The organism is Amaricoccus sp., assembly GCF_017993425.1.
In the GTDB taxonomy this organism is placed as follows: domain Bacteria; phylum Pseudomonadota; class Alphaproteobacteria; order Rhodobacterales; family Rhodobacteraceae; genus Amaricoccus.
The window spans coordinates 57094-167423 of sequence record NZ_JAGOMQ010000003.1; the positions used below are offsets into that span (position 1 = coordinate 57094).

General features: G+C 71.9%; 116 protein-coding genes and 2 tRNA genes (2 of these 118 only partly in view). 33 read left to right on the forward strand and 85 right to left on the reverse strand.

Annotated features, from left to right (window positions below):
• Positions 1-498 carry the 3' end of a hypothetical protein gene (locus tag KBB57_RS02135; protein ID WP_290746080.1) on the forward strand. Its footprint begins 543 nt before the window's first position, so the window shows 498 of its 1041 coding nt (coding positions 544-1041); the start codon falls outside the window, past its left edge; the stop codon is at positions 496-498.
• Positions 499-618: 120 nt separating this feature from the next.
• Here the strand turns inward: KBB57_RS02135 and KBB57_RS02140 are convergent, their stop codons facing one another.
• The 13 genes from KBB57_RS02140 to gap all read right to left on the reverse strand — a co-directional run bounded on the left by KBB57_RS02140 (position 619) and on the right by gap (position 14076).
• Positions 619-1776: a HEAT repeat domain-containing protein gene (locus tag KBB57_RS02140; RefSeq protein WP_290746083.1), complete on the reverse strand. Its 1158-nt coding sequence runs from the start codon at positions 1774-1776 to the stop codon at positions 619-621.
• Between the two features lie 210 nt (positions 1777-1986).
• Complete coding sequence (locus KBB57_RS02145; protein WP_290746086.1) at positions 1987-2403, reverse strand: DUF6484 domain-containing protein; 417 nt, start codon at positions 2401-2403, stop codon at positions 1987-1989.
• 11 nt (positions 2404-2414) lie between these two features.
• Positions 2415-4739, reverse strand: coding sequence for a type VI secretion system Vgr family protein (locus KBB57_RS02150; RefSeq protein ID WP_290746089.1), 2325 nt, complete (start codon positions 4737-4739; stop codon positions 2415-2417).
• Between the two features lie 496 nt (positions 4740-5235).
• On the reverse strand, positions 5236-6621 hold the full coding sequence (locus KBB57_RS02155; RefSeq protein WP_290746092.1) for a M20/M25/M40 family metallo-hydrolase: 1386 nt from the start codon (positions 6619-6621) through the stop codon (positions 5236-5238).
• Between the two features lie 25 nt (positions 6622-6646).
• Positions 6647-7801: an iron-containing alcohol dehydrogenase gene (locus tag KBB57_RS02160; RefSeq protein WP_290746095.1), complete on the reverse strand. Its 1155-nt coding sequence runs from the start codon at positions 7799-7801 to the stop codon at positions 6647-6649.
• Between the two features lie 52 nt (positions 7802-7853).
• A complete protein-coding gene (locus tag KBB57_RS02165; protein ID WP_290746098.1) occupies positions 7854-8372 on the reverse strand; it encodes a helix-turn-helix transcriptional regulator in 519 nt (172 codons plus the stop codon).
• A 12-nt stretch (positions 8373-8384) separates the two neighbouring features.
• Positions 8385-8930 (reverse strand): cytochrome b/b6 domain-containing protein, encoded by a 546-nt coding sequence (locus tag KBB57_RS02170; protein WP_290746101.1) that lies wholly within the window; start codon positions 8928-8930, stop codon positions 8385-8387.
• Entirely contained in the window at positions 8930-9184 is a 255-nt protein-coding gene (locus KBB57_RS02175) for a PepSY domain-containing protein (protein ID WP_290746104.1), read from the reverse strand. Before KBB57_RS02175 ends, KBB57_RS02170 begins: the two co-directional genes overlap by 1 nt.
• A 124-nt stretch (positions 9185-9308) precedes the next feature.
• Positions 9309-10697, reverse strand: coding sequence for an aldehyde dehydrogenase family protein (locus KBB57_RS02180; protein ID WP_290746106.1), 1389 nt, complete (start codon positions 10695-10697; stop codon positions 9309-9311).
• A gap of 12 nt (positions 10698-10709) precedes the next feature.
• The gene (locus KBB57_RS02185; protein WP_290746109.1) at positions 10710-11120 is read right to left on the reverse strand and encodes a type II toxin-antitoxin system VapC family toxin; all 411 of its coding nucleotides are present in this window, start codon (positions 11118-11120) and stop codon (positions 10710-10712) included.
• Between the two features lie 2 nt (positions 11121-11122).
• Complete coding sequence (locus KBB57_RS02190) at positions 11123-11506, reverse strand: hypothetical protein (protein WP_290746112.1); 384 nt, start codon at positions 11504-11506, stop codon at positions 11123-11125.
• A gap of 70 nt (positions 11507-11576) precedes the next feature.
• Entirely contained in the window at positions 11577-12941 is a 1365-nt protein-coding gene (locus KBB57_RS02195; RefSeq protein WP_290746115.1) for a glutamine synthetase family protein, read from the reverse strand.
• 133 nt (positions 12942-13074) lie between these two features.
• Complete coding sequence (gene gap / locus KBB57_RS02200; RefSeq protein WP_290746117.1) at positions 13075-14076, reverse strand: type I glyceraldehyde-3-phosphate dehydrogenase; 1002 nt, start codon at positions 14074-14076, stop codon at positions 13075-13077.
• Positions 14077-14251: 175 nt separating this feature from the next.
• Between gap and KBB57_RS02205 the strand changes: the two genes are divergently transcribed.
• Positions 14252-14500, forward strand: a complete 249-nt coding sequence (locus KBB57_RS02205) for a BrnA antitoxin family protein (protein ID WP_290746119.1) — start codon at positions 14252-14254, stop codon at positions 14498-14500.
• Between the two features lie 102 nt (positions 14501-14602).
• Here the strand turns inward: KBB57_RS02205 and KBB57_RS02210 are convergent, their stop codons facing one another.
• Entirely contained in the window at positions 14603-16129 is a 1527-nt protein-coding gene (locus tag KBB57_RS02210; protein WP_290746121.1) for a TIR domain-containing protein, read from the reverse strand.
• 194 nt (positions 16130-16323) lie between these two features.
• On the reverse strand, positions 16324-17820 hold the full coding sequence (glpK, locus tag KBB57_RS02215; protein ID WP_290746123.1) for a glycerol kinase GlpK: 1497 nt from the start codon (positions 17818-17820) through the stop codon (positions 16324-16326).
• Between the two features lie 199 nt (positions 17821-18019).
• Between glpK and KBB57_RS02220 the strand changes: the two genes are divergently transcribed.
• The 5 genes from KBB57_RS02220 (at position 18020) to KBB57_RS02240 (ending at position 22103) form a co-directional block, all read left to right on the forward strand.
• Entirely contained in the window at positions 18020-18799 is a 780-nt protein-coding gene (locus tag KBB57_RS02220; RefSeq protein ID WP_290746126.1) for a DeoR/GlpR family DNA-binding transcription regulator, read from the forward strand.
• A 272-nt stretch (positions 18800-19071) separates the two neighbouring features.
• The gene (locus KBB57_RS02225) at positions 19072-19278 is read left to right on the forward strand and encodes a cold-shock protein (protein WP_290746129.1); all 207 of its coding nucleotides are present in this window, start codon (positions 19072-19074) and stop codon (positions 19276-19278) included.
• 220 nt (positions 19279-19498) lie between these two features.
• Entirely contained in the window at positions 19499-20449 is a 951-nt protein-coding gene (locus tag KBB57_RS02230; RefSeq protein ID WP_367272648.1) for a DMT family transporter, read from the forward strand.
• 103 nt (positions 20450-20552) lie between these two features.
• On the forward strand, positions 20553-21680 hold the full coding sequence (locus KBB57_RS02235) for a polysaccharide biosynthesis/export family protein (RefSeq protein ID WP_290746133.1): 1128 nt from the start codon (positions 20553-20555) through the stop codon (positions 21678-21680).
• A 159-nt stretch (positions 21681-21839) separates the two neighbouring features.
• Complete coding sequence (locus tag KBB57_RS02240; protein WP_290746136.1) at positions 21840-22103, forward strand: hypothetical protein; 264 nt, start codon at positions 21840-21842, stop codon at positions 22101-22103.
• A 4-nt stretch (positions 22104-22107) separates the two neighbouring features.
• Here KBB57_RS02240 and ribD read toward each other — a convergent pair whose 3' ends face one another.
• From ribD to hisA, 15 genes are all read right to left on the reverse strand, one after another.
• Positions 22108-23232: a bifunctional diaminohydroxyphosphoribosylaminopyrimidine deaminase/5-amino-6-(5-phosphoribosylamino)uracil reductase RibD gene (gene ribD / locus KBB57_RS02245; RefSeq protein ID WP_290746139.1), complete on the reverse strand. Its 1125-nt coding sequence runs from the start codon at positions 23230-23232 to the stop codon at positions 22108-22110.
• A gap of 7 nt (positions 23233-23239) precedes the next feature.
• A complete protein-coding gene (nrdR, locus tag KBB57_RS02250; RefSeq protein ID WP_290746142.1) occupies positions 23240-23704 on the reverse strand; it encodes a transcriptional regulator NrdR in 465 nt (154 codons plus the stop codon).
• Positions 23705-23790: 86 nt separating this feature from the next.
• Positions 23791-24291 (reverse strand): hypothetical protein, encoded by a 501-nt coding sequence (locus KBB57_RS02255; RefSeq protein ID WP_290746145.1) that lies wholly within the window; start codon positions 24289-24291, stop codon positions 23791-23793.
• A gap of 542 nt (positions 24292-24833) precedes the next feature.
• Positions 24834-25625, reverse strand: a complete 792-nt coding sequence (trpA, locus tag KBB57_RS02260) for a tryptophan synthase subunit alpha (protein ID WP_290746148.1) — start codon at positions 25623-25625, stop codon at positions 24834-24836.
• 295 nt (positions 25626-25920) lie between these two features.
• On the reverse strand, positions 25921-26952 hold the full coding sequence (locus KBB57_RS02265) for an HAD family hydrolase (protein ID WP_290746151.1): 1032 nt from the start codon (positions 26950-26952) through the stop codon (positions 25921-25923).
• 177 nt (positions 26953-27129) lie between these two features.
• Positions 27130-27756, reverse strand: coding sequence for an isochorismatase family protein (locus KBB57_RS02270; RefSeq protein WP_290746154.1), 627 nt, complete (start codon positions 27754-27756; stop codon positions 27130-27132).
• 88 nt (positions 27757-27844) lie between these two features.
• A complete protein-coding gene (ccmE, locus tag KBB57_RS02275) occupies positions 27845-28306 on the reverse strand; it encodes a cytochrome c maturation protein CcmE (RefSeq protein WP_290746156.1) in 462 nt (153 codons plus the stop codon).
• Positions 28307-28367: 61 nt separating this feature from the next.
• Positions 28368-29225, reverse strand: a complete 858-nt coding sequence (locus tag KBB57_RS02280) for a YihY/virulence factor BrkB family protein (RefSeq protein ID WP_290746159.1) — start codon at positions 29223-29225, stop codon at positions 28368-28370.
• Positions 29222-30253: an N-acetyl-gamma-glutamyl-phosphate reductase gene (gene argC / locus KBB57_RS02285; RefSeq protein WP_290746163.1), complete on the reverse strand. Its 1032-nt coding sequence runs from the start codon at positions 30251-30253 to the stop codon at positions 29222-29224. Before argC ends, KBB57_RS02280 begins: the two co-directional genes overlap by 4 nt.
• A gap of 308 nt (positions 30254-30561) precedes the next feature.
• The gene (gene murI, locus KBB57_RS02290) at positions 30562-31377 is read right to left on the reverse strand and encodes a glutamate racemase (protein ID WP_290746166.1); all 816 of its coding nucleotides are present in this window, start codon (positions 31375-31377) and stop codon (positions 30562-30564) included.
• 207 nt (positions 31378-31584) lie between these two features.
• Positions 31585-31908: a phosphoribosyl-ATP diphosphatase gene (locus KBB57_RS02295; protein ID WP_290746169.1), complete on the reverse strand. Its 324-nt coding sequence runs from the start codon at positions 31906-31908 to the stop codon at positions 31585-31587.
• Complete coding sequence (gene hisF, locus KBB57_RS02300; protein WP_290746172.1) at positions 31905-32666, reverse strand: imidazole glycerol phosphate synthase subunit HisF; 762 nt, start codon at positions 32664-32666, stop codon at positions 31905-31907. The genes KBB57_RS02295 and hisF overlap by 4 nt, the downstream gene beginning before the upstream one ends.
• Before the next feature lie 191 nt (positions 32667-32857).
• On the reverse strand, positions 32858-33355 hold the full coding sequence (locus KBB57_RS02305; protein ID WP_290746175.1) for a DUF2165 family protein: 498 nt from the start codon (positions 33353-33355) through the stop codon (positions 32858-32860).
• Entirely contained in the window at positions 33355-33975 is a 621-nt protein-coding gene (locus KBB57_RS02310) for a LysE family translocator (RefSeq protein ID WP_290746178.1), read from the reverse strand. The genes KBB57_RS02305 and KBB57_RS02310 overlap by 1 nt, the downstream gene beginning before the upstream one ends.
• 1 nt (position 33976) lies before the next feature.
• Positions 33977-34699, reverse strand: a complete 723-nt coding sequence (gene hisA, locus KBB57_RS02315; protein ID WP_290746181.1) for a 1-(5-phosphoribosyl)-5-[(5-phosphoribosylamino)methylideneamino]imidazole-4-carboxamide isomerase — start codon at positions 34697-34699, stop codon at positions 33977-33979.
• A 157-nt stretch (positions 34700-34856) separates the two neighbouring features.
• Between hisA and KBB57_RS02320 the strand changes: the two genes are divergently transcribed.
• Positions 34857-35057 carry a DUF3329 domain-containing protein gene (locus KBB57_RS02320; RefSeq protein ID WP_290746183.1) on the forward strand — a complete coding sequence of 67 codons (201 nt, stop codon included), beginning with the start codon at positions 34857-34859 and terminating at the stop codon, positions 35055-35057.
• On the opposite strand, the gene sfsA is transcribed toward KBB57_RS02320, so the two are convergent.
• Entirely contained in the window at positions 35035-35760 is a 726-nt protein-coding gene (gene sfsA / locus KBB57_RS02325) for a DNA/RNA nuclease SfsA (protein WP_290746186.1), read from the reverse strand. The genes KBB57_RS02320 and sfsA overlap by 23 nt on opposite strands.
• Positions 35761-35799: 39 nt before the next feature.
• Between sfsA and KBB57_RS02330 the strand changes: the two genes are divergently transcribed.
• From KBB57_RS02330 to KBB57_RS02340, 3 genes are all read left to right on the forward strand, one after another.
• Complete coding sequence (locus KBB57_RS02330; RefSeq protein ID WP_290746189.1) at positions 35800-36537, forward strand: competence/damage-inducible protein A; 738 nt, start codon at positions 35800-35802, stop codon at positions 36535-36537.
• An 80-nt stretch (positions 36538-36617) separates the two neighbouring features.
• A complete protein-coding gene (locus tag KBB57_RS02335) occupies positions 36618-36815 on the forward strand; it encodes a CsbD family protein (protein ID WP_290746192.1) in 198 nt (65 codons plus the stop codon).
• Positions 36816-37002: 187 nt separating this feature from the next.
• On the forward strand, positions 37003-37449 hold the full coding sequence (locus KBB57_RS02340; RefSeq protein WP_290746195.1) for a PRC-barrel domain-containing protein: 447 nt from the start codon (positions 37003-37005) through the stop codon (positions 37447-37449).
• A gap of 89 nt (positions 37450-37538) precedes the next feature.
• On the opposite strand, the gene KBB57_RS02345 is transcribed toward KBB57_RS02340, so the two are convergent.
• Both KBB57_RS02345 and KBB57_RS02350 read right to left on the reverse strand, forming a co-directional pair.
• A complete protein-coding gene (locus KBB57_RS02345) occupies positions 37539-38105 on the reverse strand; it encodes a sigma-70 family RNA polymerase sigma factor (RefSeq protein ID WP_290746198.1) in 567 nt (188 codons plus the stop codon).
• A complete protein-coding gene (locus KBB57_RS02350) occupies positions 38095-38313 on the reverse strand; it encodes a NepR family anti-sigma factor (protein ID WP_290746201.1) in 219 nt (72 codons plus the stop codon). Before KBB57_RS02350 ends, KBB57_RS02345 begins: the two co-directional genes overlap by 11 nt.
• Before the next feature lie 171 nt (positions 38314-38484).
• Between KBB57_RS02350 and KBB57_RS02355 the strand changes: the two genes are divergently transcribed.
• Together KBB57_RS02355 and KBB57_RS02360 are read left to right on the forward strand one after the other, a co-directional pair.
• Entirely contained in the window at positions 38485-39282 is a 798-nt protein-coding gene (locus tag KBB57_RS02355; protein WP_290746204.1) for a response regulator, read from the forward strand.
• Positions 39283-39372: 90 nt separating this feature from the next.
• The gene (locus KBB57_RS02360) at positions 39373-40350 is read left to right on the forward strand and encodes a sensor histidine kinase (RefSeq protein ID WP_290746207.1); all 978 of its coding nucleotides are present in this window, start codon (positions 39373-39375) and stop codon (positions 40348-40350) included.
• 60 nt (positions 40351-40410) lie between these two features.
• Here KBB57_RS02360 and KBB57_RS02365 read toward each other — a convergent pair whose 3' ends face one another.
• Positions 40411-41118 carry a hypothetical protein gene (locus KBB57_RS02365; protein WP_290746210.1) on the reverse strand — a complete coding sequence of 236 codons (708 nt, stop codon included), beginning with the start codon at positions 41116-41118 and terminating at the stop codon, positions 40411-40413.
• A 101-nt stretch (positions 41119-41219) separates the two neighbouring features.
• Between KBB57_RS02365 and KBB57_RS02370 the strand changes: the two genes are divergently transcribed.
• The 5 genes from KBB57_RS02370 to KBB57_RS02390 all read left to right on the forward strand — a co-directional run bounded on the left by KBB57_RS02370 (position 41220) and on the right by KBB57_RS02390 (position 45584).
• Positions 41220-41948 (forward strand): Crp/Fnr family transcriptional regulator, encoded by a 729-nt coding sequence (locus tag KBB57_RS02370; protein WP_290746213.1) that lies wholly within the window; start codon positions 41220-41222, stop codon positions 41946-41948.
• 236 nt (positions 41949-42184) lie between these two features.
• A complete protein-coding gene (locus tag KBB57_RS02375; RefSeq protein WP_290746216.1) occupies positions 42185-43117 on the forward strand; it encodes a DMT family transporter in 933 nt (310 codons plus the stop codon).
• Positions 43118-43153: 36 nt separating this feature from the next.
• Entirely contained in the window at positions 43154-43570 is a 417-nt protein-coding gene (locus KBB57_RS02380) for a cupin domain-containing protein (protein WP_290746219.1), read from the forward strand.
• Between the two features lie 179 nt (positions 43571-43749).
• Positions 43750-44532 (forward strand): ThuA domain-containing protein, encoded by a 783-nt coding sequence (locus KBB57_RS02385; protein WP_290746222.1) that lies wholly within the window; start codon positions 43750-43752, stop codon positions 44530-44532.
• Complete coding sequence (locus KBB57_RS02390) at positions 44529-45584, forward strand: Gfo/Idh/MocA family oxidoreductase (protein ID WP_290746225.1); 1056 nt, start codon at positions 44529-44531, stop codon at positions 45582-45584. The genes KBB57_RS02385 and KBB57_RS02390 overlap by 4 nt, the downstream gene beginning before the upstream one ends.
• Positions 45585-46147: 563 nt before the next feature.
• Here KBB57_RS02390 and mscL read toward each other — a convergent pair.
• The 4 genes from mscL to exbB form a co-directional block, all read right to left on the reverse strand.
• A complete protein-coding gene (gene mscL, locus KBB57_RS02395; RefSeq protein WP_290746227.1) occupies positions 46148-46564 on the reverse strand; it encodes a large-conductance mechanosensitive channel protein MscL in 417 nt (138 codons plus the stop codon).
• 692 nt (positions 46565-47256) lie between these two features.
• The gene (locus tag KBB57_RS02400; RefSeq protein ID WP_290746230.1) at positions 47257-48135 is read right to left on the reverse strand and encodes an energy transducer TonB; all 879 of its coding nucleotides are present in this window, start codon (positions 48133-48135) and stop codon (positions 47257-47259) included.
• An 8-nt stretch (positions 48136-48143) separates the two neighbouring features.
• On the reverse strand, positions 48144-48584 hold the full coding sequence (exbD, locus tag KBB57_RS02405; RefSeq protein WP_290746233.1) for a TonB system transport protein ExbD: 441 nt from the start codon (positions 48582-48584) through the stop codon (positions 48144-48146).
• Between the two features lie 4 nt (positions 48585-48588).
• On the reverse strand, positions 48589-49809 hold the full coding sequence (exbB, locus tag KBB57_RS02410; protein WP_290746236.1) for a tonB-system energizer ExbB: 1221 nt from the start codon (positions 49807-49809) through the stop codon (positions 48589-48591).
• Positions 49810-50110: 301 nt separating this feature from the next.
• Here exbB and KBB57_RS02415 point away from each other — a divergent pair, with 301 nt between their 5' ends.
• Positions 50111-51058: an AEC family transporter gene (locus KBB57_RS02415; RefSeq protein WP_290746239.1), complete on the forward strand. Its 948-nt coding sequence runs from the start codon at positions 50111-50113 to the stop codon at positions 51056-51058.
• Here KBB57_RS02415 and KBB57_RS02420 read toward each other — a convergent pair.
• Positions 51042-51977, reverse strand: coding sequence for a LysR family transcriptional regulator (locus tag KBB57_RS02420; RefSeq protein WP_290746242.1), 936 nt, complete (start codon positions 51975-51977; stop codon positions 51042-51044). The two genes, KBB57_RS02415 and KBB57_RS02420, sit on opposite strands and share 17 nt — an antisense overlap.
• 113 nt (positions 51978-52090) lie before the next feature.
• Between KBB57_RS02420 and KBB57_RS02425 the strand changes: the two genes are divergently transcribed.
• Together KBB57_RS02425 and KBB57_RS02430 are read left to right on the forward strand one after the other, a co-directional pair.
• Positions 52091-53317 carry a urate hydroxylase PuuD gene (locus tag KBB57_RS02425; RefSeq protein ID WP_290746245.1) on the forward strand — a complete coding sequence of 409 codons (1227 nt, stop codon included), beginning with the start codon at positions 52091-52093 and terminating at the stop codon, positions 53315-53317.
• Between the two features lie 132 nt (positions 53318-53449).
• Positions 53450-54331, forward strand: a complete 882-nt coding sequence (locus KBB57_RS02430) for a hypothetical protein (protein WP_290746248.1) — start codon at positions 53450-53452, stop codon at positions 54329-54331.
• A 430-nt stretch (positions 54332-54761) separates the two neighbouring features.
• On the opposite strand, the gene KBB57_RS02435 is transcribed toward KBB57_RS02430, so the two are convergent.
• The 6 genes from KBB57_RS02435 to KBB57_RS02460 all read right to left on the reverse strand — a co-directional run bounded on the left by KBB57_RS02435 (position 54762) and on the right by KBB57_RS02460 (position 60576).
• The gene (locus KBB57_RS02435; protein ID WP_290746251.1) at positions 54762-55160 is read right to left on the reverse strand and encodes a F0F1 ATP synthase subunit epsilon; all 399 of its coding nucleotides are present in this window, start codon (positions 55158-55160) and stop codon (positions 54762-54764) included.
• A 4-nt stretch (positions 55161-55164) separates the two neighbouring features.
• Positions 55165-56592, reverse strand: coding sequence for a F0F1 ATP synthase subunit beta (atpD, locus tag KBB57_RS02440; RefSeq protein ID WP_290746254.1), 1428 nt, complete (start codon positions 56590-56592; stop codon positions 55165-55167).
• Positions 56593-56611: 19 nt separating this feature from the next.
• Positions 56612-57487, reverse strand: coding sequence for a F0F1 ATP synthase subunit gamma (locus KBB57_RS02445; protein ID WP_290746257.1), 876 nt, complete (start codon positions 57485-57487; stop codon positions 56612-56614).
• Positions 57488-57513: 26 nt separating this feature from the next.
• Positions 57514-59052: a F0F1 ATP synthase subunit alpha gene (gene atpA / locus KBB57_RS02450; protein WP_290746260.1), complete on the reverse strand. Its 1539-nt coding sequence runs from the start codon at positions 59050-59052 to the stop codon at positions 57514-57516.
• Entirely contained in the window at positions 59052-59612 is a 561-nt protein-coding gene (locus tag KBB57_RS02455) for a F0F1 ATP synthase subunit delta (protein ID WP_290746262.1), read from the reverse strand. The genes atpA and KBB57_RS02455 overlap by 1 nt, the downstream gene beginning before the upstream one ends.
• Before the next feature lie 172 nt (positions 59613-59784).
• On the reverse strand, positions 59785-60576 hold the full coding sequence (locus KBB57_RS02460; RefSeq protein ID WP_290746265.1) for a class I SAM-dependent methyltransferase: 792 nt from the start codon (positions 60574-60576) through the stop codon (positions 59785-59787).
• Between the two features lie 71 nt (positions 60577-60647).
• Between KBB57_RS02460 and gloB the strand changes: the two genes are divergently transcribed.
• Both gloB and clpA read left to right on the forward strand, forming a co-directional pair.
• Positions 60648-61406 (forward strand): hydroxyacylglutathione hydrolase, encoded by a 759-nt coding sequence (gloB, locus tag KBB57_RS02465; protein WP_290746268.1) that lies wholly within the window; start codon positions 60648-60650, stop codon positions 61404-61406.
• Between the two features lie 544 nt (positions 61407-61950).
• Positions 61951-64281: an ATP-dependent Clp protease ATP-binding subunit ClpA gene (gene clpA / locus KBB57_RS02470; protein ID WP_290746271.1), complete on the forward strand. Its 2331-nt coding sequence runs from the start codon at positions 61951-61953 to the stop codon at positions 64279-64281.
• A 151-nt stretch (positions 64282-64432) separates the two neighbouring features.
• Here the strand turns inward: clpA and KBB57_RS02475 are convergent, their stop codons facing one another.
• The 5 genes from KBB57_RS02475 to KBB57_RS02495 form a co-directional block, all read right to left on the reverse strand.
• Complete coding sequence (locus KBB57_RS02475) at positions 64433-65431, reverse strand: hypothetical protein (protein WP_290746274.1); 999 nt, start codon at positions 65429-65431, stop codon at positions 64433-64435.
• Positions 65432-65654: 223 nt separating this feature from the next.
• Positions 65655-67598 carry a 1-deoxy-D-xylulose-5-phosphate synthase gene (dxs, locus tag KBB57_RS02480; protein ID WP_290746277.1) on the reverse strand — a complete coding sequence of 648 codons (1944 nt, stop codon included), beginning with the start codon at positions 67596-67598 and terminating at the stop codon, positions 65655-65657.
• Between the two features lie 17 nt (positions 67599-67615).
• Positions 67616-68506 (reverse strand): polyprenyl synthetase family protein, encoded by an 891-nt coding sequence (locus KBB57_RS02485; protein WP_290746280.1) that lies wholly within the window; start codon positions 68504-68506, stop codon positions 67616-67618.
• 3 nt (positions 68507-68509) lie between these two features.
• Positions 68510-68755, reverse strand: a complete 246-nt coding sequence (locus tag KBB57_RS02490; RefSeq protein WP_290746283.1) for an exodeoxyribonuclease VII small subunit — start codon at positions 68753-68755, stop codon at positions 68510-68512.
• The gene (locus KBB57_RS02495) at positions 68748-69686 is read right to left on the reverse strand and encodes a histone deacetylase family protein (protein WP_290746286.1); all 939 of its coding nucleotides are present in this window, start codon (positions 69684-69686) and stop codon (positions 68748-68750) included. Before KBB57_RS02495 ends, KBB57_RS02490 begins: the two co-directional genes overlap by 8 nt.
• Positions 69687-69813: 127 nt before the next feature.
• On the opposite strand from KBB57_RS02495, the gene KBB57_RS02500 reads away from it, so the two are divergent.
• The 3 genes from KBB57_RS02500 to KBB57_RS02510 all read left to right on the forward strand — a co-directional run bounded on the left by KBB57_RS02500 (position 69814) and on the right by KBB57_RS02510 (position 72445).
• Positions 69814-70356: a DinB family protein gene (locus KBB57_RS02500; protein ID WP_290746289.1), complete on the forward strand. Its 543-nt coding sequence runs from the start codon at positions 69814-69816 to the stop codon at positions 70354-70356.
• Between the two features lie 95 nt (positions 70357-70451).
• Positions 70452-70640, forward strand: a complete 189-nt coding sequence (locus KBB57_RS02505) for a PLD nuclease N-terminal domain-containing protein (RefSeq protein ID WP_290746291.1) — start codon at positions 70452-70454, stop codon at positions 70638-70640.
• Positions 70640-72445 (forward strand): aminopeptidase P family protein, encoded by a 1806-nt coding sequence (locus tag KBB57_RS02510; RefSeq protein WP_290746294.1) that lies wholly within the window; start codon positions 70640-70642, stop codon positions 72443-72445. Before KBB57_RS02505 ends, KBB57_RS02510 begins: the two co-directional genes overlap by 1 nt.
• A 234-nt stretch (positions 72446-72679) precedes the next feature.
• On the opposite strand, the gene fnrL is transcribed toward KBB57_RS02510, so the two are convergent.
• A complete protein-coding gene (gene fnrL, locus KBB57_RS02515; RefSeq protein ID WP_290746297.1) occupies positions 72680-73429 on the reverse strand; it encodes a transcriptional regulator FnrL in 750 nt (249 codons plus the stop codon).
• Between the two features lie 90 nt (positions 73430-73519).
• On the opposite strand from fnrL, the gene KBB57_RS02520 reads away from it, so the two are divergent.
• A complete protein-coding gene (locus KBB57_RS02520; protein ID WP_290746300.1) occupies positions 73520-74848 on the forward strand; it encodes a radical SAM protein in 1329 nt (442 codons plus the stop codon).
• Between the two features lie 17 nt (positions 74849-74865).
• Here KBB57_RS02520 and KBB57_RS02525 read toward each other — a convergent pair whose 3' ends face one another.
• From KBB57_RS02525 to paaN, 19 genes are all read right to left on the reverse strand, one after another.
• Entirely contained in the window at positions 74866-75420 is a 555-nt protein-coding gene (locus KBB57_RS02525) for a hypothetical protein (protein ID WP_290746303.1), read from the reverse strand.
• A gap of 488 nt (positions 75421-75908) precedes the next feature.
• The gene (locus KBB57_RS02530) at positions 75909-76973 is read right to left on the reverse strand and encodes a ribonuclease E/G (protein ID WP_290746306.1); all 1065 of its coding nucleotides are present in this window, start codon (positions 76971-76973) and stop codon (positions 75909-75911) included.
• Complete coding sequence (locus KBB57_RS02535; protein WP_290746309.1) at positions 76970-77095, reverse strand: hypothetical protein; 126 nt, start codon at positions 77093-77095, stop codon at positions 76970-76972. The genes KBB57_RS02530 and KBB57_RS02535 overlap by 4 nt, the downstream gene beginning before the upstream one ends.
• On the reverse strand, positions 77092-77661 hold the full coding sequence (locus tag KBB57_RS02540; protein ID WP_290746429.1) for a nucleoside triphosphate pyrophosphatase: 570 nt from the start codon (positions 77659-77661) through the stop codon (positions 77092-77094). The genes KBB57_RS02535 and KBB57_RS02540 overlap by 4 nt, the downstream gene beginning before the upstream one ends.
• Before the next feature lie 24 nt (positions 77662-77685).
• Entirely contained in the window at positions 77686-77904 is a 219-nt protein-coding gene (gene infA, locus KBB57_RS02545) for a translation initiation factor IF-1 (protein ID WP_290739457.1), read from the reverse strand.
• Between the two features lie 145 nt (positions 77905-78049).
• Complete coding sequence (ppk2, locus tag KBB57_RS02550) at positions 78050-78958, reverse strand: polyphosphate kinase 2 (protein ID WP_290746313.1); 909 nt, start codon at positions 78956-78958, stop codon at positions 78050-78052.
• 396 nt (positions 78959-79354) lie between these two features.
• On the reverse strand, positions 79355-79825 hold the full coding sequence (locus KBB57_RS02555) for a low molecular weight phosphatase family protein (protein ID WP_290746316.1): 471 nt from the start codon (positions 79823-79825) through the stop codon (positions 79355-79357).
• A gap of 4 nt (positions 79826-79829) precedes the next feature.
• A complete protein-coding gene (locus KBB57_RS02560) occupies positions 79830-80330 on the reverse strand; it encodes a UPF0262 family protein (RefSeq protein WP_290746319.1) in 501 nt (166 codons plus the stop codon).
• Positions 80331-80334: 4 nt separating this feature from the next.
• Complete coding sequence (hisD, locus tag KBB57_RS02565; RefSeq protein WP_290746322.1) at positions 80335-81639, reverse strand: histidinol dehydrogenase; 1305 nt, start codon at positions 81637-81639, stop codon at positions 80335-80337.
• A gap of 299 nt (positions 81640-81938) precedes the next feature.
• Positions 81939-82421: a DUF2948 family protein gene (locus KBB57_RS02570; protein ID WP_290746325.1), complete on the reverse strand. Its 483-nt coding sequence runs from the start codon at positions 82419-82421 to the stop codon at positions 81939-81941.
• Positions 82421-83695, reverse strand: a complete 1275-nt coding sequence (murA, locus tag KBB57_RS02575) for a UDP-N-acetylglucosamine 1-carboxyvinyltransferase (RefSeq protein WP_290746327.1) — start codon at positions 83693-83695, stop codon at positions 82421-82423. Before murA ends, KBB57_RS02570 begins: the two co-directional genes overlap by 1 nt.
• Positions 83696-83704: 9 nt before the next feature.
• Positions 83705-83881: a hypothetical protein gene (locus KBB57_RS02580; RefSeq protein ID WP_290746330.1), complete on the reverse strand. Its 177-nt coding sequence runs from the start codon at positions 83879-83881 to the stop codon at positions 83705-83707.
• 194 nt (positions 83882-84075) lie between these two features.
• Positions 84076-86019 carry a 3-hydroxyacyl-CoA dehydrogenase NAD-binding domain-containing protein gene (locus KBB57_RS02585; RefSeq protein WP_290746333.1) on the reverse strand — a complete coding sequence of 648 codons (1944 nt, stop codon included), beginning with the start codon at positions 86017-86019 and terminating at the stop codon, positions 84076-84078.
• Positions 86020-86021: 2 nt separating this feature from the next.
• On the reverse strand, positions 86022-86723 hold the full coding sequence (locus KBB57_RS02590; RefSeq protein WP_290746336.1) for an ABC transporter ATP-binding protein: 702 nt from the start codon (positions 86721-86723) through the stop codon (positions 86022-86024).
• Complete coding sequence (locus KBB57_RS02595; RefSeq protein WP_290746339.1) at positions 86716-87498, reverse strand: ABC transporter ATP-binding protein; 783 nt, start codon at positions 87496-87498, stop codon at positions 86716-86718. Before KBB57_RS02595 ends, KBB57_RS02590 begins: the two co-directional genes overlap by 8 nt.
• Positions 87495-88445, reverse strand: a complete 951-nt coding sequence (locus tag KBB57_RS02600) for a branched-chain amino acid ABC transporter permease (protein WP_290746342.1) — start codon at positions 88443-88445, stop codon at positions 87495-87497. Before KBB57_RS02600 ends, KBB57_RS02595 begins: the two co-directional genes overlap by 4 nt.
• Positions 88446-88447: 2 nt before the next feature.
• The gene (locus KBB57_RS02605) at positions 88448-89320 is read right to left on the reverse strand and encodes a branched-chain amino acid ABC transporter permease (protein WP_290746345.1); all 873 of its coding nucleotides are present in this window, start codon (positions 89318-89320) and stop codon (positions 88448-88450) included.
• Between the two features lie 113 nt (positions 89321-89433).
• Positions 89434-90576 carry an ABC transporter substrate-binding protein gene (locus tag KBB57_RS02610; protein ID WP_290746347.1) on the reverse strand — a complete coding sequence of 381 codons (1143 nt, stop codon included), beginning with the start codon at positions 90574-90576 and terminating at the stop codon, positions 89434-89436.
• Between the two features lie 36 nt (positions 90577-90612).
• Positions 90613-92265, reverse strand: a complete 1653-nt coding sequence (paaN, locus tag KBB57_RS02615; protein WP_290746350.1) for a phenylacetic acid degradation protein PaaN — start codon at positions 92263-92265, stop codon at positions 90613-90615.
• A gap of 127 nt (positions 92266-92392) precedes the next feature.
• On the opposite strand from paaN, the gene paaG reads away from it, so the two are divergent.
• The 5 genes from paaG (at position 92393) to KBB57_RS02640 (ending at position 95842) form a co-directional block, all read left to right on the forward strand.
• Complete coding sequence (gene paaG, locus KBB57_RS02620; protein WP_290746353.1) at positions 92393-93181, forward strand: 2-(1,2-epoxy-1,2-dihydrophenyl)acetyl-CoA isomerase PaaG; 789 nt, start codon at positions 92393-92395, stop codon at positions 93179-93181.
• Positions 93178-93621, forward strand: a complete 444-nt coding sequence (gene paaI / locus KBB57_RS02625) for a hydroxyphenylacetyl-CoA thioesterase PaaI (protein WP_290746356.1) — start codon at positions 93178-93180, stop codon at positions 93619-93621. Before paaG ends, paaI begins: the two co-directional genes overlap by 4 nt.
• A 47-nt stretch (positions 93622-93668) precedes the next feature.
• Positions 93669-94979 (forward strand): phenylacetate--CoA ligase PaaK, encoded by a 1311-nt coding sequence (gene paaK, locus KBB57_RS02630; RefSeq protein ID WP_290746359.1) that lies wholly within the window; start codon positions 93669-93671, stop codon positions 94977-94979.
• A gap of 96 nt (positions 94980-95075) precedes the next feature.
• Positions 95076-95675, forward strand: a complete 600-nt coding sequence (locus tag KBB57_RS02635; protein ID WP_290746362.1) for a TetR/AcrR family transcriptional regulator — start codon at positions 95076-95078, stop codon at positions 95673-95675.
• A 20-nt stretch (positions 95676-95695) separates the two neighbouring features.
• Positions 95696-95842: a hypothetical protein gene (locus KBB57_RS02640; RefSeq protein ID WP_290746365.1), complete on the forward strand. Its 147-nt coding sequence runs from the start codon at positions 95696-95698 to the stop codon at positions 95840-95842.
• A gap of 26 nt (positions 95843-95868) precedes the next feature.
• On the opposite strand, the gene KBB57_RS02645 is transcribed toward KBB57_RS02640, so the two are convergent.
• The 15 genes from KBB57_RS02645 to rpmI all read right to left on the reverse strand — a co-directional run bounded on the left by KBB57_RS02645 (position 95869) and on the right by rpmI (position 109168).
• Entirely contained in the window at positions 95869-96480 is a 612-nt protein-coding gene (locus KBB57_RS02645; protein ID WP_290746367.1) for a transferase hexapeptide repeat family protein, read from the reverse strand.
• A 60-nt stretch (positions 96481-96540) separates the two neighbouring features.
• A complete protein-coding gene (locus KBB57_RS02650; protein ID WP_290746370.1) occupies positions 96541-98907 on the reverse strand; it encodes a penicillin acylase family protein in 2367 nt (788 codons plus the stop codon).
• A gap of 34 nt (positions 98908-98941) precedes the next feature.
• Positions 98942-101008 carry a phenylacetic acid degradation bifunctional protein PaaZ gene (gene paaZ / locus KBB57_RS02655; RefSeq protein ID WP_290746372.1) on the reverse strand — a complete coding sequence of 689 codons (2067 nt, stop codon included), beginning with the start codon at positions 101006-101008 and terminating at the stop codon, positions 98942-98944.
• A 12-nt stretch (positions 101009-101020) separates the two neighbouring features.
• Positions 101021-101788 (reverse strand): Phenylacetic acid catabolic protein, encoded by a 768-nt coding sequence (locus tag KBB57_RS02660; RefSeq protein ID WP_290746373.1) that lies wholly within the window; start codon positions 101786-101788, stop codon positions 101021-101023.
• A gap of 10 nt (positions 101789-101798) precedes the next feature.
• Positions 101799-102872, reverse strand: coding sequence for a 1,2-phenylacetyl-CoA epoxidase subunit PaaE (paaE, locus tag KBB57_RS02665; protein ID WP_290746375.1), 1074 nt, complete (start codon positions 102870-102872; stop codon positions 101799-101801).
• Between the two features lie 19 nt (positions 102873-102891).
• The gene (gene paaD, locus KBB57_RS02670; RefSeq protein WP_290746378.1) at positions 102892-103413 is read right to left on the reverse strand and encodes a 1,2-phenylacetyl-CoA epoxidase subunit PaaD; all 522 of its coding nucleotides are present in this window, start codon (positions 103411-103413) and stop codon (positions 102892-102894) included.
• Between the two features lie 7 nt (positions 103414-103420).
• Positions 103421-104272, reverse strand: a complete 852-nt coding sequence (paaC, locus tag KBB57_RS02675) for a 1,2-phenylacetyl-CoA epoxidase subunit PaaC (RefSeq protein ID WP_290746381.1) — start codon at positions 104270-104272, stop codon at positions 103421-103423.
• A gap of 1 nt (position 104273) precedes the next feature.
• The gene (gene paaB / locus KBB57_RS02680) at positions 104274-104558 is read right to left on the reverse strand and encodes a 1,2-phenylacetyl-CoA epoxidase subunit PaaB (RefSeq protein WP_140453567.1); all 285 of its coding nucleotides are present in this window, start codon (positions 104556-104558) and stop codon (positions 104274-104276) included.
• Between the two features lie 148 nt (positions 104559-104706).
• Positions 104707-105699: a 1,2-phenylacetyl-CoA epoxidase subunit PaaA gene (gene paaA, locus KBB57_RS02685; protein ID WP_290746388.1), complete on the reverse strand. Its 993-nt coding sequence runs from the start codon at positions 105697-105699 to the stop codon at positions 104707-104709.
• 11 nt (positions 105700-105710) lie between these two features.
• The gene (pcaF, locus tag KBB57_RS02690; protein WP_290746391.1) at positions 105711-106916 is read right to left on the reverse strand and encodes a 3-oxoadipyl-CoA thiolase; all 1206 of its coding nucleotides are present in this window, start codon (positions 106914-106916) and stop codon (positions 105711-105713) included.
• A 368-nt stretch (positions 106917-107284) separates the two neighbouring features.
• Positions 107285-107360: transfer RNA gene (locus KBB57_RS02695), tRNA-Val, on the reverse strand.
• 41 nt (positions 107361-107401) lie between these two features.
• Complete coding sequence (locus KBB57_RS02700) at positions 107402-108313, reverse strand: AEC family transporter (protein ID WP_290746393.1); 912 nt, start codon at positions 108311-108313, stop codon at positions 107402-107404.
• A 114-nt stretch (positions 108314-108427) separates the two neighbouring features.
• Positions 108428-108502 (reverse strand) — tRNA-Val (locus KBB57_RS02705).
• 89 nt (positions 108503-108591) lie between these two features.
• Positions 108592-108954, reverse strand: a complete 363-nt coding sequence (gene rplT / locus KBB57_RS02710) for a 50S ribosomal protein L20 (protein WP_290746396.1) — start codon at positions 108952-108954, stop codon at positions 108592-108594.
• Between the two features lie 13 nt (positions 108955-108967).
• Complete coding sequence (gene rpmI / locus KBB57_RS02715; RefSeq protein WP_290746399.1) at positions 108968-109168, reverse strand: 50S ribosomal protein L35; 201 nt, start codon at positions 109166-109168, stop codon at positions 108968-108970.
• 313 nt (positions 109169-109481) lie between these two features.
• On the opposite strand from rpmI, the gene KBB57_RS02720 reads away from it, so the two are divergent.
• A protein-coding gene (locus tag KBB57_RS02720) for a helix-turn-helix transcriptional regulator (RefSeq protein WP_290746402.1) crosses the window boundary here: on the forward strand, positions 109482-110330 show its 5' portion. The gene runs 267 nt beyond the window's last position; only the first 849 of its 1116 coding nucleotides appear in the window; the start codon lies at positions 109482-109484; its stop codon lies beyond the right edge, outside the window.

Below are 110330 nucleotides of genomic sequence, written 5' to 3' on the forward strand. Positions count from 1 at the left end.
CTCAAGGGCGACGACAACGCCCAGGGGCTGGTGCCGGGCGAGGGCGCGGTCTTCGTGCGGCTCAGGGCGGTGCGCGAGCCGGGCGCCGCGGCGGCGGCGCTCGGGGTGGGAAGCGCGGCCGAGGCGGAGACGGTGGTCGGCTCGGAGCGCTACAGCCAGGGGATCGCGCTCCGCGCCGCGCTGGAGGCGGCGGTCGAGGCCCCGGCGCCGGCCGAGCCGGCGATCGACTTCGTGGTGTCGAACGGCAACGGCGAGCGGTACGCGGCCTGGGAGGCGATGATCGCCCGGCCGCGGTTCTACCGCACCCGGCGGGAGACGCTGCCGACGGCCTATCCGGCGATGACGGTGGGCGAGGTCGGCGCCGCCGGCGGGGCGCTGGCGCTGATGGTGGCGGCGGACGCCTTCGCGAATGGCTATGCGCCGGGGCGGACGGCGATGATCGAGACGGCGTCGGAGGCCGGCCTGCGCTCCGCGGCGGTGGTGGCCGGGGCGGGGTAGCTCCGCGGGGCTCTGCGGCAGTCGGCGAGAGACCGGCGCGGCGGCGATGGCCGCCGGGACCCGGTTTCGCCGCAGGCGCGGGCGCCGCGGCATTCGGGAGAGGGCAGCAGCCGGCGCGGGTCAGCTCCAGGCGGGGTAGGGGCGGGTGCGGCGCCAGTCGGCGAGGGGGGCGTCCGGCGTGGCGGCGGCGGCGCGGAGGGCGGCGAGGCGGGACTGGCGGAGCGGGACGAAGGGCGGCGCGTCGGGGGCGCCGCGGGTGCGCTCCCACCAGGCGGCCGCGCGGTCGGCGATCGGGACGGGGCTGTCGGCGGCCGCGAAGGCCGGACCGAGCGCCTCGGGGTCGGCGGCGAAGACGTCGGTGGCGTCGAAATCCACGGCGAAGAGATCGCGGAAGGCGCAGCCGGCGGCATGGGCGAGGGCGGGGTCGCGCATCCGCTCGAGGAGCCAGGGGACGGCTGTGCGCTCGCCGATGGCGCCGATCGCCGCGACGAGGAGCGGGTCGTCGGGGCGGCGGGCCAGCTCGGCGCGGGCCCAGGCCACCGCCTCGGCGCGGGGCCAGGCGACGAGGCGGAGCTCGATCGCGGCGGCGCGGAGGGGGCCGTCGCGGGCGGCGCGGCGCTCGACCTCGGCCGCGGCCTGCGGGCGCAGGCCGAGGAGGCAGGCGGCGCGGGCGGCCTGCCAGCGGGGCCCCGGGTCGGGGCCGGCGAGCGCCGCGGCGACGGCGGGGGCGAGGTCGGTGCGGCCGAGCTCGGCCGCGAGGCGGAGGGCGCGGGCGCGGACGGCCGGATCGGGATCGGCGAGGAGCGCGGGGAGGCGGCGGCCGGGATCGACGCGGTGGTGGGAGAGGGCGCAGACGGCGAGGCGGCGGAGCAGCGGCGCGGCGGCGTCGAGCCACGGGCCGACCAGCGGCCGCAGGCGGTCGGCGCCGTGCCGGGCCAGCGCGCCGGAGAAGCCGCGGAAGGCGCCCGGGGCCTCGGCCAGCGCGGCGAGGGCGCGCTCGACGAGCGCCGGCTCGCCGGAGCCGAGCGCGAGCCAGGCGACGACGAAGAGCTCGCCCGCCTCGGGGAACTCGGCCAGGCGCGCCAGCGCCAGCTCCCAGCCGGCCTCGCCGGAGGCCGTCATGCCGGCGAGGTTCGCGGTCAGCCGCTGGTCGAGCCGGCCGAGGTCGGCCTCGCCGAAGAGCCGGCCGTCGACCTGCCGGGCGCGCTGCGTGAACAGGAAGGCCGCGTCGTCGGCGTGCTGGGCGACGATGGCGGCGATCGTCGCCGGGCGGAGCATGGCGGCCGTCAGGCTCAGAGCCCCGGGGCTGGCCGCGCCGGCCAGCCCCGGGGCGCGGCCGGGTTGGGGCCGCGCGCCGGCGGCGCGCAGGGGCTAGCACGCGTGTTAGCCGGATCAACATATTGAAATAAAGTCATAATTCCAAATCCGTCAACCCTTCCGCAACCAAGGTTAACGCCGGTCCGGAGGGGCCGGCGGGAGGCCCTCGCCTCAGTTGAGATGCACCGAGCCGCCGCGGACGCGGTTCGCGCCGCTGGCGTGGCTGACCACGGTCGCGCCGCGGATGACGATGCGGCCGTCCTTCTCCATCAGGATGGTCGCCGCGCCGCAGCGCAGCTCTATGCGCTCCTCGCCGACGATGCTGACATGGGCCGCCCGACGCTCGGCCTCGGGCGCGGTCCCCGGCCGCACGATCCGCCCGACGATGAGCGGGCGGCCGGGATCGCCGTCCTCGAAGAGCAGCGCCACCTCGGCGCCGAGGTCGTCGGAGCCGAGCGGCGCGAGGCTCCGGGCCGGCACGCCGGCGGGCTCGCGGTTGCCGGGAAACACCACCAGCGGCCGGCCGTCGACGAGGCCGAGCAGCATCCCGATCGCCACGCCGTCGATCCGCTCGCGCACCGCCTCCATGACGCCTCTCCTCAGTTGTTGTGGACCGTCGAGCCCTTGACCTTCGCGTCGCCGGTCGCGTCGGCGAGGAACTTGCCGGACGCCTTGGCCGTCACGTCCTTGCCGTCGATCGTCACCGTGCCGTCGCTCTTCATCACCAGCGTCGCCGAGCCGCATTTGAGCGTGATCTCGTCGGTGGCCTCGATCATCAGCTTCTTGCCGACCTTGATCGAGGCGCCGCCGGTCACGTCGAGCGCGCTGTCCTTGCCGACCTTGACGGTCCGGCCGCCGGTGACGTCGGTCCCGTCGTCGCCGCCGACCTTGGCCGTGCGCGCGCCCTTGACGTTGGTCGACTGCGCGCCGCCGACGTCGATGCCCCGGTCGGCCTTGACCTTGATCGTCTGCCCGGCGCCGACGTCCCAGCTGTCGGACGCGCCGATGTTGTGGCTCTGCGCGAGCTTGACGCCGACGCTGCGGATCGCGCCGATCTCGTTGACCTGCGCGCCGATCACCGTGCGGCTCTCGGCGGCGCCGACGAAGTCCACCCGCGCCGCCTTGACGGTGATCGTCTGCACCGCGGTCACGGTCTGGGTGTGGTTCGCGCCGATCGTCTCCGTCGAGTTCGCGGTGACGCTGATCGTCTCGTCGGCGCCCACGCTGAGCTTGCGGTTGGCGCCCACCGACTCGGTGTCATTCGAGAGGATCTTGACCGTGCGGTCGACGCCGACGGTCGTCGTCTTGTTCTTGCCGACGTCCTCGTCGAGGTTCACGCCCACGGAGTGCTTGGCGTTGTTGTCGATCCGGTCGGACTGGTCGTGCTGGACGAGCTTGGCGCGGTCGTTCTTGACGAGGAGGACGTGGTCCTTCTGCGCCTGGAAGCTGACCAGCTCGGAGCCCGCCTTGTCCTCGAACATCAGCGCGTTGTAGCCGCCGCCGCCCGGCGAGGAGTTCGACTTCCAGCCCGACTGCGTCTCGTTGCCGGGGAGCCCGTAGGGCGGCGTCTCGGCGCCGTTGTAGACGCGGCCGGTGATGATCGGCCGGTCGGGGTCGCCCTCGAGGAAGTCGACGATCACCTCCTGGCCGATGCGCGGGATCTGGATGAAGCCCCAGCCGCCGCCGGCCCAGGACTGCGAGACGCGGATGAAGCAGGAGCTGTCCTGGTCGCGCTTGCCGAGGCGGTCCCAGTGGAACTGCACCTTCACGCGGGCATGGGCGTCGGTGTAGATCTCCGCGCCGCCCGGGCCGGTCACCGTCGCCGTCTGCACCCCGCGCATCGCCGGCCGGGGCGTGAGCCGCGGCGGGCGGAAGGGCAGGGCCGAGGGCGCGAGCTCCAGCGTGACGAGGTAGGTCTCGCCGACCGCCTCCGCGGCGGCGCGGTGCTCGGGGTCGACGAGGCGGTAGTCGGCCCGGAGCACGAAGTGCTCGGCGTTCTGGTCGGCGCGCGGGAAGCCCTCGAGCTTGAACGACACCCCCGCCGCCAGCCCGCGGGCGTTGCCGGCGGCGCGGACGCGGATGTGGCCGGCCTGCGCCTCCTCGCGGCGCACCCGGGCCAGCGCGTCGCCGCGGTCGAGCTCGCGGTGGGCGCCGGGGTAGTGGTAGATCTCGCCCTTGGCCTGCGCGTGCTCGAAGGGCGCGGTGGCGGTCGCGGCGAGCGCCAGCGCCGGGCGGGTGAAGTCGTAGTCGGTGTGGACGTAGCCGCCCGCCCGCGCCGTGGCGACCGGAGCCCAGTCGGCGAGGTGCTCGCGGTCGTGCTGCGGCGGGTCCTCGCGGTAGTGGAAGGGCACGGTCTCGTAGCCCGGGGCCGGTTGCAGCGCCGGCACGTCGTCGACGAGGACGAGGGTGTGGCCGCCGTCGGCGTACTCGAAGAACCACCAGATGCCCTCGTCCTCCAGCAGCCGCGACACGAAGGCGAGGTCGCTCTCGCCGTACTGGACGCAGTATTCCCGCGGCGGGTAGCTGCCGCGCAGCCGCTTCTCGAACTTCGCCTGCGGGCAGGCGGCGAAGACCTTCTCGACGATCTCCACGGTGCTGAGGTTCTGGAACACCCGGTTGTCGGCGCCGAGGCCGAGGAACCACAGCCAGGGGCGGATCTCGGCCTCGTAATGGGCGATGCGGCGCTCGACATGGGCGAGGCGGAAAGCGGCGACCTGGCCGGAGAACCAGCGCGGCGGGTCGCCGGCCTCGGCCTCGATGGAGATCTCCTCGCCGAGGAGCTTGAGGGGGTCGATGTCGAAGTCCTCGCTGATGAAGCGCAGCGTGAACTCGAAGCAGCGGCTGATCGCGTCGAACCCGTCCATGCGGGCGAAGGCGAGCCCCTCGACGGGGGTCTTGGCGACGATGTAGCGGGTCTCCGGCATCGGGAGGTAATTCTCCGGCTGCGCCTCTTGCCGCGAGCGTAGCACAACCGGGGGCCGTCGCGCGCGGAAATCCTGCGGGTCCCGTCGGGGGCGTGTCGGGCCGTTTCCGGCCGGCGCCGCGGCCCCCTGGGGGCGCGGCCGGAGAGGCGTCCCATAGTGGGACATTGGTCAACCATATGAAATCAATTATATATATGGTGCGGACGTCTTTTCGCGCCCTGCGGGACAGTGGAGACAGGGCGCGGCCCTAGGCTGGTCGCGACGTAGAAGCCAGACGGATTTGACCCGTGGCAAATCCGTCCGTGATCGCCCCTGCGGGGGGCGAGCGCGATTCCGCGCTCGCCGGGGCGCTCACGGACGGATTGCGCGCGACGGGGAAATCTGGACCCCCGCCGGCCTCCGCGCCAACGCGCTCCGGCCGCCGGCGCGGCGAAAGCTGTGCTTTCGCTTGTCGCGCCGGGCCTCGCGGGCAAGCCCGCTTTGGTCGGGCGCCCAGTCAGCTCCGGGACAGGGCGTCGAGGATGCGGGCCCAGGAGCGGATGCCGCGGTGGAAGCTCGCGAGGTCGTATTTCTCGTTCGGCGAGTGGATGCGGTCGTCGTCGAGGGCGAAGCCGGTCAGGACGACGTCCATGCCGAGCGTCTCCTTGATCTCGGTGGTGATCGGGATCGAGCCGCCCATGCCGAGCATCGCCGGGGGGCGGCCCCATTCCGCCTCGAGCGCCGCGGCGGTGGCGCGGAAGGCCGGGCCGTCGGGCGAGAACGCCGTCGCGCGGCCGGAGCCGTGCTCGGTGAACTCGACCTTGCAGTCCGCGGGAACGCGCGCCCGCACGAAGTCGCGGAAGGCGGCGCGGACCTTGTCGGGGTCCTGGTCGAAGACCAGCCGGAACGACACCTTGGCCGAGGCGCGGCTCGGGATCACCGTCTTGAACCCGGCGCCCTGGTAGCCGCCGCCCATGCCGTTCACCTCGGCCGTGGGCCGCGAGGTCACCTGCTCCAGCACGCTGCGGCCCTTCTCGCCGGCGGGGATGGAGAGGCCGATGGGGCCGAGGAACTCCGCCGCGGAGAGGTCGAGCCGCGCCCAGCTCTCGCGGATCGCGTCGGGCAGCTCGCGCACGCCGTCGTAGAAGCCGGGGATGGTGACGCGGCCGTCGTCGTCGTGGAGGTCGGCGAGGATCCGCGCCAGCACGTGGTTGGGGTTGCGCGCCGCCGAGCCGTAGGCGCCGGAATGCAGGTCGCGGTCGGCGCAGGTGATGGTCACCTCCTCGCCGCAGAGGCCGCGCAGCATGGTGGTGATCATCGGCGTCTGCGGGTCCCACATGCCGGTGTCGCAGATGAGGCCGATGTCGGCCTTCAGCTCCGCGGCGCGGGACTTCAGGAACGGCGGCAGGTGCTCGCCGCCGCTCTCCTCCTCGCCCTCGATCAGCACGCTGAGCGGGATGGGGAGCCGGCCCGTGACCGCCTTCCAGGCGCGGCAGGCCTCGACGAAGGTCATCACCTGGCCCTTGTCGTCGGAGGCGCCGCGGGCGCGGATCTGCCGCGTGCCGTCCGGGCCCGCCTCGATGGCGGGGTCGAAGGGGTCGCGGGTCCAGAGCTCCAGCGGGTCGACGGGCTGCACGTCGTAGTGGCCGTAGAAGAGCGCCGAGGGGCCGTCGCCGTCGCGCAGGTGGCCGAGCACGATGGGGTGGCCGTCGGTCGGATGCGCGGCGGCCGCGAAGCCGATCGAGGCGAGGTCGCGCGCGTGCCAGTCGGCGCAGTCGCGGCAGGCGCCGGCGAAGGCGGGGTCGGTCGAGATCGAGCGGATGCGCAGCGTCTCGAAGAGGCGCGCGAGCGCGTTGTCGAGGTCGGCGTCGATATGGGCGAGGACGCGGTCGAGGTCGGACATGCTTCTCTCCTGAAATCCCGCCGGCTCAGACCCGGCCTTCGGCGGCGCGCCGGTAGAGGTCGAGCGCGTCGGCGACGGCGAGCTCGCGGGGGTTCCCCCCGGCGGTCGGGTCGACCACCGCCATCGCGGCCATGGCGTCGAAGCGCGCGTCGTCGACGCGGATGCCGCCGAGGTCGTGCGGCACGCCGAGCTCGCGGCGCAGCTCCAGCACCCAGTCGATGAGCCCGTCGAGCCCGCCCGCGAGCCCGAGCCAGCCGGCGAGGCGGTCGGCCTTGTCGGCGATCCCGGCGCGGTTGAAGGCGAGCACGTAGGGCATGAAGACGGCGTTGGTGAGGCCGTGGTGGGTGTCGTAGAGGGCGCCGACCGGGTGGCTGAGCGCGTGGATGGCGCCGAGGCCCTTCTGGAACGCGGTCGCGCCCATGGCGGCGGCGGAGAGCATGTTCCCGCGCGCCTCGAGGTCGGTCCCGTCGTGGTAGGCCCGCGGCAGGTATTCCTTGACCAGCCGCACGCCCTCGACGGCGATCCCCTCGGCCATCGGGTGGTAGGAGGGGGCGAAGTAGGCCTCGAGGCAATGGGCGAGCGCGTCCATGCCGGTGCCGGCGGTCAGCGCCGGCGGCAGGCCGACGGTCAGCTCCGGATCGAGGATCACCTGCGCCGGCAGCATCTTCGGGTGGAAGATCACCTTCTTCACGTGCTCGGCGAGGTTGGTGATGACGCCGGCGCGGCCGACCTCGGAGCCGGTGCCGGCGGTGGTCGGCACGGCGACGATCGGGGCGATGCCGGCGGGGTCGGCGCGGGTCCACCAGTCGCCGACGTCCTCGAAGTCCCACATCGGCCGCGACTGCCCGCGCATGAAGGCGACCACCTTGCCGCAGTCGAGCGCCGAGCCGCCGCCGAAGGCGACGACGCCGTCGTGGTCGCCCGCCCGCAGCGCGGCGATGCCGGCCTCGACGTTGGCGTCGGTCGGGTTCGGCTTCACGTCCGTGAACACCTCGGGAGCGAGCCCGTCGGCGCGCATCACGTCGAGGGCGCGGGCGGCGATCGGCAGCGGCGCGATGCCGGGATCGGTGACGAAGAGCGGCCGCGCGATGCCGGCGGCCTTGCACGCGGCCCCCAGCTCGGCGATGCGCCCGGCGCCGAAGCGGATCGCGGTGGGATAGCTCCAGTTGGCGGTGGTCATGATCGGTCTCGCAGGCGGCGGGAGACCAGTTACGGGCAAGCGCGTCCGGAGTTCAACGCCCCTTCGGCGCCGCGTCTCCGCCGCCGAGCTCGACCCCGGCCAGCAGGTCGTCGACGAAATGCGCGATGAGCTGCGCCCGCCCCGCCACGCCGGCCTTGCGGTAGACCGCCGCCCCCTGCGCCCGGACGGTCCCCTCGCGCGCGCCGCGCAGGGCCGCGATCTCGGCGGCGGAGAAGCCCTTGAGGGTGAGGAGCGCCACCTCGCGCTCGGCCGGGGTCAGGCCCCAGGCGGCGAAGGTCTCCGTGACCAGCGCCGCGAAGGCGCCGCTCGCGGCCTTGAGCCGGTCGCTCATCCGCTCGGCCCGCGCCTGCATCCGCCGGACCTCGCCGGCGATCAGCGCCGAGCCGAGGAGCAGCGTCGTCACGATGGCGACCTCCAGCGCCGCGTGGCCGTGGTCCGTCGCCAGCTCGGGGAGCTCGGAGAGGATGTCGACGAGGAGGAGCACGCCGCAGAGCGCCTGGAGCGCGGCGGCGAGCCCCAGCAGCCGCCCTCGCGTGAGCCAGGCCGACACTTGGCGCCTCCCTCAGGGCCGCTTGCGGCCGGTGATCATCGCCAGGACGAGGTTCTCGCGGTGGCGCAGGCTCTCCCAGGCTACGCCCAGCCAGTGCAGGACGACAAGGCCGACGCCGAGGTCGGCGATGGTCTCGTGAAGTTCCTCGAGCCAGCCCGCGCCCCAGAAGCGGTCGAGGCCCATCATCCAGCCGGTGGCCCCGAGCCCCGCCACCACGGCGAGGAGCGCGACGACCATGGCGCCCCCGGCGGGGTTGTGGCCGAGATGGCGGGGCTCCGTCCCGCGCAGGACCGCCCGGGCGTAGGCGAGGAGCCCCGCCGGGCCGGGGACGAAGTCGGCGAAGCGGGCGCGGCGCGGGCCGGCGAAGCCCCAGAGGATGCGCGCGGCCGCCGCGGCGACGGCGATCCAGCCGAGGGTCTCGTGCGTCCCGCGCGGCGAGGTCAGCGCGAAGGCGCCGAGGAAGCCGGCGGCCAGCGTCCAGTGCAGGACCCGGAGCAGCGGGTCCCAGACCCGGACGGTCGCGCCCATGCCCCCGCCCGCGCCCGCCTCGCCCGGCATCAGTCCTCCTCGCGCTGCAGCTCGGCCCCGGTGGCGGGGTCGTAGTAGATCTCGAGCTTGGTCTCGCCGTTCTTGCCGTAGATCTCGTAGCAGCCGTCGCTGACCTTCATCTCGCGGATCGCGCCGCCGGCCTCCTCGAAGCCCTTGGCGACCTGCCACATCGGCAGGGACATCGGCGTGCCGGAGCAGTTCGGGTCGGCGAAGGCCGGCGCCGCGGCGAGCGCGGCCGCGAGGCAAAGGGCGGGTTTCAGCATGGCGGTCTCCCATCGGCGTCGTCCGGCCTCATCGCCGGCGGGACAGCAATGGCGACGCCTGCGGGCGCGGCGCCATCGGCGTCGCGCTTATAAGCGGGCGCATAAGCATTCGCTTATGGGGGCGTCAGCCGGGGAGCTGCTTGCGCAGGTGGTAGGATTTCGGCCGGGTGAGGCTGAGCCAGCCGAGATAGGAGAGCGAGGTCCCGCGCCCGGTCTCCTTGCAGCCGGTCCAGCACAGCGCCGGGTCGAGGTAGTCGGCGCGGTTCATGAACACGGTGCCGGTCTCGACCCGCGCGCCGATCTCCGCCGCCGCCGCGACGTCCCCGGTCCAGATCGACGCGGTCAGCCCGTAGCGGCAGTCGTTCATCAGCGCCACCGCCTCCTCGTCGCCGGAGACGGGCATGATGCCGACGACGGGCCCGAAGCTCTCCTCGGTCATCACCCGCATGGAATGGTCGACGCCGACCAGCACCTGCGGCGCGAGGTAGGCGTCCGTGCCGGTGTCGGCCGGGAACAGCGCCGGATCGACCAGCGGCCGGGCCCCCGCCGCGACCGCCTCGGCGACCTGGCCACGGACCGTCTCGGCGAAGCGGCGGTTGGCCATCGGGCCGAGGGTGGTCGCCTTCTCCAGCGGGTTGCCGAGTCTCAGCCCCGAGGCCCAGGCGGCGGCCTTCTCGACGAAGGGGTCGAAGAGGCTCTGGTGGACGTAGATCCGCTCGATGCCGCAGCAGCACTGGCCGGCGTTGTACATCGCGCCGTCCATTAGCACGTCCACCGCGGCGTCGAGGTTGGCGTCGGCGCGGACGTAGCCCGGGTCCTTGCCGCCGAGCTCCAGCCCCGTGCCGACGAAGGTCCCCGCCGCCGCCCGCTCGATGGCGCGGCCGCCCTCGACCGAGCCGGTGAAGTTGATGAAGTCGAACGCGCGCCCGGCGATCAGCTCCGAGGTGGCGGCGTGGGTGAGGTGGAGGTTGGTGAACACCCCCTCCGGCAGGTGCGCGAAGGCCTGCGCCAGGCGCTCGCCGGCCAGCAGGGTCTGGCTCGCGTGCTTGAGCGCCACCGCGTTGCCGGCGATCAGCGCCGGGACGATGGTGTTGATCGCGGTGAGGTAGGGGTAGTTCCACGGCGCGATCACGAGGACGAGCCCGAGCGGCTCGCGGGCGAGGTAGCGCAGGAACCGCTCGCTCTCCTCGATCACCCGGGGCGCGAGGTTCTCCTCGGCGATCCCGGCCATGTAGGCGGTGCGCTCGCGCACCCCGCCCATCTCGCCGCCGTAGCGGACGGGGCGGCCCATCTGCCAGGCGAGCTCGGTCACCACGTCGGCGTTGACCCGGTCGAGCCGCGCCACGCCCTCCTGCACGAGCGCGATCCGCTCCTCCAGCGGCCGTCGCGCCCAGTCCTTCTGCGCCGCCCGCGCGCGCGCCAGCCGGTCGCGCGCCGCGCCCACGCTCTCGGCGGGGCGCTCGGCATAGACCGATCCGTCGATCGGCGAGACGCAGCGGATCATGTCGGTCACGATGCTCGGTCCTCAGCAGGGCAGGGCGGCCACGTGGCCGGCCCGGGCGTAGTCCAGGATGGCGCGGTCGCGGGTCAGGATGCGGAACTGGCGGCTACGCGCCGTCGCCAGGATGATGCGGTCGGCAGGGTCGCGGGGCGGCGCGCCCGGCAGGCTCGACGAGTCGATGAGCACGTCCGGGTCGAGGGCGCAGAGATCGATCCCCGGCTGCGCGAGCACCCGCCGGAACCACGCCGATGGATGGGCGGAGAGCGAGACCCGTCCCCGGGCGACGAGGAGCCCGATCTCCCAGGCCGAGATCGGCGAGACCCAGATGGTCCGGTCCGCCTGCCAGGCCTCGTCGAGCGCGGCCGCGGCGGGCCTGCCGATCTCGCCGCCGTCGGCGAGCCAGAGCATGGCGCAGGTGTCGAGCAGCAGCTGCACGCTCAGCCCGGCGTGTCGGCGCCGCCCCAGTCCGGATCGGCGGGCTCTCCGGGCCGGAAGTCCGGGGCGAAGGTCACGGTGCCCTTCATGCAGCCGAGCAGCGGATGGCGTCCCGGACGCGGGGTCCCGACCTGCTCCACGGCGGCGAACCGGTGGAAAACCAGACGCCCGGCGGCCATGTCGACCTGCTCCGTCTGGAAGCCGGCGTCGAGCCAGGCCCGGGTGATGGCGCTGTTGGATGCGTTGTTGCTCCACCACGTGCGATGGCGGCGCGACGAGGCCGGCAGGCTGAAGCCGAGGATCGCCTCGATCTCGTCGAAGGCCATCGGCACCTGCTCGCGCCGATGCCGCTGGAGATGGTCCCGCAAGGGCTCATACTTGCTCATCCCCGGGCTCCGCCTGCTGCCGGTCCGAAGAAACTCACACCGAGGCGCACAAAGGTCAAGTGTGTGTTGGTCACGCCCGCTCGAAGCCGCGGGCGCGGTCCCAGTCGGTGACGCAGCGGTCGCTCTCGGCGATCTCCCAGCGGGCGGCGTGGACGTAGTGGTCGACCACGTCGTCGCCGAGGGCGGCGCGCAGGACCTTCGACTTGCGCAGCGCCTCCGCCGCGTCGCGGAGGTTCGTCGGGATCTCGCGGGCGCGCGCCGCGGCGTAGGCGTCGCCGCGGAACTCGGGCTCCAGCTCCAGCTCGCGCTCGATCCCGTCGATCCCGGCGGCGAGCAGCGCCGCATAGGCGAGGTGCGGGTTGAGGTCGGCGCCGCCGACGCGGCACTCGACGCGGATCGCCTTCGTCTCCTCGCCGACGATGCGATAGCCTGCGGTGCGGTTGTCCGCCGACCAGATCGCCTTGGTCGGCGCGAAGGTCCCCGCGGCGAAGCGCTTGTAGGAGTTGACGTAGGGCGCGAGGAAATAGGTGATCTCCGAGGCGTGCGCCAGCAGCCCCGCGAGATAGCGCCGCATCAGCGTCGACATGCCGTAGGGCCCCGCCGGGTCGAGGAAGGCGGGCGCGCCGTCGAGCGTCCACAGCGACTGGTGGATATGCGCCGACGACCCCGCCGCGCGGGTGTCGGGCTTCGCCATGAAGGTGAGCGCCCGGCCCTTCGACCAGGCGATCTCCTTGCAGCCGTTCTTGACGATGACGTGGTTGTCGGCCGAGACCAGCGCCTCGGCGTAGCGGACGTTGATCTCCTCCTGTCCGGCCGAGGCCTCGCCCTTGGAGTTCTCGACCGGGATCCCCGCGGCGTTCAGCCCGGTGCGGATCGCCCGCATCACCTCCTCCTCCTTCGAGGTCTGGAAGATGTGGTAGTCCTCGTTGTAGGCGCTGATCGGCGTCGGCCAGCGGTAGCCGGCGGCCTGCACCTCCTCGAAGCTCTCGCGGAACAGGAAGAACTCGAGCTCCGAGGCCATCATCGCCCGGAGCCCCATCGCCTCCAGCCGGGCGCGCTGGCGCTTCAGGATGGCGCGGGGCGAGTGCGGGATGTCGTGGTGGCGGTGGTCCTGCACGTCGGCGAGGACCAGCGCCGTGCCGGGCAGCCAGGGGGTGACCCGCAGCGTCGAGAGGTCGGGCTTCAGGGCGTAGTCGCCGTAGCCGGTCTGCCAGCCCGTCGATTTGTAGCCCGGGACCGTCTCCATCTCGAGGTCGGTGGCGAGGAGGTAGTTGCAGCCATGGGTCTCGCGATGGCCGCTCTCGAGGAAGAACTCGGCCTGGAACCGCTTGCCCATCAGCCGGCCCTGCATGTCGACGAGCGCCACGAGGACCGTGTCGATCGCGCCCTCCGCGACCGCCTGCTGCAGCTCTTCGATCGTGAGCGCGCCCCGCATTCCGTTCCCCCGCCGCAGCTTTCGGCGCGAGGCTATCGGGGCGCGCGGGACCGCGCAAGGCGGGCGCGGCGGCGGGGCTCCGCCACGCCATGGTCGCAAGGCGGGCGCGGCGCGGGCGCCGCGCCGGGGCGGGTCAGATCAGCTTGCCCATGGCGACGGCGGTGTCGGCCATGCGGTTGGAGAAGCCCCACTCGTTGTCGTACCAGGTGAGGATGCGCACCATCGTTCCGTCCATCACCTTGGTCTGGTCCATGTGGAAGACCGAGGAATGCGGGTCGTGGTTGAAGTCCGACGACACGTTCGGCTCGTCGGTGTAACCGAGGATGCCGTTCAGCTCGCCGTCGGCCGCCGCCTTGATCGCGGCGTTCACCTCGTCCTTGCTGGTCGCCTTGCGAGCGATGAAGACGAGGTCCACCACCGAGACGTTCGGCGTCGGCACCCGGATCGCCACGCCGTCGAGCTTGCCATTCAGTTGCGGCAGCACGAGGCCGACGGCCTTGGCGGCGCCGGTCGAGGTCGGGATCATCGAGAGCGCCGCGGCGCGGGCGCGGTAGAGGTCCTTGTGCATCGTGTCGAGCGTCGGCTGGTCGCCCGTGTAGGAGTGGATCGTCGTCATGAAGCCCTTCTCGATGCCGACGGCCTTGTCGAGCACGTAGGCGACCGGCGAGAGGCAGTTCGTCGTGCAGGAGGCGTTCGAGACGACGAGGTCGTCCTTGGTCAGCGTCTTGTCGTTGACGCCGAAGACGATGGTCTTGTCCGCGCCGGCCGAGGGCGCCGAGACGAGGACGCGCTTGGAGCCGTTCTGCAGGTGGACCTTCGCCTTCTCCTTGTCGGTGAAGATGCCGGTGCATTCCAGGGCGATGTCGACGTCGCCCCAGGGCAGCTCGGCCGGGTTGCGGACGGCCGTCACCTTGATCGGGCCGCGGCCGACGTCGATGGTGTCGCCGGAGACGGTGACCTTGCCCGGGAAGCGGCCGTGGACGCTGTCGTAGCGCACCAGATGGGCGTTGGTCTCGACCGGGCCGAGGTCGTTGATCGCGACCACCTCGATATCGTCGCGTCCCGATTCCACGATCGCGCGCAACACGTTGCGTCCGATGCGGCCGAAGCCGTTGATGGCGACCTTCACGGCCATGGCGTCCCCCTATCTGCGTTCCCGAAACGACCGAGGAATTCGGCTCGCGTGGGATACAGCCCCCCGCGCCGCGCCGCAAGCGCGGGCGCGGAAGGCCGGGCGGCGCCCGGGCCGACGCGACGGGCAAGCGGCTGGCCGGCCGGGATTTTCGCGATGCGCGGGGCATGCACGATCCATGGACCGCAAGCCCAAGGCGCGGATGCTCCCGCCCGACTGGCGGACGCTGGAGAAGGCGGCGCCGACCCGGCCGAGGAAGACGCGGATCACCGCGGCCTTCGACGCCGACGTTGCCCGCTGGCGCCGCGGCCTCGGCGAGGGCTGCCAGGCCCGCATGAACGCGGTCCTGCGCGCCTACATGCTCGCGGTGGTCTCGAAGGAGATCGAGCGGCGGGGGGGCCGGGACTGGAAGGGGGATTTGATCTGAGGAGAGGCGCTTCGCCGATATGGCCCGGCAGGTCTGCGGTGAGGTCAGCCGATAAGTTGCCCGCCGCTTTTCTTTGCCCGTCCATACTGGTCCTGTAGCGGCTTAGCTACTCTCTTTGTCTTCTTTCAATTCCGCCGCAAGCGCAGCCGCTCCAGCCAGTCGATCTTCTGCGAGACGCGCGCACAGTTGCTCAACGATCTCGGACACTTGCTCTTCTGTACCGGCGGATGGATCAAATGAAAGGCCGCCATATTTCGCATCGTCTGTAAAGAACCCAGATTTCACCGTCCGATATCGAATGGGAATAACTTCATTTGAGCCGAATCTTTCTCTAAATGCGTCACTCTCGAACTTGGTCCAAATTCTGGTCGGATACTCGGGTGACATGAGGGCAATCACGTATTTAGCTTCACTTCTATAAATAGGCGCTAAATAATCCTCTACATTTTGTGCAATTATTCTGTGCTGCTCATTTTCGTCGTAGAATACCTCCAATTCGTGCTCCATAAGTTTTTCAAAAATGGCGAGCGCAACATCTCTGTCAGCCCCGGCGAAGGAAAGTGCAAAGTCATACCTATTGGGGAAGTATTCAGCTTTGTATCCAACCTGTTTAGTAAAAACACGCCAAACGAGGTTCTTTAAATAGAACACTAGTCTAGGATCTTCAACTGAAAGTACTGAAGTTGATATCTCGTAGTGAAAGTACGAATCTAACCCTTTTTCCTTGTCCGCCAAGAGGGTCGCGAGGTGTCCCTTATCCAAAACCTGCCCTATGCTTCCCTTCATGTGCGGGTGCACGGCCACTGCGTCAGTCAGGTCCACCGACCACTCGTCGCTTTCCGATAGCCACTTTAGCATGTGAAGATAAGGGGCTCGACCCTCTCTTCGAATTTTTGAGCCACGCGCAAAATTTACCGTAACATCCTTAAAGACTCTAGATAAGTCGCCGAGTATATCCTCGACAACTCCGTTTACCGACGTGGTGATCTCTATCTTTTGCTCGCTAGTTATTGAAATTCCGCCCAAAACGCAAACCTTATGACAAATAAGCTGAGCTAGCTGGAAGCTCCCCTGACATCTCCTTATTATATCTTCTTTGGAGTTAATTACAACATTGAGCGCACTCTCGCCAAGTTCAATTAAATCATATATGGACTCGTCAGGATTAGACTCTAGGCGGTACACGTCCAATCTAAGGCCAAGATCATGCGCAACCTTCACAAGTTGCTGTCCAATTTTGTTTATCCCAATCAAAACTAGCTTTGAATTTGCATCCTCACTATCTGCTAGAACCTTCATGTAGTCAGATAGGCTGGCCTTTGTCTCATCGCTAAGTCGGTGAAAATCATCCACTACAACTGTACCAATGCTTGCCAATTCTGGAATGCTCTCTATGTACTCTACGTCGTTCGGTCTTCGTGCTGACAAAAACGATGCTTGAGCTTCTAATCCAAGCTCTTGAAGTATACGAATAACGACGGAGGTTTTACCAATTCCGGATGGACCCTCGATCACAAGGCATCGTCCAGGGGTCCTCATAGAGACAAGTATCTCGGCATAGCGTGTCGGCTTTACAAATGTAAAGGTTGGAACTCCGGACAGACGAAATACTTCTTCTACCTTAGCCAATGAAGCTCTCCCGTTTGGTGCTAAAGAAAATCATAGAAAGATATGCGAGATTCTCGGAGATTTATTGTAGATCTCGCCCCCTATACCGCCAATCGGACGCCAACGAGCGTGCAGTTCGCGAACAGCGTTTGGGTTGCACAACAGGCTACTGGTATATTGCTTGCGTTCGTTGGGGCATCCCAGATGGCGCACGTCTAACTACCTCCACCACTCAACGTCCGCTGCACCGCATCCAGCCACCCCGCATATTTCGCCTCCCGCCGCGCCTCGTCCATCGCCGGCTCGAAGCGGCGGTCCAGCGACCACGACCGGGCGAACTCCTCCGGGCCCGGACATACCCCGGCCTGCATGCCGGCGAGCCAGGCGGCGCCCATCGCCGTCGTCTCGCGCAGGCGCGGGCGGTCCACGGGCGCGCCGAGGATGTCGGCGAGGCCCTGGAGCAGCCAGTCGTTCGCCGTCATGCCGCCGTCGACGCGCAGCACCGGGGGCGCGCCGTCACCCGGCCAGTCGCGGCGCATCGCCTCGTAGAGGTCGCGGGTCTGGAAGGCGACGCTCTCCAGCGCCGCCCGGGCGAACTCGGCCGGGCCGGAGTTGCGGGTGAGGCCGAAGATCGCGCCGCGGGCCTCGGCGTCCCACCACGGCGCGCCGAGGCCGGTGAAGGCGGGGACGAGGTAGATGTCCTGGGTCGGGTCGGCCTGCATGGCGAGGCCTTGCGTCTCGGCGGCCTCGCGGATCAGCCGCAGCCCGTCGCGGAGCCACTGCACCACGGCGCCGGCGACGAAGATCGAGCCCTCGAGCGCGTAGGTAGGGCGGCCGCCGAACTGGTAGGCGATGGTGGTCAGCAGCCGGTTCGCGCTCGCCGTCGGCGCATCCCCGGTGTTGAGGAGCGCGAAGCAGCCCGTCCCGTAGGTGGCCTTGAGCATCCCGGGCGCGAAGCAGGCCTGCCCGACCGTCGCCGCCTGCTGGTCGCCGGCGACGCCGAGGATCGGGATCGGCCGGCCGAAGAGGTCGGGACGCGTGGTCCCGAACTCGGCGGCGCAGTCGCGCACCTCCGGCAGCATCGCCATCGGCACGCCGAGGAGGCCGCAGATCTCGGGGTCCCAGCGACCCCGCCGGATGTCGTAGAGCAGCGTCCGCGCGGCGTTGGTCGCGTCGGTGACGTGCGCGGCGCCGCCGGTCATCCGCCAGATCAGGAAGCTGTCCACGGTGCCGAAGGCGAGCTCGCCCCGCCCGGCGCGGGCGCGCGCGCCCTCGACCGCGTCGAGGATCCACGCGACCTTGGTCCCGGAGAAATACGGGTCGAGCAGGAGCCCGGTGCGCTCGGCGATCATGGGCTCGTGGCCCTCGTCGCGCAGGCGGGCGCAGGTCGGCGCGGTGCGGCGGTCCTGCCAGACGATGGCGGGGTGGATCGGCTCGCCGGTGGCGCGGTCCCAGACGATGGTGGTCTCGCGCTGGTTGGTGACGCCGATGGCGGCGATGTCGGAGGGCGCGAGGCCGGCGCGCTCGACGGCGGCGCGGGCGACGCCGGCGGTCGAGGACCAGATGTCGGCCGGGTCGTGCTCGACCCAGCCGGAGCGGGGGAAGTGCTGGGGGAACTCCTTCTGCGCGGCGGCGACGAGGCCCAGCCTTTCGTCGAAGACGAGCGCGCGGCTCGAGGTGGTGCCCTGGTCGATGGCGAGCACATGGGTCATGGCGATCCCCTCCCGGCGCGCCTCTGGCGGGCGGCGTCGCCCGAGCCTAGCGGCGTGCGGGGCGGGCCGGCAAGCCGTTGCCGCGCCCGGCGCGCCTCTGGCGGGCGCGTCGCGGCGGGCGGGGCGCGCGGGGGCCGGCAGGCTGTTGCCGCGCGGCCGGGGCCGGCCTATGAGGGAACGAGCTGGGTTACGAGGCTAGATGGCCGTCAACTTCCGCCATTCCGAGATCCTGACCCTCGCGCGCGAGCACGGCAAGGTGACGGTCGAGGGGCTGGCCGCGCATTTCAGCGTCACGGCGCAGACGATCCGCCGCGACCTGACCGAGCTCTGCGACATCGGCCAGCTGACCCGCGTGCATGGCGGGGCGATGATCCCCTCCGGCGTGATCGCGCTCGGCTACGAGGACCGCCGCAGCCTCGCCTCGGAGGGCAAGGAGGGCATCGCGCGGATGGTGGCCGAGCAGATCCCCGACGGGGTCTCGCTCTTCATGAACATCGGCACCACGACCGAGGCGGTGGCCCGCGCGCTCCTCAAGCACCGCAACCTGATGGCGGTGACCAACAACCTCAACGTCGCGAACATCCTCGCCACCTCGCCGAACATCGAGGTGATCGTCGCGGGGGGCATCCTGCGGCGGGCGGACGGGGCGCTGGTCGGCGACGTGACGGCGGAGTTCATCGGGCAGTTCAAGGTGGACTACGCGATCATCTCCTCGGCGGCGGTCGATCCCGACGGCTCGCTCCTCGACTACGACTTCCGCGAGGTGCGGGTGGCGCAGGCGATCATCAAGAACGCGCGGCGGAGCTTCCTCGTCGCCGACCACACCAAGTTCAAGATGGCGGCGCCGGTGCGCATCGCCTCGCTCGCCGAGCTCGACGGCTTCTTCACCGACGTCACGCCGCCGAAGTCCATCGTCCAGCTCTGCGCCGACAACGACGTCTTCATCCGCACCGTCGAGCATTCGGGGCGCGGGCGCTAGGGCCGGCTCCCCGGGCCTGCGCGGGGTCCGGACCGGCCGTCCGCCGACCCCTGACGGCGGGGAAAGCGCGCGGTTCCGACCGGCGCGGTCCCGATGCGTTTCGGCCGGCGCCCGCATTTCGCTTGCTTTGTCGCGCCGCAGGCGCCATGCCGCATCGGCTACGTTATGACGTTCGACCTGCTGTTTCCCCCTGAGCGGCCTCAGCTTCGACCTTCCGCTGACCGAGCCAGGCCGCCGCATCCTGCGGGCGGCGCCAAGAGGAGACGATCACGATGGCCAAGGGCACCGTGAAATGGTTCAACGCCACCAAGGGCTTCGGCTTCATCCAGCCCGAGAGCGGCTCCAAGGACGTGTTCCTGCACATCTCCGCCGTCGAGCGGGCTGGTCTCACCACCATCGCTGACGGCCAGAAGGTCACCTACGACCTGGAGCGCGGCCGCGACGGCCGCGAATCGGCCGCGAACCTCGCGCTCGACTGACCCGACCCTGCGGCGCCGCCCTCCGGGGCCGGCGCCGCATCGCTCCGGGCCGCTGGCCGGGCCTGCCCGGACCGGCTCCGCGGCCGGAGCATGAGGAATTCCCCGCTGTCGCCCGATCGCGCCGCGCTCGCGGTCGCGGGTCCGCGCCTCCGGAAACCGCTTGCGAAGCCGCGCGCCCCGTCGCCCGGCGCGACCTGAGGCCAGCCGAAAGAGGTGGACCGTGGCCGACGCTGACGTGACCGCCGGCCCGCGGGGCGCGAGGGGCGGGGCGTTGAGCGGGGACCGCCCCTTCCTCGGCGTCATGCTGATGCTGGCCTTCTGCGCCCTCGCCCCCGGCGGCGACGCGCTGGCCAAGCTGATCGGCGACCGGATGCCGCTCGGGCAGGTCGTGCTGGTCCGCTTCGCCCTCCAGGCCGCCATCCTCGCGCCGCTGGCGCTCGCCCTCGGCGCCGAGATGCGGCTCAGCCGCCGGGTCCTGGCGCTCACCGCGCTCCGCACCGTCGTCCATATCGCCGCGGTCGCGGTGTTCTTCCTCGCGCTCCGGGCGCTGCCGCTCGCCGACGCGGTGGCGATCGCCTTCGTCATGCCCTTCGTCATGCTGCTGCTCGGCCGGGTCTTCCTCGGCGAGCGGGCCGGGACGCGCCGGCTGCTCGCCTGCGCCGTCGGCTTCGCGGGCACGCTGATGGTGATCCGCCCGAGCTTCGCCGAGGTCGGGGCGGCGGCGCTGCTGCCGCTCGTCACCGCGCTCCTCTTCGCGCTCTTCATGCTCACCACCCGCGCCATCGCCCGCGAGGCCGACCCGATCGCGCTGCAGGCGGCGAGCGGCGCCATGGGCGCGGCCATGCTCGCGCCGATCCTGCTCCTCGCGGACCGCGCCGGCCCGCCCGGCCTCGGCTTCGCCGCGGCGCCGGCGGAGGTCTGGGCCCTCCTCCTCGCGCTCGGCCTCCTCGGCACCGTCGCGCACCTGCTGATGACCTGGTCGCTGCGCTTCGCCCCGGCCACCACGCTCGCGCCGATGCAGTATCTCGAGATCCCCTTCGCCACGCTGATCGGCTTTCTCGTCTTCGGCGACCTGCCCGACGGCATGGCCGCCGCCGGCATCGCCGTCACCGTCGCCGCCGGCCTCTACGTCATCCACCGCGAGCGCCGCGCCGGCGCCGCGGCGGCCTGACGGCCACACCTGCGGCGCGTCCGCCATCTTGCGCTGGCCTCGCGCGGCGTTTGCGGATAGCTTCCGCGCCAAAGCTGGCGAACAAGGCGCGACGAGGCCATCGATGCAGCTCCTGCGGACGGCGAACCTGCCGCGCTGCCTTGCCGCGGCGCTGATCCTGCTCGTCGCCGGCTGCACCCTGCCGCGCTCCGGCCCGACCGCCAGCGAGATCCTCGACGCCGGCGACACCGACGTCCGCATCGTCCAGGTCACCCCGGCCGTCGCCCGCGCCGCCAGCACCGACGCCGCCCTCGGCTTCTCCGCCGCCTTCCTGCGCGCCGGCGTGGTGTCGCCCGACGCCATCCGCGCCGGCGACCGCGTCACCGTGACCGTCTGGGAGAACGTCGACACCGGCCTCCTCGCCGGGGTCGGCCAGAAGGTCACCTCGCTCGACGAGATCCAGGTCGACAGCCAGGGCAACATCTTCGTGCCCTATGTCGGCGTGGTCCCCGCCGCAGGCCGCTCGCCCGACGAATTGCGCCGCGAGATCACCGCCGCGCTGGAAAGCCGCACCCCCGAGCCGCAGGTCGAGGTCCGCCGCGCCAGCGGCGTCGGCTCGACGGTCAGCGTCATGGGCTCGGTCACCAACCAGGGCGTCTTCCCGATCGAGGAGCCCACCCGGCGGCTCTCCTCGATGATCGCCCAGGCGGGCGGCGTGACCATCGTCCCCGACGTCGCCCAGGTGCGCGTCGAGCGCGACGGCCGCACCGGCTCGGTCTGGCTGCAGGACCTCTACGACAACCCGCGGAACGACATCGCGCTGCGCGCCGGCGACCGCATCATCATCGAGCAGGACCGCCGCTCCTACACGGCCCTCGGCGCGGCGAGCGTGCAGCGCCGGGTGAACTTCACCAAGCGCGACCTCTCCGTGATCGAGGCGCTCGCCGACGCGGGCGGCCTCGACGGCCGCGCCGCCGACCCGACGGGCGTGTTCCTCTTCCGCATCGAGAGCCCGGAGGTCGCCCGCGTCGTCACCGGCCGCGCCGACCTCGTCGGGCCGCAGCGCGTCGCCTACGTGATGAACCTGACCACCCCGGACGGGCTCTTCGCGGCGCGCGAGTTCATCGTCCGCGACGAGGACACCATCTACATCACCGAGGCCCCGCTCGCCTCGTGGTCGCGCGTCCTGAGCCTCGCCGGCCAGGCGGTGAACTTCGGCAGCTCGGTGACGGTGCTCGAGAGCCGCTTCTGATCCACCCGGCCCGACTGCTGCGCCCGGCCCGGCCCGCAGGCGCCGGCTTCCACCCATCGTCGCGCGTGATGAGGGCCATCTCGAACATTCGTTCGAGTGATGCGCGCCTTGGGTATATCCTCCTGCCATGGCTGCAAGGCAGCAGCCGGGAGACCCGCCATGACGATGATCGCCCCCGGGCCGCGGCGCGCCGCGGCCCCTCTCGCCGGCATGCCGCGGCACGCCGCGGCCCCCTTCGCCGGCATGCCGCGGCGCGGCGCGGCCGCCCGGACGGGCGCGCGCGGCCACCTGACCGCTGCGCTCCTCTTCGCCCTCGCCGGCGCCCTCCTCCTCCTCGCCCCCGCGCCCCCCACCTCCGAGCCCGGCCTCGCCCGCCCGGAACAGGCATGGAGCGTCGGCGGCCTCGACCCGTTCGCGCGGTAGCCGGCTACCCCGCCCGCTCCCACCGCGCCCGGACGTCGCCGCCCACCCGGCTGACCTCGGCCAGCCGGAAGCGCGGCGCGTCGGCGAGCGCCGCCACCTCCATCGCGCCCACCGCCGCGACGCCCTCGCCGCCGAGCGCCAGGCCGGCGACGAAGGCGACCACCTCGTCGACGAGGTCCGCCGCGAGAAGCGCGCCGGCGAGCCGGCCGCCGCCCTCGCACAGCACCCGGGTCAGCCCGCGCGCGCCGAGCTCTTGGAAGAGCGCGCCGAGGTCGAGCTGGCCGTCCGGCTGGAACGGGACCTCGATCAGCGTCGCCCCCCGCTCCGTCCAGGCGGCGCGCCGGGCCGGGGCCGCCTCGGCGTGGTGCGCGAGCCAGAGCGGCGCCTCGCCCGCCGACCGGCCGAGATGGCTGTCGCGCGAGAGCCCGAGCGCGCCCGCGACCACCACCCGCACCGGCTGGCGGTCGCCGAGCCCGATGTCGCGCACGTCGAGCCGCGGGTCGTCCGCCCGCGCGGTCCCAGACCCGACGAGCACCGCGTCCGAGGTCGCCCGCATCAGATGCACCTCGCGCCGGGCGAGCGGGCCGGTGATCCAGCGGCTCTCGCCGTCGGCGGTGGCGATCCGCCCGTCGAGCGAGGTGGCGAGCTTCAAGGTCAGCCGCGGCCGGCCCCGCCCGATCCGGCTCAGGAAGCCCGCGTTGAGCGCGGCGGCCTCGGCGGCGAGGAGCCCGGTCGCGACCTCGACCCCGGCGGCGCGCAGCATGGCGTAGCCCTTGCCGCTCACCCGCGGGTCGGGGTCCGGAATCGTCGCGACCACCCGCGCGATCCCGGCGGCGGCGAGCTCGGCGGCGCAGGCCGGCGTCCGCCCGACATGGGCGCAGGGCTCCAGCGTCACGTAGGCCACGGCCCCGCGCGCCCGCGCCCCCGCCACGTCGAGCGCCATCGTCTCGGCGTGCGGCCGCCCGCCGGGCTGGGTCCAGCCCCGGCCGACCACGACGCCCTCCGCCACGATCACGCAGCCCACCGCCGGATTGGGCCAGACCCGCCCGAGCCCGCGCCGCGCCAGCCCCAGCGCCGTGCGCATGTGGCCCGCGTCGATCTCCGCGTCGATCTCCGCCCGGCGCGCCATGGCGCGCCTAGTCGTCCGCGCTGGTCGGCCGCAGCTCGGAGACGAACTCCTCGAAGTCGTCGGCCGCCTGGAAGTTCTTGTAGACGCTGGCGAAGCGCACATAGGCGACCGTGTCGATCCGCGCGAGCGTCTCCATGACGATCTGCCCGATCGCGTCCGAGGGCACGTCGGTCTCGCCGAGGCTCTCCAGCCGCCGCACGATGCCGGAGACCATCTGGTCGACGCGGTCGGGCTCGATCGGGCGCTTCTGCAGCGCGATGCGGATCGAGCGCTCGAGCTTGTCGCGGTCGAAGGCCTCGCGCCGGCCGTTCTTCTTGATGACGACGAGGTCGCGCAGCTGCACCCGCTCGTAGGTGGTGAAGCGGCCGCCGCAGGCCGGGCAGAAGCGCCGCCGCCGGATCGAGACATGGTCTTCCGCCGGGCGGCTGTCCTTCACCTGGGTGTCGATGTTGCCGCAGAACGGACAGCGCATGCCGAGATCCCCGGGGCCGTTGAGCTCACGATCGCACCGGACTATAGGCGGCGGTCAACCTCTTGGGTAGGGATTTCTCGCGGCCACTAGATGCGCCGCGCCCGGGGCGTCGCCGCCAGCCGGACGACGCTGCGAAAGGTCTGCAACGACAGTTTCGTCTCGCAGGCCCGCCCCTCCTGGCTGCCCACCCAGATCTCGTACTTGCCCTCGCGCGGGGCGGCGATGCGGATGCGGGCGTTCCGCTCGCCGCCGTTGTCGTCGTCGAAGAACCAGCGCCCCGTGGGCGTGCGCAGCAGGATCACCGTGTCGCAGTCGCCCTCGGTGCGCACCTCCAGATCCATGCGCTTGCGGTCGGCGACGTAGAGGATGCTGGCGCTCGGGTCGAAGGGGATGTTCCCGGTCCCCGGCACCCCGTCGCAGAGCTCCAGCGGCACCGTTCCGCCGGCGCGCACCTCGGCGGTGAGCGGCGTGCGCAGCCGACCGGCCAGCACGTGCAGCGGGTCGATGGCGGTCGGCCCGCCCGGACAGGCGTCGGCCACGCCGGCCCAGACCATCAGGCACAAGAGCCCCAGAACCGCCCGCAGCATCGCCCCGCCCCCGCGCCGTCACCCCTTAACGCCACGTTAACGCCGCTCCCCTGCGTTCACCAAGCGCGGCGCGCGACACTGCTTAATCCGGCGACCGGGCCTGTGGGCAAGTCCACACTGCACGACAGTGGAGAGGAAGCCCGGCCCGAGGCTGGCCGCGACGCCGACGCCAGACGGATTTGACCCGTGGCAAATCCGTCCGCGATCGCCCCTGCGGGGGGCGAGCGCGTCGCCGCGCTCGCCGGGGCGCTCACGGACGGATGGCGCGCTCCCGGAGAAATCGGCGCCCCTCACGGCTTCCGCGCCAACGCGCTCCAGCCGTCGGCGCGACAGGCGAAAGCCGTGCTTTCGCCTGTCGCGCCGGGCCTCGCGGGCAAGCCCGCTTCGGTCGGTCGGTCGGTCGGTCGGTCGGTCGGCGCGCGCCCCGTGGATCCAGCAGGGCAGACAGGTGTCGTGCAGTGTGGGGCAAGTCTGTGGATAACCTGAAATCGCAGGTATATCAGCTATTTGACTCGCGTCCCGCTGTGGGACACCCTGCCGGGTCAGGCCGAATGCGCCGCCTCGGCGAGGCTGCGGACGAAGGCGAGCACCTCGGCCGGGCTCTCGCCGGCGCCGATCCGCTCGACGATGGCCGAGCCCACCACCGCCCCGTCGGCGATCGCGGCGATCGAGCCTGCGGCCTCGGGGCTGCGGATGCCGAAGCCGACGCAGACCGGCAGCGGCGTGCCCGCCTTGATCCGGGCGACCTCCGGCGCGATCGACGCGGCGTTGGCCTCCGCCGAGCCGGTGATCCCGGTGATCGAGACGTAGTAGACGAAGCCCGAGGTGTTGGTCAGCACCTTCGGCAGCCGCTTCGCATCGGTCGTCGGCGTGGCGAGGCGGATGAAGTTCAGCCCCGCCGCCTGCGCCGGCAGGCACAGCTCCTCGTCCTCCTCGGGCGGCAGGTCGACGACGATCAGCCCGTCCACCCCCGCCCCGGACGCCTCCGCGAGGAAGCGCTCGACCCCCATCGAATAGATCGGGTTGTAGTAGCCCATCAGCACCACCGGCGTGGCGTCGTCGTCCTCCCGGAAGGCGCGAACCATGTCGAGGGTGCCCCGGAGCGTCTGTCCCGCCGCGAGCGCCCGCTGCCCGGCCCGCTGGATCGCCGGCCCGTCGGCCATCGGGTCGGTGAAGGGCATCCCGAGCTCGATCACGTCCACCCCCGCGCCGGGCAGGCCGCGGACGACGGCGAGCGAGGTGTCGGGGTCGGGATCGCCCGCCATGACGAAGGCGACGAAGGCCTTGCGGCGCTCGGCGCGCAGGCGATCAAAGGCGGCCTCGATGCGCGACATCCCGTCCCTCCGGCGTTTCGCCGCCTTCTGCGCGAACCCGCCGCGAAACGCAATCCCGCCCGCCCGCGCTCCCGCCCGGGCCCCCCGCCGCGGCCGATCTCCTGCGTCCGCGACCGGTCGCGAATCCGGGCGCGAATCCGGTCCCGGGCCGCGCCTGCGGCGTCGGGCCGGACGGGGCGGCGGCTCGCCCGGGCGGGGGGCCGCCCTCCTCGCCACGGAGGGCGGCCGTGCGGGCGAGAGATCGGGCCGGCGGCGGTCCGGGCCCTCGCCCGGGTCCGAGGATCCCGGAGGCGGTTCAGGGTCCGGCGAAGATCGTCTTCCAGTCGTCCTTCATGCTGATGACCCGCCAGTCGCGACCCTTCGCCTCGTCCATCAGCGACTGCGAGAACGTGCCGATCCTGCTGTCGGGGAGCCCGCCGGCCGGCCCGTAGGCGAACTCGCGGTCCTTGTCGTCGTGGAGGACGAGGAGGCCGAGCCGGCGGCCCTCGCCGGCGGTGGTCCATTCCAGCATCTGCCGGTCGCCGTCGGAGTTGCCGAAGGCGATCTGCGGGCGCTGGCCGATGAAGAGCTCGATGCCCTGCGCCTTGCCGGGACCGTCGTCGACGAAGAAGATCTTGGGCTCGCGCAGGAGTTGCGGCTTGCCGTCCACGATCTCGTATTTCGTGGCGATGCTGGAGCCGACCACCTGCTCGGGCGGGACGCCGTAGACGTCCTCGGCATAGACCCGGACGAACTCCTGGCCGCCGCCGGTCACGAGATAGGTGCGAAAGCCGTTGTCGCGCAGGAACGCCATGACCTCGCGCATCGGCTGGTAGGTGAGCTCCGTCACCGGCCCGCGCTTCAGCGCCGGGTTCCGCGACTTCGGCAGCCAGTCGGCGACGAGGCCCGCGAAGTCGGCCGTGCTCATCCCGGCATGGGTGACGCCGATGATCTCGACCAGGTCCTTCTCGGAGAGCTTCGCCATCGCCGCGTGGTCGCCGGACAGGATCGCCTTGAAGGGCTCGGCGTCCTTCCACTCGGGGTGCTGCGGCGCCATCTCGGCGAGTCGGTCGAAGGCGAAGAGGCCCTGGGCGTACATCGGCTGCTCGACCCAGGTGGTGCCGTCCTGGTCGAAGGTGGCGACCCGGTCGCCGGGCTCGACATAGTCGGGGCCGCCCTCGGTGGTGACGGCCGCGACGAGGTCGAGGATCGCCTGCTTCGTGGGCGTGTCGTTCCACGACGGCAGGGGGTCGTCCTCGGCGAGGGCGGCGAGCGGCGCCGCGAGCAGCGCCATGCCGGCGATCGCGCCGAGAAGCGCGCGTCGCGTGAGGTGCAGGAGGTCGTGCATCGGAGGCCTCGGTGGCAGGGGGATGCGAAGGATAGCCGCAATGGCCTCCGTTGTCGCGGCGGTCGTTTCCGTCGGCGCGACGGGCGCCGGAGAGGCGCCGCGAGGCCATGCCTCGCCATGGGCGAGTCCAAGGCTGATGCGAGATGTGTGACGCTCCCGCGCGCAAACGCGCCCCCCTCAGCCCGCGGCGCGGCGCTCGCGGGCGATGTGGGCGATCACCGCGTCCCGGGTCAGGAGGTCGGCGTATTTCTGGCCGATGTCGTGCAGGTTCGCCTCGTGCGCGGCGGCGCTGCGGTCGCCCACGCAGTCGACCGCGACGATCGGCCGGAAGTTGTGGCTGATCGCGTCCACCACCGTGGCGCGCACGCAGCCGCTGGTGGTGCAGCCTGCGAAGATCAGGGTGTCCACGCCGCGCCGGATCAGGTGCGAGGCGAGGTCGGTCCCGAAGAACGCCGAGGGGAGCTTCTTCTTCAGCACCCGCTCGCCCGCCTCCGGGGCCAGCGAGGAGATGAACCGGCTCGATTCCGCGCTCTCGGTCAGCTGCCGCAGCCGCGGGGCCTTCACCGTCCAGAACCCGCAATCCGAGCCGTCGTCGGCATAGGCGATGCGGGTATGGACGATCGGCAGCCCCGCCTCGCGGGCGGCGAGCAGAAGCGGCCGGGTCCGCTGCGCCGCCTCGGTGATCGCCGGGTACTGGCTGCGGTAGAAGAAGCCGTTGACGAAGTCGATGATGAGGAGCGCCGGCCGCTCGCCGAAGCCGATCGAGCCGCCCAGTCCTTCCGTGCTGGCCTCCGGGCCCGGCATGGTCTCCTCCGTCGCCGCCACTCTATCGGGCGGCCTCGCCCCATTGTTGCGCCAAGCCCGCGACGGACGCAACCGGCTCGGCTGTCGCTCAGCTGTCCGGCGCGGGGCTCGCGTCGGGACGGAACAGCCCCTGCTGCTTCAGCGCGTCGGCGACCTCCTTCGGCATGTAGCTCTCGTCGTGCTTGGCCAGCACCTCCGAGGCGACGAACACCCCGTCCTCGATCTCGCCCGACGCGATCACCCCCTGGCCTTCGCGGAAGAGGTCGGGCAGCACGCCCGAGAAGCGCACCGGCGTCGTGTCGCTGCCGTCGGTGACCACGAAGCGCACCTCCGCCCCCTGGCCGCGCAGCACCGATCCCGCCTCGACGAGCCCGCCGAGCCGGAAGCGCTCGCCGGCGCGGGGCGGGTCGAGGGCGACCTGCGAGGGGGTGCGGAAGAACTCGATGCCGTCGCGCATCGCGTAGCCGATGACGCCGGTCGCGACGGCGAGGAGCGCCGCGGCGACGACGACGAGCTGGATGCGGCGGCGTTTCCTGAGGCCGACGGCCACGGCTGGGCTCCCCCCTTGGCTCGCGCCTATCTAGGCGCTCGCGGCCGCGGCTCCAAGCCCCTCAATCCGCCGGCCATGTCCCCTGCGGCCGCGGATGCGGGGCGAGGCGGTGGAGCGCCGCGTTGAGCTCGGCCCCGTAGATGATCGTCACGGCCGTGATGTAGAAGAACATCAGCGTGATGATGACGCCCGCCAGCGTGCCGTAGGTCACCGTGTAGGTCGGCGTGAAGCTCAGGTAGATCGAGAAGCCGCTGGCGGTCGCGAGCCAGATCACCGTCGTGGCGACCACCCCCGGCCAGAGGCTGCGGAGCGCGATCTTCCGCCCCGGCAGGGTGAGGTGCATGGTGAGCACGAACCCGGCGAGCACGATCACCCCGAAGCCGTAGGTCAGCCAGCCGGCGACGAGCGGGATCTTGCGGTTGGCGAAGTCCTCGGCCGTCGCGAGCATCAGCGGGCTGAAGATGATCAGGAGCCCGAGCAGCGCCGAGACGATCGCGCCCACGAACACCATCACGATGGCGAGCGCCCGGTTGGTGAACCAGCCGCGCGGGTCCACCACCGCATAGGCCCGGTCGAAGGCGATGCGGAAGCTGTCGACGGCGTTCGAGGCGACATAGACGGCGAAGGCGGCCGAGAGCGTCAGCACCCCCCCGCTGCGCTTGGCCAGCACCTCGAGGACGACGGGCTCCAGCGTCAGCGCCACATGCTCCGGGGCGATGGCGAAGAGCGCGTCGATGATCTCGGCCGAGCGGGTGCTGCCGACCAGGATGCCGATCAGCGTCGCGGCGAAGATCAGGAAGGGAAAGATCGACAGGAGGCCCGAGAAGGCGATCGAGCCCGACATTACCCAGCCGTCGTTGAGGTTGAAGCGGTCTTGCGCGTCCCAGAGCGCGCGGAGGAACCGCTTGAGCCCCTTCACGGAAAGAGAGGCGCCGCCATCAGGCCCGTCGTCTCCGGCAGGCCGAGCATCAGGTTGGCGTTCTGCAGCGCCTGGCCCGAGGAGCCCTTGGTCAGGTTGTCGAGCGTCGAGAACACCATGACCCGCCCCGGCCGGCGGTCGGCGATCACGCCGAGATGGACGAAGTTCGAGCCGCGCACGTGCCGCGTCGCCGGGGCTTCGCCGAGCGGCAGCACGACGAGGAAGGGCTCGTCCGCATAGGCCTCGGCCAGCGTCGCATGGATGCGCTCCGCCTCGCCCCGGACGTAGATCGTCGCGAGGATGCCGCGGTTCTGCGGCAGCAGGTGCGGCACGAAGGTCACCTCCACCGGCTTGCCGGCGGCCAGCGCGAACTCCTGGTCGAACTCCGCGAGGTGGCGGTGCTTCGCCACGTTGTAGGCGGCGTAGCCCTCGGACACCTCGGAATGGAGCATCGCCTCCTTCGGCGAGCGGCCGGCGCCGGAGACGCCGGTGGCGAGGTCGATCAGGATGTCGTCGGTCTCGATCACCCCGGCGCGGAGCAGCGGGATCAGCCCGTACATGCCGGTCGCCGCGTTGCAGCCGGTCCCGGCCACGAGGCGCGCCGCCTTGATCTCGTCGCGGTAGAACTCGGTCAGCCCGTAGACCGCCTCGGCCTGGAGGTCGAGCGCGAGGTGCTCGTGGCCGTACCACCGCGCATAGACCGCGGGGTCGCGCAGCCGGAAGTCGGCGGAGAGGTCGACGATCTTCAGGTCCCGGGGCAGGGCGGCGATGACCTCCTGGCTGGTCGCGTGGGGCAACGCGCAGAAGGCGAGGTCGATCCCAGCGAGGTCGGCGTCGGGAATCGTCCCCAGCCGCGGCAGGTCGAGATGGCGCAGGTGGGGGAACACCTCGCCCATGGTCTGCCCGGCCTTGCGGTCGGCGGTGAGCGCGGCGATGCGCAGGGACGGGTGGGTGGCGATCAGCCGCACCAGCTCGGCGCCGGTGTAGCCCGACGCCCCGAGGATCGCGACGCGAAACTGCCTGTCCAACTTCGAGCCCCCTTCTGGCCGGGGCCGATCCCTAGTGGAAACCCCGGGCGCGATCAATCCGCCGCGTGGCGCAGCCGGCCGCCGGGTCGCCAAAAGCGCCGCACAGTGCGACATGGGGCAATTGTCTGGAATAAAACGGAAAAAGTGTTAACAGGGCAGTTATCCACAGGGTCGGCGCCGGGCGTGCTCCGGAACGGAAAGGCGCCGGCGTCGTCCGGGCTCGCTTGCCGGCCTTCCCTCCACGGCGCTCCGGGCCAAACGCGCCGGGGCGAGGACCGGCGCGCGGCGGCGCGTCGGGGAAGGTGGCCTCAGGCCGGCCCGAAGGGCAGGGGCTCGCCCATGAAGCGGGCGGCGCTGGCCCCGACGGCGGCGGGGTCGCCGGTGGTCAGGTAGGAGAGCCGTCCCGCGCCGCTACGGAAGGCCGGGTGGCGCCGGAGATAGTCGGCGAGGCTCTCGGCGACCACCTCGGGCTGCGAGACCAGCGTGGTCGTGGCCGGCAGCGCTGCGCGGAAGGCCGCCTCGACCAGCGGGTAATGCGTGCAGCCGAGCACCGCCGATTGCGGGCGCGGCAGGCGGGAGAGCAGGGCGGCCACGTGCTCGCGGGCCACGGCCCCGGCGCGGCCCATGTCGCCCGCCTCGATCGCCTCGACGAGCCCGACGCAGGCCTGCGGCTCCACCCGAACGTCGCGGGCGCGGAACTTCAGCTCGCGCGGGAAGGCCCCGGAGGCGACGGTGGCCGGGGTGGCGAAGAGCGCCACGTCGCGGAGGCCCGTATGGGTCGGCGGCCCGTCGTCGCCCCAGTTGCGCCGCGTCAGGTGCTCGATGACCGGGACGAAGACCCCGAGCACGCGGCGGCGCGTCGGATCGAGCCAGTCGGTCTGCAGGTCGTGCAGCGCCACCGCCGAGGCGGTGTTGCAGGCGAGGACGACGAGGTCGCAGCCCTCGCGGAACAGCCGCTTGACCCCCTCGACCGTCAGGTCGTGGATCTCGCGCGGCGGCCGGCGGCCGTAGGGCGCGTTGCGGTTGTCGCCGAGATAGACGAAGTCCTGCTCCGGCAGCCGCCGCGCCATGGCGCGCAGCACCGTCAGCCCGCCGAGCCCGCTGTCGAAGACCCCGATCGCCAAGATGACCTCTCCCGTCCATGCCGCGCGCGCCCAGCGTTCTATTGCGGGCGCGGACGCGGCGCGAGGGGCATCTGCGGCGCCCGTGCGGGAAACGGCCGGGACGGGCCGGCGGATCGCATCCGGCGCAGGAGCCGGTCGGCTCCGTCCGCCTCGCCGGCCGCGCCCTGCCGGCCTGCGGCGTCGTGGCGCCCGGCGCGTCGGCGCAGCTCAGCCCTTCGGCCGGCGCGCCGCCTTCTCCGCGACGCCGGAGACGCCCTCGCGCCGCTCGAGCTCGGCGAGCACCGCCGCCCAGGCGACGCCGGAGGCCGCGAGCATCACCTGGAGGTGGTAGAGCGCGTCGGCCGCCTCGTGGGCCAGCGCGGCGCGGTCGCCCTGCGCGGCCGCGACGATGGCCTCGACCGCCTCCTCGCCGAACTTCTCGGCGCATTTCCCCGGCCCCCTCGCCAGCAGCGCCGCGGTGTGCGAGGCGGCCGGGTCGGCCCCGGCGCGGGCCTCGATGGTGGCGTAGAGGCGGGCGAGAACGTCGCTCATGTCAGCCTCACCGGGATGCCGGCGGCGGCCATCGCGGCCTTGGCCTCGCCGATCGTGTGGGTTCCGAAGTGGAAGATCGAGGCGGCGAGCACCGCCGAGGCGTGCCCCTCGGTCACCCCCTCGACCAGATGCGCGAGCTCGCCCACGCCCCCCGAGGCGATGACCGGCACCGGTACCGCGTCGGCGATGGCGCGGGTCAGCGCGAGGTTGTAGCCCGCCTTCGTCCCGTCGCGGTCCATCGAGGTCAGCAGGATCTCCCCCGCCCCCCGCGCCGCCATGTCCCTCGCGAAGGCCACCGCGTCGATCCCGGTCGCCCGCGTGCCGCCATGGGTGAAGATCTCCCACCGCCCCGGCGCCACGGTCTTGGCGTCGATCGCCACCACGATGCACTGGGCGCCGAACTTGTTCGCCGCGGCGTTGACGACGTCGGGCGTCGCCACGGCGGCCGAGTTGAAGCTCGCCTTGTCGGCGCCGGCGAGCAGGAGCTGCCGCACGTCCTCCGGCGTCCGCACGCCGCCCCCGACCGTCAGCGGCATGAAGCACTGCTCGGCGGTGCGCGAGGCGAGGTCGAGAAGCGTCCCCCGGTTCTCCAGGCTTGCCGCGATGTCGAGGAAGCAGAGCTCGTCCGCCCCTTGCGCGTCATAGGCGCGAGCGGCCTCGACGGGGTCGCCGGCGTCGCGCAGGCCCTCGAAGTTCACGCCCTTGACGACGCGGCCGTCCTTGACGTCGAGGCAGGGGATGACGCGGACCTTGAGCATTGACCCTCCGGGCTCACGGCCGATCCGATAGACGACCGCCCGCCGCGCGTCCAGCGAGCCGCGGCGAAACCTTCGCCCCCACGCCGCGTTCCGCAGGCGGAAGCCTCACCATGCTCGCCGACAGGTCGATCAGGCCCGGCGACGTCATCTCGCTTGGCGAGACCTTCGGCTGACCGAAGGGCGCCGCGAAGTCAGCCCGAGGGCTGGGCGTCGGGCTGGTTCACGTAGATCAGCACGAGCAGAATGGTGACGTAGAAGCGGAACGCCGGCTCCTGCCCGTTCCATGTCGGCGATTGCCACATCTCGAACCACTCCCCGCCGATCGCCATGAAGCCGAGGAACCAGACGAGAAACCCCGCCAGCGCGCCCGGATGCGCCAGCGCCTTCGCCCGCGCGAAGTCGGCGGCCGGCGCATTCCGCGCGGCCAGCATCCGCAGGCCCGCGGCGGCGAAAAGCAGCGCGGTCAGCGCCTCGCCGGCGATGATCAGCCAATAGCCGGCGGTCACGGCCCACGGCGCCTCGATGGCGCGATACGCCACGGCCGGGTCGCGGAACGTGGTGTCCATGCTGAGCACATGGCGCCCGAAGGGCGCGTTGCCGCCGTAGTCGGTGACGTTGGTGAAGGCGACGAGGAAGGCGAAGACCGCGAGGCAGAGCACCATCGCGATCTTGGTCCAGCGCGCCGCCATCAGGCGTGCCGCATCGTCGCCGCCGCCGCCCCGGCCGCGATGAGCGCCGTGCCGCCGGCGCGGTTGACGAGGCGGATGGCGCTCGGGCTCGACGCCAGCCGCCGGGCGCGGGCTGCGAGCAGCGCGTAGCCGAAGGCGTTGGCGAAGGCGAGGGTGACGAAGGTCGCCTCGAAGATCGCCATCTGCGGCCAGAACGCCCGCCCCGGGTCGAGGAACTGCGGCAGGAAGGCCACGAAGAACACGATGGATTTCGGATTGAGCGTGGTCACCAGCCAGGCATGGCCCAGCATCCGGGCGGGATGGACCGGATCGGTGCGCGCCTCGGCGTCGATCATCGCGCCGGCGCGCCAGAGCTTGATCCCGAGCCAGACGAGGTAGCCGGCGCCGATCCACTTCAGCGCCGTGAAGAGCGCCGCCGACGAGGCGAGGAGCGCGCCCACGCCCAGCATGGAGAGCGTCATCGCCGTCAGGTCGCCGAGCGCCACCCCGGTCGCGACCGGGGCGGCCACCTTCCAGCCGCGGCCGAGCGCGTAGGAGACGACGAGCAGGATCGTCGGCCCGGGGATCATCAGCAGCAGGGCCGAGGCGGCGACGAAGGCGGCCCAGGTCTCGATGGCCATCTCAGTCCTCCAGCAGGCGGACGGCGGCGGCGAGGTCGAGCTTGCCCTCGTAGAGGGCGCGGCCGGAGATGGCGCCGTCGAGCGGCGCGCCGGAGGCCTTCAGCGCCGCAAGGTCGTCGAGCGAGGACACCCCGCCCGAGGCGATCACCGGGATCGCGACGGCGCGGGCGAGCGCGGCGGTCGCGGCGACGTTCGGCCCGGCCATGGCCCCGTCGCGCTCGATGTCGGTGTAGATGATCGCGGCGACGCCCGCGTCCTCGAAGCGGCGGGCGAGGTCGGTGGCGGTCGTCGCGGTGGTCTCGGCCCAGCCCTCGACGGCGACCCTGCCGTCGCGGGCGTCGATGCCGACGGCGACGCGGCCGGGATGCGCGGCGGCGGCTTCGCGGACGAAGGCCGGGTCGCGCACCGCGGCGGTGCCGAGGATGGCGCGCCGCACCCCGCGGTCGAGCCAGGCTTCCAGCGTCGCCCGGTCGCGGATGCCGCCGCCGAGCTGCACGGGCACGTCGACCGCGGCGAGGATCGCCTCCACCGCCGCGGCGTTCCGCGGCGCGCCGGCGAAGGCGCCGTCGAGGTCGACGAGGTGCAGCCAGCGGCACCCCGCCGCGACGAAGGCGCGGGCCTGCGCCGCCGGGTCGGTCCCGAACACCGTGGCCTGCGCCATGTCGCCGCGCAGCAGCCGCACGCACTGGCCGTCCTTGAGGTCGATGGCGGGGTAGAGGATCATCGCTCGGCGCTCGCGCAGGGAACCGCCGGGGGGATAGCCGCTTTCGCCCGCGCCGCCAAGCGGCCGCCGTGCCGGCGGGGGTTGGGGCTCCGCGGCGACGTCCCTCGGACGCCGCACGTGTGGACAGGCCGGCCCCGTCGCGGCAGGATGCCGGGCCATGTCCCACGGGTTCTTCGACCTCGACCACCCGTTCTTCCGCCCGCTCTGGATCCGGGCGGGGATCGTGGTCCTGTGCGGGGTCTGGGCCGGGCTCGAGGCGTTCACCGGCTCGATCGCCTGGGCGATCCTGTTCGGCGCACTCGGCGTCTACGCCGCCTGGCGCTTCTTCGTGACCTTCAACCCGCGCGAGAAGCCCTGACGGGCTCGACCGGGATCTCGCGGCCGAGGACGACGCCGCGCGGGCTGAGGTCGGCGACATGGGCCACCGCCTCGACCCCGGCGGCGCGCGCGGCGGCGAAGGCCGCCGCATAGGCCGGGTCGAGGTCGCCCGCGACCCGCATCCGCGCGCAGTCGCCGCGCTGGACGAGGTAGAGCATCACCGAGCGCGCCCCCTCCGCGACCATGGCGGCGAGCTCGCGCAGGTGCTTCGCGCCCCGGGCGGTCACGCAGTCGGGGAACTCGGCGAGCCCGGGCGTGCGGCTGAAATGCACGTTCTTCACCTCGACATAGGCGGGCGGCAGGCCGGGCCCGGTGGCGAGGAAGTCCACCCGGCTCGCCGCTCCGTAGCGCGTCTCCGGCCGGAACGCCGCATAGCCCGCGAGGGCCGGCACGCGGCCCACCGCCAGCGCCTCGGCGACGACCCGGTTCGGCAGGCTCGCGTCGATGCCGACGAGCCCGCCGCCCTCGGTCTCCGCCAGCCGCCAGGCGAAGCGCAGCGACCGGCGCGGGTCGTCGTTCGGCTCGACCCAGACCGCCTGCCCGGGCGCGACGAGCCCGAGCATCGCGCCGGGGTTCGGGCAATGCGCCGTGACGGCAACCCCGTCGTCGAGCATGACGTCCGCGAAGAATCGCTTATACCGTCGCACAAGGCGGCCACGGACGAGGGGGCGGGCAAACTCCATCCCCCGACCGTGGCCCGCCGCTGCAGCGAGGGCAAGCCGATGCCGAATCCGACCGCCGCCATGCTCGTCGTGGGTGACGAGATCCTGTCCGGGCGCACGCTCGACACCAACACCAACCACCTCGCCCAGGCGCTCGCCGCCGTCGGCATCGACCTCCGCGAGGCCCGCGCGGTGCCCGACGAGGCGGCCGAGATCGTCGCCGCGGTGAATGCGCTCCGGGCGCGCTACGACCACGTCTTCACCTCGGGCGGCATCGGCCCCACCCACGACGACATCACCGCCGACGCGGTGGCCGCCGCCTTCGGGGTCGGGATCGACATCCGCGAGGACGCCCGCGCCATCCTCGCCTCGAACTACGCCGACCCGGAGCGCGAGCTGAACCCCGCGCGGCTCCGCATGGCGCGCGTCCCCGACGGGGCGACGCTGATCCTGAACGAGGTCTCCAAGGCCCCGGGCTTCACCCTTGGGAACGTCCACGTCATGGCCGGCGTGCCGCGGGTCTTCGTCGCCATGGTGGCCTGGCTGCTCCCGCAGCTCGCCGCCGGCGTGCCCGTCGGCAGCGTCTCCCGCCGCATCCGCCGGCCCGAGGGCATCATCGCCGGCCCGCTGGCCGAGCTCGCCGCCCGGCACCCCGCGGTGGCGATCGGCAGCTATCCCTTCCGCGACGAGGCGGGCTTCGGCGCGACCATCGTGCTCCGCGCCGCGGACCCCGCCGCCCTCGCCGCCGCCGAGGCCGGCCTCGCCGCCCTCGCCGCCGAGCTGGAGGCGCCGGCGTAAGCCCGGCCGGGAACCCGACGCCTCCGGGGACGTTTGTTCCCCGACGGCCGACGACGTGGCCGGCCCTGAAGGAGGACGCGATGAACTGGGACCAGATCGAAGGCAAGTGGAAGGAATACACCGGCGCCGCGCAGAAGCGCTGGGGCAAGCTCACCGACGACGATCTACAGATGGTCAAGGGCAATCGGCGCGAGCTCGCCGGCAAGATCCAGTCCGCCTACGGCGTGACCAAGGAAGAGGCCGAGAAGCAGGTCGACGACTGGGCCAAGAAGCACTGACCGGCTCTTGAGGATTTCTTTCGGGGCGCTCCATCTGGAGCGCCCTTTCCGTTTCAAGATCGCCCTGAAGTTGCAGAAACGCTCATTTCATGCACGGCTTTTTCGGAACCCCGGCCGGACCGGGGCGTTGTTCAGGCGGTCCGGAGCCGCTGGCTTCCGGCAAGAACAGAGACTGAAGGAGTAATCCATGTTCAAGACCGCTCTCGCCTTCGCCGCCGTCGCCGCCCTGATGACGGTCGGCGCCCAGGCCCAGACGCAGCCGGCGGATCCCGCCGCTCCGGCCACGCCTCCCGCGGTCGCGCCGGCGCCGATGGAGCCGGCCGCCGACCCGATGGTCCCCGAAGGCTACACCGCCGCGGAGCTCTCGACGATCTCCACCGACCAGCTGATCGGCGCGAACCTCGTCAACCACGAGAACGAGACCGTGGCGTCGATCGACGACGTGCTGATCACCGACGCCAACGCGGTCGAGGGCGTGGTGGTGACCTTCGGCGGCGTCCTCGGCTTCGGCGCCAACAAGGTTCTGCTGCAGCCGGACGAGATCCAGGTGCTGAAGGACGCGAACGGCGCGCTCATCGTGCGCACCAGCCTGACGCCGGAGAGCATCGAGAGCCGGCCGCTCTACGAGGGCTGACCTCGCAGGGCCTCGCACGGATCGGGCGCCGCTCCCGGGAGCGGCGCCCTCTTCTTTTGCGCCCGTTTCTCTTGCGCGACGAAGAAGGATCAGCTCGCGAAGGCGCGGGTCACCACCGGCGCCGAGGTCGCCGCGTCGGGGCCATAGTCGCTCGCGCCGGCGACCCCGAGCAGATCCTGCAGCCGCGTCCGCGCCCGGCTGACCCGGCTCTTGACCGTGCCGACGGCGCAGCCGCAGATCGCCGCCGCCTCCTCGTAGGAGAAGCCCGCGGCGCCGATCAGCAGCAGCGCCTCGCGCTGGTCGTGCGGCAGCCGGTCCAGCGCCCGGCGGAAGTCGGCGAGGTCCATGCGCCCGTCATGGCTCGGCGCGACGCCGACCTTGGCCGAGAACGCGCCCTCGACGTCCTGCACCTCGCGGCCGCGCTTGCGCATCTGGCTGTAGAAGAGGTTGCGCAGGATGGTGAACAGCCACGCGTTCATGTTGGTGCCGAGCGTGAACGCGTCCTGCTTGGCCCAGGCGCGCGTCACCGTCTCCTGCACGAGGTCGTCGGCCTGGTCGTGGCGGCCGGTCAGCGACATCGCGAAGGCGCGCAGGGAGGGCAGCGCGGCGATCAGCGACGTCTTGAAGCTCGGTGGCCGGGATTCCTCAGCGGTCACGAGCGGCTCCGCGGCGCTCGACCTCGTCGAGGCGCTCCAGAAGCTCGATGATCTCGGACGGGATCGGCTCCCGCTCGAGCTCGGTGTAGAACTCACGGAGCCGCGCCCCGATCTCGCTCTCCGGCCCGAGGAGCTTCTTCCGGCGCGGACTGGCCCGGCGGAAGGCGGGGGGCGGGGGAGGGGTGTCGTCAGGGGGGGGCTCGGTCACGGCGCCTGATCTCAACTCTCTAGTCCTCGTCGTCGAACATACCCCGGCAAGCGCCGCAAGCCGAAAAGGTTCCGGGGCCGACGGAACTTTTGGCGCCAGCGTGCGTTTCAAGCCATACTGCCCGTTCGAAAGCCCGAGCGCGCACCTGCTATGCGCCTACACGGAGCCGCCATGTCCCTATCCACGCGGATCGCACCGCATCTCCCGTATCTGCGCCGCTATTCGCGCGCCATCACGGGCAGCCAGGCCTCGGGAGACGCCTATGTCCGGGCGCTCCTCGAGATGCTGATCGCGGACATCTCGATCTTCCCCGAGGCGTCGAACGACCGGATCGCCGTCTTCAGCCTCTACGCCCGCAGCTTCGGCGAGTTGCAGGTCGCCATCGAGCCGACGGCCTCGTCCTCGGCCTGGGAGCGCCGCTCGGCCGGCAATCTCGCCCAGATCTCGCCGCGCTCGCGGCAGGCCTTCCTGCTCGCCGCGCTCGAGGGCTACAACCGCGAGGAGGTGGCCGAGATCCTCGGCGTCACCCCGGAGGAGGCGACGGAGCTGCTGCGCCGCGCCTCCGAGGAGATCTCCCGGCAGGTCGCCACCTCGATCCTCATCATCGAGGACGAGCCGCTGATCGCCATGGACATCGAGCAGATCGCCGTCTCGCTCGGGCACCGGGTGACCGGGATCGCCCGCACCAAGGACGAGGCGCTCGAGCTCTACCGGGCCGATCCGCCGGGCATGGTGCTCGCCGACATCCAGCTCGCCGACGGCTCCTCCGGGATCGACGCGGTGAACGAGATCCTCGCGGAGACGCCGCTGCCGGTGATCTTCATCACCGCCTTCCCGGAAAGCCTGCTCACCGGCGAGAGGCCCGAGCCGACGTTCCTCGTGAACAAGCCGTTCAACGAGGACCAGGTGAAGGCCTATATCAGCCAGGCGCTGTTCTTCAACGACGCCGCCCGCGCCGCGGCTGCGTGACGCTCGGCCGCCCGGAACCCTTCCCCGCGCCGCGGCGTTGCGGAGGGTGACGGGCGCCGAGGCGGGCGACCCTGGCGGGACCGGCTTAAGATGGGCGAAGGCGCGAAGGAACGGACGCGAACGCTGCTCCGCGGCATCCGGAGCGGCGGGATCTGCGTGCTCTACCACGACGCCGACATGGCGCTCCGCACCATCGAGAACGTCCCGGCGAGCTGGCCCGACATCGAGGCGGTCATGCTCGGCGGCGACGCCGCGATCTTCGATCCGTTCACCGCCGAGCGGGTGATCGCGGTCAAGCGCGACGTGCTGGTCTCCGGCCGGCCGCGCCGCCTCGAGGCGATGCAGCAGCGCGACGGCGAGCCGCCGGTCTGGTTCGAGATGAGCGTCGAGCGCGACGAGGGCCCGGATGGCGCGCCCCGCGGCCTCTTCGTCTCGGTCGCCGACATCAGCCTGCTGAAGCGCCGCGAGGCGGCGCTGCGCGAGCTGCTCTACGAGGTCAGCCACCGCTCGCGGAACCTCCTCGCCATCCTGCAGAGCATCCTCGGCCAGACCGCGAGCAGCGCGACCAGCGTCGCCGAGTTCGAGGAGAAGTTCCGCGGCCGCATCGCCTCGCTGGCGCAGAGCCAGGACCTGATCACCTACGCCAACTGGCAGGGCGTGCGCTTCCGCCGGCTGGTCGAGGTGCAGACCGAGGCCTTCGCCGCGGACGCCGGGGTCGCGGTCGAGGTCGAGGGCCGGGATCCGGTCCTGCCGCCGAACGTGACGCTGCATCTCGGGCTCGCCCTGCACGAGCTCGCCGCCAACGCCCGCAGCTTCGGGGTGCTGGCGGCCGAGGCCGGGCGGCTGCGGGTGCGCTGCGAGATCATACCCGGCGGCTGCCGGATCGAATGGATCGAGGAGCCGGACCGCCCGGTCGGCCGGGTGCAGGCCTGGGGCTTCGGGCGGACGATCCTGCAGAACGTCACGCCCCGCGCGCTCTCCGGCGAGGCGCATTACTCGGTCGGCCCGGAGGGGGTGCGCTACAGCCTCGACTTCCCCGTCCGCGAGGAGCAGGAGGCCGCGTCCTGACGGGCGCGGCGCCCGACCGGGCCGTCGCGGCGCCGGCCGGACAGCTGCGGGCCGGCAGCGTCAGGGCCGGGTCAGCGCGATCAGCCCGCCGTCGGGGAGCGAGGTCAGCTCCGCCTCCGGCAGCGTCAGCTCCGCCCGGAGCCCGAGCGGCGTCTGGCGCACCTTCAGCGGCGCGCCGAAGCGCTCCTCGAGGAGCGGCAGCAGGCTCGCGCCCGCGCCGAGCCGCAGCCCGCTCTCGACCGGCGGCCCGCCGATGTCGCGCCACGAGATCCGCAGGCCGGAACGCCAGCGGCTCCACGCCACCAGCACCCGCCCTTCCGCTCCCGACAGCGCGCCGCGGCGCATCGAGAGGCCGGCGAGCTCGAAGAGCGTCAGCGCCACCAGCCGCGCCGCCTCGGCCGAGACGCCGACCGCGGGGCCGCCGGCGGCGATGCGCGGGCCGGCGCCGGTCTCGAAGGGCGCCAGCGTGCGCTCGACCAGCGCGGCGAGGTCGCTGCCGCCGCCGACGGTCTCGCCGGCGGCCAGCGCCTCGCGCATCCGGCTCGACAGCGCGTCGAGCCGCGCCGAGGCCTCGGCGATGTCGCCCGCCTCGGCCAGCGCACGCCGCGCCAGCGCCTCGACGACGTCGAGGAGCCCGCGGCTGCGCTGGGCGAGCGCCTCGGCGATCTGCGTCTCGGCCCGCAGGGCGGCGCGGAGGAGGCCGAGTTCGCCCTGGCCCCGGTCGGGCGGTCGCGCCGGGGTCTCGCCCCGGCTGCGGATTGCGGTCATCGAGAATCCCTCCAATGCCGGCTGTGCCGGCTACGCCGCGACATTGCGCTCGTTCGCGGGGGGGCGCATTTAACTGTGACATAGGAGGAGGGTTCTCCCCGGTGCCCGTCGATTGCCGCGACTGTCCGCTGCGCCGCCGCAAGGCGTTCCAGCCGTTCACGGACGCCGAGCTCGCCTTCATGCGGCGCTTCAAGGCCGGCGAGCTGGTCGTCTCGCCGCGCACGACGATCCTGCTCGAGGGCGCCGCGAGCCCGCAGCTCTTCACCGCGCTGGCCGGCTGGGGGGTGCGCTACAAGCTGCTGCCCGACGGCGGGCGGCAGGTCATCAACTTCGTGATGCCGGGCGACCTGATCGGGCTCCAGGCCGGGCTCCTCGGCGAGATGCAGCACGGCGTCGACGCGGTCACCGACATGACGCTCTGCGTCTTCGCGCGCGCCGACCTGTGGAGCCTCTTCCGCGACATGCCGTCGCGGGCCTACGACCTCACCTGGCTCGCCGCCCGCGAGGAGCATTTCCTCGGCGACATGCTGGCGACGATCGGCCGGCGGAGCGGGCTCGAGCGGGTGGCCTGGGGGCTGGTCACGCTCTATCGCCGCGCCGAGGCGCGCGAGCTGGTGAAGGGCGGCCGGATGCCGATGCCGTTCCGCCAGCAGGATCTCGCCGACGCCTTCGGCCTGTCGCTCGTCCACACCAACAAGACGCTGCGCACGCTGCGCGCGCGCGGGCTCATCCGCCTGTCCGACGGCACGCTGCACATCCCGGACCTCGCCCGGCTGGAGGCCTGCTCGAACATGGAGGTCACCCCCGAGCCCCCGCGCCCCCTGATCTGACCTGCCCCCTGATCTGACCCGCCGCCGCCCGCGCGCCGCGTAGGCGCCGCGGCCGTGCGAAGTCCCGCCTCTCGGCGCCACGCCCCTCGACCTTCCCTGTCGTGCGAGGCCCCCCGCCCGCCCGCCGCACGTCCACCGCACGACGCCCCCGTCCAGGTCGCCTTCTCGCCCCGAACCCCCGCCCGATCGCCCGCAGCCGCCGTTGACGCCCGCCGCCGGCTCGGCGCAGATGGCCCATGCCCGACGCCGCCGTCCCCGCCGAGCCTGTCGCTCCCATGCCGGGCGCCGCCGCCGCCGCGCTGCCGCGCCGGCCGCTCACCGGCGTCGCGCTCCTCGCCGTCGCGGTGCTGCTCTTCGCCTCGATGGACACCACGACGAAGTATCTCGTCGGCTCCTACGACCCGCGCCTCGTCGTCGCGGTGCGCTACATCCTGCACTTCCTGCTGATGCTCGCCATCGTCGGCCCCATCCACCGCACCCGGATGGCGCGGACGCGGCGGCCCGGGCTCGTGCTGGTCCGGGCGGCCTGCCTCGTCCTCGCCTCGCTCCTCATGGGGCTCGCGCTGCGGCGGATGCCGGTCGCCGAGGCCACGGCGATGGTCTTCCTGGCGCCCATCCTCGTCGTCCTCGCCGCGCCCTGGGTCCTGCGCGAGCGGTTCAGGGGCGCCGACGCCGCGGCCGCGGCGGTCGGCTTCGCCGGGGTGCTGCTGATCGCCCGGCCGGGAAGCGCGCTCGACCCGCTCGGCGTCCTCCTCGTCCTCGGCGCCGCGGCGCTCAGCGCCGGCTACATGCTGCTGTCGCGCCACCTCGCCAGCACCGAGACGACCATGGTCCTGCTCTTCTACACCGCCCTCGTCGGCGCGGTCGCCTGCGGCCTCGCCCTGCCGTGGTCGGTGGGCGGCCCCGCGCCCACGGCGACGCAGCTCGCGCTCTTCCTCTGGACGGGCTTCGTCGGCGGCGTCGGCCACTACCTCTTCACCGCCGCCCACCGCTACGCCCCGGCGTCTTTCCTCGCGCCGGTCAACTACCTCCAGATCCTCTGGGCCGGCCTCCTCGGCTGGCTGGTGTTCGGCCAGGTCCCGGACGCGATCAGCGTCGCCGGGATGGCGCTGGTCGTCGCCGCCGGGGTCGCCATCGCGCTCCGCTCCGCGGCCCGCCGGAGCGCGTGAGACGAAGAGGGGCCGCAATCAGGGAGAGGCAGCAGGATGGACGTCACCCGCATCGGATCCGCCCCGCCGCGCCGCGGCCCGGCGGAGTACTTCACCGGCGAGGTCCGCATCGACCCGGTCGCCGAGCCGCCCGCCCCGGCGCGGGTGGTCGCCGCCAGCGTCAGCTTCGAGCCCGGGGCGCGGACGGCCTGGCACACCCACCCGCTCGGCCAGACCCTCGTCGTCACCGCGGGCCTCGGCCGGGCGCAGGCCTGGGGCGGCCCGGTCCGCGAGCTCCGCCCCGGCGACGTCGTCTGGTTCCCGCCCGGCGAGAAGCACTGGCACGGCGCCGGCCCCGGGACCGCGATGACCCATCTCGCCATCCAGGAGGCGCTCGACGGCCGCGCCGCCGACTGGCTCGAGCAGGTCGACGACATCCAGTACCGCGTCGAGCCCGTCGACGGCACGCCGTAGCGTCGAGCCCCTCGACGGCACGCTGTAGCGTCGAGCCCCGCGACCGCACGCAGCAGCGTCGAGCCCCGCGACGGCGCGCAACGCCGCGGCGGCTGACGCGCCCCTTGCGGGCCTGCGCGCGCCGCGACAAGGTGCGCCCCGCGCCGGCGCGGGACCGGCCCGAGACCCGGGGGGAAGCGATGATCCGAGCCGTCGTCTGGAACGAGTTCCAGCATGAGCGCGAGAACGAGGTGGTGCGCGCGATCTATCCCGACGGGATCCACGCCGCCATCGCCGCGGCCCTCGCCGCCGACCCGGGGATCGAGGCGACGACGGCCACGCTCGACGAGCCGGAGCACGGGCTGCCGCAGGCCCGCCTCGACGCCACCGACGTCCTCGTCTGGTGGGGCCACAAGGCGCATGGCCGCGTCTCCGACGAGGTCGCCGCCCGCGTCGCCTCCCGCGTCCACGAGGGGATGGGCCTGATCGTCCTCCATTCCGGGCACTTCTCGAAGCCGTTCATCCGGCTGATGGGCACGCCCTGCTCGCTCCGCTGGCGCGAGGCCGGCGAGCGCGAGCGGCTCTGGGTCCTGAACCCCGCCCACCCGATCCTCGCCGGCGTCGGCGACCGGATCGAGCTCGCCAGCGAGGAGATGTACGGCGAGCCCTTCCTGGTGCCCGAGCCGATGGAGACGCTGATGATCTCGTGGTTCGAGGGCGGCGAGGTGTTCCGCTCCGGCCTGACCTGGAAGCGCGGCGCGGGCAGCGTCTTCTACTTCCGCCCCGGCCACGAGACCTATCCCACCTACCACGACGCGACGATCCAGCAGGTGCTGCGCAACGCCGTGCGCTGGGCCCATAACCCGGCGCCCGCCTGGAAGGCGGTCGGCGAGGCCCCGAACGTGCCCGTCGACAAGGCCCCGGAGAAGATCGTCCAGAAGGGCGGCTCGCTGCACAAGGCCGGCGAGGAGGGCTATCGGTGATCGCCGAGCCGCGCATCCTCCTCCTCGGGACCGGCTCGATGGCGAACAGCCACGCCGAGCGCTTCGCGACGATCCCGGGCTGCCGCCTCGTCGCCGCGGTCGACGTCGACGCCGGCCGCGCCGCCGGGTTCGCGACGCGGCACGGCATCCCGCAGGCGTTCGGCGATCTCGGCGAGGCGATCGCCTGGGGCGGCTTCGACGCCGCGGTCAACGTGACGCCCGACGGCGCGCACAAGGCGACCTCGCTGGCGCTGATCGCCGCCGGCAAGCACGTCCTCTGCGAGAAGCCGCTCGCGGTGAACCACGCGGACGCCGTCGAGATGGCCGACGCCGCCGAGGCGGCGGGCGTCATCAACATGGTGAACTTCACCTACCGCAACGCCGCCGCCCTCCAGGCCGCCCGCGCGCTGGTCGCGGCCGGCGCGATCGGGCCGGTCCGCCATCTTCAGGCGAGCTACCTGCAGAGCTGGCTCACCGCCAAGCACTGGGGCGACTGGCGCACCGACGAGCGCTGGCTGTGGCGGCTCTCCTCCGCGCACGGCTCGATGGGCGTGCTGGGCGACGTGGGCGTCCACATCCTCGACCTCGCCACCTACGCCGCCGGCGAGCCCGTCGTGGCGCTCGGGGCGCGGATGAAGGTGTTCGACAAGGCCGAGGGCGGCGCGATCGGGAAATACCGTCTCGACGTGAACGACAGCGTCGTCATCAACGTCGAGCTCGCCGGCGGCGCGCTGGGGGTGGTCCACGCCACCCGCATGGCGACCGGCAAGGCGAACGAGCTCGACCTGCTGCTGCACGGCGAGCTCGGCGCCCTGCGGCTGTGGACGGACGGCGGCTCCTCGACGCTGGAAGCCTGCCTCGGCCCCGACATCGAGATCCAGCGCTGGCGCCCGGTCGAATGCGCCCCGCCGCCCCGCATCGCCGACCGTTTCGTCGCGGCGTTGCAGACGGGCGTCAACGGCGAGCCGGACTTCCGCCGCGGGGCGGAGATGCAGCGCCTCGTCGATCTGGTCGCCGCCGCCGACGCCGAGGGGCGGACGCTCCCGGTCTGATCAGCCGATCCCGACGAAGGACAGGACGGCGATGACGATCACGACCAGGCCGACCATGTAGATGATGCTGTTCATCGGGCGTTTCCCCTCCCTTGCCTGGAAGGGGAAACGTGACTCCGCCGGCTTTGGTTCCGCGCAGCATGGCGCGGCGCCGGGCAAGCCGGTGTTGCCACACGACCAGACGCCGGTTGCCCCCCCCGGGACGCCGACCGACCGAAGCGGGCTTGCCCGCGAGGCCACGGCGCGACAAGCGAAAGCACGGCTTTCGCCGCGCCGGCGGCCGGAGCGCGTTGGCGCGGAGGCCGGCGGGGGTTCAGATTTCCCCGTCGCGCGCAATCCGTCCGTGAGCGCCCCGGCGAGCGCGGAATCGCGCTCGCCCCCCCGAGGGGCGATCGCGGACGGATTTGCCACGGGTCAAATCCGTCTGGCGTCCCCGTCGCGGCCTGCTTCCGGCCGGGCTTCGGCTCCACCGTCGTGCCGGATGATCTGTTCCGGTCGGTGGCGGGATCGGCAAGGCTCGCCCCATGCGTAGGCAGGTCGGAGCCGACCCGCCGGATCCCTGCTCACACCGCCGGAGGAATGCGGGCGCGGTCGGCCTTCAGCAGATCGCGGATCTCGATCAGCACCTCCTCCTGCGTCGGGCCGGCGGGGGTGTCCGCCTTCTTCTCCGAGGTGTCGACGGTGGCGCGGACCTTGTTGACCGCCTTGACCAGCATGAACACCACCCAGGCGATGATCATGAAGTTGATGACGGCGGTCAGGAAGGCGCCGTAGCGGAAGGTGGCGGCGTGCTCGCCGCCGCCGAGCGACAGCTGGTAGCTCGAGAAGTCGATGCCGCCGATGACGAAGCCGATCAGCGGGTTGATCAGGTCGTTGACGAGGCTGGTCACGATCGCGGTGAACGCCGCGCCGATGATGATGCCGACGGCGAGGTCCATGACATTGCCGCGGGCGATGAAGTCGCGGAATTCCTTGAGCATCCTGAGGATCCCTTCTTGCTGCCGGCCGAGTATCGGGGCGGCGGCCCCGGGGTTCAAGCCATGCGTCCGCGCCGGTGCGGCGCGCCGCCGCCGCCGCGTCCGAGGGCCGGATGCGCCGCGTTCCGCCACGCGGCCGGCTGCGGGGATGGCGCGGCCGCGGAGCGTCGCGGCCCGCTTTCGGGACGGGTCCGGTGACTGTGCGGCCCGATTCACATTGCACGACACCTGCCCTGCCGGATCCACGGGGCGCGCGGGCGACCGAAGCGGGCTTGCCCGCGAGGCCCGGCGCGACAAGCGAAAGCATGGCTTTCGCCGCGCCGACGGCTGGAGCGCGGTTGCGCGCGGAGGCCGTCAGGGGCGCAGATTTCTCCGGAAGCGCGCCATCCGTCCGTGAGCGCCCCGGCGAGCGCGTCCGCGCTCGCCCCCCGCAGGGGCGATCGCGGACGGATTTGCCACGGGTCAAATCCGTCGGGCTTCACCGTCCCGCACCCTCCCGACCGATATTTCTCTCCACTGTCGTGTAGTGTGGGCCCGATTAGGTTCACATTAACCACTCCAATAAAATCAATGGCTTGGATAATTTTCACGCGTGAACAGCACGCGATTGCGCGGGCCGTGACCACGCGCCCGACGGGTTGGCGTCACCTCGGGGACGGCGGCGGTGAAGCCGCTCCCGCCATGCCTCGCGCGGCTCAGCGGATGTTGAACTGGACCGGCGCGGTGATGTCGCGGGGCGCGCCGGGCGGCGGGGCCGGGACGGGCGAGGCGCGGCGGACGAGCGCCACCACCTCGGCGTCGAGCTCCGGGAAGCCCGAGGACCGGCTGAGCCGCACCGACCGCACGTTGCCGCTGTCGTCGATCGAGAAATGGACATGCGCGACCCCTTCCTCGCCGCGCTTGCGCGCGCCGGAGGGGTAGCGCTTGCGGCGCTCCAGATGGGCCATCAGCCGCGCCTGCCACTTCGCCGGCGACACCGCGCCCGAGCCGCCCGCCGAGGGGGTCGGCGAGGGGGCGGCCGCGGTCTCGGCCGGCGGCGCGATCGCCTTCGCCTTCACCGCGGCCTTGGAGGGCGCGGGCGGCGGCTTCTTCTCGACCACCTCCTTCGGCGGGTCGGGCGGCTGCTCCAGCCGCAGGTCCGGCGGCCGCGCCGTCGGCGGCTCGACGACCTCCGCCGGCTGCGGCGGCGTCTCGACCTGCGGCGGCTGCGGCAAGGGCGGCTCCGGCGTCGGCGGCGGCGGCACGTCGGGCGGCGGCTCCTCGAGGAGCGGCGGCGGGTCGAGCGGCGGCGGCGGCTCGATCGGCGTCGCCTCGGTCAGCTCGACCCCGGTCGTCAGGTTCTCCGGCGCCTCGACCATGTCGGGCGCGATCTCCTCGATCTCGGCCGGGGGCGAGAGGATCTCCGGGGCGAGCTCGATCATCATCGCCGGCGGCGCGGATTCCGCGACCGGCTCCGGACGGTGCCGCAGCGCCCAGGCCGCGGCGCCGGCATGGGCCGCGACCGCCAGCACCGCCGCGCTCGCCCAGAGCAGCGCGGGACGGGCGAGGCTCTCGCCGCCGGGAGGGTTCGTCATGGCGAGGCTCATTGCGTCGCCGGCCCCAGCGTCTCCAGGGTGACCAGCGCCACCTTGAGGTAGCCGGCGCCGCGCATCTGGTCCATGACCTTCATCAGCTCGCCATAGGGCACCGCCTCGTCGGCCCGGACGAAGATCCGGGTCTCGCGGTCGCCATTGGTGACGCTCTCCAGCGCCGGCCCGAGCCCGCCCGCGGGGACGGGCGCCTCGCCGAGGGTGAGGCCGAGGTCCTGCCGGACGGTCAGGTAGATCGGGTCGGCGGGCCGCGGCTGCGGCGTGGCGGCCGAGCTCGGCAGGTCGACGGGGATGTCGACCGTGGCGAGCGGGGCGGCGATCATGAAGATGATGAGCAGCACCAGCATGACGTCGATGAACGGCGTCACGTTGATCTCGTGGGTCTCCTCGATCTCGTCGCCGCCGGCGCGGCGCGGCTCCAGGCTGCCGGCCACGGCGCTACTCCGCCGCCCGGGCGAGCAGCGTCGGCGCGAGCCGGCGGTGGTCGAGGTCGCGGCTCACCAGCCGCTCCACCGCCGCTGCCACGTCGGCGAGCCGGGCGCGGCAGGCGGCGATCCAGCGGGCGAAGAAGTTGTAGATCACCACCGCCGGGATGGCGGCGACGAGGCCGATCGCGGTGGCGAGCAGCGCCTCGGCGATGCCCGGGGCCACGACCGCGAGGTTGGTGGTCTGCGCCTCGGAGATGCCGATGAAGCTGTTCATGATGCCCCAGACGGTGCCGAAGAGGCCGACGAAGGGGGCGGTGGCGCCGATGGTGGCGAGAAGCCCGGTGCCGATGGCGAGCCGCCGCCCGGCCATCGCCTCGATCCGCGAGAGGCGCGATCCGACGCGGGCGAGGAGGCCTGGGCCGCCCCCGTCGGCGGCGAGGGCCTGCGCGGAGACCGCGGCCTCCTCGCGCGCCGCGAGCACCATGCGCGCCGCCGGGCCGCGCCGCCCGGCGAGCGCGCGGTCGGCCTCCTCGAGGTCGGCGGCGTCGGACACGACGCGGAGGCCGCTGCGGAGTCCGGCCCCGGCGGCGAGGAGCTCGAGGCTCTTGGCGATGAGCACGGTCCAGGTGACCACGGAGGCGAAGGCGAGGCCGACCATGACGCTCTTCACGATCATGTCGGCGGCGAGGAACATGCCCCACGGCGACAGGTCCTGCGGCAGGAGGCTGTCCTCGTGGCCGATCCCGGGCGCGCCCGGGGCGGTCGCCGGGCCGGGGTCGGCCGTCGTCGCGCCCGGCTGGCCCCCGGCCGCCGGAGCGGCGCCGGCGGGGGCCGGCTGGCCGGCGATCGCGGCGGGGGCCGGGGCTGCGGCGGGGTCCGAGGGCGCGGCAGGGGCATCCGCTGCGACCGGCGCGGCGACGGGCGGGGCGTCCGCGGGCGCCGGAGCGACGGCCGGCGCCGGGGGCGCGGCCGCCGGCGTCGCGATGGCCGGCGGCGTGTCCGCGGGCTGGGCGTCCGTCATCGGGGCAGGGGTCGCGGCCGCCGGCGCCGGCGGCGAAGCGAGGGTCTGGCTCGCGCCCGTCTGGTTCGCGTCCGTCTGGGTCTCGCCAGTCCGGGCATCGCTCGTCTGGGCGGCGGCCGGGGCGGACAATGCCGCCGCGACGAGGATCGCCACGCCGATGCGCCGCCACGCCGCGCGCGGCTCCGCCTGCGACCGTCGCCGCTTCGCCATGAAGACCTCCACCAACGCTGGCGCGCCGCTCCGGGAGCGGGACGCGCTTGCGCGCCCGGGCGGGCGCGCTACCCCTGACCTTGCCGGACTTGGCTGACGCGCGTCGCGCCTGGCTGGCCCGCGGCGGCGGCGCCGCCTCTCGTGCATTCCCGCAGAAATTAGTCGGGTTAACGGGGAATGCCAAGAGCGCCTGTCCGGGCGGCGGAGCAGGGGCTCGCGCGGCGGCGGCCGGGAGGCTCTGGCCGCGGCGGGCGGGGCGGGGTAGACCTGCGCCCGCCCGTCCTGCGCCGCGTCGAGGCCGATGCCCGAGACCCTGTCCCTTACCGGCACGATCTTCGTCCTGATCGGCGTCGGCTACCTCGCCGTGCGCGGCGGCCTGCTCGGCCCGGGGGCGGCGGGCGCGCTCGGCGGCTATGTCGCCAACCTGGCGCTGCCGGCGCTGATCTTCGCCGCGCTGACCACCCGGCCGCTCGGCGAGGTGGTCGACGCCGGCTATCTCCTCGCCTATGGCGCGGGGTCGCTGGCCGTGCTCGGGCTCGGCTACGGCTGGAGCCGGGCGAGCGGCTACACGGCGGTCGCGAGCACGTTCCGCGCCATGGGAATGTCCTGCGCGAACAGCGGGTTCATCGGCTATCCCGTGCTGATGATGGCGCTGCCCGCGGTGGCGGCGCCGGCGCTGGCGCTGAACATGATCGTCGAGAACCTGCTGCTGATCCCGCTGGTCCTCGCCCTCGCCGAGGCGGCCCGGGGCGGGGCGGGGGGCGGGGCCGGCCCTATCCTGCGCCGGCTGTCGCGGAACCCGATCATCCTCGCGCTGGTGGCGGGCGTGGCCGTGTCGGCCGCCGGCGTGGCGCTGCCGGGGCTCGTCGCGCGGAGCGTCGGCCTCCTCGCGCAGTCGAGCGCGGCGGCGGCGCTGGTGGCGATCGGCGCGTCGCTCGCGGCGCTGCCCGCGGAGGGCGCGGCGGGGGGCAGGGGGCTCGCCGGGATCGCTCCGGTGGCGCTCGGCAAGCTCGTGCTCCACCCGCTCGCCGTGCTGGCCGGGCTCGGGATCGCGGGGCGCATGGGCCTCGCCGTCGCGCCGGATCTGGCCAAGGCGGTGGTGATCATGGCCGCGACCCCGGCGATGGGGATCTACCCGATTCTCGCCGGCCAGTATGGCGAGGGGCGGCCGGCCGCGCTGGCGATGCTCGCGATGACCGTCTGCGCCTTCGCGACGCTCAACGCGCTCCTCGTCATTCTGGGACCGTGACGGCCTCCGCCAGGGCGTCGACGACCGCCTTGCGGCAGGCGGCGACCATGTGGTCGATGAAGAGCCGGACCTTGGGATCCTGCAGGCGCTTGTGCGGGAAGAGCGCGGCGAGGCTGACGCTCTCGGGCGGCGTCTCCTCGGCGACGACGACGAGCTCGCCGGAGCGCAGGTAGTCGACGATCTCGAAGACCGGCTTCAGGACGATGCCGCGCCCGGAGAGCGCCCAGCCGGTCAGCACGTCGCCGTCGTCGGATTCGAAGGGGCCGGAGACGTCGAAGCGCTGCGGGCCGGCGGGGGTGACGAGGGTCCAGACGAACTCGCGGGTGCCGGGAAAGCGCAGCATCAGGCAGCTGTGGCGGTCGTCGACGAGGTCCTGGCCGCCGCGCGGCTTGCCGCGGCGGGCCACGTAGTCCGGCGAGGCGACGAGCGCCCGCGGGCAATCGGCGATCGGGCGGACCCGCAGGCTCGAATCCTCGAGCGCGCCGAGCAGGAAGGCGACGTCGAGGCCCTCCGCGGTGACGTCGACGCGGCGGTCGGACAGGCGCAGGCGCACGTCGATCTGCGGGTAGAGGTCCTTGAAGCCAGGAATCAGCGGCGCGATCAGGCGCTTGCCGATGCCGAGGGGGGCCGCGACGTGGATCGAGCCGCGCGGGCTGCGCGAGACGTCCGCCACCGCGGCCTCGGCTTCCTCGATCGTCTCGAGGATCTTGATGGCGCCCTTGTAGAAGATCGCGCCCTGCTCGGTCGGCTGCAGGCTGCGGGTGGTGCGGTTGAACAGGCGCACCCCGAGATGCCGCTCGAGCTCGGCGACGCGCGCCGAGGCGACGGCGGCGGAGACGCGCTGGTCCCTCCCGGCCGCCGACATCGAGCCGAGCTCGTAGACCCGCACGAACGTCCGGAGCGTGTTGACGTAGGACATCGCCGGGACGCTACCACTTTCTTGGAAATCGCGAAAGTGCTGTGGCGCTTGCGGGATTTTCGCGGAGAGGGTTCTCGGTCATTCTGCGCCGATCGGGTTTGGGAGGACCGCGCATGTACGATTTCGCCGTCGTCTGGGAATGGCTCGCCTTTGCGGTGCGATGGCTACACGTCATCACCGGCATCGCCTGGATCGGGTCGTCGTTCTACTTCGTGGCGCTGGACCTCGGTCTGCGCAAGGTCCCCGGCCTGCCGGCGGGGGCGCATGGCGAGGAGTGGCAGGTCCACGGGGGCGGTTTCTACCACATCCAGAAATACCTGGTGGCGCCGGAGCGGATGCCGGAGCACCTCGTCTGGTTCAAGTGGGAGAGCTACGCGACCTGGCTCTCGGGCTTCGCGATGCTCTGCATCGTCTATTATGCCGGCGCGGAGATCTTCCTGATCGACCCGACGGTCTGGGCGCTGTCGGTGCCCTTCGCCATCCTGATCTCCATGGCGTCGCTGTCGCTCGGGTGGCTGCTCTACGACAACCTCTGCAAGTCGCGGCTCGCCGAGAACCCGACATTCCTGATGGTGCTGCTCTTCGGCATCCTCGTCGTCATGGCCTGGGGCTACACCCACATCTTCACCGGGCGGGCGGCGCTGCTGCATCTCGGCGCCTTCACGGCGACGATCATGTCGGCCAACGTGTTCTTCGTGATCATGCCGAACCAGCGCATCGTCGTCGCCGACCTGAAGGCCGGGCGGTCGCCCGATCCGAAATACGGCAAGATCGCCAAGCTGCGCTCGACGCACAACAACTACCTGACGCTGCCGGTCCTGTTCCTGATGCTGTCGAACCACTACCCGCTGGCCTTCGCCACCGAGTACAACTGGCTGATCGCGAGCCTCGTGTTCCTGATGGGCGTCACCATCCGGCACTACTTCAACACGATCCACGCCGGCGGCGGCAACCCGACCTGGACCTGGCCGGTCACCGCCGCGATCTTCGTCGCCATCATGTGGCTGTCGACGATCGGCGGCCCGACCGAGACCAACGAGGACCAGGCGCTGACCGCCTTCCAGCAGCAGTTCGCCTCGGTGGACGGCTTCGGGGATGTGGCCGACACGGTGCGGGGGCGCTGCTCGATGTGCCATGCCCGCGAGGTCTACTGGCCCGGGCTGATCCATGCGCCGAAGTCGGTCTATCTGGAGACCGACCAGGACATCGCCAGCCGGGCGCGGGAGATCTACCTCCAGGCGGGACGGTCGCACGCCATGCCGCCGGGCAATGTCAGCGGCATGGAGACGGTGGAGCGGCAGCGCATCGTCGACTGGTACCGGACCGCCGTGGCGGGGTGATCCGGTCCTCGTTAAGCAAGGTCTGGACGGGGGGCTTCACGCGCCCCCCGCTTTGCGTTAGTATGTTGCACGTGCGAAATGGGTGCTGTGCGCCGCGGGGGGGATTCTGCGGCCTGTGTGCGAGCGAGCGACATGAACGCGATGACGGGAGACGAGTACCGCCGGTCCGGCCGGGGCGGCGCCGGCAGGCTTGAGCCCGTCATGGTCGATCTGCCTCCCGATCCCTTCGAGGACCTTGCCGCCCCGCCGATGCGGCTGGGGCCGCCGCCGCCCCGACCGGCGCCGGCGCGTCCCGTGGAGCCGGTCGCTCCGCCGGCGCCGCCGGCCGTGTCGCTGGCGTCGCACGAGGATCTGGCGGACCATCCGTTCGAGCTGACCGATGCCGGGCCGGAGGCGCCGCATGAGGGCGGCGCGGCCGAGGCGCGGCCTTCGTTCGAGGCGACGTTCGCCGGCGTCTCCGACCCGGTTCCGCAGCCGGCGCTGGCGGTGCGGCAGCGGGCGGCCGTGGCGCCGCCGCCGGCGCCCGCGTCGCGGGGGCTGCGGCAGCTGCGGGCGGCGGTGCTGGTCGGGCTGCTCACCGCGGCGGCGATCGTGGCGCTGGCGGTGATGTTCCGGCCCGAGCCGGCGGCCGAGGTCGCGGCCGACGCCGCGGCGGTTCCGACGGAGCTCGGCTCCGGGCCGGTTCCCGCGCCTGCCGCCGCCGGGCCGGCGGCGACGGCGGTCGCCGCGGCGAAGGTGCGGCTGCGGGTCGATCCCGACATGCCGGAGGCGCGGCGGGCGGCGCTGGGGGCGGCGATCGACACCGCCGGCTATGGCGCGCTCGAGGTCTCGCCGACCACGGCCCCGATCGACCGCGGCCGGGTCGAGTATTTCCACCCCGCCGACGAGGCGGCCGCCGAGGCGCTGGCGCGGAGCCTCGCGCCGCTGACCGGCGGGCCGCTCGACGTGCATGACCTGTCGGCCATCACGCTGGGGGCCGAGCCTGGCCGCATCGACGTCTGGGTCGCGCAGTAGGCCCCTGCGGGCCGGGGGGGCAGCGCGGCAGGGGGCGTGCCGGCCGGCGGGTCGCGTGGGCGGAGAGCGCCGGTCAAGCGGTTTGGAATCACGCCGTGGGCGCCGGGTTCCGTACAGCGTGTTCACGCGTGAAAATTACCCAAGCCATTGATTTATCATGATTTGTTATAATATAACGTCAACGGAATACGCTGCAAGACGGAGGCGGCAGCGGTCGACCAGCGGCGAGGTCTCGCCTTCCCGACGGGTCCCACAGGGTGACATGCGCATGTCAACCTGCTCGACGCGGAGCGGGTGGGGCAGGGAGGGCGCCAGTTCCAAGGGAGTCGAACGGCGCCGCGAGATGCGCCTCGTGTCCCGTAGTGCGTTGGCGAGATCCGGCACAAAAAAGGGGCCCGCGAGGCGGGCCCCCGGATTCGGAGCAGAGAGGTCAGATGCCGAGGATGCCGCCGAGGTGGCGGGCGTCGCGGAGGCGCTGGTCGATCTGCTGGCGGAGGTCGTCGCTCGCGCCGGCGAGCTCCTTCTCCACCGCCGCGATCATGTCGGCGATCATCTCCTTGGCGCCGGCGTCGCGGGGCGTCGCCTGCTCGGCGAGGATGGTGGCCGCCTCGCGCGAGACCTCGGCGAAGCCGCCGGTCACCACGAACTCGGCCGTCTCGCCCGCCGATTCGACCCGGACGACGCCGGGCCGCAGCGTGGTCAGGAACGGCGCGTGGTTCGGCATCGCCGTCATGTCCCCGGACATGCCGGGGATGACGACGCGCGTCGCCGCCACCGAGGCGAGCTTGCGCTCGGGGCTGACGAGGTCGAACTGGAGGGTGTCCGCCATCGGATCAGGCCGCCTCGGCCGCCATCTTCTCGGCCTTCTTCACCACCTCGTCGATGCCGCCGACCATGTAGAAGGCGGCCTCCGGAAGGTGGTCGAACTCGCCGGCCACGACGCGCTTGAAGCTGTCGATGGTCACCTCGATCGGCACCTGCACGCCGGGCGAGCCGGTGAACACGGCGGCCACGTCGAAGGGCTGCGACAGGAAGCGCTGGATCTTGCGGGCCCGCGCCACGGTGAGCTTGTCCTCCTCGGAGAGCTCGTCCATGCCGAGGATGGCGATGATGTCCTGGAGCGACTTGTAGCGTTGCAGGATGCCCTGGACCTGGCGGGCGACGTTGTAGTGGTCCTCGCCGACGACCTGCGGGTCGAGGATGCGCGAGGTCGAGTCGAGCGGGTCCACGGCCGGGTAGATGCCGAGCTCGGAGATGGCGCGCGACAGCACCGTGGTGGCGTCGAGGTGCGCGAAGGAGGTGGCCGGCGCCGGGTCGGTCAGGTCGTCGGCCGGCACGTAGATCGCCTGCACGGAGGTGATCGAGCCGTTGCGGGTCGAGGTGATCCGCTCCTGCAGCGCGCCCATGTCGGTGGCGAGCGTCGGCTGGTAGCCCACGGCGGAGGGGATGCGGCCGAGAAGCGCCGACACCTCAGAGCCCGCCTGGGTGAAGCGGAAGATGTTGTCGACGAAGAAGAGCACGTCGGTGCCGCTCTCGTCGCGGAACTGCTCGGCCATGGTCAGGCCGGAGAGCGCGACGCGCATGCGGGCGCCCGGCGGCTCGTTCATCTGGCCGAACACCAGCGCCACCTTGGACTTCGAGAGGTCGTGCTCGTCGATGACGCCCGATTCGATGAACTCGTGGTAGAGGTCGTTGCCCTCGCGGGTGCGCTCGCCGACGCCGGCGAAGACCGAGAAGCCGGAATGCACCTTGGCGACGTTGTTGATCAACTCCTGGATCAGCACCGTCTTGCCGACGCCCGCGCCGCCGAAGAGGCCGATCTTGCCGCCCTTGGAGTAGGGGGCGAGGAGGTCGATCACCTTGATGCCGGTGACGAGGATCTCCTTCTCGGTCGCCTGGTCGGCGAACTCGGGGGCGGGCTGGTGGATCGGGCGGCGCTCCTCGGCCTCGACCGGGCCCTTCTCGTCGACGGGGTCGCCGACGACGTTGAGGATGCGGCCGAGCGTCGCCTTGCCGACGGGCACGGCGATCGGGCCGCCGGTGTCGGTGACCACGGCGCCGCGCACGAGGCCCTCGGTCGCGTCCATGGCGACGGCGCGGACGGTGGCCTCGCCGAGGTGCTGGGCGACCTCGAGCACGAGACGCGCGCCGTTGTTCTCGGTCTCGAGCGCGTTGAGGATCTCCGGCAGATGCCCTTCCTCGAACTGCACGTCGACGACGGCGCCGATGATCTGGGTGATCTTGCCCACGGGGTTTGCCATGGCGGCCTCCGTCCCTTTCCTAGAGCGCCTCGGCGCCCGAAATGATCTCGATGAGCTCGCTGGTGATCGCCTGCTGACGCGACCGGTTGTAGGTGATGGTCAGCTTGCTGATCATGTCGCCCGCGTTGCGCGTGGCGTTGTCCATCGCGCTCATGCGCGCGCCCTGCTCGGACGCGCCGTTCTCGAGGAGCGCGGTGAAGATCTGCGTCGCCACGCCGCGCGGGAGCAGGTCGGCGAGGATCGCCTCCTCCTCCGGCTCGTACTCGTAGAGCGCGGCCCCGCCGCCGCCCTCGGGCTTCTCGAAGACGGCGGGGATCAGCTGGCGCTGGGTCGGGACCTGGGCGATCACCGACTGGAAGCGGTTGTAGAAGATCGAGCAGACGTCGAACTCGCCGGCGTTGTAGCGGTTCAGCACGTCCTGGGCGATGGCCGAGGCGTCGCCGTAGCCCATGCGCTTGACGGCGGAGAGATCGACATGGCCGATCAGGTAGCGCGCGTAGTCGCGGCGCAGCTGCTCGCGGCCCTTCTTGCCGACCGTGAGGATCTTGACGTTCTTGCCCTCGGCGATCAGCCGCGCGGCGCGCGCCTTGGCGAGCTTCACGATCGAGGAGTTGAAGGCGCCGCAGAGGCCGCGCTCGGCGGTGGCGACGACGAGGAGATGCGTCTCGTCCTTGCCGGTCCCGGCGAGGAGCCGCGGCGCCGAGGCGCCGCCGGACACGCCGCCCGCGAGGTTGCCGAGGACCGCCTCCATGCGCTCGGCGTAGGGCCGGGCGCTCTCGGCGGCCTCCTGGGCGCGGCGGAGCTTGGCCGCCGCGACCATCTGCATGGCCTTGGTGATCTTGCGCGTCGACTTGACGCTCTCGATCCGGATCTTGAGGTCCTTCAGGCTCGGCATGGGCCGCGCTCCCTAGTCGACGCGGCTCAGGCGAAGGTCTTCGAGAAGGAGTCCAGCACGTCGCGGATCTTCTTCTCCAGCTCGCCCGCGATCTTCTGGTCGTTGGTGCGGATCTCCTCGAGGAGCCCGGCCTGGTTGTTGCGCAGGTGGGCGAGGAGGCCGCGCTCGAACCGGCCGACGTCGGCGACCGGCAGGCGGTCGAGGTAGCCCTGGGTGCCGGCGAAGATGACGATGACCTGCTCGGCGTTGGTCAGCGGCGAGTACTGCGGCTGCTTCAGGAGCTCGGTCAGCCGGGCGCCGCGGTTGAGGAGGCGCTGGGTGGCCGCGTCGAGGTCGGAGCCGAACTGCGCGAAGGCCGCCATCTCGCGGTACTGGGCGAGCTCGAGCTTCACCGAGCCGGCGACGGACTTCATGGCCTTGGTCTGGGCCGAGGAGCCGACGCGGGACACGGAGAGGCCGACGTTCACCGCCGGGCGGATGCCCTGGTAGAACAGCTCGGATTCGAGGAAGATCTGGCCGTCGGTGATCGAGATCACGTTGGTCGGGATGTAGGCGGAGACGTCGCCGGCCTGGGTCTCGATGACCGGGAGCGCCGTCAGCGAGCCCGAGCCGTGGTCGGCGTTGAGCTTCGCGGCGCGCTCCAGCAGGCGCGAGTGGAGGTAGAACACGTCGCCCGGGTAGGCCTCGCGGCCGGGCGGGCGGCGGAGCAGCAGCGACATCTGGCGGTAGGCGACGGCCTGCTTGGAGAGGTCGTCGTAGATGATGAGCGCGTGCATGCCGTTGTCGCGGAAGTACTCGGCCATGGCGCAGGCGGCGTAGGGCGCGAGGTACTGCATCGGCGCCGGCTCGGAGGCCGTGGCGGCGACGATGATCGAGTAGTCGAGGGCGCCCGACTGCTCCAGCGTGCGGACGAGCTGGGCGACGGTGGAGCGCTTCTGGCCGACGGCGACGTAGACGCAGTAGAGCTTCTGGCCCTCGTCGGAGCCGGCGGCCTCGTTGTAGGACTTCTGGTTCAGGATCGTGTCGAGCGCCACCGCGGTCTTGCCGGTCTGGCGGTCGCCGATGATCAGCTCGCGCTGGCCGCGGCCGATCGGGATCAGGGCGTCGATCGCCTTGAGGCCGGTCGCCATCGGCTCGTGGACCGAGCGGCGGGGGATGATGCCGGGGGCCTTGACGTCGGCGACGCGGCGCTCGGCCGCCTCGATCGGGCCCTTGCCGTCGATCGGGTTGCCGAGGGCGTCGACGACGCGGCCGAGCAGGCCCTTGCCGACGGGGACGTCGACGATCGACCGGGTGCGCTTGACGACGTCGCCTTCGCCGATGTCGCGGTCGGAGCCGAAGATCACGACGCCGACGTTGTCGACCTCGAGGTTCAGCGTCATGCCGCGGATGCCGCCGGGGAACTCGACCATCTCGCCGGCCTTGACGTTGTCGAGGCCGTGGACGCGGGCGATGCCGTCGCCGACGGAGAGGACGCGGCCGACCTCCGCAACCTCGGCCTCCTGGCCGAAGTTCTTGATCTGCTCCTTGAGGATCGCGGAGATCTCGGCGGCTTGGATCGACATTATCCGACCTCTTTCATGACGTTCTGCAGCTTGGCCAGCTTCGAGCGGATCGAGGTGTCGATCATGCGCGAGCCGATCCTGACGACGAGGCCGCCGATGAGGCTCTCGTCGACCTTGACGTTGAGCTCGACGTCCTTGCCGACGCGTTCCTTGAGCGTGGCCTTGAGCGCGGCGGTCTGCTCGTCGCTGAGCGCCGTGGCGGAGGTCACCTCGGCGGAGACCTGGCCGCGCTCGGCGGCGATCATGCCCTTCACCGCGGCGATCAGCGCCGGGGCGACGAAGAGGCGGCGGTTCTTCGCCATCAGGCCGAGGGTGTTGGCGACCTCGGGGCCGAGGCCCATGCGGGCGGAGAGCGCCTTCACCGCCGCGGCCGTCTCGTCGCGGGGGAAGACCGGCGAGGCGATGAGCTGGCGCAGGTCGGCGCTCTCGGCGAGGGCGGCGGAGACGGCGTCGAGATCGGTCTCGACCGCGTCGAGCCTGCCGCCTTCCTTCGCGAGTTCGAAGAGCGCCGTCGCGTAGCGGCCGGCTATTCCGGAGGTCAAGGATTCAGAACCGGCCACGACCACCCTTCCGTTCCAGAGACCCCTCGGCCCCGCCCGGCGCGCGCCTTCGCAGTCGCGAGAAGCTCACGGCCCGGTGAGGTCGGCGCGGTGATAGCAGAGGGATCGCAGGGTGGCAATACGGCCGAGCAACTTCCGTTCGCGGTCGCGGGAGCCGGCTTTCCGCGGATTTTCAGCGCCCCGCCCGGGAGTTCCGGGCCGCGACGGCGGCGCGTCCCCGGACGGGCTCCGGGCGCGGGCGCGCCAGGCCCTCGAGCGCCTCGAGCGGCCCGAGGATCGACGCCTTCGCGCCGGGGCGCGGCCGCGCATAGACCTGCTTCGTCGCCTCGACGAGCAGCGCGCCGGCGACGAGGTGGGGGTCGAAGCGGCGGCCGAGGCGCTCCCAGAGATGCGCCGTCTGCAACCAGAAGCGCCGGTGCGAGGGCGGCGCGTAGAGCGCCGCGGCGTGGCGGCCGGCGGCGAGGCCGTGGCGGTCGAGAATCGCCTCGACCTGGCCGAAGGTGTAGGGACGCCCGAAGCCGAAGGGGGTGCCCTCGCGCCGCGCCCAGAGGCCGGAGCGGTTCGGCACGATGAAGGCCGCCTGGCCCTGCGGCGCGAGGACGCGCCAGATCTCGGCGAGGAGCGCGTCGGGCCGCTCGCAGGTCTCGAGCCCGTGGGCGACGATCAGCCGGTCGACGGAGCCGGTCTCGATCGGCCAGCGCGTCTCCTCGACCAGCGCGCTGACGTTCGGGCCGCCGACCGGCCAGTGCATCACCCCCTGCTGCGCCGGCATCAGCGCCACCACCCGGCGGGCGTCGGCGAGGAACGGCCGCAGCATCGGCGCGGCGAAGCCGAAGCCGACCACGGTCATCGCCCGCGTCTCCGGCCAGAGCCCGCGCAGGGCGTCCTGCAGCGCGCGCTGCGTCGTCCGGCCGAGCTTCGTCCGGTAGTAGAAGGCGCGCAGGTCGAGCACGTCGAGATGCATTGCGCGACCCTAGCCGATCCGGCAGGGTGCCGCCACGCCGAAGACCGCCACGCGAAGGCCGGGAGGCCGCCATGCCGCTCGAGATCGTCACGGTTCCCTGCCGGACCGACAACTACGCCTACCTGGTCCGCGACGCCGACCTCGGGACGACGACGCTCGTCGACGCGCCGGAGGCCGGGCCGATCGCGGCCGAGCTCGACCGGCGGGGCTGGGGGCTCGACGCGATCCTGATCACCCATCACCACGACGACCACATCGCGGCGGTGGACGCGCTGCGCGATCGCTACGGGGCGGAGGTCTGGGGCGCCGCCGCGGACGCGCGCCGGCTGCCGCGGCTCGACCACGCCGTCGCGCCGGGCGACAGGGCCGGGCCGGTGGGCGCCGAGGTGCTGAAGGCGCACGGGCACACGCTGGGGCACGTCGCCTATCATGTGCCGGCGGCGGAGGCGCTGTTCTCGGCCGACAGCCTGATGGTGATGGGCTGCGGCCGGCTCTTCGAGGGGACGGCGGCGGACATGTGGGAGACGCTGGGCCGGCTGTGCGCGCTGCCGCCGGCGACGCGGCTCTATTCCGGGCACGAGTATACGGAGGCGAACCTGCGCTTCGCCCGCTCGCTCGGCTCCGACGCCGCGCTGGAGGCGCGGGCGGCGGAGATCGCGGCGACGCGGGCGGCGGGCCGGCCGACGATGGGGCCGACGCTGGCGCTGGAGCGGGAGACGAACCCGTTCCTGCGCGCCGCCGACGCCGACATGAAGGCCCGCGTCGGCATGGCGGGCGCGCCGGACGTCGAGGTCTTCGCCGAGATCCGCCGGCGCAAGGACGCCTTCTGAGGCGACATGCGCTGGAGCGCCTCGCCCCCGGGCGGGGCGCGGCGGGCGCCCCCATCCCCGCCGATGCTCCCGCGAGATGTCGATGGGCCGGGGCGCAACCGCCGACGCGGGAGCGGGCGCGGCGCTCGTCCGGGGCCCCGCCGGCGCGACCGGCGCCAACGGATCGGCCGTCTGTCGCCCGCGGCGTGACGCCCCGCGCGGCGAGCCGCCGGGGACCCCTTGCGCGGGGCGGTCGCGGCGCCGATATGAGCGTCGTCTCCCACCCCTCGCGACCCCGGAACGCCGGAAAGGCGTTGTTCCGGCGCCGCCGCCCCGGGCAGGAAGGCGTTCCGGCTGTCCGGTGCGTGACCAGAACGTGACACCCGGTAACCTAGCCGAATAAGTGTTTTGCCCTTTGCCCGACGCGTGGGCATAATCCTTCCCCAGCGGCCCTTGAAGGATGGTGGGCAAAACCGAAGTTTAAGGGACGACGGGTAAGGATCGAGGTCACTTGCCCGCGCCGGCGGGAACCGCTGGCGGGTTTCAGACCGGAAGGACGTGGATTATGCCCTCTTTCTCGAGTACCCTCGAAGCCGCCATCCACAACGCGCTCGGGCATGCGAACCAGCGCAAGCACGAGCTTGCGACGCTGGAGCATCTCCTGCTCGCACTCCTCGACGAGCCCGAGGCCGCAAAGGTGATGCGGGCCTGCGGGGTCGACATCGAGAAGCTGCGCAAGAACATCGTCGCCTTCCTCGACGAGGAGCTCGACGCGCTCATTTCCGACGTCGACGGCTCGGAGGCCGCGCCGACCACCGGCTTCCAGCGGGTGATCCAGCGCGCGGCGATCCATGTCCAGAGCTCGGGCCGCTCGGAGGTCACCGGGGCGAACGTGCTGGTCGCGATCTTCGCCGAGCGCGAGAGCCACGCCGCCTATTTCCTGCAGGAGCAGGACATGACCCGCTACGACGCGGTCAACTACATCAGCCACGGCGTCGCCAAGGACCCGTCCTACGGCGAGAGCCGGCCGGTGAAGGGCGCCGAGCCCGCGCCGGAGCAGAAGCAGTCGGCCTCCGCCTCCGCCTCGAAGGAGGGCGAGGAGACGGCGCTGCAGAAGTACTGCGTCGACCTGAACGAGAAGGCCCGCAAGGGCGACGTCGACCCGCTGATCGGCCGCGACCTCGAGGTCGAGCGCTGCATCCAGGTCCTGTGCCGGCGGCGCAAGAACAACCCGCTGCTCGTGGGCGACCCGGGCGTCGGCAAGACCGCGATCGCCGAGGGCCTCGCGCGCAAGATCGTCGACGGCGAGACGCCGGGCGTGCTCGCCGACACCACCATCTTCGCGCTCGACATGGGCGCGCTCCTCGCCGGCACCCGCTACCGCGGCGACTTCGAGGAGCGGCTGAAGGCGGTGATGAAGGAGCTGGAGAACCACCCGAACGCCATCCTCTTCATCGACGAGATCCACACGGTGATCGGCGCGGGCGCGACCTCCGGCGGCGCGATGGACGCGTCCAACCTGCTGAAGCCGGCGCTCCAGTCGGGGACGCTGCGCTGCATGGGCTCGACCACCTACAAGGAGTATCGCCAGCACTTCGAGAAGGACCGGGCGCTGGCGCGGCGGTTCCAGAAGATCGACGTGAACGAGCCGTCGGTCGAGGACGCGTTCAAGATCCTCAAGGGGCTGAAGCCCTATTTCGAGGACCACCACGACGTGCGCTACACCCAGGACGCCATCCGCTCGGCGGTGGACCTGTCGGCGCGCTACATCCACGACCGCAAGCTGCCGGACAAGGCGATCGACGTGATCGACGAGGCCGGCGCGGCGCAGCACCTGCTGCCGGAGAGCCGGCGGCGCAAGACCATCACCTCGAAGGAGATCGAGGCGGTGGTGGCGAAGATCGCGCGGATCCCGCCGAAGAACGTGTCGAAGGACGACGCCGAGGTGCTGAAGGATCTCGACACCACTCTGAAGCGGGTGGTGTTCGGCCAGGACGCGGCGATCGAGGCGCTGGCCTCGGCGATCAAGCTGAGCCGGGCCGGGCTGAGGGAGCCGGAGAAGCCGATCGGCAACTACCTGTTCACCGGGCCCACGGGCGTCGGCAAGACCGAGGTGGCCAAGCAGCTCGCCGACAAGCTCGGCGTGGAGCTGCTGCGCTTCGACATGTCGGAGTACATGGAGAAGCACACCGTCAGCCGGCTGATCGGCGCGCCGCCGGGCTATGTCGGCTTCGACCAGGGCGGGCTGCTGACCGACGGCGTGGACCAGCATCCGCATTGCGTGCTGCTGCTCGACGAGATGGAGAAGGCGCATCCGGACGTCTACAACATCCTGCTGCAGGTGATGGACCACGGCAAGCTCACCGACCACAACGGCCGGACGGTGGATTTCCGCAACGTCGTGCTGATCATGACCTCGAACGCCGGCGCGGCCGAGCAGGCGCGGGAGGCGATCGGCTTCGGGCGGTCGCGGCGCGAGGGCGAGGATTCGGCGGCGGTCGAGCGGATGTTCACGCCGGAGTTCCGCAACCGGCTCGACGCGGTCATCAGCTTCGCGCCGCTGCCGCGGGAGGTGATCCTCCAGGTGGTGGAGAAGTTCGTGCTCCAGCTCGAGGCGCAGCTCCTCGACCGCAACGTGCAGATCGAGCTGACGCCGGAGGCGGCGGACTGGCTGGCGGAGAAGGGCTACGACGACAAGATGGGCGCGCGGCCGCTCGGCCGGGTGATCCAGGAGAACGTCAAGAAGCCGCTGGCCGAGGAGCTGCTGTTCGGCAAGCTGACCAAGGGCGGGCTGGTGCGGGTGACGGTGGCCGACGGCGCGCTGAGGCTCGTCATCGAGGCCGCCGAGGCGCCGCGCATCGCCTCCAAGCGGCCGCCTTTGCTGACGGCGGAATAAGCGGCGGCGGGGACCTTCGCGACGACAGGGCCCGGGCGGCGACGCCCGGGCCTTTTGCTTTCGGGGCGGGCGGATGCCCCGATTGGATCGGCGCGACGATCGTGACGAAGCGTTACGCACTTAGCCACCGCGACGGAATTTGTGTCTTGGCTCAGGATGAAACCGGCGGTAGGTCTGAAAAAATTTCAGGCTGGCGCACTCTCAGTGCGAGGGACAAGGCTTGTTGTTCTTCGCCGCTCGCGCTGCGCTTGCGCTCAGCAATCTCGCGTATTTGATCCTCAGGCATCGACAACAACGACGAGAGTTGAGCAAGATTGACTCCCGAAGCTTCGATTGCCTGATTCAATCCGATGGCCCAGCGGCGTACGTCTTGGTTAACGGAGAAAAAATCGGAACCTATGGTCGATATTCTGGTATATGCCCGCTCCGAAAGCATGCCCGAGACAATGCCTACAAATGAAATAAAGAATGGATCTAACGGAACCTCCGCACCGGAAGCATTTATGGATAGCTGTCCAGCCTTAAGAAAAACCAATATGATCAGTGCGCTCATGCTTCCTATAAATGGAAGAAGCATAAATCGTCTAGGGGAAAGATCGTCGTCCATACGGACAAAGGACCATGTCATGGCTATAACGCTTCCAAGTAAACCCATAAACATCATCAATAAAAGTGTAAGAATTTCTTGAGGAAGTTTTATTAGCTCGCCATAAAGCGGGATCTCTTCATAAAATCTGCGCACGTCGAAGAATCTGGTTAAATTGTGACTGCTCTTTATTTTATCAATTTCTGCTAGCTTCGTGGCTTCAAATTGCGCAAACCTTTCGGCCTCGCCCTCCGAATAGAGGTTGTCACGCGTCTGCGCGGCGGCAGTGAACCGAGCGAATGCATCGCATCTCTCGTCTCGGGGCCCTTCGCCACTACCGCAGTTTTCTATAAGACTCTGAAAAAGGGGGGATACCACAAAGTCCTGCTCGTCTATCCAGAAATTCCCTTCCGTCATTACATTTAGAGCGCTTTCAATCTCCCCTTTAACTCGGTAGAGTTTGTCATTGTGCTCTATTTCCTGATAGACGCGAGCAATGGCTCGTGTCACATTTCCTTCCGCATCGAGCAAATCCTCGTAACGTAGCACTTTCAGGTCGCTCATAGCTTCTCGCACCTGCATAGTACTTAACAAGCCAACCACAGAGAAAACTGCAATCGCGTAGAGGACCAGTAAATAAATCCCAGAAAAAACTGAATATAAAAAACGAATAATTCGAAGCATATCGTGAGCCTCATTCTGATCGAGCGGATCGTCTCCAGAAAAAATGACGTAGTCTAAAATTGTATCACAATTAAATCAAAAAATCAATACACATCAACCGCAGCTAAGTCGCCTTCCATTTGCCCACCCGCGCCACGCCCAGCACCGCCAGAACCTTCGCCTCGATCTGCTCGGCGTTCATCGCGGCGGCGGCGTACATCTTCGCCGGGCTGTCCTGGTCGATGAAGGTGTCGGGCAGGACCATGGAGCGGAACCGCAGGCCGCGGTCGAAGACGCCCTCCTCCGCCAGCAACTGCGCGACGTGGGAGCCGAAGCCGCCGATGGCGCCTTCCTCGATGGTGATCAGCGCCTCGTGCTCGCGGGCGAGGCGGAGGATCAGGTCGCGGTCGAGCGGCTTGGCGAAGCGGGCGTCGGCGATCGTCGGGGCCATCCCGCGCGCCGCCAGCGCCTCGGCCGCCTTCAGCACCTCGGCGAGGCGGGCGCCGAAGGAGAGGATGGCGACGCGCGCGCCCTCGCGGATCACCCGGCCTCGGCCGATCTCCAGCGGGCGGCCGCGCTCCGGCATCTCGACGCCGACGCCGTCGCCGCGCGGGAAGCGGAAGGCGGAGGGGCGGTCGTCGAGCGCCGCGGCGGTCGCGACCATGTGGACGAGCTCGGCCTCGTCCGCCGCGGCCATCACCACGAAGTCGGGCAGCGAGGCGAGGAAGCCGATGTCGAAGGCGCCGGCATGGGTCGGCCCGTCGGCGCCGACCAGCCCGGCGCGGTCGATCGCGAAGCGCACCGGCAGGCGCTGGATCGCCACGTCGTGGACGACCTGGTCGTAGCCGCGCTGCAGGAACGTCGAGTAGATCGCGCAGAACGGCCGCATCCCCGCGGCGGCCAGCCCGGCGCAGAAGGTCACGCCGTGCTGCTCGGCGATGCCGACGTCGAAGCAGCGCCGCGGAAAGCGCTCGGCGAAGAGGTTCAGGCCCGTGCCGTCCGGCATCGCGGCGGTCACCGCGACGATGCGGTCGTCCGCCTCGGCCTCGCGGATCAGGCTCTGCGCGAACACCTTGGTGTAGGAGGGCGCGTTCGACGGGGCCTTGACCTGTGCGCCGCTCGTGACGTCGAACTTCGCGACGCCGTGGTACTTGTCCGAGGCGCGCTCCGCCGGCGCGTAGCCCTTGCCCTTCTTCGTCAGCGCATGGATCAGCACCGGCCCGTCGGCGCGGGTCTTCACCGTGCGCAGCGTCGCGAGGAGCTGGTCCATGTCGTGGCCGTCCACCGGGCCGACATAGGAGAAGCCGAGCTCCTCGAAGAGCGTGCCCCCGACGGTCGCGTGCTTCACCATGTCGCGCGCCCGCTTCGCCCCCTCCTGCAATGGCGGCGGCAGCAGGCGCACCGCCCCCTTGGCGACGGAATAGAGCTCCTGGAACGGCTCGCCGGCGTAGAGCCGCGCGAGGTAGGAGGACATCGCGCCGACCGGGGGCGCGATCGACATCTCGTTGTCGTTGAGGATGACGATCAGCCGCTTCTTCAGATGGCCGGCGTTGTTCATCGCCTCGTAGGCCATGCCCGCCGACATGGCGCCGTCGCCGATCACCGCGATCACGTCGCCGACGTCCGGGGCGCCGAGGTCGCGCGCCACCGCGAAGCCGAGCGCGGCGGAGATCGAGGTCGAGGAATGCGCCGCCCCGAACGGGTCGTAGGCGCTCTCCGCGCGCTTGGTGAAGCCCGAGAGCCCGCCGCCGGCCCGCAGCGTGCGGATGCGGTCGCGCCGCCCGGTCAGGATCTTGTGCGGATAGCACTGGTGGCCGACGTCCCAGATCAGCTTGTCGGTCGGGGCGTTGAAGACCGCGTGGATCGCCACCGTCAGCTCCACGACGCCGAGCCCGGCCCCGAGATGGCCGCCCGTCACCGAGACGGCGGAGATCGTCTCGGCGCGCAGCTCGTCGGCGACGGCGCGCAGCTGGGCGTTCGACAGGCCGCACAGGTCCGAGGGCAGGTGGATGCGGTCGAGATGCGGGGTGTTCGGACGGGGGTCGCTGTTCAGGGGGTCGCTGGACATCTGGCTTCCTTCGCGCGTCAGGCCGGGCGCTCGACGACAAACGCCGCGGCCTGCCGGAGGGTTTCCGCCGCCGAGCCGTAGGGCGCAAGGGCGTCGCAGGCGCTGGCGGCGAGCTCGCGCGCCCGCGCCCGCGCCCCGTCGAGCCCGAGCAGCCCGACGAAGGTCGCCTTGCCCGCCGCCGCGTCCTTGCCGACGCGCTTGCCGGCGGTCTCGGGATCGCCCTCGACGTCGATGATGTCGTCGCGGATCTGGAAGGCGAGGCCGAGGTCGGCGGCGTAGCGGCGCATCGGCTCGGGGTCGGAGCGGCCGAGGATCGCGCCCGCCTCCGCCGCCCAGACGATCAGCGCCCCGGTCTTCAGCGCCTGGAGCCCGGAGATGGCGGCGAGGTCGAGCGGCTCGGCCGCCCGCTCGGCGGCGAGGTCGAGCGACTGCCCGCCGACCATCCCCGCCGCCCCGGCCGCCTGCGCCAGCCGATGGATCAGCCGCACCTGCATCCGCGGGTCGATGCCGCCCTGCGGCGCGGCGAGGATCTCGAAGGCGAGCGCCTGCAGCGCGTCGCCGGCCAGCACCGCGGTCGCCTCGTCCCATTTGACATGGACGGTCGGCTGGCCGCGCCTTGTGTCGTCGTCGTCCATGCAGGGCATGTCGTCATGGACGAGGCTGTAGGCGTGGACGCATTCCACCGCCGCCGCCGCCCGCAGCGCCTGCGCGGCCGGGGCATGGAACAGCGCCGCGCTCTCCATGGCGAGAAAGGCGCGCAGCCGCTTGCCGCCGCCCAGCGTCGCGTAGCGCATCGCCTCGGCGAGCGGCGTCTCCGGCGGCGGCAGCAGCGCCGCGAGCGTCGCCTCGACGGCGGCGGCGTGCGCGCGCAGGCGCTCCGTGAAGCGGGTCAGCGTCGCCTCGTCCATGGCTCAGGCCGGGTCGAGCGGCTTCGCGCCGATGGCGGTTCCGTCCGGCCCGGCGACGATCTGCGCCACCCGGGCCTCGGCGGCCTTGAGCTTCGCCTCGCAATGCCCGCGCAGCTCGGCGCCGCGGGCGTAGAGCGCGATCGATTCCTCGAGCGGCGCGGCGCCCGATTCCAGCCGATGCACCACCGCCTCGAGCTCGGCCAGCGCCGCCTCGAAGCTCATCTCCCCGACCGGGGTCTCCTCAGCCATGGCCGCGCTCCATCAGCACGCGCACATGCGCCGCCACCGAGCCCGCCAGCGCCCCGAGGTCGTAGCCGCCCTCCAGCGTCGAGACCACGCGCCCCTCGCAGCACATGTCGGCGAGGTCGCAGAGCCGGCTGGTCGCCCAGGCGAAGTCGGCCTCGGTCAGGTTGAGGTTCGCCATCGGGTCGCGGGCATGGGCGTCGAAGCCGGCCGAGATCAGGATCAGCTCCGGCTTGTGCGCCTCGATCGCCGGCAGCACGCGGCCGATGAAGCCCGCGCGGAACGCCGGCCCGCCGGCGCCCGGCGGCAGCGGCACGTTGACGATCTGCCCGTGCGCGCCGACCTCCTCCGCCGCCCCGGTGCCGGGATAGAGCGGCATCTGCTGCGACGAGCAGAACAGGATGCGCGCGTCGTCCCAGACGAGGTCCTGGGTGCCGTTGCCGTGGTGGACGTCGAAATCGACGATCGCCACCCGTTCGAGCCCGTGCGCCTCCAGCGCATGGCGCGCGCCCACGACGACGTTGCCGAAGAAGCAGAAGCCCATGGGCGTCGCCTTCTCGGCATGGTGGCCGGGCGGGCGCACCGCGCAGAAGGCGTTGTCCACCTCGCGCCGCACCACCATGTCGACCGCCGCCACGACCGCGCCCGCCGCGCGCCGCGCCGCGGTCAGCGAGGCCGGTCCCATGAACGTGTCGGCGTCGAGCTCGACCCAGCCGGCGTTGGGGGTGCGTGCCGTCAGCTGCGCGAGATGCCGCTTCGGATGCGCGCGCAGCAGCTGCTCGTCGTCGGCGAGCGGCGCGTCGACCCGCACCAGATAGGCGAACTCCTCCGCCTCCAGCGCGGCGCTGATCGCCTGCAGCCGCTCGACCCGCTCCGGGTGGCCCGGCGGGTTGACGTGCAGGAGGCAGTCGGGGTGCGAGATCAGCGCCGTCGTCATCGGCGCGACGTTATTCCGCCCGCCCGGCGGGTTCAAACGCTATTCGGCCGTGCGGGCGGACTACCGCGGACGATCGTCCCACGCTAGGATTCGCACGCGGCGCGGGCGGAGAGGACGACGGGGGAATATGGGCAAGGCGTTGATCCGGCATTTCCGGGCGATGGCGCGCAACAACGCCTGGGCGAACGACCGGCTGCTCGCGGCCTGCCGCAAGCTCGGGCCCGGCGAGTTCGAGGCCACCCGCACCAGCTTCTTCCCCTCGATCCGCGAGACGCTGAACCACAACCTCCTGGTCGACCTCTACTATCTCGACGCGCTGGAGGAGGCGGGCAGGGGGCGCGCCATCGGCCGCGACTGGCGCGCCATCGGCACCGCGCGCGGGCTCCGCACGGCGCAGGCGCGGGCGGACGCCCGCCTCGTCGCCTTCTGCGACCGGCTGACCCCGGACGCCGCCCGGCGCAAGGTCGACGTCGACCGCGGCGATCCCGTGCCGGAGCGCGTCGACCACCTGCTCGCCCATCTCTTCCAGCACCAGATCCACCACCGCGGCCAGGCCCACGCCATGCTGGCCGGGACCTCGGTCAGGCCGCCGCAGCTCGACGAGTTCTTCCTCGACTACGACCGCGACCCGAACGCCGTCACCCTCGGCCACTGGCCGGTCCCCGACTGAGGCCGACCGAGGCCCGACTGAGGCCCGACCGCGGACTGGCGGGCCGCGGCGCGGGGCGCTACATCAGGCGGGCGACACGGGCGGGGAGGTGAGCCATGCGCTTCGAGACGGTCGGCATCGGCGGCTTCATCCTGCTCGCCCTCGACATCTGGGCGATCATCTCGATCGTCGGCTCGGGCGCCAGCACCGGGTCGAAGGTGATCTGGGTCCTCGTCATCCTGTTCCTGCCGCTCCTCGGCTTCATCGCCTGGCTGCTGTTCGGCCCGCGCGCCGCGAGGAGCTGATGCTCCAGCAGGTCCACCGCCGCACCACCCCCGACGCCGCCGCGCCGCGGCTGGCCCGGCTGCGGGCGGCGATGGCCGAGGCCGGGGTCGACGCCTTCCTCGTGCCGCGCGCCGACGCCCACCAGGGCGAGAACGTCGCCCCCCGCGACGAGCGCCTCGCCTGGCTGACCGGCTTCACCGGCTCGGCCGGCTTCGCCGTCGTCACCCGCGACGCCGCCGCGGTCTTCGTCGACGGCCGCTACCGCCTCCAGGTTCGCGCCGAGACCGACCCGGCCTGCTTCGCGAGCCAGAGCCTCCCCGACGACCGGCTCGCCGACTGGCTGGTCGCGGCGCTCCCCGGCGGCGGGCGGGTCGGCTTCGACCCCTGGCTGCACGGCGCCGCCGAGATCGAGGCCCTCGCCGCCGCGCTGGAGCCGCGCCAGCTCGCGCTCGCCCGCGTCGCGAACCTCGTGGACGCGGTCTGGGACGACCAGCCGCCGCCCCCCGCCGCGCCGCTCGCCGTCCAGCCCGACGCGCTCGCCGGGCGCAGCGCCGCCGACAAGCGCGCGGCCATCGCCGCCGACCTTGCCGGCCGCGGCCTCGCGGCGGCGGTCCTCACGCTCCCCGATTCGATCGCCTGGCTCCTCAACGTCCGCGGCGCCGACGTCGCCCGCACGCCCGTGCCCCTCGCCTTCGCCGTCCTCGCCGCCGACGGGACGGTCGATCTCCTCGTCGACCCCGCCAAGCTCGGCCCCGAGGTCGCCGCCCATCTCGGCGCAGGGGTGCGCGTCCGTCCCGAGGCGGAGCTCGGCGCCGTCCTCGACGGCCTGACGGGCCGCGTCGCCGTCGACCGCGCCACCGCGCCGGTCTGGGTCTCCGACCGCCTGCGCGCCGCCGGCCGCGCCGAGGTCGTCTGGACCCCCGACCCCTGCGCGCTCCCCAAGGCGACCAAGACCCCGGCCGAGATCGCCGGGACCCGCGCCGCCCATCTGCGCGACGGCGCGGCGATGGCGCGCTTCCTCGCCTGGCTCGACGCGGCCGCGCCCGCGGGCGGCCTGACCGAGATCGACGTCGTCCGCCGGCTCGAGGACATCCGCCGCGACACCGGCGCGCTCCGCGACATCTCCTTCGACACCATCTCCGGCGCCGGCCCCAACGGCGCCATCGTCCATTACCGCGTCTCCGAGGCGACCAACCGCCCGGTCCGCCCGGGCGAGCTCCTGCTCGTCGACAGCGGCGCGCAGTACCAGGACGGCACCACCGACGTCACCCGCACCATCGCCGTCGGCGCCCCGCCTCCCGGCGCCGCCGCCGCCTTCACGCTGGTGCTGCGCGGCCTGATCGCCATGAGCCGGCTGCGCTGGCCGCCGGGCCTCGCCGGGCGCGACATCGACGCCATCGCCCGCGCGCCGCTCTGGGCCGCCGGGCTCGACTACGACCACGGCACCGGCCACGGCGTCGGCAGCTATCTCGGCGTCCACGAGGGCCCGGCCGGCCTGTCGCGCCGCTCGACCGAGCCGATCCTGCCGGGAATGATCCTGTCCATCGAGCCCGGCTATTACCGCGAGGGCGCCTTCGGCATCCGCATCGAGAACCTCGCCGTGGTCCGCCCCCCCGAGATCCCGGAGGGCGGCGAGCGCCCGATGCTCGGCTGGGAGACCCTGACGCTGGCCCCCGTCGACCGCCGCCTGATCGACCCCGCCCGCCTCGACGCCGGCGAGCGCGCCTGGCTCGACGCCTACCACGCCCGCGTCGCCTCCGAGCTCGCCCCGCTCGTGCCGGAAGACGTCGCCCCCTGGCTCCGCGCCGCCTGCGCGCCGCTCTGATGTCACACGGGCGGCGGGGGACCGGCGGCGGCGCCTCGCCGCGCGACGGCTCCCGCAGGTCGACATGCGCATGTCGACCTGCCCGACGCGGAGCGGCCGGGGGCAGGGAGGGCGCAAGCTTCAAGTGAGTCGAACGGCGCCGCGCCCGGCCTCGGCGCCGTGCCGGGGGTGCGCAGGGTGAACCAACCACGTGACCCCTCCGCGCCTCTGCGAAGCCGGCCCCCCCCCGTCGCCTCAGGACAGCACGCCCCCGTCCGCGTCGTCGCCCGATTCGTCGATCAGCCGCAACAGGTCCGGCACCCGCACCATGCGGTTCTCGCCGAGCTCGACCAGCTTGTCCCGGCGCAAGGCCGAGATCTGCCGGCTCACCGTCTCGATGGTCAGCCCGAGATAGTCGGCCATCGCCTCGCGGGTGATGTAGAGCGGGAAGATCAGCTCGCCCGGCCGCCGCTCCCGGTTCAGCGCCGCGTCCCGCCGCGCCATGATCACGAAGAGGCTCGCGATCTTCTCCCGCGCCGTCTTGCGCCCGAGGAGCAGCATCCATTCCCGGGCGCTGTCGAGCTCGTCCAGCGTCATCTGCAGCAGCCGCCGCTCGATCTGCGGCATCCGCGTCACCAGCCGCTCGAACTCGGGCTTCTGGAACATGCAGAACACCGTGTCGGTCGCCGCCACCACGTCGTAGGCGTTGGTCCCCCGCCCGGGCCGCCCGAGGAAGTCCGACGGCAGCAGCAGCCCCACCATCTGCCGGCGCCCGTCCGCCAGCGTCCGCGACAGCATCGCCACCCCGGAGACCACGCTCCCCACCATCACCATCCGCTCGCCCGCCCAGGCGATGGTCTCGCCGGGCTCGTAGCTGCGGTAGGTCTTGATTCGGTCGAGCTCCTCGAGGTCGTCGTGCTCGCAATACGCGCAGACCGCGCGGCGCCGGATCGGGCAATCCTCGCAATTGGTCTCTACCGTCTTGTGCGGAAGGCTGACCGCCAATTTCCTCGCCCCCGAGCCTGTTCTAGCGAAGCTAGTCGCCCGCTTGATCAGGATCAAGGCGCGGCGGCCGCTTGCGTAAAGGCTGCGGCCATGACGACCGCCGTCCAGACCGGGGAGCCCCCCGCGCGGGAGCGCCTCGCGCCCCGCTACGCCACCTACCCGACCGCCGCGCGCTTCCGCGCCGACGTCGGCCCCGCCGACAGCGACGCCTGGCTCGCCGCCCTGCCGCCGGGGCCGGCGCTCGCGGCGCGGGTCCACGTGCCGTTCTGCCGCCAGCTCTGCGCCTTCTGCTGCTGCCGCACCCAGCACGCCCGCTCCGCCGCGCCGGTCCTCGCCTATGCCGGGGCGCTCGTCGCCGAGATCGGCCGCGCCGCCCGGCTCCTGCCGGCGGGCGCGACCCTCGTCGCCGTGGCGCTGGCCGGCGGCTCGCCGACGATCCTGCCCGCCCCGGCGATTCGCGCCCTCGGCCGCGCGCTCGACGACCTCGCGCCCCGCGCCCCGGACGCCCGCTTCAGCGTCGAGATCGAGCCGCACGGCGTGGCGCGCGACCGCCTCGACGCGCTCCTGGCGATCGGCGTCGACGCCGCCGTCATCGGCCTCCAGGACCTCGACCCGGCCGTGCAGGACGCCATCGGCCGCGAGCTGCGGCTCGACCGCGTCGCCGCCACCGTCCGCCGGCTGCGCGCCGCCGGCGTCCGCCACCTGACGATCGAGGTCCTCTACGGCCTGCCGCGGCAGACCGCCGCCTCCTTCGCCGGGACCTGCGCGGCCGCGGCGGCGCTCGCCCCCGACCGGGTCGTGCTGACGGGCTACGCCCACGTCCCCTGGATGGCCAAGCGCCAGAGCCTGATCCCCGAACTGAGCCTGCCCGCCGAGCCCGGGCGGGCGGCCCAGTTCGCCGCCGGCGCGGCCGCGCTGGCCGCCGCCGGCTTCGCCCGGCTGGGGATCGACCTCTTCGTCCGCGCGGGCGATCCGCTTTCCGCGGCCGCCGCGGCGGGCGCGCTGCGCCGCGACCTCGCCGGCTGGCTCGCCGCCCCGGTCGACGCGGCGCTCGGCTTCGGGGCCGCCTCGATCTCGCGGCTGCCGCAGGGCTACGTGCAGAACCTCGCCGAGACCGGCGCCTACGTCGCCCGCGCCGCCGCCGGCGCCTCCGCGACGGCCCGCGGGCTCGCGCTCGGGCTGGAGGACCGGGTGCGCGGCCGCGCCATCGAGATGCTGCTCGCCGGGCGGCGCATCGACCTCGCCCGCCTCGCCGCCGAGTTCGGCGACTTCGCCCGCCGGGTCGAGCCCGCCTGCGACGCCGCCGCCCGCCGCTTCCCGGCGATCGCGACGCTGGGCCCCGACCTCCTCGAGATCGGCCCCGTGCCGCCCGCCGACCTCCGCGAGATCGCCCGCCTCTTCGACGCGCACGAGGGCTGACGCCGGGCGGGCAAGGCTCAGAGGCTGCCGCCGTCGATGAACTTGCCGTTCGTCGTGCCGTCGGCGGCCATGTTGCAGACGCCCTGCCGCTTGCCGGAGACCACCTCGATCAGCCACGTCCCCGCCGCGCCCTTGCGGGCGTCGGTGGCGTAGATGCTGCTCTTGCGCAGGCTCCAGTTGCTCGCCGCCTTGTCGACGCAGCCCTTCATCGCCTTCTGCGGCACGCCGGAGAACTTCGCCCCGCCGCCCCCGCCCTGCTGCGCCTTGCGCTCGCGCTGCCCGGCGTCGTAGCCGGCGCCGTAGGTATTGGCGGGCAGGCTCTTGCGATAGCGCGCCCCGGCGAGCCCGTCGCGGTAGCCCGCCTCGAACTCCGCCTTCTGCTGGCCGGTCGCGAAGGTCTTGCCGGGCGGATAGTCGCTGTCGTCCTGCGCCAGCGCGGCGACCCCGAGCGCGGCCGCCGCCGCCAGCGCCACGGCGGCCGCGACGTTCTTCGACTTGTTCCCGGCGGCGGCCGGCGTCCCCGCGGCGGCGAGCGTCACGCTGGCGAGAATGGCGATGGCGATCCTGGTCACGGGCGCTTCCCTCCCTGCTCGACGGAGCCTCGCACGGCTCCGGCCCGAACGCCAGCGCCCGGCCGGCCACGCGTCGGCCCCGGCCGGGCCAACGCCTGCCGCTGACACACTGCACGACGCATGCCCTGAGGGCGCGCGGACGCCGAGCGACCGAAGCGGGCTTGCCCGCGAGGCCCGGCGCGACAAGCGAAAGCATTGCTTTCGCCGCGCCGACGGCTGGAGCGCGGTTGCGCGCGGAAGCCGTGAGGGGCGCCGATTTCTGCGGGAGCGCGCCATCCGTCCGTGATCGCCCCGGCGAGCGCGGAATCGCGCTCGCGCCCCGAGGGGCGATCGCGGACGGATTTGCCACGGGTCAAATCCGTCTGGCGGCGCCGTCGCGACCTGCTTCCGGCCGCGCTTCGGCTCCACCGCAGTGCGGCCGCTAACGCCCCATTAACCCGCGCTCACGTGAAATCAATCACTTAGCGAGTTTTCACGCGTGAACACGCTCAGCGCAGCGGCAGCTCGGCGAGGGGGCGGCGGGCGCGCTTGCGGTTCAGCTCCAGATGCCCGAGCGGCGTCCAGCCGGCGATGGTCGTCTCCACCCCGTCGCGGCGCAGGGCCGCGGTCAGCGCCTGCTCGATGCGGCCGCGCTCCGCCTTGGCGAGCGGCGCGAGGTCGACGACCACCTGCCCGCCGAGCCCCCGCAGCCGCAGCTGCCGCGGCAGCTCCCGCGCCGCCGCGACGTTGGCCGCGATCGCCGCCGCCGGCGAGGCGTCGCCGCCGGTGTTGACGTCGACCGCCACCAGCGCCCGCGTCGGCTCGATCGCCATCCAGGCCCCGCCCGGCAGCGCCGCCTCGGGCCGCAGCAAACCCGCCGCCGTCTCCCAGATCCCGGCCCGCGCCAGCGCCTCGGGATGGACCTCCACCGCCTCGTCCGCCGCCAGCGGCCAGTCGCGCGCCGCCTCCCCGGCCGCCCCCGGCGCCGCCGCAAGCAGGCCCGGCGGATCGGAGCGCCCGCCCGCCGTCAGCCCCTCGACCCGCGCCCGCAACCCGGCGATCTCGGCCGCCAGCGCCGCCGGGTCCGCGGTCGCGGCCAGCGAGCGGACGATCAGCCCCAGCCCGGGCTCCGCCCCCGCCCCCGCCATCGTCGCCGCGGCCGCCGCCGCCAGGGCCTCGCGCGCCGCGCCGTCCTCGATCGCCCGCGAGATGTTCACCCCCGGCGCCTCCGGGGTCAGGATGGCGAGCCGGCCCTTCAGCCGGATCCGCGTCGTCACCGGCGCCGCCTTGCCCGGCTCGGCCCAGGTCGCGACCTGCACGAGGAGCCGCGCCCCCGGCGCCGGCAGCCGCGCCCCGCGCAGGAACCCGGTCGCCCCGCCGCCGAGCTCGACCATCACGCCGCCGAGCCCCTTCATCGGCCGCCCGGCCACGGCGCGATAGATCGCCTCCGGCCGCGGCGCCGCATCGCCCGGGGCGGGATCGACCAGCAGATCCTCCAGCCGCCCGTCGACCACCAGCGCCGCCGCCGCGCCGCCGCCCGCCCGGGGCTCCACGAGGATCTGCCGCCCCCTCACGCCCGCCACCCCGCGACGGCGAGCAGCGCCGGCGCGTCGGCGATCGGCAGGCCGCAGGCGACCAGCGCCGCCGCCGCGCCGCCGCCCGCCCGCGGCTCGACGAGGATCTGCCGCCCCCTCACGCCCGCCACCCCGCGGCGGCGAGCAGCGCCAGCGTCTCGGGGATCGGCAGGCCCACGACGGCGCTGTAGGAGCCGGCGAGCCACGGCGCGAAGGCCGCCGCCCGGCCCTGGATGGCGTAGCCCCCCGCCTTGCCGCGCCACTCGCCGGACGCGACATAGGCCTCGATCTCGCCCGGGCTCAGCACGCGGAACCGCACCACCGTCTCCACCGCCCGCGCCCAGTCCCTGCCGCCGCGCCGCACTGCTACGCCGGTCGTCACCCGATGCCGCCGCCCCGACAGCAGCCGCAGGAACGCCGCCGCCTGCTCCGGCCCCTCGGGGCTGCCGAGCAGCCGCCGGCCGCAGGCCACCACCGTGTCGGCGGCCAGCACCACGTCGTCGGGCCCGGCCGCCACGGCCGCGGCCTTCGCCGCGGCGAGGCGCAAGGCGCAGGCCCGCGGCAGCTCGCCGGAGAGCGGGGTCTCGTCGATGTCGGCGGCGGCGACCGCGTCGGGCGTCACGCCCACCTGCGCCAGCAGGTCGCGCCGCCGCGGGCTCGCCGAGGCGAGGATCAGCCGCGGCTGCACGGGGGCCACGACACGGGCGACGGCTTACTTGAAGCGGTAGTTGATGCGACCCTTGGTCAGGTCGTAGGGGGTCATCTCGACCTGGACCTTGTCCCCGGCCAGCACGCGGATGCGGTTCTTGCGCATCTTGCCGGCGGTATGGGCGATGATGACATGGCCGTTCTCGAGCTCCACCCGGAAGGTCGCGTTGGGCAGCAGCTCGGTCACGACCCCGGGAAACTCGAGAAGCTCTTCCTTGGCCATGTGGGATCCGATGCAATTGGAACGGGCGGAAGCGCGCCAGGGCGCGTCCGCGCGCCGTACATGATCCCCCGGCCGGAAAGAATCAAGCGATAACCGCGTGATCCCGCCACAGGCCGCATTGTTTCGGCCACAGCAGGCCGCCCGCTCAGTACTTCTGCGGCACGTAGAGCTTCGGCGGCAGCACCTTGCGCTCGTATTCCGGGTTGAACACCCGCTCCGGCAGCGCGATCTCCGTGTGCGGCACGTCCTTGTAGGGGATGAGCCCGAGCAGGTGGTCGATGCAGTTGAGCCGCGCCCGCCGCTTGTCGACGCCGTCGACGATGTACCAGGGCGCCTCGGGGATGCTGGTGCGGGCGAACATCTCCTCCTTGGCCTTGGTGTAGGCCTCCCAGCGCACCCGGCTCTGCAGGTCCATCGGCGAAAGCTTCCACTGCTTCATCGGGTCGTGGATGCGCATCAGGAAGCGCAGCTGCTGCTCCTCGTCGGTGATCGAGAACCAGTACTTCACCAGCCGGATCCCGGAGCGGACCAGCATCCGCTCGAACTCCGGCACGTCGTGGAAGAACTGCGCGACCTCGTCCTCGGTGGCGAAGCCCATCACCCGCTCCACCCCGGCGCGGTTGTACCAGGACCGGTCGAAGAGCACGATCTCGCCCCCCGCCGGCAGATGCGGCACGTAGCGCTGGAAGTACCACTGCGTCTTCTCGCGGTCCGAGGGCGCGGGCAGGGCGACCACGCGGGCGACCCGCGGGTTCAGCCGCTGGGTGATCCGCTTGATGACGCCGCCCTTGCCGGCGCTGTCGCGCCCCTCGAACAGGACGACGATCTTCTCCTTGCGGTGGCTGACCCAGCTCTGCAGCTTGATCAGCTCCGACTGCAACCGGAGCAGCCCGCGGAAATACGCGGTCCGGTCGATCGCGTCGGCATGCCGGCGCGCGACGCTCCGCCGCAGCTCCACCGACAGCGCCGGCTCCGAGAGCTCGAGCTCGTAATCCTCGTCGAGCTCCGCCGCCAGCTCCGCCTCCAGCCAGTCGAGCTCCCCGTCCTCCGCCATGCTCCCCTCCTGCCGCAGCGCGCCGCCGGAATACCCCGCCGCCCGTTCCGCGGCAAAGTGAAGGTTCGATGACGCCTCCGGCGAGCGGCGGCAAGTCGCCTCAACCGGCCTCGGCCGAACCGCCCTTCGCCCTCCGCGACGCCGCCTTCCTTGCGGCGGCGGTCAAGCCGCCGATGGCGTCCCGCAGGTTGGCGAGGGTCTGCATCGCGGGCTCAAGCTCGTGACGGGGATGCTTGCGTCTCGACGCAAGAAGGTAACCAGGGCCTTGCGCTGGAGCGCGCCGAAGTCGGCGCGCCGGCTAACGCTTCCAAAAAGGTGGCAAGCCGGATTCCGGCCCGATTTTTCGCTCCGTCCCAAGGGATCGGCCGGCATCCCAGGGCCGCGAGGCGAAAACCCTCACTCGCCCCCTTCCGGCTCCTCCTCGTCCGGCGGCCCGAAGCGGTCGCGGATGCGCTTGTCGATCATGTCGCGGGTCTGGCGGTAGGCGGCGAGCTTGGCCTCGCGGCTCTCGCCGAGGCCGGTCGGGTCGAAGGTCGGCCAGTATTCCACGTCGATCGCGTGGTAGCGGGTGTATTCCTGGGCCTGCCGCATCGCCGACGGCGACAGCGCGATGATGAGCTCGTAGGCGTCGATCCGGTCGCCCCATTCCTCCATCTGGTGGAAGCTGCGCACCCGGTGCTTCTCGATCGTCACCCCGATCTCGGCCGCGACCGCCACCGAGAACCCGTCGACGTCGAGCTCGTTCTTCACTCCGGCCGACTGCACGTAGATGCGCTTGCCGTAGTACTTCTTCATCATGCCCTCGGCCATCGGCGAGCGCACGGCGTTGTAGTCGCAGCAGAACAGGACCGCGGTGGGCTGGGACAACGTTTCAGCCCTTGAAATGCAGCACGCAGATCAGGGTGAACAGCCGGCGGGACGTGGCCATGTCGGTCTCCACCTTGCCCTCCAGCCGCTCCATCAGGATGCGCGAGCCCTCGTTGTGGATGCCGCGCCGGCCCATGTCGATCGCCTCGATCTGCGCCGGGGGCAGGCGCTTGACCGCGTCGAAATAGGCCTCGCAGATCTGGAAGTAGTCCTTCACCACCTGGTTGAACGGCGACAGCGACAGATGGAACTCCCCCGCCTTCTCGCCCGCCTCGGTGTCGACGTCGAAGACCAGCCGCCGCTCCTGGATGGCGAGCTTCAGCCGGTACGGCCCCGCGGGCGGCTGCCTTCCCTCGCGGCCGGGCAGGCCGAAGCGGTTCTCCTCGATCAGGTCGAAGATCGCCACCCGCCGCTCCTGCTCGATCTCCGGCGTCGCCGGCGCGAGCCCGGTCTCGTCGAGCGTCACCCCGATCAGCCGCTCCGCCGGCTTCTCATCTTCCGCCATGGACCTACCCCTCGTTCAGCCGGTCGAGCCGCGCCCTGACCGAAAGCCCGTGCGCCTCCAGCCCCTCCGACCGCGCCAGCCGCTCCGCCGCCGGCCCGATCGCCGCCAGCGCCGCCGGCGTCATCCGCGCGAGGGTGGTGCGCTTCATGAAGTCGAGCACCGACAGCCCCGACGAGAACCGCGCCGACCGCGCCGTCGGCAGCACGTGGTTCGGCCCGCCCACATAATCGCCGATCGCCTCCGGCGTCAGCGCGCCGAGGAAGATCGCCCCCGCGTTGCGGATGCGCCCGGCCAGGCCCTCGGCGTCGGCCGTGCAGATCTCCAGGTGCTCCGGCGCGATCCGGTCGGCCAGCCGCGCCGCCTCGTCCCAGTCGCGCACGACGATCACCGCCCCGTAGTCGCGCCAGCTCGCCCCCGCCACCTCGCGCCGCGAGAGCGTGGCGAGCCGCGCCTCGATCGCCGCCGCCGCCCGGTCTCCGAAGCCCGCGTCGTCCGTGACGAGCAGCGCCTGCGCCGCCGGATCGTGCTCGGCCTGGCTCAGCATGTCGAGCGCGATCCAGTCCGGGTCGTTGTCCGCGTCGGCGATCACGAGGATCTCCGAGGGCCCGGCGATCATGTCGATGCCGACCCGCCCGAACACCCGCCGCTTCGCCGCCGCCACCCAGGCGTTGCCGGGGCCGACGATCTTGTCGACCGGCGCGATGGTCTCCGTGCCATGCGCGAGCGCCGCGATCGCCTGCGCGCCGCCGATGCGATAGACCGTCTCGACGCCGGCGAGCCTTGCCGCCAGCAGCACCAGCGGGTTGACCGCGCCCCCCGGCGTCGGCGCGGCGATGACCACCCGCGGCACGCCGGCGACCCGGGCCGGGATCGCGTTCATCAGCACCGAGGACGGGTAGGAGGCGAGCCCGCCCGGGACATAGAGCCCCGCCGCCCCGACCGCGGTCCAGCGCCAGCCGAGCTCGGCCCCCGCCGCGTCGGTCCAGCGGGCGTCCTCGGGCCGCTGCCGCCGGTGATAGGCCTCGATCCGCGCCGCCGCGAGCTCCAGCGCCGCGCGGTCCGCGGGCGCGACCGCCGCGCAGGCCGCGTCGATCTCGGCGGCCGAGAAGGCGAGCGTCTCCGGCGTCAGCTCCAGCCGGTCCCAGCGCGCCGTGCGCTCGATGACCGCCGCGTCGCCCCGCGCGGCCACGTCGGCGATGATCGCCGCCACCTCCGCGTCCACGTCGGCGTCGGCCTCGCGCTTCGCCGCGAGGAGCGCCGCGAAGCGGCCCTCGAACCCCGCCTCGGCCGTGGAAAGAAACACCGGCATCCGCGCCCTCCGTCTCCGGCGACATATCCTCCGCCGCGCGGCGCCTCAAGCCTCCGGCTTTGCGAAAAGGCGGCTCCCCGAACATGATCTCCGGCCCCGAGGCGCGATTGATCGTCCGCCTGTTAGCAAGCCTCCGCCGCCCGGCGCCTCAAGCCTCGCCGACGCCGCCGCCGCATCGCGCCGCCCCTTGCAGGGCGTCACCCCGGCAGGCGCGCACGGCCGAGCCTGTGGATAACTGCCTCGTTAACACTTTTATCCGGAAATTTCAGAGACATGATCCCCGTCCCACTGTGGGACGCTCACGCCTCGTCGTGCGAGGGGGGCCGGGGGGCGCTCGCGAGGTAGGGCTGGCTCACGTCGACCAGGGTCACGTCGAGGCATTCCACCTCGACCGCGATCTCGCCGTCGCCGGCGAGGATCACCCGCAGCACGCCCGCGCCGTCCTCGCCCGGCTCGAAGCCGATCGACAGGACCGAGACGGCGGTGTCGCGGTCGGCGGGGTCGACGCCGCTCGACCGGGTCTTCAGCGCGCTCCCGATCGTCAGGATCGACTGCACCCGCTCGAAGGGCCGGCCCTGCCGCTCGGCGGCGGGGGCGTCCTCCCAGCGGAACCGGCGCAGCAGCAGCGTCAGCCGCCGCCGCTTCGGCGTCCAGGCGACGTCGCTCACCGCGGCGACGGCGTCCTGCACGAGCGCCGACAGGACCGCGAGATCCTCCGCCGACGCCGCGGCCAGCCGCAGCGGCAGCTCCGCGCCGTCCTCGAAGCGGGCGTCCGCCGCCATCAGGCCGCCCGCTCCGTGACGCGCTCGATCTCGGCCCCGCAGGCGGAGAGCTTCTCCTCGACCCGCTCGTAGCCGCGGTCGAGGTGATAGACCCGCGCCACCCGCGTCTCGCCCTCGGCGCCGAGCCCGGCGAGGATCAGGCTGACGCTCGCCCGCAGGTCGGTCGCCATCACCGGGGCGCCCTTCAGCCGCTCCACCCCCGTCACCGTCGCCGCGCCGCCATGGACCTCGATCCGCGCGCCCATCCGGGTGAGCTCGGGCGCATGCATGAAGCGGTTCTCGAAGATGCGCTCCTCGAGCCGGCTGACCCCGTCGGCGAGGGTGAGCAGCGCCATCATCTGCGCCTGCAGGTCGGTGGGGAAGCCGGGATAGGGGGCGGTCTCCACGTCGACCGGCAGGATCCGGCCATTGTGGCGGGAGACCTTCACCCCCTCCGCCGTCTCCTCGACGGAGACGCCCGCCTCCTCCAGCTTGTCGGCGAAGGCCGCGACCAGCTCGCGCCGTCCGCCGACCAGCTCCACCTCGCCGCCGGCGATCGCCGGGGCGAGCATGTAGGTGCCGAGCTCGATCCGGTCGGCGACCACCGGATGCGTCGCGCCGTGCAGCCGGGCGACGCCCTCGATCTCGATCGTCTCCGTGCCCTCGCCGGCGATCTGCGCCCCCATGGCGCGCAGGCAGCGCGCGAGGTCGACGATCTCCGGCTCGCGCGCGGCGTTCCGCAGCACCGTCGTGCCCCGGGCCAGCGTGGCCGCCATCAGCAGGTTCTCGGTCGCGCCCACCGAGACCATCGGGAAGTCGACCACGCCCCCCCGCAGTCCGCTCGGCGCGCTGGCATGGACGTAGCCGTCGCGCAGCTCGAGCGTCGCGCCGAGCCGCTCCAGCCCCATCAGGTGCAGGTCCACGGGGCGCGCCCCGATGGCGCAGCCGCCCGGCAGCGACACCACCGCATGGCCGTCGCGGGCGAGCATCGGTCCGAGCACGAGGATCGAGGCGCGCATCTTGCGCACGATGTCGTAGTCCGCCGTATGGTTGGCGATCTCCTGCGCGCCGATCACCAGCACCCCGCCGGCCTGGAGGCTCGCCACCTCGCAGCCGAGGCTCTCCAGCAGCTGGCGCATCGTGCGGATGTCCGAGAGCCGCGGCGCGTTGGTCAGCGTCAGCGGGTCGTCGGTCAGCAGCGCCGCCGGCATCAGCGCCAGACAGGCGTTCTTGGCCCCGGAGATCGGAATGCGCCCGGCGAGCCGGCGCCCGCCGCGGACGAGAATGCTGTCCATGTTCCCTCGCTACTCCGCCCGGTCGCCGCCGGCCGCATCCTCCGCGGCCGCGCGCTTGCGCTTCTGCGCCTTGCGGCGGGCGAGATTGGCGCGCAGGGCCTCGGCCAGCCGGCCGGCCTTGTCCTTACCGGTATTGGGCCCGGAAGCGGGGCGGGCAGGCTTCGGCGGTTCGGGCGTCGCGCGCATGGCCGCCTCTCTAGCCCACCCCGCCGCCGCGGTCCAGAACGCCGGCCGGCGCCCGCGGTCGGCAAGCGCCGGAGCTGCGGAACGAGGGTCTCAGGGGGCTAACACACGTGTTATGATGGCAACGTATTGAAATGTTTGCGTAAATAGGATCCTCGCGTTTCGGCGAGGATCCCGCTGGATCGGCCGGGCCGTTCTCAGCGCGCGCCGCGGTTCCCGCGATGGAACATCGGCCCGCCCTTGCGGCGCGGGAAGCCGTAGCCGTGGATCTCCACGAGGTCGATGTCCCCTGGCCGCGTCGCGATCCCCTCGGCGAGGATCGCATCCCCCTCGGCCGCCATCTCGGCGACGAGGTGATCGGCGATGTCCGCGGGCATCTCGCCCCCGGCGATCTCGCCGCCGAGGAGCCGCGCCACCTCGGCCGAGGGCCGTGGCCTGCGGTCGCCTTCCGCGTAGTCGTACCAGCCGCCGCCGGTCTTCTGCCCCTTGCGCCCCGCGCGGACGAGAATGTCGCCCAGCGCCTCCGGCACGTCCTCGCCGCGCCCCCGCGCCCCCTCGCGCTGGAGGAAGGCGATGTCGAGCCCGCCGAGGTCCTGCGCCTCGAACGGCCCCATCGCGAAGCCGAAGCCGCGCATCGCCGCGTCGACCTCGGCGATCGCCACGCCCCGACGCACCAGCGCCTCCGCCGCCGCGCGGTAGCGCTTGAGGATGCGGTTGCCGATGAACCCGTCGCAGAGCCCCGCCTGCACCGGCACCTTGCGGAGCCGCGCCGCCAGCGCGAACCCGGTCGCCAGCGTCTCGGGCGAGGTCTCCGGCGTCGGCACGATCTCCAGGAGCTTCATCACGTTGGCCGGGCTGAAGAAGTGCAGCCCGATGAACCGCTCCGGCCCCGGAACGCCCTCGGCGATCGCCTGCGGGTCGAGATAGGAGGTGTTGGTCGCGAGGATCGCGTCCGCCCGGCACGCCTTGCCGAGCGCCTCGAACACCGCCCGCTTCACCGCGATGTCCTCGAACACCGCCTCGATCGCCAGATCCACGTCGGCGAGGTCGCCATAATCGGTCGTCCCCGTCACCCCGGCGATCCGCTCCGCCGCGGCCGCCTCGGCCAGCCGCCCGCGTCTCACGGCGCCCTCGAAGATGCCGCGCAGGTTCGCGAGACCCCGCGCCAGCGCCTCCGGGTCGCGCTCGACCAGCGTCGCCGGGATGCCGGCGTCGCGCAGCGCGGCGACGATCCCGGCGCCCATGGTGCCGCCGCCGATCACCGCCGCGCTGCGGACGGGCCGCGGCGCGACGCCCTTGATCGCCGCCGGCCGCGGCGCGGCGCGCTCGGCGAAGAAGACGTGCCGCAGCGCCGCCGCCTCGGGCGAGGCCCGCAGCGCCAGGAAGCCCTCGCGCTCGAACGCCATCGCCTCGGCGAAGCCGACCTCGGTGGCCTTGCGCAGGCTCGCCAGCGCCCGGAGCGGCGCCGCCTCGCCCCTGGCCGCTTTGGCGACCGCCTTGCCGGCCTCCTCCCAGTATCCCGCCGGCGCCGCCTTCGGCGTACGCGCCGACAGCGGCTCGGGCAGCGGCCGCGCCTCGGCAGCGAACGCGACCGCGGCGGCGCGCAGGTCGCCCTCGGCCACCGCGTCGATCAGCCCGAGCTCCAGCGCCCGCGCGGCCTTCACCGGCTTGCCGCCGGTGACGATCTCGACCGCCACCTCCGGCGCGACCAGCCGCGGCAGCCGGACCGTGCCGCCGGCGCCGGGCATCACCCCGAGCGTCACTTCCGGCAGCCCGACCACGGCGTCCGGCGCCGCGATCCGGAACCGGCAGCCGAGCGCCACCTCGAAGCCGCCGCCGAGCGCCGAGCCGTGGATCGCCGCCGTCCACGGCTTCGCCGCCGCCTCGATGCGGGCGACGAGGTCGGGCAAATGCGGCGGCTCCGGCGCCTTGCCGAACTCGTTGACGTCGGCGCCGGCGATGAAGGTCCGCCCGGCGCAGACCAGCGCCACGGCCGCGACCGACGGATCGGCGTCGAGCGCCTCGACGGCGTCCCAGAGGCCCTGGCGCACGGCCTGCCCAAGCGCGTTGACCGGCGGATTGTCCACCGTCACCACGGCCACGCGGCCCTCGCGGGCGATCGAAACGGGCGTGTCGGTCATGCTCAGATCCCCAGGTAGGCTTCGCGGATGCGCGGATCGGCGATCAGCTCGGCCGCGGACCCGCTCATGGTGACGCGCCCGGTCTCGAGGACGTAGCCGCGATCGGCGATCTTGAGCGCCCCGTAAGCGTTCTGCTCGACCAGCAGCACCGTGACGTCGAGCTCGCGCATCGAGCGGACCACATCGAAGATCTGCGCGACGATGATCGGCGCGAGGCCCATCGACGGCTCGTCGAGCAGGAGGCAGGACGGCCGTCCCATCAGCGCCCGGGTGATGGCGAGCATCTGCTGCTGGCCGCCCGAGAGGCCGCCGGCGACGAGGTTGCGCTTCTCCTTGAGGATCGGGAACATGGCGAAGGCGTTCGCCATGTCCTTCTCCACCCTCTCGTCGGCAAAGAGGAAGGCGCCGAGCCGGAGGTTCTCCTCAACCGTCAGGTTGGTGAAGATCTGCCGGCCCTCGGGCGACTGGGCGAGGCCGTGGCCGAGCCGCTTGTAGGCGGGCACGGCGGTGAAGCTCTCGCCCCGGAAGGTGATGCTGCCGCCCGAGACCGGCTGCACGCCGGACAGGCAGCGCAAGAGCGTGGTCTTGCCGGCGCCGTTCGCGCCGACCACGGTGACGATCTCGCCGGAGTTGACCGCGAGGTCGATGCCGTGCAGCACCTCGATGCGGCCGTAGCGGGAGCGCAGCCCCTCGACGCTAAGCATGGGTCGCCTCCGTCGCTTCCGTCCCGAGATAGGCCTCGATGACCTTGGGGTTGCGGCTGACCTCCTCGGGCTTGCCCTCGGCGATCTTCTCGCCGTGGTCGAGCACGACGATGTGGTTCGAGATGCGCATGACCATCTTCATGTCGTGCTCCACCAGCAGGATGGCGACGCCGGAGGCGGCGACCTCGGCGATCAGGTGGTCGATCTCCTCGGTCTCCACCGCGTTGCAGCCGGCGGCCGGCTCGTCGAGGAGCAGCACCCGCGGCTTCAGCGCCAGGGCGCGCGCGATCTCCAGCCGCTTCAGCGCGCCGTAGGAGAGCGAGCTCGCCTCCTTCTCGGCGGCGCCGGAGAGCCGCACGCGCTCGAGGAGCCCGCGCGCCTCCCCCGCCGCCGCCCGCGCCCGCGCCTTCATCGACGGCAGGTGCAGCAGATCGGCGAGGAGCGGGCCCTTCTCCTGCAGGTGGAAGCCGGCGATGGCGTTCTCCAGCACCGTCATCGTCTGGAAGATCTGCAGGTTCTGGAAGGTGCGGCTGAGGCCGCGGCGGGCGAGCAGGAACGGGTCCATGCCCGTCACGTCCTCGCCGTCGAGCCGCACGCTCCCCGTCGAGGGCTGGTAGACCCCCGAGATCATGTTGAAGAGCGTGGTCTTGCCGGCGCCGTTCGGCCCGATCACCGAGACGATCTCGCCCGGGTTGACGCGGAAGCCGACGTCCTGGACGGCCTTTAGCCCGCCGAAGGTGATGCCGAGGCCGGAAACTTCGAGAAGCGTGCTCATTTTTCCTTCCCCCGCAGCGCGCGCAGGATGCTGGGAAGCAGCCCCTCGCGCATGAAGATCATGCAGAGCATCATCACGAGGCCGAGCAGGATCTGCTCGTACTCCTGGAACACGGTCAGCACCTGCGGCAGCGTCGTCAGGATCGCCGCGCCGAGGAACGCGCCGAGCACCGAGCCGACGCCGCCCAGCACCGCCATGGTGACCATCTCGATCGAGTGCATGAAGCCGGCGACGTCCGGGGTGACGAACTTGTTCTGCAGCGCGAGGAGCGAGCCCGAGAGCGAGGCGTAGACCGCCGAGATGACGAAGGCCTGCAGCTTCGCCCGCGAGACGTCGATCCCGACCGTGCGCGCCGCGATCTCCGAGCCGTGGAGCGCGCGCAGCGCCCGGCCGCTCGGGCTGTCGTAGAGGTTGAGCGCCACCCAGCCGCCGAGGACCAGCACGAGGCCGGAGAAGAAGTACCAGAACTGCGAGTTGGAGAGGTCGATCCCGATCGCCTCCAGCACGTCGTTGAGGCCGAGGTCGGGCACCTCGATCCCGTCGGGGCCGCGGGTGAGCCAGGCCTCGTTGGCGAGGATCATCGAGACGAGGATGCCGAGCCCGAGCGTCGCCACCGCGAGGTAGTAGCCCTTGAGCCGCAGCACCGGCCGCCCGACCGCCCAGGCGAGCCCCCCCGAGACCGCTGCGCCGAGGATGGCCGCGAGCCCCGGATGCAGCCCGAGATGGATCGGCGCGAGCGCGCAGGCATAGGCGCCGATCCCGACGAAGCCCGCGTGCCCCAGGCTGATCTGCCCGGCGTAGCCGATCAGGATGACGAGCCCGGTCACGGCGAGGCCGTTGACGAAGATCAGCGAGCCGATGCGGTAGTAGTAGTTGGAGGGAAAGAACAGCGGCGACAGAATTACGATGGCCGCGAGGACGAGGAGCGTGACGCGCTTGCTGGCCATCGTCACACCCGGTCCGTCGACTTGCGGCCGAAGATGCCCTGCGGCATCACGAAGAGCACGACGAGGATCACGACGAAGGCCGCCGCGTCCTTGTAGACCGAGCTCAGGTAGCCCGCCGTCAGCGCCTCGATCAGCCCGAGCAGGATGCCGCCGACCAGCGCCCCCACCGGCACGCCCATGCCGCCGAGCATCGCCGCGGCGAAGCCCTTGAGCGCTAGCGGGATGCCGACGTCGTAGGCGGTGTTGGTGATCGGCGTGACCAGAACGCCGGCGAGCGCCCCGATCCCCGCGGAGAGCGCGAAGGAGAGCGTCATCACCCAGTTGGTGTTGATGCCGACGAGCTGCGCCGCGAGCCGGTTGTTCGAGGTGGCGAGCACCGCCCGCCCGGTCAGCGTCTTGGTGAAGAACGCCCAGAGGCCGACGAAGACGCAGATCGCGCCGAAGAGCACCCAGAGCGACTGCGGCAGGATGGTCGCGCCGAGGACCTGGATCGGCGTGTCGCCGGAGAACGCCGGGAAGCGGTGCAGCTGCTTGTCGAAGACGAGCTGCGCCACCCCGCGGATGAAGATCGAGGCGCCGATGGTGATGATGATCAGCGACACCACCGGCGCGCCACGCGCCGGCTCGATGGCGAGCTTGTTGAGCGCCACGCCCACCATGGCCGTCGCCGCGATGGCGATCAGCGCCGCGAGCGGCAGCGGCAGCCCCGCCATGCTGGCGAAGACGGTGATCATGCCGCCGAGCATGACGAACTCGCCCTGGGCGAAGTTCACCACGTCGGAGGCGTTGTAGATGATGGTGAAGCCGAGCGCGACGAGCGCGTAGACCGCGCCGACCGTCACGCCGGACAGCAGGAATTGCATGAGTTCGGGCATGGGGCGTCGAGCTCCAGCGGGAGGAGGGGGAAGGGGGCGGACGGCGCCGGGCGGGCTGCCCGCCCGGCGGTCGGCTGATGGGGCAGGGGGCGCGCGCCCGCCTGCCGGCGGCGTTACTCGGTGAGGGTCCAGTCGCCGCCCTTGATCTCCAGCATCCGGAACGCCGAGAGGTCGAAGCCGAGGTGGTCCTCCTTCGACATGGTCACGACGCCGGTGGTGCCGGCGAGGCCCGCCGTCGCCTCGATGGCGTCGCGGATGTCGGCCGGGTCGCTCGACCCCGCGCGCTTCAGCGCGTCGACCAGGATGGCGAAGGCGTCGTGGGCGTAGCCGCCGAAGGTCGAGGGCGCCTCGCCGTTCGCCGCCTGGTACTCCGCGACATAGGCCGCCACGACCGGCTTCTGCGGATCGCCCTCGGGCAGCAGGTCGCCGACGAGGAGAGCGGTGCCGGGCAGCCGCACGCCCTCCGCCGCATCGGCGCCGGCGAGGTCGATGAAGCCCTTCGAGGCCACGCCGTGGCTCTGGTAGAGCGGCAGCCCGACCGCGAGCTGCTGGTAGTTGCGCGTCACGATCGACGGCCCCTGGCCGAAGCCCGGGTTCAGCACCGCCTCGATTCCGGCGGTGTTCTTGATGTTGGTGAGCTGCGGCGTCATGTCCGCGTCGGTCGGCCCATAGCTCTCGTCCGCCAGGATCTCGATCCCGTAGTCCCCGACCACCTCGAGGCAATGCTTGCGCATCGAGGCGCCGAAGCCGTCGGTGCCGGAGATCATGCCGATCTTGGTGATCCCGCGCGCCTTCATGTCCTCGAAGATCTTCTGGCAGGCCATGCGGTCAGTGTGCGGGGTCTTGAACACCCATTCCTTGACCGGGTCGATGATCTCGATGGCGCCTGCGAGCGAGATGAACGGGATCTCGGCGTCCTCGACCACTGGGATGATCGACATCGTGGTGCCGGTGGTGGTGCCGCCGATGATCGCGACCACCTCGTCGTCCTCGACGAGGCGGGTGGCGAAGGTGCGCGCCTTGTTCGGGTCGCCGCCGTCGTCGTAGAGCGTCAGCGCGATCTCCTCGCCGTTGATCCCGCCCTCTGCGTTCACCTTGTCGGCCATCATCTTCAGCGTCTTCGCCTCGGGATCGCCGAGGAACGCGGCCGGGCCGGTCTCGGAAACCGTCACGCCGATCCGGATCTCGGCCGACGCCGCGGAGGCGAGGCCGAGCGCGGCGAGCATGGCGAGCGCAGTGGTGTTCAGGGCTTGCATTCGGGTTCCTCCCCCAGGGTTGCTTGCGTGGTTTTCTCAGGCGGCCTTGGGCCGACGCCACATCGCCCGCCGGAAGCGGCCGGCGACGAAGGCGGCGTCGGTCAGGCTGGCGTTGCCGGCCGGATTGAGGCCGGTGACGTGGTAGTCGCTGAAGGCGGCGCTCTGGTTCACGTAGATGCCGCCGGTCAGGTTCACGGACAGGTTGACCCCCGCGTGGGCGAAGGCCTCCGCGGCCCGCAGGATGCGGTCCTCGTCGGTGTCGTAGAGCGCCGCGGTGATCGCGCCCTTGCGCCGGGCGAGGTCCGTCGCGCGGGCGACGCCCTCGTCCGCGTCCGCGACCGCGACCACGAAGGCGATCGGCCCGAACCGCTCCTCGCCGTAGGCCGCTTCGTCGGCGGCGTCGACGGCGAGGATCAGCGGCGAGGCGGTGCGGCCCTCGCCGACCGGCCCGCTGTCGCGCACCACCTGGCCGAGGCCGCGCGCGGCGGCGACGCGCTCGAGCGTCGCCGGGTTGGCGATCGCCCCGCAGACCCCGGCGGCCCGCGCCGGATCGGCGAGGAGCGCGTCCGCCGCCGCCGCGATCCCGGCCGCCACCTCGTCGAAGCCCTTGTGCCCCTCGTCGGTCTCGATCCCGCCCCTCGGGACGAAGATGTCCTGCGGCGTCGTGCACATCTGGCCGGAGTAGAGCGCCAGCGAGAAGGCGAGGTTGTCGCACATCGCCGCGAAGGCGTCCGTCCCGGCGACGACCACCGAGTTGACCCCGGCCTCTTCGGTATAGACCTGCGCCCCGCGGGCGTTCGTCCGCACCCATTCGCCGAAGGCGTTCGATCCGGTGTAGTCGACGATCCCGACCCCCGGATGCGCGACCAGCGCCTTCGCCAGCGGCGCCTCCGCCGAATCGGCGGCCAGCAGCACGACGTCGCGCGGCAGCTCCGCCTCGGCGAGCACGTCGCGCAGCACCGCGACGGTCAGCGCCAGCGGCAGCGTCGCCGCCGGATGCGGCTTCACGATGACCGGGTTCCCCGTCGCGAGGCTCGCGAAGAGCCCGGGATAGCTGTTCCAAGTCGGGAAGGTGTTGCAGCCGATGACCAGCCCCACCCCACGCGGCACCAGGCTCCAGCGCTTCTCGATCACGAGCGGCGCCGCCTTGCCCTGCGGCTTCTCCCACACCGCGCCGGCCGGGCTCCGCGTCATCTCCGCCCAGGCCACGGCCACCGCCTCCAGCCCCCGGTCCTGCGCGTGCGGGCCGCCCGCCTGGAACGCCATCGCGAACGGCTGCCCGGTCGTGTGCATCGTGGCGGACCCGATCTCGAAGCTCATCGCGTTCAGCCGGACCAGCGCCTCGAGGCACACGCCGACGCGCAGCTCCGGCCCCGCGGCCGCCCATGCCGGCCCCGCCGCCTCGGCGGCCGCGACCAGCGCTTCTGCGTCCGCCGTCGGATACGAGATCCCGAGCGCCGGCCCGAACGGCGAGGCCTCGGCGCCGACCCGTCCCGATTCGGGATGGCCGGCCATCTCGAAGGGCTTGCCAAGCCGCGCCTCGAAGGCGGCGAGCCCGTCGGCCCGCGCGGTCTCGCCATAGATCTTCCCGCTCGGAACTTCCGGAAAAGGCGTCCAGAATCCGCGCGTGACCAGCGCGGCCAGCGCGTCGTCGAGCAGCGCCTTGTGGCGGGCGAGCAGGGTGCTCATTCTGGATTTCCTCCCGTTCGTTGGTTTTATCATTGACCGGCCGGTCGGTTTATGCAACATCTTTTTTCAGCGCAGGACAAACGGCGACGCCCCGAGCGCCGGGCCCGCAGGAGGAACCGGAAACGACATGGCCGACACGCTGCTGACTTCCCTCGACGCGGGCGTGCTGACGCTCACGCTCAACCGCCCCGACAAGCTCAACTCCTTCAACGAGGAGATGCATCGCGCGCTCCGCGCCGGCTTCGAGCGGGCCGCCGCCGACGCGGCCGTCCGTGCGGTCCTCCTCACCGGCGCCGGCCGCGGCTTCTCCGCCGGCCAGGACCTTGGCGACCGCGACCCGCGCAAGGCGACCCAGCCGCCGGACCTCGGCGTGACGCTCGACACCTTCTACAACCCGACGCTGCGCCTGATCCGCGCGCTGGAGAAGCCCGTCGTCTGCGCCGTCAACGGCGTCGCCGCGGGCGCCGGCGCCAACATCGCCTTCGCCTGCGACATCGTGCTCGCCGCCCGCTCGGCGAAGTTCATCCAGGCCTTCGCGAAGATCGGCCTCGTCCCCGACGCCGGCGGCAGCTGGTCGCTCGCCCGCATCCTCGGCGAGCCCCGCGCCAAGGCGCTGGCGCTCCTCGCCGAGCCGCTCCCGGCCGAGACCGCCGCCGACTGGGGCCTGATCTGGAAGGTCGTCGACGACGCCGACCTGCTCGCCGAGGCGACGGCGATCGCGAAGCGCCTCGCCGCCGGCCCGACCCGCGGCCTCGGCCTCACCAAGCGCGCCATCCAGGCCGCCGCGGGCAACACGCTCGACGCCCAGCTCGACCTCGAGCGCGACCTCCAGCGCGAGGCCGGCCGCACCGCCGACTACGCGGAGGGCGTCGTCGCCTTCCTCGAGAAGCGCCCGGCGGAGTTCAAGGGACGATGACCACGGCCGCCGCCCTCTCCCCCCAACAGCTCGCCGAGGCCTGCGCCGCGGCGATGTGGGCCGACGACAAGGCCTCGCAGCAGCTCGGGATGCGGATCGAGCATATCGCCCCCGGCGAGGCGACGCTCTCGATGGACGTCGCCGAGTTCATGCTGAACGGCCACGGCCTCGCCCATGGCGGCTACATCTTCACGCTCGCCGACAGCGCCTTCGCCTTCGCCTGCAACGGCCAAAACCAGCGCACCGTCGGCCACCAGGCCGCGATCACCTACCTCGCCCCCGGCCGCCGCGGCGACCGCCTGACCGCCGCCGCCCGCGAGCTGCACCGCGGCAGGCGCGACGGCATCTACGACGTCACCGTGACCAACGACCGTGGCGAGCGGATCGCCGTGTTCCGCGGCCATTCGCGCACCGTCAAGGGAACCCACCTGCCGGAGTGACCGGCGCCCGCAACGCATCCAGCAACGCATCTGGGAGGAAGCCTGACATGACCACCGCCACCCTGTCCCGCGAGGGCCTCCACGCCATCGAGAACGCCTCGCGCGACGAGATCGCCGGGCTCCAGCTCGAGCGGATGAAGTGGTCCGTCCGCCACGCCTACGAGAACTCGGCCTTCTACCGGAAGCGCTTCGACGACCACGGCGTCCACCCCGACGACCTAAAGACCCTCGCCGACCTCGCCAAGTTCCCCTTCACCGTGAAGCAGGACCTGCGCGACACCTATCCCTTCGGCATGTTCGCCGTCCCCCGCGAGAAGCTCAGCCGCATCCACGGCTCCTCCGGCACCACCGGCAAGCCGACCGTCGTCGGCTATACCGCCAACGACATCTCGACCTGGGCCGACCTGATCGCCCGCTCGATCTATGCCTCCGGCGGCCGCCCCGGCGACATCGCCCACATCGCCTATGGCTACGGCCTCTTCACCGGCGGCCTCGGCGCGCACTACGGGGCCGAGCGCCTCGGCTGCACCGTCGTCCCGATCTCCGGCGGCATGACCGAGCGGCAGGTCACCCTGATCCAGGACTTCAAGCCGCGGATCATCATGGTGACGCCGTCCTACATGCTGTCGATCCAGGACGAGTTCCGCCGCCAGGGCCTCGATCCGCGCGAGAGCTCGCTCGAGGTCGGCATCTTCGGGGCGGAGCCGTGGACGAACGCCATGCGCGAGGAGATCGAGCAGGCCTTCGCCATGGACGCCGTCGACATCTACGGCCTCTCCGAGATCATGGGCCCCGGCGTCGCCAACGAGTGCGTCGAGACCAAGGACGGCCTCCACGTCTGGGAGGACCACTTCTACCCCGAGATCATCGACCCCGAGACCGGCGCCGTCCTCCCCGACGGCGAGCTCGGCGAGCTCGTCTTCACGACCCTCACCAAGGAGGGCCTGCCGATGATCCGCTACCGCACCCGCGACCTCACCCGGTTGCTGCCCGGCACCGCCCGCTCCATGCGCCGCATGGAGAAGGTCACGGGCCGGTCCGACGACATGATCATCCTGCGCGGCGTCAACGTCTTCCCGACCCAGATCGAGGAGCAGATCCTGAAATGCGCCGGGCTCGCTCCGCATTTCCAGATCGAGCTCGTCCGCAAGGGCCGCATGGACGACATGATCGTCCACGTCGAGGCCGCCGCCGGCGCCGCCTCGGCGGAGGCCCGCGCCGCCTCGGCGAAGGAGCTCGCCCACCACATCAAGAGCGTGGTCGGCGTCTCGACGAAGATCGACATCGCCGACCCGAACAGCGTCCAGCGCTCCGAGGGCAAGGCGAAGCGGGTCGTGGACAATCGGCCCAAAGAATGATTTGACCGCCCGGACGGACAACGAATTGACCCGAGGGGGGCGGCCGCCTGCGGCCGTCCCCGAACCGCGTCCGGCTATGGGAACGGAACTGACGGCATGGCACGGACCCGCGCCAGCGACTTCGAGGAAAAGCAGCACGGCCTCCTGCTGAGCGCCGCGGCGGTCTTCGCCGAGCAAGGGATGGAGAAGGCCTCGATGGCCCAGATCGCCATCCGCTCCGGCGTCTCCAAGGCGCTGCTCTACCACTACTACCCGAGCAAGGACGTGCTGATCTTCGCGATCGTCCACGAGCACCTCGTCGATCTCGAGGCCGCCGTGGCGGATGCGATCGACCCCGGGCTCGCGCCGGAGGCGCAGCTCCGCCGCCTGGTCGGGGTGGTGCTGGAGAAGTACCGGGGCGCCGACGACGCCCACAAGGTGCAGCTCGTCGGCACGTCCGCCCTGACCGAGGAGCAGCGCGGCGAGATCCGGGCGGTGGAGCGCCAGATCGTCCGCCACTTCGCCGGCGTGCTGAAACGCGTCCGCCCTGACCTCGACCGCCCGGAGCGGCCGCTGCTGATGCCCGTCACCATGTCGCTCTTCGGCATGATGAACTGGGTCTACATGTGGTTCGACGACGGCGGCGCCGTCAGCCGCGAGGACTACGCCGAGGTTGCGACCACGCTGATCCTCGAAGGGATCAAGGGCGTCCGGTAGGCGCCCACGGCGGGACGCCGATGATCGTGCGACGGATCCACAAGTCGTCGCGCGCCAGGCGGGCGTGGAACGCGACGATCCATCCGGTGCGCTGCCGGATCGAGAAGACCTTCGGCACGAGCAAGCGCAGCCACGGGCCCGAGCGCGCCCCGATCCGGGGACATTGAGGAAGAGCCGGGAAGGCCCGCCCTGTTCAGTCCCCGAGCTTCAGCCGCGCCGCCACCAGCGGATCGTAGTCCGGCGCCCGGACGCGGCGGCGGTCCGGCTCGGGCGCGGCCAGCGGCTCGGCCCGGGCGAGCTTCTCCCCCGCCTCCAGCGCGAGGCGCTGGTAGACGCCGGTGCCGCGGGTCTTCCAGTCGATCTCCTGGTCCGAGAGCGTGCGGACGACCTTCGCCGGCGAGCCGACGGCAAGGCTCCGCGGCGGGATCTTCCGTCCGGCCGGCACGAAGGCCATGGCCCCGAGGATGGAATCGGCCCCGACCTCCGCCTCGTCCATGACGACGGCGTTCATCCCCACCATGGCGTTCCGCCCGATCCGGCAGCCGTGCAGCACCGCCCCGTGGCCGATATGGCCCGAAGGCTCGACGACGACGCCGAGGTTCGGGAAGGTGTGGACGACGCAGGTCTCCTGCACGTTCGCCCCCGCGCCGATCTCGATGCGGCCGAAATCGCCGCGGAGCACGCATTGCGGGCCGATATAGACCCCTGCCGCGAGGATGACGTCGCCGATGACCGTGGCGTCCGGGTGGACGAAGGCCTCCGGGTCGACGACGGGGACGATGCCGTCCCAGGACCAGATCCCCATCGCACGCCCTCCTGAGCCGCAAAAGTCGTTCCGCCGGGCGTCTCCGCCCGGCAGCCGCCATCATTCGATGGTGAAGGTCGCCTTCGCCACCGCGGATTTCTCGACGTCCTCACGGTAGAAGGCCTGCGGGCGGCAGCCGAAGTCCGCGTAGAGCTGCAGCTGGTCCTGGTAGTGCGGGGACTTCGTGCCGTCCGGCGCGACGAAGCCGCTCTGGCCCGGGGGCGTGACGGCGCAGAAGCTGACCTTGCCGTCCGCGAAGCGGATCATGTCGTTCTCGGTGCCGCGGTTCATCGCGGTGCCGATCGCCAGCCCCTCGCCCGCCCCGGCCTGCGGGACGCCGAGGTAGTTCTTGGTGTCGAAGACGTGCTGGTCGAGCGGCAGCCGCCACTCGGCCACGTCGGCGCTGCCGAACTGCTCGGTCAGCGCCGCGCGGGTCTTCTCCAGCGCCGCAAGAACCACGGCGTCCGGGTCGGCGCCGTTGAAGAAGTCGTAGGCCTGCGGCACCCCCGCCGCCTCGCCCATCAGCGCGTTGTTGAGGAGCGCCGAGGGGAGCGCGATGCGGATCTGCATCACCTTGGCCGGGATCGCCGGCGCGTCGTCGAGGAGCACGTCCGCGACCATGACGTCCATCCACTTGCGCAGGATGGCGACGGCGGGCGAGGTGGCCTTGCCGTCGGCGTCGCGGATCTGCCGGCTGTCCCACCCGGCGAGCGCGGCGAGCATCGGCTGGCGCGGGTCGTCGGCCGGCAGGCCCGCGCCAGCCTCGAGGATGCGCGGCACGAAGTAGCGGGCGTTGACGTCGACGAAGCTCGTCTCCGGCAGGATGTTCCAGACCTCCTCCGGCGAGAAGCGGTCCTTCGCCTCGATCCGCGACATGATCTCCACGACGCGGTCGGCCGAGCCCCAGGGGCTGCCCTCGACGGTCGAGACCGTGCCCTTGCCGGAGCGGTTGTTCCAGTTGGCGATCCAGCCCTGCGCCGGGTTCAGCGTCTTCGGCACGTCGGCGAAGGGGCGGACGCCCTGCCAGTCCTGGCTGCCGTCGCCCTTCGCCGGCAGGCGCAGGTCCTGGTCCCCTGCGCGCACCGGCAGGTAGCCCGGCGAGACGTAGCCGATGTTGCCCTCGCGGTCGGCGTAGTACCAGTTGATCGTCGTCGCCACGTCCTTGGCCGCGTCGAGCCACTGGTCATAGTCCTGCGCCTGAGTCGAGCGGATCCAGGCCATCAGCGTCTGGAGCTCGAAGCCCTCCCACGCGCGGTGGAAGGCGAAGGCGCGGCCGTGCTCGGCGTCCATGACCGGCACCACGCCGTAGTCGGATGTCCAGATGTCGACGACGACGTCCTCGGCGCCCTTGACCTTGATCGTCTCCTGCCGGCTCCGCAGGTCGGCCCAGCCGTCGCCTTGCTTGTACTGGCGCGGGTTCTCCGGGTTGAGCGTCAGCTCGACATAGTCGTTGACGTCGAGCGGCCCGGCCGTCGCGCCCCAGGCGATAGCGCCGTTGGTGCCGAAGAGGATGTTCGGCACCGCGAAGGGGGTGTTGCCGGTGACGTCGAACCCGGCGCCGTGCAGCCCGATCGAGAACACGTAGGAGGGGTTGAAGTTGCCGAACTGCGGCCCGTTGACGAGGATCGTGCTGCCGTCGGTGGTCTTCTCCGGCCCGAGGATCCAGAGGTTGCTCGCCCGCGGCCGGTCGTCGTCGCCGCCCGGCAGGGACAGCCCGTCCAGCCCCGCGAAGCGCGAGGCGTCGACCGGCGTCGCCTCGGCCTTCCTCTCGTACTGCTCGCCGGCGGGGACCGTGGTCGGCGCGAGCGGGTCCTCGATCCAGAAGATCTGGTCGAAGAGCTGCTTGCCGAGGGTCTCGCCGTGCTGCTCCACCAGCGCGTCGAGCACCTTGGCGTTGTTGAGCTCGGCCGAGTAGTAGGAGAAGCGCCCGGCCATGGTGCCGACGTAGATCATCGCCACGTCGAAGTCGGTCCACGGCGTCGGCTCGAAGCCGAAGTCGGTGAACTCCTTCGGCAGCAGATGCGCCTTGTCGGCCATCACCTCGCCGAGGCGCTTGTTCCAGCCGGCGGCATAGCCGCGGAGGACGTCGCGCTGCTCCGCCGGCAGCGCGTCGATCTGGGCGCGGATGCTCGCGGGATCGAAGAGGCCTCGGGTCTGGGTGTCGTAGGCGACCTGGTCGGGGCCGAGCACCTCGGCCGTCGTCCCCAGCACCGAGCGGCGGGCCATCTCCATCTGGAACAGCCGGTCCTCGGCCACCGCGTAGCCGAAGCCGGCGTAGAGGCCATAGACGTCGTCGGCATAGACCTGCGGGATTCCCCACTCGTCGCGCAGGATCGTCACCTCGGAGGCGGCGCTGGCGGCGAGCGGCGAGAGCGCGAGGAGCGCAGGCAGGAGCAGCCGGCCGAGGGGCCGGTTCAGGACGGACATGGGCGTTTCCTCCGGTTTTGTCGGTTTTCCTTGGTCAGGCGGCCGGCGGCCAGGTCTTGGCGACCATGGTCAGAACGTCGTATTGCGCCACGGTCTCGCCCTTCTGGTTGGTCACCTGGCAGTCCCAGCGCACCTCGCCGTGCTCGGCGCTGGCGCGGGGGTTGATCTCCTTGCAGGTCAGCCGGACTCCGAGCGTGTCGCCGGGATAGACCGGCGTCAGGAAGCGCAGGTTGTCGACGCCGTAGTTGGCGAGGACCGGCCCCGGCGCCGGATCGACGAACAGCCCCGCCGCGAAGGACACGATCAGGTAGCCGTGCGCCACCCGCCCGTCGAAGAACGGGTTCGCCTTGGCCGCCGCCTCGTCCATGTGCGCGTAGAAGGTGTCGCCGGTGAAGTTGGCGAAATGCTCGATGTCCTCCAGCGTCACTTGCCGCGTCGCGGTGACGAGCTGGTCGCCGATCTTGAGCTCCGCCAGCGACTTCCGGAACGGATGCGCCCCATCCCGCTGCACGTCCGCGCCCTCGATCCAGCGCCCGGTGACGGCCGAGAGCAGCCGCGGGGCCCCCTGCACCGCGGTGCGCTGCATGTAGTGCTTCACTCCGCGGACCCCGCCCATCTCCTCGCCGCCGCCGGCCCGGCCGGGGCCGCCATGGACGAGGACCGGCAAGGGCGAGCCGTGGCCGGTGGAGGACTTCGCGCTCAGCCGGTTGCCGATCAGCACCCGTCCGTGGAACGGCGCGAGCCCGAGCACGACCTCCTCGGCGACCGCCTTGTCGTCGGTGAAGACCGACGCCACCAGCGAGCCCTTGCCGCGCCGGGCCAGCTCGACCGCCTCGTCGATGTCGTCATAGGGCATCACCGTCGACACCGGCCCGAAGGCCTCGACGTCGTGGATCGCCGCCTTGCCGAGCGGATTGTCGGCGTAGAGCACCACGGGGTTGAGGAACGCCCCGGCCTCGGCGTCGCCCGAGGTCACCCGCACCGCGTCAGGATCGCCGGCGACGATCTCCGCCTCCTGCTGGAGCTCGCGGATGCGCTCGCGCACCTCCTTGCGCTGGTCGAGGCTGGCGAGCGGCCCCATCCGCGTGCCCTCGACCGAGGGATCGCCGAGCGCGGTCTTGGCGAGCCGCTCGCCGAGCGCCGCCACCAGCGCGTCGGTGAAGCCGCGCGGCGCGATCACCCGGCGGATGGCGGTGCATTTCTGCCCGGCCTTCACCGTCATCTCGCGCGCGACCTCCTTGACGAAGAGGTCGAATTCCGGCGTCCCCGGCGCGGCGTCCGGCCCGAGGATCGAGGCGTTCAGGCTGTCCGCCTCCATGGTGAAGCGGACGGAGTTCTCCACGATCGCCGGCGACGAGCGGAGCTTGCGTCCCGTCCAGGCCGAGCCGGTGAAGGTCACCACGTCCTGCCCGGTCACATGGTCGAGCAGATCGCCGGTCGAGCCGGCGATCAGCTGGATCGCGCCCTCGGGCAGGATGCCGCTCTCCACGATCCGCCGCACCACCAGCTCGGTCAGGTAGGCCGTCTGGCTGGCCGGCTTCACGATCGACGGCACCCCGGCGATGAAGGTCGGGGCGACCTTCTCCAGCATCCCCCAGACCGGGAAGTTGAAGGCGTTGATGTGGATCGCCACGCCTTCGAGCGGCGTCAGGATATGCTGGGCCGAGAAGGAGTTGTCCCGCGACAGCGCCTCCACGTCCCCGTCGACGAGCACCCGGGTGTTCGGCAGCTCGCGGCGCGCCTTCGAGGCGTAGGAGAGCAGCGTGCCCGCGCCGCCCTCGATGTCGATCCAGCCGTCCTGGCGGGTGGCGCCGGTGGCGAAGCTCTCGACGTAGAACTCCTCCTTCTGCGCCATCAGGAACTGCCCGAGCGCCTTCAGCATCGCCGCCCGCTCGTGGAAGGAGAGCTTGCGGAGCCGCTTGCCGGCCTCGCGCCCGTAGTCGAGCGCCCCGGCGAAATCGACGCCGGAGGAGTCGATGTGGGCGACCGGCGCCCCCGTGGCGGCGTTCAGCAGGGTCTGGCCCTTGCCCTTGCCCTTGACCCAGGCGCCCCCGACGTAGCTTTCGAGCGTGCGGGGCTTGGTGGTGACGTCGACGGACATCGCCGGTCTCCCTTAGTCGAGGCCGAGGGGGGCGAGCGTCGCCCGGACCGAGGCGGTCCAGTCGGCGAGCAGCGCCTCGTTCGGGCGGTGGCGGAGGCCGAAGCGCTTCTGCGTCTCGAACCGGGCGGAGTTCATCGCGCCGAAGCTGTCGGCGACCCGCGGCCGCCAGTAGGCGACCGACGCCCGCGCCGCGGCGCGGCCCTCCTCGGTCGCGGCGAGGTCAGTGAGGCCGGTGACGCCGAGGTCGGTGTGCCGCTTCTCGCGCGGGGCGATGGCGCGGAACACGTCGGCGAGCGGCGCGTAGGAGACGCGCGACAGCTCGTCGAGGGTGACGGCGGCGGCGAGGCCCTGCAGCACGTTCATCACCACCGCGTCCACCCACCCCTCGATCGGGTAGTGGAAGACCGCGAGCCGCATGTCGCTGCCGTGTCGCGCCTGCCCGAGCGCCGCGTCGCGCGGCAGCCGGTCGGCCCAGGGCGCCTGCGTCGCATACCGCCCCTCGTCGGCGCCGAAGTCGCCCATCAGGTCGAGCACCCGCCCCGCATGGTCGGCCTTCTCCAGCGTGATCCGGCACGCCGCGATCCGCGCCGTGATCCCCGGCGCGTCGTTGATCGTGTCGGCGAACCCGGCCGAGGCCGCGAGCTCGCTGTCGACGAAGCTCGCCATCAGCCGGAGCAGCTCGCCCCGGTAGCGCGGCGGCACGTTCCCCGGCGAGGTGAGCTGGCCGCCCTGCGCCAGGTAGTCCTCGATCGGCATGGTGGCGTCGGTGGCGTCGGACATGGCCGTTTCCTCACTGGTCATAGCTGACGACGATCTTGTCGCTGAGGGGGAAGCACTGGCAGGTCAGCACGTAGCCCTGCTTCACCTCGTAGTCCTCGAGCGCATGGTTGATCGCCATCTCGGCCTCGCCCTCGATCACCTTGGCCCGGCAGGTCGAGCACACCCCCGCCTTGCAGGCATAGGGCGCGTCGATGTTCGCCTCGAGCGCGGCGTCGAGCAGGCTCTGGCCGGCCTTCGGCATGCGGAAGCTGCGGGTGGCGCCGTCGAGGGTGACGGTGGCCTCGGTGGAGTTCGAGGTGGAGACCTCGTGCGACACCGCCCGCTGCCGGGTCCGCCCCGGCTGGCCCGAGGCGAACAGCTCGAACTTGATCTGCGCGTCCGAGAGCCCGTGCTCCTTCAGCGCCCCGGCGATCGCCAGCATCATCGGCTCCGGCCCGCAGATGAAGGCCGTGTCGACAGTGGGCAGGTCGATCCACACCTTGAAGAGCTGCGCGCACTTCTCCGCGTCCACCCGCCCGGTGAAGAGGTCGATGTCCTGCGCCTCGGACTCGAGCACGTGGATGATGGAGAGCCGCCCGAGATGGCGGTTCTTCAGATCCTCCAGCTCCTCGCGGAACATGATCGAGCTGATCTGCCGGTTGGCGTAGACCAGCGTGAACGTCGACCGCGGCTCGGCGGCGAGCACGGTCTTGACGATCGAGAGGAGGGGCGTGATGCCTGAGCCCCCGGCGAAGCCGAGGTAGTTCTTCGCCTTCTCCGGCTCGATCGCGGTGAAGAACCGCCCCATCGGCGGCATCGCCTCGATCGTCGCGCCGGCCTTCAGCTCCTCGTTCGCCCAGGTAGAGAACGCCCCGCCGTCGACGCGCTTGATGCCGACCTGAAGGAACCCCTCGTCCTTGCCGGCGCAGATCGAGTAGCTGCGGCGCAGCTCGTCGTCATCGAACTTGCGGCGAAAGGTCAGGTACTGGCCTTGGGTGAAGTCGAAGAGCGCGGCGTCCTCCGCGCGGGGCTTCAGGGTGACGACGACGGCGTCCCGCGTCTCCTTGCGGACGTCGACGACATCGAGGGAATGGAAGCGTGCCATTTATGTCTCCGGTGTCCGCTCAGATGCACTTGAAGTAGTCGAAGGGCTCCAGGCAGTCGTCGCAGCGGTAGCTGGCTTTGCACGGCGTGGAGCCGAACTGGCTGACCTTGGAGGTATGCACGGACCCGCAGCGCGGGCAGGCGACGGCGCGGTTGCCGCCGGCGAGGCGGTCGACGCGGCCCATCAGCCTGCCGTCGGCGGCGGTGCCGTCGATGGGGGGCGCGATGCCGTAGGCGCGGAGCTTCTCCCGGCCCTCCTGGCTGATCCAGTCGGTCGTCCAGGGCGGCGAGATCTGCCGCTTCAGCTTCAGCTTCTCGACGCCGTGGTCGCGGAGCGCCGCCTCGATGTCGAGGTTGATGATCGCGGTGGCGGGGCAGCCCGAGTAGGTCGGCGTCACGGTGACGACGAGGGTCTCGTCGTCCCAGGCGACATCGCGGATGATGCCGAGATCGGTCAGCGAGATGACCGGGATCTCCGGGTCCGGAACATGGCTCAGCCAGTCCCAGACCTCGGCGGTGCTGGGTCGGGTGTCGGTCGCCATCGGCGTGTCACCACTCGGCGCCGGGATAGGCGCGCTGCAGGAACTGCATGTCGGCGAGGATGTAGCCGAGATGCTCGGTATGCACGCCGCGCTTGCCGCCCTTGTGGGCGAAACCGTCCGCGGGGATCGCCAGCGTCGCCTCGGTCAGCACGTCGCGGACGTTGCCCTCCCAGGCGGCGCGCAGGCTCGCCGGATCGGGGGCGATCCCGGCCTGGGCGACGGCGAGGTCCTTCTCGTCGGCGAGGAACATCTCGCCGGTATAGGCCCAGAGCGCGTCGAGCGCGTCCTGCATCCGGCGGCGGCTCTCGTCGCTGCCGTCGCCGAGGCGGATGACGAGGTCCGAGGACCGTTCCAGGTGATAGGCGACCTCCTTCGCGGCCTTGGCGGCGATCTCGGCGATGCGGGGATCGGACGAGGATTGCAGCGCCTTGAGGAGCTCGAAGTGGTAGGCGTCGAACAGGAACTGCCGCATCAGCGTATGGCCGAAATCGCCGTTGGGGCGCTCGACGAGCAGCAGGTTGCGGAAGTCCCAGGCATCGCGGAGATAGGCGAGATCGTCCGCCGAGCGGCCCTTGCCCTCCACCTCGCCGGCGAGGCCGAGCCACATCTGCGTCTGCCCGATCAGGTCGAGCGCGACGTTGGCGAGCGCGATGTCCTCCTCGAGCGCCGGCGAGTGGCCGCACCATTCCGAGACGCGATGGCCGAGGATCAGCGTCGAGTCGCCGAGGCGGAGCAGCGTCTCGAAGACGGCCTCCTGGCCGGCGTCCGGCGTCGGGATCGCGGTCGGGTGGGCGTGGGCCGCCGCGTCGCGCGCCAGCGCGTCGACGTCGGGGTTCATGATGTCCGGGAGCGACGGCATCTTACATGTGCCCCACTTCTTCGGGGATGTCGTAGAAGGTCGGGTGGCGGTAGACCTTGGAGTTCGCCGGCTCGAAGAGCGGGCCCTTGTCGGACGGGCTCGACGCGGTGATCGCGGCCGAGGGCACCACCCAGATCGAGACGCCCTCGTTGCGGCGGGTGTAGACGTCGCGGGCGTTGTTGATCGCCATCTCGGCGTCCGGCGCGTGCAGGCTGCCGACATGGCGGTGGTTCAGCCCGTGCTGGCCCCGGATGAAGACTTCCCAGAGCGGCCATTCCTTGGACATTTGCTTCCTCCCTCGGCCCCCCGGCGCGCAGCCGGGGCTTAACCTTGGTTGACGTTCAGTGAATCGAATCTGGTTTATTGTTGTTTGTCAGATGCTTAACCGGAATAACACGCGTGTTGGGGCGTGATGCTCCGGCCGGCGCCAGATCTCATTCGGCGGCGACGGGGGCCCGGCGGGCGGCGGCCTTCCCGGCGTGGGCGACCAGCCCCTCGCGGAACCAGGCGCCGTCGTCCCAGGCCTTCACCCGGGCGCCGAGCCGGTCGCGGTTGCAGGGGCCGTTGCCGGCGATCACGTCGAAGAACTCCGACCAGTCCGGCTCGGAGAAGTCATGGCCGCCCTTCTCCTCGTTCCACTTGAGCTCGGGGTCCGGGATGGTCAGGCCGAGATACTTCGCCTGCGGCACGGTCTGGTCGACGAACTTCTGGCGGAGCTCGTCGTTGGTGTTCATCTTGATCTTCCAGGCCATCGACTGGGCCGAATGCACCGAGTCCTTGTCGCTCGGCCCGAACATCATCAGCGCCGGATACCAGAGCCGGTTCAGCGCATCCTGCGCCATCGCCTTCTGGGCGGGGGTGCCCGCGCACATCTTCATCATCACGGCGTAGCCCTGCCGCTGATGGAAGCTTTCCTCCTTGCAGATGCGGATCATCGCCCGCGAATACGGCCCGAAGCTCGTCCGCTGCAGCGGCACCTGGTTCATGATCGCCGCGCCGTCGACCAGCCACCCGACCGCGCCCATGTCGGCCCAGGTCAGCGTCGGATAGTTGAAGATCGAGGAATACTTCATCTTCCCCGAATGCAGCCGCTCCATCAGCTCGTCGCGGCTGACGCCCAGCGTCTCCGCCGCGCAGTAGAGATAGAGCCCGTGCCCCGCCTCGTCCTGCACCTTGGCGAGCAGGATCGCCTTGCGCTCCAGCGTCGGCGCCCGGGTGATCCAGTTGCCCTCGGGGAGCTGCCCGACGATCTCGGAGTGCGCGTGCTGGCCGATCTGGCGGATCAGCGTCTTGCGGTAGCCCTCCGGCATCCACTCCTTCGGCTCGATCTTCTCGCCGCGGTCGATGCGCTCCTGGAAGGCGCGCTCCTCGGGCGTCATCTCCTCCGGCTTCTTCAGACCGTCGGTCGAGACCAGCTGTGCGTACATGGCTTCCTCCCTCAGACGCGTTCGATGATCGCGGCGATGCCCTGGCCCACGCCGATGCACATCGTGCAGAGCGCGTAGCGGCCGCCGCGGCGGTGCAGCTCGTACATGGCGGTGGTCACGAGCCGGGCGCCCGACATGCCGAGCGGGTGGCCGAGCGCGATCGCGCCGCCATTGGGATTAACATGCGCCGCATCGTCCGGCAGGCCAAGCTCCCTCAGCGTCGCGAGCCCCTGCGCCGCGAACGCCTCGTTGAGCTCGATCACGTCCATCTGCCCGATGTCGAGCCCGGCGCGCGCCAGCACCCGCTTCGCCGCCGGGGCCGGGCCGATGCCCATGATCCGCGGCGCGACGCCCGCCGCCGCCATCGCGACGACGCGGGCCTTCGGGGTCAGGCCGTGGGCCTTCGCCGCCGCCTCGGAGGCGAGGACCAGCGCCGCCGCCCCGTCGTTGACGCCGGAGGCGTTGCCGGCGGTGACGGAGAGGTCCGGGCCGTTGACGCCCTTGAGCTTCGCCAGCGTCTCGACCGTCGTCCCCGGCCGCGGGTGCTCGTCGGTGTCGACGACGATCGGGTCGCCCTTCCGCTGCGGGATGGTCACCGGCACGATCTCGTCGCGGAACTTGCCGGCCTTCTGCGCGGCCTCCCAGCGAGCCTGCGACCGCGCCGCGAAGGCGTCCTGGTCCGCCCGGCTGACGCCGTAGTCGGCCGCGACGTTGTCGGCGGTCTGCGGCATCGAGTCGACGCCGAACTCCTTCTTCATCTTCGGGTTGACGAAGCGCCAGCCGATCGTCGTGTCGTAGACCGCGTTCGACCGCGACCACGCGGCTTCCGCCTTCGGCATCACGAAGGGCGCCCGCGTCATGCTCTCGACGCCGCCGGCGAGCATCAGGTCGGCGTCTCCGGCCCGGATCGCCCGCGCCGCCTGCCCGACCGCGTCCATGCCGGAGCCGCAGAGCCGGTTGATCGTGGTCCCCGGCACCGCGACCGGCAGCCCGGCGAGCAGCACCGCCATCCGCCCGACATTGCGGTTGTCCTCGCCCGCCTGGTTGGCGCAGCCGAAGATCAGGTCGTCGACCTCCTCCCAGCGCACGCCCGGATTGCGCTCGACCAGCGCCTTGAGCGGGACCGCCGCGAGATCGTCCGCCCGCACGCTGGCGAGCGCCCCGCCATACCGCCCGATCGGCGTCCGGACCGCGTCGCAGATGAAGGCGTCCGCCATGATCTTCCCCCTGAGTCTGCTTTCCGGAATTATTAGCCGACCGGCCGGTCAATGTATAGAGAAAAGTTTGGCCGGCGCAGAAATTCCGGCTTTCGGAGGTAATAGTTTGAAATCATGCAGAAATATGCGTGGACCCCCGGGGCCTGACTACGCACTCGACCCTAAGGACCGGGCGCACCCTCGCCCCTATCCCGGCCGATGCTCGCTTGAGATGTCGCTCAGGCTCGTGGCGCAACCAGCCGACGCAGGGACCGGGGGTGGGACGTCGATTCCGGGCTCCATGCGAGGTTACACTTGCAACCAATATCGCCTTTATCGTTGCATATCAATCATATGGAAACCTCGCACGCGTGCGAGGTTGCCGGGAATGGTGGGTGATGACGGACTCGAACCGCCGACATCCTCGGTGTAAACGAGGCGCTCTACCGACTGAGCTAATCACCCGTCGCCGCCTCCTACCCCCGGCCGGGCCCCGCCGGCAAGCCTCACGCGCCGTCGACCCAGCTTGCGGCGGCGATCCAGAGCGGCAGGGTGAGGCAGCCGAGGAGCGTCGACTGCGCGACCGCCAGCGCCGACAGGCGGCGGTCGGCCCCGAAGACCGAGGCGAGGACGTGGCTCCCCGAGGCCGTCGGCAGCGCCGCGAAGACGACGAGCGCCGCCACCACCTCCGGCGCCGCACCGAGCAGGCGGGTGGCCACGAGGGCGCCGGTCGGCAGCGCCACGAGCTTGATCGCCGAGAGCGCGCCGAGGAACGGATCGAGCCGCGCCAGCGCCCGCCAGTCCAGCGCCGCCCCGATCGAGAGCAGCGCCAGCGGGATCGCCGCGTCGGCGAGCCGCCTCAGCGCGGCCGCCAGCAGGTCCGGCAGCACGAGCCCGGCGGCCCCGAAGGCGAGCCCGAGGCTGCTCGCGAGGAAGAACGGGTTCAGCGCCACCATCCGCAGCGTCCCGACCGGCCCCAGCGCGCTCCCCCGGGACAGCGCCACCACCGCGAGCACGTTGGCGAGCGGCACCGCGAACCCGATCGCGATCGGCATCAGCCCGTGCGACGCGGCCGGCAGCGCCTGGACCGCGACGAGGCCGAGCGCGGTGTTGAACCGCCAGGCCGTCTGCCAGACCCCGGCGAAGTCGAGAAATCCCCGCGGCCCGAACGGCCGCGCCAGCCACCCGAGCCCCAGCCCCAGCAGCAGGATCGCCCACACCCCGCCGCCGATCGCCAGCGCCTCTGCCGCGCTCGGCGCCCCCCGCGCCGCCGCCTGGAAGATCAGCGCCGGAAACAGGAGCTGGAAGTTCAGCCGGTCCACCGCCTCCCACCCCGCCGCCGGCACGAACCGCGCCACCGCTCGACCCAGCGCCATGACCAGCGCGTCGGGCAGCAGGGTGGCGAGGATCGGGCTCATCGGCAGGGCGAGGTCACCGGGATGGCGGGCGCCCGACCCCTGTCCGCCCGCGCGCGCCGGGCGCAAGGCAAGGCGGCGACCCGGGCCGGGAGAAGGCGCGTCGGAAAGGGAAGGTGGTGGGCGATGAGGGATTCGAACCCCCGGCATCTTCGATGTGAACGAAGCGCTCTACCGCTGAGCTAATCGCCCCACTGGGCGGGTCTCCTAGACCCGATCCCGCCGGCCCGCAAGGGGCCGGAGGAGCGGCGGACCGGGGCGGCCCGCCGGGCGCCAAGGCCTCAGGCGAGCGCCGCCTTGGCCTGGTCGACGATCGCCGCGAAGGCGGCCGGCTCGCGCACGGCGAGGTCGGCCAGCACCTTGCGGTCGACCTCGATCCCGGCCTTGTCGAGGCCGTTCACGAAGCGCGAATAGGTCAGGCCGGAGTCGTGCTCGCGCACGGCGGCGTTGATGCGCTGGATCCAGAGCGCGCGGAACTGCCGCTTGCGGACCTTGCGGTCGCGGGTCGCGTACTGCAGCGCCTTGTCGACCGCCTGCTTGGCGGTGCGATAGTTCGTGGAGCGGGCGCCGTAGTAGCCCTTGGCCTGCTTGATGACCTTGCGGTGGCGGGCATGGCTCGCCGGGCCGGCGGTGACGCGGGACATCTATCCGTCCTCCTCAGCGATCGTAGGGCATGTAGGTCTTCACGATCTTCTCGTCCGGAGCCGAGAGGACCGTGGTTCCCCGCGCGTTGCGGATGAACTTGTTCGACCGCTTGATCATGCCGTGCCGCTTGCCGGCCTGCATGGCGAGGACCCGGCCGGTGGCCGTGACCTTGAAGCGCTTCTTGGCGCTCGCCTTGGTCTTCATCTTGGGCATTTCGGGTCTCCTTTGGAGAACGTTCGGGACGCGCCGCGGCAGCCCGTTCAGAGCCGGGCGCGTCGAAGTGGAGCGGGGCCTATACAGCGGGCCCGGGCGGCGCGCAAGGCGCCTTGCGGGGACGTCGGGAGGCCGCCTTGCGGCCGCGAGGAGCGCGCGGGTGCGCGCGCCTTCTTTGTGCTTTCGCGCGAAACCGACTGCTCTCCGGTCAGCGAGCCTGAATGAAATCCTTCGGGAAGGGACGGCGGCGCAGGCGCGGCTTGACCGGGCGGCGGGGCTGGCGAACATGGGCCGTTGCAGGCGGGAGGGGGATTTGGATCAACCCGTTTCGGCGGCCGCGTTCTCGGATCTCGTCGGCTCGATCTACGATTGCGCCCTCGACCCCTCGCTCTGGCCCGACGTTCTGGGGACCCTGGGCAGCGAGATGCGGTTCCGCAACGCGGTCCTGTCGCTGCAGGAGATGCCGAGCGGCCGCGCCCTGGTCGACGTCACCGTCGGGATGTCGGAGAACGATCGGGCGGAGATGATCGGCTACGGCCCGCATGTGGCCGAGGCCTGGGGCGGCGTTCGGAACGTGATGACGTTCCCGCTGGACGAGCCGACGGTGATGACCTGGGTCAACCCGCGGGCCCATGACAGCCACTTCATCCGCAGCTGGGCCTTGCCGCGCGGGTTCGTCGATCAGATGGCCGTCGGCTTCGCGCGCGATCCCGCGTCGCTTTCGGCCCTCGCGCTGGGCCGTCACGCGGACGACGGGCCGGTCGGTCAGGTCGAGGTCGAGGCGATGCGTCTGTTCGCGCCGCACCTGAAGCGGGCGCTGGCGATCAGCCGGCTGCTGGAGGCGCGGGCGGTCGAGCGGGCGACCTACCAGGAGACGCTGGACGGGCTGGCCGTGGCGGTGCTGCTGGTCGGGCCGGACCTGAGGCTGCTGCACGCCAATCGCGCCGGCGAGGCGATGCTGCGCAGCGCCGATCCGCTGGCGCTGCGGCGCGGCCGGGTGAGCGCGCCGCGCGGGCTCGCGGAGGCGCTGGCCGTCGCGGCCGGCGCGGCCCCCGCGGGCATCGGACGGCGTGGGCTGGGCGTGCCGGCGCGGCGCGCCGACGGGGAGGCGCTGGTGCTGCACGTCCTGCCGCTCGGCGAGGCGAGCCGGCTCGCCGGGGCG

Bases quoted from the DNA above. Each gene is read 5' to 3' on its own strand.
- KBB57_RS02140 (WP_290746083.1), bottom strand. From the start codon at position 1,776: ATGCTCCGCCCGGCGACGATCGCCGCCATCGTCGCCCAGCACGCCGAC.
- KBB57_RS02145 (WP_290746086.1), bottom strand. From the start codon at position 2,403: ATGGAGGCGGTGCGCGAGCGGATCGACGGCGTGGCGATCGGGATGCTG.
- KBB57_RS02150 (WP_290746089.1), bottom strand. From the start codon at position 4,739: ATGCCGGAGACCCGCTACATCGTCGCCAAGACCCCCGTCGAGGGGCTC.
- KBB57_RS02155 (WP_290746092.1), bottom strand. From the start codon at position 6,621: ATGTCCGACCTCGACCGCGTCCTCGCCCATATCGACGCCGACCTCGAC.
- KBB57_RS02160 (WP_290746095.1), bottom strand. From the start codon at position 7,801: ATGACCACCGCCAACTGGAGCTATCCCACCGCGATCCGCTTCGGCGCC.
- KBB57_RS02170 (WP_290746101.1), bottom strand. From the start codon at position 8,930: ATGCCGGGCGAGGCGGGCGCGGGCGGGGGCATGGGCGCGACCGTCCGG.
- KBB57_RS02175 (WP_290746104.1), bottom strand. From the start codon at position 9,184: ATGCTGAAACCCGCCCTTTGCCTCGCGGCCGCGCTCGCCGCGGCGCCG.
- KBB57_RS02190 (WP_290746112.1), bottom strand. From the start codon at position 11,506: ATGAGCAAGTATGAGCCCTTGCGGGACCATCTCCAGCGGCATCGGCGC.
- KBB57_RS02195 (WP_290746115.1), bottom strand. From the start codon at position 12,941: ATGCGGGGCGCGCTCACGATCGAAGAGCTGCAGCAGGCGGTCGCGGAG.
- gap (WP_290746117.1), bottom strand. From the start codon at position 14,076: ATGGCCGTGAAGGTCGCCATCAACGGCTTCGGCCGCATCGGACGCAAC.
- KBB57_RS02205 (WP_290746119.1), top strand. From the start codon at position 14,252: ATGGACCGCAAGCCCAAGGCGCGGATGCTCCCGCCCGACTGGCGGACG.
- glpK (WP_290746123.1), bottom strand. From the start codon at position 17,820: ATGACCCATGTGCTCGCCATCGACCAGGGCACCACCTCGAGCCGCGCG.
- KBB57_RS02220 (WP_290746126.1), top strand. From the start codon at position 18,020: ATGGCCGTCAACTTCCGCCATTCCGAGATCCTGACCCTCGCGCGCGAG.
- KBB57_RS02225 (WP_290746129.1), top strand. From the start codon at position 19,072: ATGGCCAAGGGCACCGTGAAATGGTTCAACGCCACCAAGGGCTTCGGC.
- KBB57_RS02235 (WP_290746133.1), top strand. From the start codon at position 20,553: ATGCAGCTCCTGCGGACGGCGAACCTGCCGCGCTGCCTTGCCGCGGCG.
- KBB57_RS02240 (WP_290746136.1), top strand. From the start codon at position 21,840: ATGACGATGATCGCCCCCGGGCCGCGGCGCGCCGCGGCCCCTCTCGCC.
- ribD (WP_290746139.1), bottom strand. From the start codon at position 23,232: ATGGCGCGCCGGGCGGAGATCGACGCGGAGATCGACGCGGGCCACATG.
- nrdR (WP_290746142.1), bottom strand. From the start codon at position 23,704: ATGCGCTGTCCGTTCTGCGGCAACATCGACACCCAGGTGAAGGACAGC.
- KBB57_RS02255 (WP_290746145.1), bottom strand. From the start codon at position 24,291: ATGCTGCGGGCGGTTCTGGGGCTCTTGTGCCTGATGGTCTGGGCCGGC.
- trpA (WP_290746148.1), bottom strand. From the start codon at position 25,625: ATGTCGCGCATCGAGGCCGCCTTTGATCGCCTGCGCGCCGAGCGCCGC.
- KBB57_RS02265 (WP_290746151.1), bottom strand. From the start codon at position 26,952: ATGCACGACCTCCTGCACCTCACGCGACGCGCGCTTCTCGGCGCGATC.
- KBB57_RS02270 (WP_290746154.1), bottom strand. From the start codon at position 27,756: ATGCCGGGCCCGGAGGCCAGCACGGAAGGACTGGGCGGCTCGATCGGC.
- KBB57_RS02295 (WP_290746169.1), bottom strand. From the start codon at position 31,908: ATGAGCGACGTTCTCGCCCGCCTCTACGCCACCATCGAGGCCCGCGCC.
- hisF (WP_290746172.1), bottom strand. From the start codon at position 32,666: ATGCTCAAGGTCCGCGTCATCCCCTGCCTCGACGTCAAGGACGGCCGC.
- KBB57_RS02305 (WP_290746175.1), bottom strand. From the start codon at position 33,355: ATGGCGGCGCGCTGGACCAAGATCGCGATGGTGCTCTGCCTCGCGGTC.
- KBB57_RS02310 (WP_290746178.1), bottom strand. From the start codon at position 33,975: ATGGCCATCGAGACCTGGGCCGCCTTCGTCGCCGCCTCGGCCCTGCTG.
- hisA (WP_290746181.1), bottom strand. From the start codon at position 34,699: ATGATCCTCTACCCCGCCATCGACCTCAAGGACGGCCAGTGCGTGCGG.
- KBB57_RS02320 (WP_290746183.1), top strand. From the start codon at position 34,857: ATGTCCCACGGGTTCTTCGACCTCGACCACCCGTTCTTCCGCCCGCTC.
- sfsA (WP_290746186.1), bottom strand. From the start codon at position 35,760: ATGGAGTTTGCCCGCCCCCTCGTCCGTGGCCGCCTTGTGCGACGGTAT.
- KBB57_RS02330 (WP_290746189.1), top strand. From the start codon at position 35,800: ATGCCGAATCCGACCGCCGCCATGCTCGTCGTGGGTGACGAGATCCTG.
- KBB57_RS02335 (WP_290746192.1), top strand. From the start codon at position 36,618: ATGAACTGGGACCAGATCGAAGGCAAGTGGAAGGAATACACCGGCGCC.
- KBB57_RS02340 (WP_290746195.1), top strand. From the start codon at position 37,003: ATGTTCAAGACCGCTCTCGCCTTCGCCGCCGTCGCCGCCCTGATGACG.
- KBB57_RS02355 (WP_290746204.1), top strand. From the start codon at position 38,485: ATGTCCCTATCCACGCGGATCGCACCGCATCTCCCGTATCTGCGCCGC.
- KBB57_RS02360 (WP_290746207.1), top strand. From the start codon at position 39,373: ATGGGCGAAGGCGCGAAGGAACGGACGCGAACGCTGCTCCGCGGCATC.
- KBB57_RS02365 (WP_290746210.1), bottom strand. From the start codon at position 41,118: ATGACCGCAATCCGCAGCCGGGGCGAGACCCCGGCGCGACCGCCCGAC.
- KBB57_RS02375 (WP_290746216.1), top strand. From the start codon at position 42,185: ATGCCCGACGCCGCCGTCCCCGCCGAGCCTGTCGCTCCCATGCCGGGC.
- KBB57_RS02380 (WP_290746219.1), top strand. From the start codon at position 43,154: ATGGACGTCACCCGCATCGGATCCGCCCCGCCGCGCCGCGGCCCGGCG.
- KBB57_RS02385 (WP_290746222.1), top strand. From the start codon at position 43,750: ATGATCCGAGCCGTCGTCTGGAACGAGTTCCAGCATGAGCGCGAGAAC.
- mscL (WP_290746227.1), bottom strand. From the start codon at position 46,564: ATGCTCAAGGAATTCCGCGACTTCATCGCCCGCGGCAATGTCATGGAC.
- KBB57_RS02400 (WP_290746230.1), bottom strand. From the start codon at position 48,135: ATGACGAACCCTCCCGGCGGCGAGAGCCTCGCCCGTCCCGCGCTGCTC.
- exbB (WP_290746236.1), bottom strand. From the start codon at position 49,809: ATGGCGAAGCGGCGACGGTCGCAGGCGGAGCCGCGCGCGGCGTGGCGG.
- KBB57_RS02415 (WP_290746239.1), top strand. From the start codon at position 50,111: ATGCCCGAGACCCTGTCCCTTACCGGCACGATCTTCGTCCTGATCGGC.
- KBB57_RS02420 (WP_290746242.1), bottom strand. From the start codon at position 51,977: ATGTCCTACGTCAACACGCTCCGGACGTTCGTGCGGGTCTACGAGCTC.
- KBB57_RS02425 (WP_290746245.1), top strand. From the start codon at position 52,091: ATGTACGATTTCGCCGTCGTCTGGGAATGGCTCGCCTTTGCGGTGCGA.
- KBB57_RS02430 (WP_290746248.1), top strand. From the start codon at position 53,450: ATGAACGCGATGACGGGAGACGAGTACCGCCGGTCCGGCCGGGGCGGC.
- KBB57_RS02435 (WP_290746251.1), bottom strand. From the start codon at position 55,160: ATGGCGGACACCCTCCAGTTCGACCTCGTCAGCCCCGAGCGCAAGCTC.
- atpD (WP_290746254.1), bottom strand. From the start codon at position 56,592: ATGGCAAACCCCGTGGGCAAGATCACCCAGATCATCGGCGCCGTCGTC.
- KBB57_RS02445 (WP_290746257.1), bottom strand. From the start codon at position 57,487: ATGCCGAGCCTGAAGGACCTCAAGATCCGGATCGAGAGCGTCAAGTCG.
- atpA (WP_290746260.1), bottom strand. From the start codon at position 59,052: ATGTCGATCCAAGCCGCCGAGATCTCCGCGATCCTCAAGGAGCAGATC.
- KBB57_RS02460 (WP_290746265.1), bottom strand. From the start codon at position 60,576: ATGCATCTCGACGTGCTCGACCTGCGCGCCTTCTACTACCGGACGAAG.
- gloB (WP_290746268.1), top strand. From the start codon at position 60,648: ATGCCGCTCGAGATCGTCACGGTTCCCTGCCGGACCGACAACTACGCC.
- clpA (WP_290746271.1), top strand. From the start codon at position 61,951: ATGCCCTCTTTCTCGAGTACCCTCGAAGCCGCCATCCACAACGCGCTC.
- KBB57_RS02475 (WP_290746274.1), bottom strand. From the start codon at position 65,431: ATGAGCGACCTGAAAGTGCTACGTTACGAGGATTTGCTCGATGCGGAA.
- dxs (WP_290746277.1), bottom strand. From the start codon at position 67,598: ATGTCCAGCGACCCCCTGAACAGCGACCCCCGTCCGAACACCCCGCAT.
- KBB57_RS02485 (WP_290746280.1), bottom strand. From the start codon at position 68,506: ATGGACGAGGCGACGCTGACCCGCTTCACGGAGCGCCTGCGCGCGCAC.
- KBB57_RS02490 (WP_290746283.1), bottom strand. From the start codon at position 68,755: ATGGCTGAGGAGACCCCGGTCGGGGAGATGAGCTTCGAGGCGGCGCTG.
- KBB57_RS02495 (WP_290746286.1), bottom strand. From the start codon at position 69,686: ATGACGACGGCGCTGATCTCGCACCCCGACTGCCTCCTGCACGTCAAC.
- KBB57_RS02500 (WP_290746289.1), top strand. From the start codon at position 69,814: ATGGGCAAGGCGTTGATCCGGCATTTCCGGGCGATGGCGCGCAACAAC.
- KBB57_RS02505 (WP_290746291.1), top strand. From the start codon at position 70,452: ATGCGCTTCGAGACGGTCGGCATCGGCGGCTTCATCCTGCTCGCCCTC.
- KBB57_RS02510 (WP_290746294.1), top strand. From the start codon at position 70,640: ATGCTCCAGCAGGTCCACCGCCGCACCACCCCCGACGCCGCCGCGCCG.
- KBB57_RS02520 (WP_290746300.1), top strand. From the start codon at position 73,520: ATGACGACCGCCGTCCAGACCGGGGAGCCCCCCGCGCGGGAGCGCCTC.
- infA (WP_290739457.1), bottom strand. From the start codon at position 77,904: ATGGCCAAGGAAGAGCTTCTCGAGTTTCCCGGGGTCGTGACCGAGCTG.
- ppk2 (WP_290746313.1), bottom strand. From the start codon at position 78,958: ATGGCGGAGGACGGGGAGCTCGACTGGCTGGAGGCGGAGCTGGCGGCG.
- KBB57_RS02560 (WP_290746319.1), bottom strand. From the start codon at position 80,330: ATGGCGGAAGATGAGAAGCCGGCGGAGCGGCTGATCGGGGTGACGCTC.
- hisD (WP_290746322.1), bottom strand. From the start codon at position 81,639: ATGCCGGTGTTTCTTTCCACGGCCGAGGCGGGGTTCGAGGGCCGCTTC.
- KBB57_RS02570 (WP_290746325.1), bottom strand. From the start codon at position 82,421: ATGGCGGCGGACGCCCGCTTCGAGGACGGCGCGGAGCTGCCGCTGCGG.
- murA (WP_290746327.1), bottom strand. From the start codon at position 83,695: ATGGACAGCATTCTCGTCCGCGGCGGGCGCCGGCTCGCCGGGCGCATT.
- KBB57_RS02580 (WP_290746330.1), bottom strand. From the start codon at position 83,881: ATGCGCGCGACGCCCGAACCGCCGAAGCCTGCCCGCCCCGCTTCCGGG.
- KBB57_RS02585 (WP_290746333.1), bottom strand. From the start codon at position 86,019: ATGACCGACACGCCCGTTTCGATCGCCCGCGAGGGCCGCGTGGCCGTG.
- KBB57_RS02590 (WP_290746336.1), bottom strand. From the start codon at position 86,723: ATGCTTAGCGTCGAGGGGCTGCGCTCCCGCTACGGCCGCATCGAGGTG.
- KBB57_RS02595 (WP_290746339.1), bottom strand. From the start codon at position 87,498: ATGAGCACGCTTCTCGAAGTTTCCGGCCTCGGCATCACCTTCGGCGGG.
- KBB57_RS02600 (WP_290746342.1), bottom strand. From the start codon at position 88,445: ATGGCCAGCAAGCGCGTCACGCTCCTCGTCCTCGCGGCCATCGTAATT.
- KBB57_RS02605 (WP_290746345.1), bottom strand. From the start codon at position 89,320: ATGCCCGAACTCATGCAATTCCTGCTGTCCGGCGTGACGGTCGGCGCG.
- KBB57_RS02610 (WP_290746347.1), bottom strand. From the start codon at position 90,576: ATGCAAGCCCTGAACACCACTGCGCTCGCCATGCTCGCCGCGCTCGGC.
- paaN (WP_290746350.1), bottom strand. From the start codon at position 92,265: ATGAGCACCCTGCTCGCCCGCCACAAGGCGCTGCTCGACGACGCGCTG.
- paaG (WP_290746353.1), top strand. From the start codon at position 92,393: ATGGCCGACACGCTGCTGACTTCCCTCGACGCGGGCGTGCTGACGCTC.
- paaI (WP_290746356.1), top strand. From the start codon at position 93,178: ATGACCACGGCCGCCGCCCTCTCCCCCCAACAGCTCGCCGAGGCCTGC.
- paaK (WP_290746359.1), top strand. From the start codon at position 93,669: ATGACCACCGCCACCCTGTCCCGCGAGGGCCTCCACGCCATCGAGAAC.
- KBB57_RS02635 (WP_290746362.1), top strand. From the start codon at position 95,076: ATGGCACGGACCCGCGCCAGCGACTTCGAGGAAAAGCAGCACGGCCTC.
- KBB57_RS02640 (WP_290746365.1), top strand. From the start codon at position 95,696: ATGATCGTGCGACGGATCCACAAGTCGTCGCGCGCCAGGCGGGCGTGG.
- KBB57_RS02645 (WP_290746367.1), bottom strand. From the start codon at position 96,480: ATGGGGATCTGGTCCTGGGACGGCATCGTCCCCGTCGTCGACCCGGAG.
- KBB57_RS02650 (WP_290746370.1), bottom strand. From the start codon at position 98,907: ATGTCCGTCCTGAACCGGCCCCTCGGCCGGCTGCTCCTGCCTGCGCTC.
- paaZ (WP_290746372.1), bottom strand. From the start codon at position 101,008: ATGTCCGTCGACGTCACCACCAAGCCCCGCACGCTCGAAAGCTACGTC.
- KBB57_RS02660 (WP_290746373.1), bottom strand. From the start codon at position 101,788: ATGTCCGACGCCACCGACGCCACCATGCCGATCGAGGACTACCTGGCG.
- paaE (WP_290746375.1), bottom strand. From the start codon at position 102,872: ATGGCACGCTTCCATTCCCTCGATGTCGTCGACGTCCGCAAGGAGACG.
- paaD (WP_290746378.1), bottom strand. From the start codon at position 103,413: ATGGCGACCGACACCCGACCCAGCACCGCCGAGGTCTGGGACTGGCTG.
- paaC (WP_290746381.1), bottom strand. From the start codon at position 104,272: ATGCCGTCGCTCCCGGACATCATGAACCCCGACGTCGACGCGCTGGCG.
- paaB (WP_140453567.1), bottom strand. From the start codon at position 104,558: ATGTCCAAGGAATGGCCGCTCTGGGAAGTCTTCATCCGGGGCCAGCAC.
- paaA (WP_290746388.1), bottom strand. From the start codon at position 105,699: ATGTACGCACAGCTGGTCTCGACCGACGGTCTGAAGAAGCCGGAGGAG.
- pcaF (WP_290746391.1), bottom strand. From the start codon at position 106,916: ATGGCGGACGCCTTCATCTGCGACGCGGTCCGGACGCCGATCGGGCGG.
- KBB57_RS02700 (WP_290746393.1), bottom strand. From the start codon at position 108,313: ATGAGCCCGATCCTCGCCACCCTGCTGCCCGACGCGCTGGTCATGGCG.
- rplT (WP_290746396.1), bottom strand. From the start codon at position 108,954: ATGTCCCGCGTCACCGCCGGCCCGGCGAGCCATGCCCGCCACCGCAAG.
- rpmI (WP_290746399.1), bottom strand. From the start codon at position 109,168: ATGCCCAAGATGAAGACCAAGGCGAGCGCCAAGAAGCGCTTCAAGGTC.